At 44.4% G+C, this 96,330-nt stretch carries 74 protein-coding genes, 5 tRNA genes and 2 pseudogenes (1 of these 81 running past the window's edge); 57 read left to right on the top strand and 24 right to left on the bottom strand.

The genetic code is table 11. The annotated features are described in order from the left end of the window. The 14 genes from F0231_RS09130 to F0231_RS09195 form a co-directional block, all read left to right on the top strand. On the top strand, positions 1-1,891 hold the 3' portion of the coding sequence (locus tag F0231_RS09130) for a polysaccharide biosynthesis tyrosine autokinase (protein ID WP_171759413.1). The gene continues 332 nt to the left of window position 1, outside the view; the window shows 1,891 of its 2,223 coding nt (coding positions 333-2,223); the start codon falls outside the window, past its left edge; the stop codon is at positions 1,889-1,891. A 36-nt stretch (positions 1,892-1,927) separates the two neighbouring features. Then, on the top strand, positions 1,928-3,208 hold the full coding sequence (locus F0231_RS09135; RefSeq protein ID WP_171759414.1) for a hypothetical protein: 1,281 nt from the start codon (positions 1,928-1,930) through the stop codon (positions 3,206-3,208). A 12-nt stretch (positions 3,209-3,220) separates the two neighbouring features. Next, the gene (locus F0231_RS09140; protein WP_171759415.1) at positions 3,221-4,270 is read left to right on the top strand and encodes a polysaccharide pyruvyl transferase family protein; all 1,050 of its coding nucleotides are present in this window, start codon (positions 3,221-3,223) and stop codon (positions 4,268-4,270) included. After that, positions 4,263-5,231, top strand: a complete 969-nt coding sequence (locus tag F0231_RS09145; RefSeq protein ID WP_171759416.1) for a glycosyltransferase family 2 protein — start codon at positions 4,263-4,265, stop codon at positions 5,229-5,231. The genes F0231_RS09140 and F0231_RS09145 overlap by 8 nt, the downstream gene beginning before the upstream one ends. 1,088 nt (positions 5,232-6,319) lie before the next feature. Further along, on the top strand, positions 6,320-7,042 hold the full coding sequence (locus F0231_RS09150) for a WecB/TagA/CpsF family glycosyltransferase (RefSeq protein ID WP_171759417.1): 723 nt from the start codon (positions 6,320-6,322) through the stop codon (positions 7,040-7,042). 100 nt (positions 7,043-7,142) lie between these two features. Next, positions 7,143-8,012, top strand: a complete 870-nt coding sequence (galU, locus tag F0231_RS09155; RefSeq protein ID WP_171759418.1) for a UTP--glucose-1-phosphate uridylyltransferase GalU — start codon at positions 7,143-7,145, stop codon at positions 8,010-8,012. Positions 8,013-8,018: 6 nt separating this feature from the next. Next, the gene (locus F0231_RS09160) at positions 8,019-8,744 is read left to right on the top strand and encodes a hypothetical protein (protein WP_171759419.1); all 726 of its coding nucleotides are present in this window, start codon (positions 8,019-8,021) and stop codon (positions 8,742-8,744) included. Continuing rightward, positions 8,732-9,157: a VanZ family protein gene (locus F0231_RS09165; protein ID WP_171759420.1), complete on the top strand. Its 426-nt coding sequence runs from the start codon at positions 8,732-8,734 to the stop codon at positions 9,155-9,157. Before F0231_RS09160 ends, F0231_RS09165 begins: the two co-directional genes overlap by 13 nt. A 70-nt stretch (positions 9,158-9,227) precedes the next feature. Further along, positions 9,228-9,872 (top strand): hypothetical protein, encoded by a 645-nt coding sequence (locus F0231_RS09170; RefSeq protein WP_171759421.1) that lies wholly within the window; start codon positions 9,228-9,230, stop codon positions 9,870-9,872. A 147-nt stretch (positions 9,873-10,019) separates the two neighbouring features. Next, positions 10,020-11,396, top strand: coding sequence for an O-antigen ligase (locus tag F0231_RS09175; RefSeq protein ID WP_171759422.1), 1,377 nt, complete (start codon positions 10,020-10,022; stop codon positions 11,394-11,396). Between the two features lie 45 nt (positions 11,397-11,441). Then, a complete protein-coding gene (locus tag F0231_RS09180) occupies positions 11,442-11,885 on the top strand; it encodes a low molecular weight protein-tyrosine-phosphatase (protein ID WP_171759423.1) in 444 nt (147 codons plus the stop codon). 139 nt (positions 11,886-12,024) lie between these two features. After that, on the top strand, positions 12,025-12,486 hold the full coding sequence (locus F0231_RS09185) for a hypothetical protein (RefSeq protein ID WP_171759424.1): 462 nt from the start codon (positions 12,025-12,027) through the stop codon (positions 12,484-12,486). A gap of 96 nt (positions 12,487-12,582) precedes the next feature. Further along, on the top strand, positions 12,583-13,476 hold the full coding sequence (locus F0231_RS09190; protein ID WP_171759425.1) for a LysR family transcriptional regulator: 894 nt from the start codon (positions 12,583-12,585) through the stop codon (positions 13,474-13,476). Positions 13,477-13,633: 157 nt separating this feature from the next. Continuing rightward, positions 13,634-14,227, top strand: a complete 594-nt coding sequence (locus F0231_RS09195) for a response regulator transcription factor (protein WP_171759426.1) — start codon at positions 13,634-13,636, stop codon at positions 14,225-14,227. Positions 14,228-14,231: 4 nt separating this feature from the next. Here the strand turns inward: F0231_RS09195 and F0231_RS09200 are convergent, their stop codons facing one another. From F0231_RS09200 to F0231_RS09220, 5 genes are read right to left on the bottom strand one after another with little or no spacing between them, the layout of a single operon-like run. Beyond that, positions 14,232-15,152, bottom strand: a complete 921-nt coding sequence (locus F0231_RS09200; protein ID WP_171759427.1) for a hydroxymethylglutaryl-CoA lyase — start codon at positions 15,150-15,152, stop codon at positions 14,232-14,234. Between the two features lie 8 nt (positions 15,153-15,160). Next, positions 15,161-15,961 carry an enoyl-CoA hydratase-related protein gene (locus F0231_RS09205; RefSeq protein WP_171759428.1) on the bottom strand — a complete coding sequence of 267 codons (801 nt, stop codon included), beginning with the start codon at positions 15,959-15,961 and terminating at the stop codon, positions 15,161-15,163. Positions 15,962-15,970: 9 nt separating this feature from the next. Next, positions 15,971-17,572: a carboxyl transferase domain-containing protein gene (locus F0231_RS09210; protein WP_171759429.1), complete on the bottom strand. Its 1,602-nt coding sequence runs from the start codon at positions 17,570-17,572 to the stop codon at positions 15,971-15,973. Positions 17,573-17,582: 10 nt separating this feature from the next. Continuing rightward, positions 17,583-18,752 carry an isovaleryl-CoA dehydrogenase gene (locus F0231_RS09215; protein ID WP_171759430.1) on the bottom strand — a complete coding sequence of 390 codons (1,170 nt, stop codon included), beginning with the start codon at positions 18,750-18,752 and terminating at the stop codon, positions 17,583-17,585. 57 nt (positions 18,753-18,809) lie between these two features. Continuing rightward, on the bottom strand, positions 18,810-19,187 hold the full coding sequence (locus tag F0231_RS09220) for a MerR family transcriptional regulator (protein ID WP_171759431.1): 378 nt from the start codon (positions 19,185-19,187) through the stop codon (positions 18,810-18,812). 183 nt (positions 19,188-19,370) lie between these two features. On the opposite strand from F0231_RS09220, the gene F0231_RS09225 reads away from it, so the two are divergent. From F0231_RS09225 to F0231_RS09260, 8 genes are all read left to right on the top strand, one after another. Further along, positions 19,371-20,582 carry a thiolase family protein gene (locus F0231_RS09225; protein ID WP_171759432.1) on the top strand — a complete coding sequence of 404 codons (1,212 nt, stop codon included), beginning with the start codon at positions 19,371-19,373 and terminating at the stop codon, positions 20,580-20,582. Between the two features lie 38 nt (positions 20,583-20,620). Beyond that, complete coding sequence (locus F0231_RS09230; RefSeq protein ID WP_171759433.1) at positions 20,621-22,114, top strand: CoA-acylating methylmalonate-semialdehyde dehydrogenase; 1,494 nt, start codon at positions 20,621-20,623, stop codon at positions 22,112-22,114. An 8-nt stretch (positions 22,115-22,122) separates the two neighbouring features. Next, positions 22,123-23,277, top strand: coding sequence for an acyl-CoA dehydrogenase family protein (locus F0231_RS09235; RefSeq protein WP_171759434.1), 1,155 nt, complete (start codon positions 22,123-22,125; stop codon positions 23,275-23,277). A gap of 12 nt (positions 23,278-23,289) precedes the next feature. Continuing rightward, positions 23,290-24,078: an enoyl-CoA hydratase gene (locus tag F0231_RS09240; RefSeq protein ID WP_171759435.1), complete on the top strand. Its 789-nt coding sequence runs from the start codon at positions 23,290-23,292 to the stop codon at positions 24,076-24,078. 16 nt (positions 24,079-24,094) lie between these two features. After that, positions 24,095-25,225 (top strand): enoyl-CoA hydratase/isomerase family protein, encoded by a 1,131-nt coding sequence (locus tag F0231_RS09245; RefSeq protein ID WP_171759436.1) that lies wholly within the window; start codon positions 24,095-24,097, stop codon positions 25,223-25,225. Positions 25,226-25,237: 12 nt separating this feature from the next. Next, complete coding sequence (gene mmsB, locus F0231_RS09250; protein WP_171759437.1) at positions 25,238-26,128, top strand: 3-hydroxyisobutyrate dehydrogenase; 891 nt, start codon at positions 25,238-25,240, stop codon at positions 26,126-26,128. A 4-nt stretch (positions 26,129-26,132) separates the two neighbouring features. After that, positions 26,133-26,891, top strand: coding sequence for an SDR family oxidoreductase (locus F0231_RS09255; protein WP_171759438.1), 759 nt, complete (start codon positions 26,133-26,135; stop codon positions 26,889-26,891). A 335-nt stretch (positions 26,892-27,226) separates the two neighbouring features. After that, positions 27,227-29,539, top strand: coding sequence for a methyl-accepting chemotaxis protein (locus F0231_RS09260; RefSeq protein ID WP_171759439.1), 2,313 nt, complete (start codon positions 27,227-27,229; stop codon positions 29,537-29,539). A 33-nt stretch (positions 29,540-29,572) separates the two neighbouring features. On the opposite strand, the gene F0231_RS09265 is transcribed toward F0231_RS09260, so the two are convergent. Beyond that, complete coding sequence (locus tag F0231_RS09265; RefSeq protein ID WP_171759440.1) at positions 29,573-30,571, bottom strand: sensor domain-containing diguanylate cyclase; 999 nt, start codon at positions 30,569-30,571, stop codon at positions 29,573-29,575. A gap of 144 nt (positions 30,572-30,715) precedes the next feature. Here F0231_RS09265 and F0231_RS09270 point away from each other — a divergent pair, with 144 nt between their 5' ends. The 16 genes and pseudogenes from F0231_RS09270 (at position 30,716) to F0231_RS09345 (ending at position 46,210) form a co-directional block, all read left to right on the top strand. Next, on the top strand, positions 30,716-31,063 hold the full coding sequence (locus F0231_RS09270; protein WP_171759441.1) for a HopJ type III effector protein: 348 nt from the start codon (positions 30,716-30,718) through the stop codon (positions 31,061-31,063). A 257-nt stretch (positions 31,064-31,320) separates the two neighbouring features. Beyond that, positions 31,321-31,394 (top strand) — tRNA-Cys (locus tag F0231_RS09275). Between the two features lie 63 nt (positions 31,395-31,457). Then, positions 31,458-31,544 (top strand) — tRNA-Leu (locus F0231_RS09280). A gap of 33 nt (positions 31,545-31,577) precedes the next feature. Beyond that, positions 31,578-31,651, top strand: a tRNA-Cys gene (locus F0231_RS09285). A 143-nt stretch (positions 31,652-31,794) separates the two neighbouring features. Beyond that, on the top strand, positions 31,795-32,697 hold the full coding sequence (locus tag F0231_RS09290) for a LysR family transcriptional regulator (RefSeq protein WP_171759442.1): 903 nt from the start codon (positions 31,795-31,797) through the stop codon (positions 32,695-32,697). Positions 32,698-33,015: 318 nt separating this feature from the next. Beyond that, positions 33,016-34,722 carry a D-lactate dehydrogenase gene (dld, locus tag F0231_RS09295; RefSeq protein ID WP_171759443.1) on the top strand — a complete coding sequence of 569 codons (1,707 nt, stop codon included), beginning with the start codon at positions 33,016-33,018 and terminating at the stop codon, positions 34,720-34,722. A 387-nt stretch (positions 34,723-35,109) separates the two neighbouring features. After that, positions 35,110-37,767 (top strand): nitrate reductase, encoded by a 2,658-nt coding sequence (locus F0231_RS09300; RefSeq protein ID WP_171759444.1) that lies wholly within the window; start codon positions 35,110-35,112, stop codon positions 37,765-37,767. Between the two features lie 88 nt (positions 37,768-37,855). After that, positions 37,856-38,806, top strand: a pseudogene (locus F0231_RS09305) (glycosyl transferase family protein); the annotation flags it as partial. A 70-nt stretch (positions 38,807-38,876) separates the two neighbouring features. Beyond that, positions 38,877-39,458: an ANTAR domain-containing response regulator gene (locus tag F0231_RS09310; RefSeq protein WP_171759446.1), complete on the top strand. Its 582-nt coding sequence runs from the start codon at positions 38,877-38,879 to the stop codon at positions 39,456-39,458. Positions 39,459-39,743: 285 nt separating this feature from the next. Further along, positions 39,744-41,117, top strand: coding sequence for a CmpA/NrtA family ABC transporter substrate-binding protein (locus F0231_RS09315; protein WP_171759447.1), 1,374 nt, complete (start codon positions 39,744-39,746; stop codon positions 41,115-41,117). Positions 41,118-41,183: 66 nt separating this feature from the next. Further along, complete coding sequence (locus F0231_RS09320) at positions 41,184-42,152, top strand: ABC transporter permease (RefSeq protein WP_171759448.1); 969 nt, start codon at positions 41,184-41,186, stop codon at positions 42,150-42,152. A 12-nt stretch (positions 42,153-42,164) separates the two neighbouring features. Next, complete coding sequence (locus tag F0231_RS09325; protein ID WP_171759449.1) at positions 42,165-43,019, top strand: ABC transporter ATP-binding protein; 855 nt, start codon at positions 42,165-42,167, stop codon at positions 43,017-43,019. A 12-nt stretch (positions 43,020-43,031) separates the two neighbouring features. Beyond that, positions 43,032-45,515, top strand: a complete 2,484-nt coding sequence (gene nirB, locus F0231_RS09330; RefSeq protein WP_171759450.1) for a nitrite reductase large subunit NirB — start codon at positions 43,032-43,034, stop codon at positions 45,513-45,515. Beyond that, positions 45,515-45,847: a nitrite reductase small subunit NirD gene (nirD, locus tag F0231_RS09335; RefSeq protein WP_171759451.1), complete on the top strand. Its 333-nt coding sequence runs from the start codon at positions 45,515-45,517 to the stop codon at positions 45,845-45,847. Before nirB ends, nirD begins: the two co-directional genes overlap by 1 nt. Positions 45,848-46,019: 172 nt before the next feature. Beyond that, a tRNA-Leu gene (locus F0231_RS09340) sits at positions 46,020-46,106 on the top strand. Positions 46,107-46,136: 30 nt separating this feature from the next. Next, positions 46,137-46,210: transfer RNA gene (locus tag F0231_RS09345), tRNA-Cys, on the top strand. Positions 46,211-46,242: 32 nt separating this feature from the next. Here F0231_RS09345 and F0231_RS09350 read toward each other — a convergent pair. Further along, positions 46,243-47,616 carry an alpha-amylase family protein gene (locus F0231_RS09350; protein ID WP_171759452.1) on the bottom strand — a complete coding sequence of 458 codons (1,374 nt, stop codon included), beginning with the start codon at positions 47,614-47,616 and terminating at the stop codon, positions 46,243-46,245. A gap of 444 nt (positions 47,617-48,060) precedes the next feature. Continuing rightward, the gene (locus F0231_RS09355; protein ID WP_171759453.1) at positions 48,061-48,498 is read right to left on the bottom strand and encodes a DUF4174 domain-containing protein; all 438 of its coding nucleotides are present in this window, start codon (positions 48,496-48,498) and stop codon (positions 48,061-48,063) included. A 102-nt stretch (positions 48,499-48,600) separates the two neighbouring features. On the opposite strand from F0231_RS09355, the gene F0231_RS09360 reads away from it, so the two are divergent. Both F0231_RS09360 and F0231_RS09365 read left to right on the top strand, forming a co-directional pair. Then, positions 48,601-49,125 (top strand): GNAT family N-acetyltransferase, encoded by a 525-nt coding sequence (locus F0231_RS09360; RefSeq protein WP_171759454.1) that lies wholly within the window; start codon positions 48,601-48,603, stop codon positions 49,123-49,125. Then, a complete protein-coding gene (locus tag F0231_RS09365) occupies positions 49,112-49,510 on the top strand; it encodes a nitrous oxide-stimulated promoter family protein (RefSeq protein WP_171759455.1) in 399 nt (132 codons plus the stop codon). The genes F0231_RS09360 and F0231_RS09365 overlap by 14 nt, the downstream gene beginning before the upstream one ends. A 4-nt stretch (positions 49,511-49,514) precedes the next feature. On the opposite strand, the gene F0231_RS09370 is transcribed toward F0231_RS09365, so the two are convergent. The 3 genes from F0231_RS09370 to F0231_RS09380 all read right to left on the bottom strand — a co-directional run bounded on the left by F0231_RS09370 (position 49,515) and on the right by F0231_RS09380 (position 53,153). Further along, a complete protein-coding gene (locus F0231_RS09370; protein ID WP_171759456.1) occupies positions 49,515-50,204 on the bottom strand; it encodes a helix-turn-helix domain-containing protein in 690 nt (229 codons plus the stop codon). Between the two features lie 74 nt (positions 50,205-50,278). After that, positions 50,279-51,472: an EAL domain-containing protein gene (locus tag F0231_RS09375; RefSeq protein WP_171759457.1), complete on the bottom strand. Its 1,194-nt coding sequence runs from the start codon at positions 51,470-51,472 to the stop codon at positions 50,279-50,281. A gap of 4 nt (positions 51,473-51,476) precedes the next feature. Beyond that, the gene (locus tag F0231_RS09380; RefSeq protein WP_171759458.1) at positions 51,477-53,153 is read right to left on the bottom strand and encodes a tetratricopeptide repeat-containing response regulator; all 1,677 of its coding nucleotides are present in this window, start codon (positions 53,151-53,153) and stop codon (positions 51,477-51,479) included. Positions 53,154-53,347: 194 nt separating this feature from the next. Between F0231_RS09380 and F0231_RS09385 the strand changes: the two genes are divergently transcribed. Then, positions 53,348-56,830: a transporter substrate-binding domain-containing protein gene (locus tag F0231_RS09385; RefSeq protein ID WP_171759459.1), complete on the top strand. Its 3,483-nt coding sequence runs from the start codon at positions 53,348-53,350 to the stop codon at positions 56,828-56,830. Then, positions 56,827-58,233 (top strand): CHASE4 domain-containing protein, encoded by a 1,407-nt coding sequence (locus F0231_RS09390; protein WP_171759460.1) that lies wholly within the window; start codon positions 56,827-56,829, stop codon positions 58,231-58,233. Before F0231_RS09385 ends, F0231_RS09390 begins: the two co-directional genes overlap by 4 nt. Positions 58,234-58,259: 26 nt before the next feature. On the opposite strand, the gene F0231_RS09395 is transcribed toward F0231_RS09390, so the two are convergent. Both F0231_RS09395 and trxC read right to left on the bottom strand, forming a co-directional pair. After that, positions 58,260-59,420: an MFS transporter gene (locus F0231_RS09395; RefSeq protein ID WP_171759461.1), complete on the bottom strand. Its 1,161-nt coding sequence runs from the start codon at positions 59,418-59,420 to the stop codon at positions 58,260-58,262. Positions 59,421-59,617: 197 nt separating this feature from the next. Beyond that, entirely contained in the window at positions 59,618-60,052 is a 435-nt protein-coding gene (gene trxC / locus F0231_RS09400; RefSeq protein ID WP_171759462.1) for a thioredoxin TrxC, read from the bottom strand. Between the two features lie 104 nt (positions 60,053-60,156). Between trxC and F0231_RS09405 the strand changes: the two genes are divergently transcribed. The 4 genes from F0231_RS09405 to F0231_RS09420 all read left to right on the top strand — a co-directional run bounded on the left by F0231_RS09405 (position 60,157) and on the right by F0231_RS09420 (position 67,751). Beyond that, positions 60,157-61,239, top strand: coding sequence for a ketoacyl-ACP synthase III (locus F0231_RS09405; RefSeq protein ID WP_171759463.1), 1,083 nt, complete (start codon positions 60,157-60,159; stop codon positions 61,237-61,239). 125 nt (positions 61,240-61,364) lie between these two features. After that, a complete protein-coding gene (locus F0231_RS09410; protein WP_171759464.1) occupies positions 61,365-62,495 on the top strand; it encodes an exonuclease SbcCD subunit D in 1,131 nt (376 codons plus the stop codon). Between the two features lie 9 nt (positions 62,496-62,504). Next, a complete protein-coding gene (locus tag F0231_RS09415) occupies positions 62,505-65,552 on the top strand; it encodes an AAA family ATPase (protein ID WP_171759465.1) in 3,048 nt (1,015 codons plus the stop codon). Between the two features lie 153 nt (positions 65,553-65,705). Continuing rightward, positions 65,706-67,751 carry a hybrid sensor histidine kinase/response regulator gene (locus tag F0231_RS09420; RefSeq protein ID WP_171759466.1) on the top strand — a complete coding sequence of 682 codons (2,046 nt, stop codon included), beginning with the start codon at positions 65,706-65,708 and terminating at the stop codon, positions 67,749-67,751. 36 nt (positions 67,752-67,787) lie between these two features. Here F0231_RS09420 and cqsA read toward each other — a convergent pair whose 3' ends face one another. From cqsA to ylqF, 5 genes are all read right to left on the bottom strand, one after another. Then, positions 67,788-68,969, bottom strand: a complete 1,182-nt coding sequence (cqsA, locus tag F0231_RS09425) for an alpha-hydroxyketone-type quorum-sensing autoinducer synthase (protein WP_171759467.1) — start codon at positions 68,967-68,969, stop codon at positions 67,788-67,790. A 204-nt stretch (positions 68,970-69,173) separates the two neighbouring features. Next, positions 69,174-70,148: a TDT family transporter gene (locus tag F0231_RS09430; RefSeq protein WP_171759468.1), complete on the bottom strand. Its 975-nt coding sequence runs from the start codon at positions 70,146-70,148 to the stop codon at positions 69,174-69,176. A 110-nt stretch (positions 70,149-70,258) separates the two neighbouring features. Then, positions 70,259-71,659 (bottom strand): H(+)/Cl(-) exchange transporter ClcA, encoded by a 1,401-nt coding sequence (gene clcA, locus F0231_RS09435; RefSeq protein WP_171759469.1) that lies wholly within the window; start codon positions 71,657-71,659, stop codon positions 70,259-70,261. Positions 71,660-72,090: 431 nt separating this feature from the next. Next, complete coding sequence (locus F0231_RS09440) at positions 72,091-73,071, bottom strand: GTP-binding protein (protein WP_171759470.1); 981 nt, start codon at positions 73,069-73,071, stop codon at positions 72,091-72,093. Between the two features lie 106 nt (positions 73,072-73,177). Beyond that, positions 73,178-74,113, bottom strand: coding sequence for a ribosome biogenesis GTPase YlqF (ylqF, locus tag F0231_RS09445; protein WP_171759471.1), 936 nt, complete (start codon positions 74,111-74,113; stop codon positions 73,178-73,180). 243 nt (positions 74,114-74,356) lie between these two features. Here ylqF and F0231_RS09450 point away from each other — a divergent pair, with 243 nt between their 5' ends. Continuing rightward, a complete protein-coding gene (locus F0231_RS09450; protein WP_171759472.1) occupies positions 74,357-75,916 on the top strand; it encodes a PAS domain-containing methyl-accepting chemotaxis protein in 1,560 nt (519 codons plus the stop codon). Between the two features lie 83 nt (positions 75,917-75,999). Here the strand turns inward: F0231_RS09450 and tkt are convergent, their stop codons facing one another. Both tkt and tal read right to left on the bottom strand, forming a co-directional pair. Then, entirely contained in the window at positions 76,000-77,991 is a 1,992-nt protein-coding gene (tkt, locus tag F0231_RS09455; protein ID WP_171759473.1) for a transketolase, read from the bottom strand. 83 nt (positions 77,992-78,074) lie between these two features. Next, positions 78,075-79,025 carry a transaldolase gene (gene tal, locus F0231_RS09460; protein ID WP_171759474.1) on the bottom strand — a complete coding sequence of 317 codons (951 nt, stop codon included), beginning with the start codon at positions 79,023-79,025 and terminating at the stop codon, positions 78,075-78,077. Between the two features lie 449 nt (positions 79,026-79,474). Between tal and F0231_RS09465 the strand changes: the two genes are divergently transcribed. Then, positions 79,475-80,455: a sugar-binding transcriptional regulator gene (locus tag F0231_RS09465; protein WP_171759475.1), complete on the top strand. Its 981-nt coding sequence runs from the start codon at positions 79,475-79,477 to the stop codon at positions 80,453-80,455. Positions 80,456-80,467: 12 nt separating this feature from the next. Here the strand turns inward: F0231_RS09465 and F0231_RS09470 are convergent, their stop codons facing one another. The 3 genes from F0231_RS09470 to F0231_RS09480 all read right to left on the bottom strand — a co-directional run bounded on the left by F0231_RS09470 (position 80,468) and on the right by F0231_RS09480 (position 85,036). Then, positions 80,468-82,714 carry an EAL domain-containing protein gene (locus F0231_RS09470; RefSeq protein WP_171759476.1) on the bottom strand — a complete coding sequence of 749 codons (2,247 nt, stop codon included), beginning with the start codon at positions 82,712-82,714 and terminating at the stop codon, positions 80,468-80,470. Between the two features lie 187 nt (positions 82,715-82,901). Continuing rightward, positions 82,902-83,735: a rhodanese-like domain-containing protein gene (locus F0231_RS09475; protein ID WP_171759477.1), complete on the bottom strand. Its 834-nt coding sequence runs from the start codon at positions 83,733-83,735 to the stop codon at positions 82,902-82,904. Between the two features lie 362 nt (positions 83,736-84,097). Then, positions 84,098-85,036 (bottom strand): helix-turn-helix transcriptional regulator, encoded by a 939-nt coding sequence (locus F0231_RS09480; RefSeq protein ID WP_171759478.1) that lies wholly within the window; start codon positions 85,034-85,036, stop codon positions 84,098-84,100. A 245-nt stretch (positions 85,037-85,281) separates the two neighbouring features. On the opposite strand from F0231_RS09480, the gene F0231_RS09485 reads away from it, so the two are divergent. From F0231_RS09485 to tnpA, 9 genes and pseudogenes are all read left to right on the top strand, one after another. Further along, positions 85,282-85,797: a hypothetical protein gene (locus tag F0231_RS09485; RefSeq protein ID WP_171759479.1), complete on the top strand. Its 516-nt coding sequence runs from the start codon at positions 85,282-85,284 to the stop codon at positions 85,795-85,797. A 58-nt stretch (positions 85,798-85,855) separates the two neighbouring features. Beyond that, positions 85,856-86,371 (top strand): hypothetical protein, encoded by a 516-nt coding sequence (locus F0231_RS09490; RefSeq protein ID WP_171759480.1) that lies wholly within the window; start codon positions 85,856-85,858, stop codon positions 86,369-86,371. 509 nt (positions 86,372-86,880) lie between these two features. Further along, entirely contained in the window at positions 86,881-89,121 is a 2,241-nt protein-coding gene (locus F0231_RS09495; protein ID WP_367613469.1) for a TcfC E-set like domain-containing protein, read from the top strand. 10 nt (positions 89,122-89,131) lie between these two features. Continuing rightward, positions 89,132-89,860 (top strand): hypothetical protein, encoded by a 729-nt coding sequence (locus F0231_RS09500; protein WP_171759482.1) that lies wholly within the window; start codon positions 89,132-89,134, stop codon positions 89,858-89,860. After that, positions 89,853-90,881, top strand: a complete 1,029-nt coding sequence (locus F0231_RS09505; RefSeq protein WP_171759483.1) for a hypothetical protein — start codon at positions 89,853-89,855, stop codon at positions 90,879-90,881. The genes F0231_RS09500 and F0231_RS09505 overlap by 8 nt, the downstream gene beginning before the upstream one ends. Continuing rightward, positions 90,881-91,663: a porin family protein gene (locus F0231_RS09510; protein WP_171759484.1), complete on the top strand. Its 783-nt coding sequence runs from the start codon at positions 90,881-90,883 to the stop codon at positions 91,661-91,663. The genes F0231_RS09505 and F0231_RS09510 overlap by 1 nt, the downstream gene beginning before the upstream one ends. Positions 91,664-91,873: 210 nt before the next feature. Further along, entirely contained in the window at positions 91,874-92,629 is a 756-nt protein-coding gene (locus tag F0231_RS09515; protein WP_171759485.1) for a hypothetical protein, read from the top strand. A 228-nt stretch (positions 92,630-92,857) separates the two neighbouring features. Continuing rightward, positions 92,858-95,452 (top strand): Ig-like domain-containing protein, encoded by a 2,595-nt coding sequence (locus F0231_RS09520; protein WP_171759486.1) that lies wholly within the window; start codon positions 92,858-92,860, stop codon positions 95,450-95,452. A gap of 156 nt (positions 95,453-95,608) precedes the next feature. Next, a pseudogene (gene tnpA, locus F0231_RS09525) lies at positions 95,609-95,935 on the top strand (IS200/IS605 family transposase); the annotation flags it as partial. A gap of 166 nt (positions 95,936-96,101) precedes the next feature. Here the strand turns inward: tnpA and F0231_RS20840 are convergent. Then, positions 96,102-96,330: hypothetical protein (locus tag F0231_RS20840; protein ID WP_216612113.1), on the bottom strand; the 229-nt coding region annotated here is incomplete at its 5' end.

Genomic DNA, 96,330 nt, shown 5'->3' on the forward strand with positions numbered 1-96,330 from the left:
CCTTGAGTTCAACGCTACGTTAAGCCGTGATAAATCATTGAAACAGATGATCAAAGCACTGCCTCTATTCAAAGCATATGGTAAAGAAGAAGCGAAAACTGAAGCGCAAATTCAAGAGTCTATTCGCCAAGATGCATTGGTTATATTTGCAGACAACTTAACTATTTCGCCAATTCGTAAAACTCAGCTGGTAAAGATTAGCTTTATATCGGAAGACCCAGAACTTGCAGCAGAAGTGGCGAATGCTGTCGGTAATGCGTACATAGAACTCAATGTGGAGGCGCGTTTAGCGGCGACGAAAGATGCGTCACTGTGGATCAGCAACCGATTAGAGGAGCTGAAAGAACAGTTAGCGGGGTCAGAACGCAAGTTAACCGATTACCTAAACCGTGAACAATTGATCGACGATAGTGGCATCGATGCATTGGTAAGCTCTGAAATCAACAGCTTAAGTGAGCGTTTAGCAGAAGTAACTGATCGCCGCATCGAAGTGGAATCTGCTTACAATGCACTGCGCATAGGCAAAGGAAAAGACATAGTAGCGGTAGCGTCTATCCCGGTTATTTCTACTCACCCACAGGTTGTCGAAATTCGCTCAATTCAAGTTGAAGCAGAAAAGGCAGTAAAGGAGCTGTCGCTTCGCTATGGTCCAGAGCACGTAAAAATGGCCCAAGCAGTAGCAGAGCTAGAATCGGTGAAAGCACAGGGCAAAGAGCTTGTTCGCCAGCTATTAAAAGGCATGGGACAAGAGCTAATGGCGCTTCGTGGTCAAGAAAAGTTACTACACAAAGAGTTCGATGCCAAGAAGAGTGAATTCCAGCTTCTGACCGTGAAAAAGCGAGAATACGAAACCTTAAAGCGTGATGTAGAAACCAACCGACAAGTACTTAACCTATTCTTAACTCGCCAAAAAGAGACGACTGCGACTAGCGACTTTGAAGCGGCAAACGCGCGTTTTAGTGATTATGCTCGTGTACCACAAAAACCAGCGGCACCTAAAAAAGGCTTGATAATTGGGCTTGCGATGGTGGCATCAATGGGTTTTGCGATTGTGATGGTCTTCTTGGTAGACAGCCTGCGTAGCACCATTACGTCGGTGAAAGACTTTGAAGAGCGCTTTGGCCTAGTTCCCCTTGGCGGTATTCCGCAGGTTCTAGAAAAACGCTTCAAGAAGAGAGACCTGGATAATACGGTATTTGATGATAAGACCAACTTGCAGTTTGCAGAGTCTATCCGTTCAATCCGCACTGCTTTAACGCTTAGCCAGATGGGCAGTGACAGAAAACGCTTGGCAATTACTTCTTCGTTGCCAAATGAAGGCAAAACAACAACATCGATTAACTTAGCAATGGCCTATGCAAAAATGGAAAACGTGCTCCTGATTGACGGAGATTTACGTAAACCATCGGTTGCAGAGCGATTTGGCTTTAAGAAATATCAACAGGGTTTAACTAACCATTTATTGATGGGCACCGACCTAAACCAATGTTTGATTAAAGATGAAGCAACAGGTCTAACCATCCTGCCAGCAGGTATGTTAACACCAACGCCTCAAGAGCTTCTAAGTTCTGACAAGTTTGCTGAGTTGCTGGATGAACTAGAGCAACATTTCGACCGCATTATTATTGATACGCCACCAACGCTACCAATTAGCGACACGATGATCATCAGTAAACTAGTAGGTGGTGTAGCGATTGTAGTTAAAGCTAACGGTACTCGCATCGCAAGCATGAAGAACACACTTGCACGTTACATGGGCCAAGGCATCAACATTGACGGAATCATTGTTAATCAGGTGACACAAAAATCACTAAAAGCCGACTCAACTTATGGTGGCTACGGCAAGTATGGAACTTATGGCACTTACGGTGAAAACCCTGCACATAGCTGAAACTAACTTGAAGAATAGAAATGATGAGTAAAGCCTGTGGCATATAGTAAGCATACGAAGTTAGGCATATTGTCTTTGGTGAGTAAGTCTCAAAAAATAATAATGGGACCTGCATTGATGCTATTAATAGCATCAGCTTTGACTAACGAGCAACTAAGTTACTTTTATGCATTTTCTAGTTTGATAGCCATGCAACAATTAGCGGAGCTTGGAGTAGGTCACACTATTAAGCAGTTTATTAGCCATGATTATAAACTAGAAAATGGTAGTTGGAGTGAGGATTCAATAGCGAAAATAAAATCATACTTTCAATTTTCACTTGTATGGTTCCTATTGATCGGCTTGTTCATACTTTTGGTTGTTGGTCCTTTGGGCTATGTCTACTTTGATACTGACAGCAACGTTAACTGGTTTTACCCTTGGGTTCTTTTAATTTTTTCAGCTGTGTTTTCTGTTGTAAGAACACCAATAAAATTATTAATGGAAGGTGTGCAGAAACAAGAGTTCCTGTATCTGAGTGAATTGGTTTCCTCAATTTCATACGTAGTATCAATGTGCTTGTTATTATATTTTGATTATGAGCTTTACAGTTTGTCAATTGCACTGTTGGTAAGTGAACTGATCTTCTTATCGTGTGTATTTACTACAGTAAGAAACCTTGTATCTACATTTAGATTAGAGAAATGCAGATTTAAATTTAAGGAAGTTTGGATTGAAATATATCCTTTAATATCAAAAGTGTCACTTGTTTGGGGAGCAGGATATTTCTTCTGGAATGGATTTAACTTGATCATATTTAGAGTGTATCCATTAGAAATCTCAGGCAAGATTATGTTTACATTAGCTCTTGTAAAAGCTGGATACCAAGTGTCAGAGTCAATTATGTATGGGCAGATGACTTATCTATCTAACTTAATCTCTAGAGATGAAATTAAACTATCGTTATACAAGTTTAAACGAACATTTAAAGTATCATTGTTATTTTTAGCTACCGGCTATGGATTGTTTATTATGATGTTATTTTTATCACCAGATCTTTATCTGTTGGATAAGGTTGCAGATATTTCGACTACAGTTCAAATTATAGTCTTCTACTATTTGGTTTTTACCATGATGTTGAAAAATAATTACGTTAGATGCTTCAAAATAGAGCCTTTTGTCATAAACTCTATGCTTATGAGTATTGTTACTCCAGTTATTTTTTACATTTTTTCAATATCTGATTTTGAAGAGTATGCCTTTGCATTTTGCACAATTTACATCTTATACATCTACTATAGAAACAGCGTGATACATAGAAAATTCATGTGTCATTAGTTCGGCGGGATTATGAAAGACATCAGTATTGGAATTATTAACTTACAGCATAGTAAGAATTATGGTGCGCTTGTTCAAGCGTATGCTTTACAGGAAGTATTAAACGATAATGGACTTAAGAACAAGACTATTGATTTTAGACCAAGAAAGAGCAGAGTCATATTTAAAGTCAAAGAAACAGCAAAAAAAATTCTTAACAAAGAAGATGTATTCGATGACTTCAGGAACAGAAATATCAACTTGACGCCAATACTAACAAACTCAGAAGATCTAGATTTTAGCGACTTTAGTGTTTTTATTACAGGTAGTGATCAGGTTTGGAGACCAAGATACACAAACCCAAATGCTGAAGTATATTTTTTGAACTTCGGAAATAGTGATGTAAAAAAAATATCTTATGCAGCCAGTTTTGGTGTAGATCATTGGGAAGAAGAGTTCGTAGGTCATAAGGAAACTGACAGGATAAAGGAACTCGTTAACGATTTTGACCATATTTCAGTAAGAGAAGCATCTGGCGTGAGTATCTGTCAGGAGCAATTTGGTAGTGAAGCAGTCCATGTTCTTGATCCTACTTTATTAGCAGGAAGACAAGTGTTCGAGCGACTATTGGTAGAAAACAGGGACAAAAGTCGTTCCAGCGGTGGTTTAGTTTACTACAAGTTAGATCATGACCAATGCTTTATCGATGAGATCGAACGGATTTCTGATAAATATAAAATAGAAAAAAATAACATTTATCGACCTGGTAAATATATACCTGTATGCGCATGGCTTGAGAGCATAAAAAATGCAGATCTCGTTATAACTGATTCTTTTCATGGCGTTTGTTTTTGTCTTATTTTCAACAAGAATTTTATCTGTGTGGTCAATAAAGATAGAGGTCGATCTAGACTTGAGAGCTTACTGTCTTTAGTGGGTTTAAAAGAGCGGCTTGTAGATCGTCTCGACTCAAGCATAGATGAAACGATCAATAAAAGTATTGACTACAACAAAGTTAATAATCTCATTGAACAATTAAGACAGTATTCTTTAGATTGGCTCATAAAGTCAGTTAATGGGTAAATATATGATATCTATAATCGTGCCTGCATATAACGTTGAGGGATATATTTCAAGGTGTTTAGATTCAATTTCTAGTCAGAGTTATAGTGACTATGAGGTTATTGTTGTTAATGACGGATCAACGGACTCAACACGAGATATAATCGAAGAGAAAGCGAAGTTAAACGACAAGATAAAGTTATACAATACTGAAAATAATGGCGTAACAAGAGCGAGATATTTAGGGTGGGAACAGTGTAAAGGAGACTACGTTGCGTTTCTTGACGCGGATGACGAAATTGAATTTGAGTATCTGGACAGTTTTCTAAAAGTAAAAGGGTTTGAAAAGTACGATATTATAGTCTCTGGATATCGTAGGATTAGCGAAAATGGAAAAGTTCTCTCAAACAATCCCTATGACAATGGAGAGTTATCACAAAAAGAATATATTGATTTCCTTTTCGATACCGATTTTGGTGGTTCACCATGGGGAAAGTTATTCAATAGAAAAGTAATCTCAGATTATTGTTTTGATCTAAATAGAAATATATCATTTAAGGAGGATGTAATCATGAATATGGTTATTTCTTCGAATGTTAAAAGTGTAAAGGTAATATCTGAAACTTTATATAGATATCGAGTTCGTAAAGGGTCTGCGATAACTGAACTTAGGACTTCAAACTACGAAATTGAATATTTTGACACAATTAACGATAAGTTTATAAGGACTTTTGGTTCGGATTGTAAACTCCCAGAGTCCATGATTTATTATAATGTTAGATTCTGTTTATATTCACTGGCGAAGGAGTTGCTAAGATTCGAATTTAATTTTTCAAATATAAATAGAATAATGTCGATCTCATTAGAGAATATCGATGTTACTGACTTTAACACTAAGATGAAAATTATACATTATTCGTTTTTACTCATTGAAAAATCAAAGAGACTGCTAGATGTACTTACATTTTGGAAGTTTAAATAAATTTCACTTACTGCACGTAATTATTATAATAATTTGTGTTGTAGTGTATAAAATAAATCCAGGGCCAACAGTTTCTGCGTTAATATGGGACTTGTATATTTTGCTTGGAAGTGCAGTGATAGTAGCTCGTTCTAATAGAAAGGGACAATTAACACCAATAATCATTGTGTTCTCTATTATTTCATTATTCTTATTGTCTCAATACTATTTTATTCTAGATGTATACAGTAAGAGTACTTATGAATTTCTTAGGAGTTTTAAGCCATTTGTATACCTTTTTTGCCTTGCTTTAGTATGTACATTAAACTGTTCACGTGACCAAAAGATTATACTACCTTTAGGTATCACTAAGATTTTGATCGTGTTTACGGCTTTGGTCTACTTATTACTCTTTATTCTGGGAGTAGAGAGACCGTCGCTATACGCTGAAAATAACTATGAACTAGTATCTCTATTGACTCTATACTTCATCTGTTTCTATGGTCTTTCTATTAGATATAGAGTGCTTGGATTCCTTTCTGTTATTCTGTCATTGTCCAAATCTGGCATTTTAATGATCGTTTTTGTTCTGTATAGGAGTTTATCTAGATATTCATCAAATCATACTAAATCAATTGCTTTTTTGGTTTTTATCATTATGTCGTTGGTTGGTTTATACACTGCGATGGTACTCAGAGGCGTTTCTAGTATTTATGATGTGGACAGATTTAACTTTTTGGTCGAGTTTCTAGATGCCTTTGGTCGAGGAAGTTTAATTAACGTTCTATTTGGATATGGTATTGCATCAGAGTTGCCAAATGTCACATGTATATCACTTGCATACTACGCTCCGATTAACGTTAATCCTAGTTATTGTAATTCAGTTATACTCCATTCATTTCTACTTAGGTTTGCATATGATTTTGGTGTTATTGGATTAAGCTGTTTTCTTATATGTTGGATTTATTATTTGGCTAGATTATTTGGTCATTATATTGGTTTGTCAATATTCTCTATTTTAATTATATCCTCTCTGTCCGTTACGTCATTTGCTAGTTCTATAAGTATTTGGCCTATATTTATGATTGTCTTTTCGCGTGGTTTTAAAAATGAGTAAGGTAATATCAAAGATTTTTAGTAGTCGAGAAGTTGATTGCTTCGATCGAGGCTGTCATACATTTGTTAACCCTTATTCATATTTGGTTTTGAGGAAAAAAACGTTATCAATCGAGAATATAGATCATATTCACCTAGATGGTTGGCTCTCTTGTTTTGTGTTTTCTAAACTTTTTGGATTTAACTTTCAAAGAAAGAGTTTTGATTTAACATCCATTGGAAAGGATGTGCTTGTTAAATTGAATAGTGAACATTCCACGCTATCTATTGTTGGTAGTACTACACATGATGTTAATAAGTTCGTAAATTGGATTAAAAGAGAATATTCAAATATAACTTGTATTTACCATCGAGACGGTTATTTTGAATCGCCATCGGAAGTTTCAGATACAATAAATATGATTGTTTCATGTAAACCTGACCTCGTTATTGTAGGTATGGGGGCAGGAAAACAGGAGCAATTTCTCTCTAAATTGGCTAAAAGTGAATTCTCAGGAAGTGCGTTTACGTGTGGGGGGTTTATTCATCAGACGGCATCAAAATCTGGAGAGTATTATCCGCATTTATTCGATCGATTAAACCTGAGGTGGTTATTCAGAATGCTAGATGAACCAAAGCTAATCTATCGATATGTAAAGTATTACCCGTTGTTTATTGTTGTATTTATTCTTGACTTTTATAGATATAAAAAACAATCAACAAAAGAATTTATTTAGTCCCAATGAGTACTAAGTACCCATTGGGTTTTGGGCGCAAGGGGATATCAACCAATTTCGGGTTTATCCTATTTCTGTTATCGAGTTAAAGAGATTTTTGATGATTAAACACTGTTTGTTTCCCGCCGCTGGCTACGGCACTCGTTTCTTACCTGCAACTAAGTCTATGCCGAAGGAGATGATGCCAATCGTCAACAAGCCACTCATTGAGTACGGAGTGGATGAAGCGATTCAAGCTGGTTTAAACAGCATGGCAATTGTGACAGGTCGCGGTAAGAACTCTCTGATGGATCACTTTGACAAAAATTATGAGTTAGAGCATCAGATCCAAGGGACTAACAAAGAGGAGCTTTTGCTGGATATCCGTGATCTGATTGATGGCGCAAACTTCACTTACATTCGTCAAAGAGAAATGAAAGGGCTTGGCCATGCCATTTTAACGGGCAAAGAACTGGTTGGTGACAACCCATTTGCTGTGCTGTTAGCGGATGACCTATGCGTCAATCCTGATCAAGGTGTATTGGCGCAAATGGTTGGCTTATATAAACAGTTCCGATGCACGATTATTGCTGTACAAGAGGTACCAGCCAATGAAACGCATAAATACGGCGTGATCGCTGGTGAACATTTGAGTGATGACCTTATTCGAGTCACTGATATGGTTGAAAAGCCAGAACTAGGCTCAGCACCAAGCAACTTAGCGATCATTGGCCGCTATATTTTAACGCCAGATATCTTTGAACATATCGAGAACACGACACCTGGCAAAGGTGGTGAAATCCAAATTACCGATGCAATCCTGAAACAAGCGAGCAAAGGCTGCGTGATTGCCTATAGATTCAAAGGCCAGCGCTTTGATTGTGGTAGCGTTGAAGGGTATATCGATGCGACAAACTATTGCTACCAAAATGCCTATTTGAAAGACAAGCAAGTTGAAGTCAAGCAAGCACGTACAGAAAAGCAAGATTAACGAAAGATGATGTCAAATTTGGATACGTCAAGAAAGGGCGTGGCAGTAGGGCCATTGCTTGCTAAAAACGCCATGCTCGTGATGTTGGTAAGTCTCTCTATTTGTATTTTCGTATACGCAAGCCGAGCTGCAGTAGGTAACTTGTATGTTTTGTCTTTAAAAGATGAAATTGAGGCAGTAGCGACACTCAATAGCAAAGGCGAAATCCCCTCTATTGTCGATGCTCGTCAACTGACGGCCAGCGTGATGTCGTGGGATGGTCATACTCCAAGCACTTTGGCCTATGTAGCAAGCTTTACGCGTTGGTTTGAACACCTTCTTTCCCAGTCCCACGTTTATCAGCAAAACTCGTTAAGTATTGATGTTCCTATGATGTTGGATGAGGCCATCGAAGCTCGACCGACGATGTCGAATCAATACCTGCTAAGAGCGATGGAGCTTTGGCTAGAGGGTGAGAGTAAAGAGGTGATTGCGCACCAGTATCAATTGGCACAGCACTTTGGGCCGTTCGATAAAGACGTCGCGCTAGCCAGTTTAGAATTCTACCTTGCTTACTGGCCAAGTCTTACGAAGCAAGAAAAAGTATTAGCCAGTCGTTATCTATTATCACCAAGAGATTACCGTCTTAACTACTGGCAAATAGGGGCTGTAATTAAGCGATCCCAAAACCAGAAACGAGCATGTAATTTGCTGCGTTTCAATAATGTACATATCCGAGAATGCAAAGTTTAATTCTGAAAAATCTCATAAACCGACGAGCAGGGCTGTTGCTTGTGTTGGTCATTGTGGGTGGCTTGGCCTCAATGGCGAAGACCTTCGGAGTATTAGGCGATGTGGTTCGTGATATCGAGTTGCTGTTAGGAGGAGATTGGGCGCTGCATGCGTTGCTCGCGTCTTTTCTTGGCTTAACGGCTTCATGGGCGACGCCAAAACAGTGGTTACATCGCTCCTTCTTTTTAATGTCTCCTGTGACATTTGTGGTTTTGCTTTTGGTGGTCATTGACGAAAGTTTGCAGGCGTTTAATCCGCAACGCGAGTTTTCTGCTCTCGATATGCTGATCAACATTACGGGTGTTACGACAGGGGCATTAATTTATGTTTCGGCCAAACGGTTTTTAGGCGCCAATCAGGTTGCAAAAGATTGATGGATCGCGACGGAAGGGGCAGTGACTTTGGCGCTCGTTTTTTTAATATCAACAATAATAAGGTTGTTCTATGAAGTTAAAAGCATTGGCAGTGAGCCTTGCTTTTGGTGCAGCAGTGGTTGCAGCACCAACAATCGCGGCAGCACCAGCAGTGGATTCTGTAAAGATCCAAGAAATGGTAGCGGCTTCTGCTCTATCTGCAGAAGCATTGGCGGTTGAGCTTATTGCTCAGTACCCATCACTTGCAGCTACTATCGTTGAAGCGGTTGTTAAAGCGCACCCTGAAGCGGCAGTAGCAGTAACTTCTGCAGCGGTTAAGGCAGCGCCACAAGCGGCAGCAGCGGTTGCAGCAGCAGCAGTAACAGCAGCGCCAGAAGCGGCCGCAGCAGTTGCAGAGGCAGCAGTAACAGCAGCGCCAGAAGCAGCGGCTGAAGTTACGAAAGTAGCGATGGCAGCAGCGCCAGAAGCGGCAGCGGAAATCGCAGAAGTCGCTCGTGCAGCAGAAGTACCAAACAGTGACATCACTGAAGCGGCACTTGATGCAGGTATTGACCCAACGGAAGTTGCAGAAACTCCAGCTTCTGGTGGTGCACCTGAAGTGCCAGCACCTGCACCTGCACCGGCGCCAGCACCTGCTGCTCCAGAAGCACCTTCTGCGCCGTCGCCAGGCACACCTAACAATGACAATGACCGTTCGCCAGTTTCTGGCAACTAGTTTGTTTTTTTAGGTATTAACCTAAGCCAAAACCCCAGCGAAAGATCCTATTGTTTGCTTCGTTGGGGTTTTCTTTCGGGTCTTACTACTGATGATAAGCCTGTAAGTAGTTACTATTTTAAGTTGTTGTATTAATAGTTATTTATCATGATTCGTTTTGAAAAAGTCAGCTTTATATTGCTGCTGGTTTTAGTTGTCTGGTTACCAATCCCACTGGCATCGAATCGCGTGTGGGCTTGGTCACTGGCTGAAATCCTTGTGTCGGTTCAAACGCTATGTCTTGCATTGAGTTATTTTTCAAAAGAAAGAGACTTGCCATTTTCTCGTCTTAAAAGGTTCTCTTGGTTACTCATTCCTCTTGTTATGTTTCAGATCTGGAACGGTGTACAGATCGTTCCGTTTGAACTCGCAACGTTAGCGAAAATCTCACCATTCAGTGCTGAGGTGTACCAACTAGCAGGTGCTGTTCGTGGAGCAATCTCATTGGATGTTCATGCTTCCACCACGTCTTGGGTTAAAGGGATCACATATAGTCTGTTTGCGTTTAATGCCGTTGTATTAATACATACGCCCAATCGCTTAAAAGCGGTTGCACTTGCGATTGTACTCAGTGGTACATTGCAAGCGTTTTATGGAGCGATGACTGTGTTGCTTGGTTTGAAGACTTCGCTAATCTTTAACTTTAAAGAAAGCGGTATCGCGACAGGATCGTTTGTGTATAAAAACCATTTAGCCAACTATTTGATGATGTCGTTAGCGATTGGCTCTGGCTTGATCATCGCACAGCTTCATATTAGCCCTTCAGGTAGTTGGAACGAACGTTTACGCCGTTGGAGTGACGGCGTGGTATCTCGAAAAATGTTTGTACGTTTGGCACTTGTCATAATGGTGATCGCGTTGGTGATGACTCGTTCTAGGATGGGTAATGCGGCCTTTTTTGCTGCTACAACATTGGGTGGATTAGTCGCCCTAATGTTTTTCAAAGACAAACCGCGAGCATTCGTTCCTCTAATAGTCAGTCTGATTTTAGTTGATACCCTAGTTGTGGGGACGGTATTTGGCCTAGACAAAGTGAAAGATAGACTTGAACAAACCTCCGTTTTAAAAGAGACACGAGATGAAGTCGTTGAATGGTCACTGCCTATCATCGAACAGTATCCGTTGACTGGTACAGGAATAGGGAGTTTCTATTCAATTTTTCCTAGCTATACCCAGTTCAATATTGGTTATTACGATCATGCACATAATGACTATATACAGTTTGCTGTAGAGGCAGGGATTCCTGCAACGATTCTACTGGGCTTCATGTGGCTGTGGGCAGTGGTACTTACGATTCGTGCAATGAAACATCGAAATAGTAAAACCTTGAGAGGGCTCGCGTTGGGTTGTTTTATCGCGTTGATCGGGATGCTGATGCACATATCGGTCGACTTTAACCTTCAAGCGCCAGCTAATGCCATGACTTTTGTATTGATTTTAGTGATGGCTGGGTGCACTCAAAGTATCAAAATAACCCGTCGCTAATAGAGCGATGATGTAATTAAGCGTTAAGTTCAAAAGAGAAAAGAGATGTTCAACAAAATTCTTGTGGTATGCGTGGGTAATATTTGTCGTTCGCCATTGGGTGAGGCTTTACTCGCTGATTTACTGCCGAATAAGCAAGTTGCTTCAGCTGGAGTCATGGTTGATAGGAGTAACTTGTCAGGATGTGCTGCTGATATTAATTCACAAAAAATCGCCCAATCTGCTGGCTTTGATATCAGTGGACATAAAGCTCAGCAGCTTACGAAAGAGCTGTGTGATCAGTATGACCTAATTTTGGTCATGGAATCTGCGCATGTTGATATGGTAGCTGAACTTGTTCCAAATGCTCGTAGTCGCACACTCTTATTTGGGCAGTGGAGTGGTGACGCAACCATTGCTGACCCTTACCAAAAAGATATGTCAGCGTTTCAATTATCATACCAGCGTATTCACCGAGCAGCCCATGCTTGGGCCAAGAAACTTAGCTAGGTTAACAGAGCCTAATCATTATCTTAACTCACTCCTGACTGAGTCACTATTTAATCCAAATGAACTTGTGGTAGATTTATAAAGTGTACGTCGTGAACAATTATTGGTGTTTTTATCAGTTGGTGAGTGAGTTTAAATTATGGCAAAAATTACAGCCGAAGAGAGAGCGCGCAAGCAAGAGGCACTAAACCAAATCGTTCTTGATATCTTTTGGAATGAAGGATGGCCTGCGGTCTCTTATGCGGAAGTGGCAAAACGTTTTGGTACGACGAAAAGCGCTATTCAAAGGTATTACCCTACACATGAGCACTTTGGTCTTGCTCTTCAAGGTAAGGTGATGCCGATCATAGCAGAACACCTCGATTGGTCTTCAAGCGACAAGTTTATTGATTCTTGGATGGTTGCGCTGTCTAACGAAAACGATGTGCGTTTTCGTCGCGTTCTTGAATTGCTGTTCCACGAAACACTCCGTGAAAACCCTTCGAAAATGACCACCGCAGGAGTAGACCGCTTTACAGGTAAAATAATAGAAGCCTTCGGTGATGCAAATATCGTTGATATTCTGTTTGGTCGTACTTTTCTTTATCTGCTTAAACATTGAGCGATCTAAAGCGCGTTTCAGTTAAATCAAAGTGTTGCTATAAAAGGTCGAGGTGCATAACCTTGTCGCAGGGTGTCGAAAAGAGTAGGGAGACAAATGAAGTCAGATATCGATCTTAACTTGCTGGTGGTCTTGGTTCTGTTAAACGAGCATAGGCAGCTAAAGCTTGTCGCGAAAGCCTTGGGCAAGACAGAAAGCGCGGTGAGTAAGTATTTGTCTCGCCTCAGAGAGCAGCTTAATGATCCCCTATTTGTCAGGGGGGCGCATGAGTATGAGCCGACCGATTACATGAACAAACTCTTGCCATTAATCGCATCAGGCTTGGACTCAATACAGACCGCGATGAGCTACCAACAGTTTGATCCTCTTAACTACGACAACACCATTGTGCTCGCGATTCCTAGCGCGCTTCAGTATCGCGTCGGGAGTGATTTACTGGTCGACTTGCTAGAAACCTTCCCCAAAGCGCGAATCAAATTGGTGGATTGGGAGGCATACACCAAGACTGACATCATTGAAGGTCGTGTAGATATGGGGGTTTTCTACTTCAATGAAGAGCTGCCTAAAAGCATTTACCAGCATGATCTTGGCCGGCTAACCTCTGCGATTGTGACCCGTCAAGGTATCGATACGTCTAACATTGAAGACCTCTTAAACATGCCTTATCTATTGCTTAATACCAAAGGTCGTGGCGACATCAAAGGGGCAAGCTATACCATGCTGAAAGAGGCGGGGATAGAGCTTGATGTTCGAGGAATAGTCGATAACCTGACCTGCCTGCTTACTGCACTGAAAAAGTTCAACTACGCGACGATTCTTCATGATTTTGGTGATGAGCTTGAAGGCTTAAATATTACCCCGTTCCCAGAAAGCCTCAAGTTAGGACGATTGCCTAAAGTCGTGGCCAATTATCGAGTGATTCATCGCGGCAATCCTTTTCATGAACTGCTTGCGAGTAAGGTACAAACTCACCTCAATCTTGCTAATTAAATCTATCTAGTGATGCGCCTAGTTGATTGAAATCTATACCAACTTTCCAATTTGGAATGTGTCGTTTCCACACCTTCAACCAGAAAATCCCTACATTATAGGCAAAGGGAATGGTGAGAAGTGGAATCGTCGCATCAACAAATTAGAGAGAAAAGTCATGAGTTCAATCAGCGTTCTAATTCTAGATATTCAGCCAATTATTCGCGATGCAGTTCGTCAAATGCTCAGAGTGAGCCAGACTGCACTCAACATCGTTCAATCTGACTCTGTGCGTTACGCGAGCAAGCTAGTACGAGAGCAGCAGTTTGATATGATTATCTCAGACGTAGAGCTGGTGGACGGTAGCGGTATCGACTTTATCCGCCGTACAAGAAAAGCAGGGTATCGAGGCAAAGTGCTGTTCCTATCGTCCAACGACCTACCGTTTTATAGCAAAGTGGCGAAAGAGGTCGGCGCAAATGGCTACGTGTCAAAACGAGAAACTTCAGCGCATATCCAAGATTCAATCTGGACGACTTACCGTGGCTTCAGCGTTTTCAACGACAAACAAGCAGGAGCTAACAAGATGCCCGTTTTGTCGCAACGTGAATCTGTGGTGTATGGCTATCTGATGAAAGGTTATTCCAACAAGAAGATCTCAGAGCTTCTATCGCTGAGTGCAAAGACGGTCAGCACTTACAAGTCTCGAATTCTGGAAAAATACAATGCGTCTTCCATCATTGAAGTGATGGAGCTAAAACACGTAATCTAACTATCTAAAGGAGAGGGGTAGCGTGCTGCGCGATTGCCCCTCTTATGAATTTCCCTACCTCTCGGAGCTTCTCCAAATCGACATCTGTCTTTATACCGAGCCCATGACAAAGATAAAGCACTTCCTCAGTGGCAACATTGCCTGATGCTCCTTTTGCATAAGGACAGCCACCCAGCCCGGCAACGCTAGAATCAATGGTTGATACACCCATTTGCAACGCTTGATAGATATTGGCGATAGCTTGCCCATAAGTGTCATGAAAGTGGACAGCAACGTGCTCTTTTTCGCACACAGAAAGTACGGCTTCAAGCATAGCAGCTACTCTCAAGGGAGTACCTGTTCCTATCGTGTCACCTAGCGATATTTCATAGCAGCCCATATCCAACATTTGTTTCGCGAGGCTGGCGACCTGCTGTGGAGCGGTTGCACCATCGTAGGGGCAATCGACAACACATGACAAATAGCCCCTAACAGGCAGATTATGTGTCTTGGCGTGATCGATTACCTTTTCAAATCGCGACAGACTTTCGGCAATAGAGCAGTTGATGTTGCGCTGGCAAAAAGCTTCTGACGCGGACGTAAACACAGCAATTTGATCGGCCCTGTTAGCTATTGCTTGTTCTAACCCTTGTAAGTTTGGGGTTAGGGCAGAATAGACAACACCTGTGTGACGATTAATTTGGTTAAATACAGCGTCTGAGTTTGCCATTTGTGGGATGCGTTTAGGCGAGACAAAAGCGCCAGATTCAATGTGTTTCAAGCCCGTTTCGGATAGTCGATTAATGAGATCGACTTTTAATTCAAGCGGCAAGGTAGACTCATTTTGCAATCCATCTCGCGGGCCAACCTCAACTATCGATGCTGTCTCAGGTAAAGGTGAGTGATTGCCTATAACGGAATACTTGCTTTCAGAAGGCTGGGTCATAAATTACCTTAAGATGGCTCTTTCCAATTGGGCGAGCGTTTAGCAAGAAAGGCGCTGACCCCTTCTTGGCCCTCTTTAGATACTCTCACTTGAGCAATGAGTTCGCTGGTGTAGCGCTTGAGTTGGCCATCGACTGTTACTTGTTCACATCTCGCGCAGAGCTTTTTGGTGATGGCGAGCGCTTGTGGCGCAAGATTTGAAATGTTCGCGATCCAACTGTCAACAAAGTCAGACGCCGTATCTTCATCTTCTATTATGTGTACAAGATCCAATTCAACAGCACGATTAGCGTCAATGATTTCAGCGGTGAGCATATAACGCCTCGCTTGGCGCACCCCCATGGCACGAATCACATAAGGAGCAATGGTCGCAGGAACAAGTCCTAGTTTTACTTCACTTAAACAGAATTTTGAATGATGGTGTGCCACAACCAGATCGCAACAGCAAATGAGCCCTAATGCGCCCCCGAATGCGCTGCCGTTGACCAGTGCGAGTGTTGGGTGAGGAAAGGTATCGAGCTTTTCAAGCAAGGTCGCCATTTGGTAGGCATCTCGCTCATTGTTCTCTTTAGAGCGGTCAACCATTGAACGCATCCAATGGAGATCGGCACCGGCTGAAAAATGTCGTCCTTCCCCTGTAAGGATAAGCCCCTTAACATTGGCGTAGGTGGCTAGAGTATCGAGCGCGTCGATCAGTTCGACAATGGTGTGGTCATTAAACGCATTGGCGACGTCGGGCCGACTTAACATGAGGTGTGCAATACCATTGGCGTCGACGTGATAACGAATTGATTGTTCTGAAGTTGTCATAGTCTCTCCCTACATCCTAAATACGCCAAATTCGCTGTCAGGAATTGGGGCATTGAGTGCCACATTTAAGGCGTAAGCGAGCACACTTCGGGTCTCTTTCGGGTCGATAATGCCATCATCCCAAAGTCTTGCACTCGCATAATAAGGGTGGCCTTGTTGGTTATAAAGATCCAATATCTCTTGGCGAAAGGCCTGCTCTTGCTCTTCTTGCCATGGTTCACCTTTGCGTTTCATCACCTGATGTTTTACTTGCGTCAGTACGCCAGCGGCTTGCTCACCCCCCATGACGGATATTCGCGCATTCGGCCACATCCACATCATGGTAGGGTCATAGGCTCGGCCGCACATCCCGTAATTGCCTGCCCCATAGGAACCGCCGATGACGATGGTGAATTTAGGGACATCGGCACAAGCGACCGCCATAACCAACTTAGCGCCGTTTTTGGCTATTCCTCCTTCTTCAAATTTCTTTCCGACCATAAAGCCAGTGATGTTTTGCAAAAAGAGGAGAGGGACTTTGCGTTTGGCACACAGCTCAATAAAGTGCGCCCCTTTTTGTGCTGACTCTGAAAACAAAATCCCATTGTTGGCGACGATGCCAATCAATTGGCCTTCGATACGTGCAAACCCACACACTAAGCTCGCGCCAAAGAGTGCTTTGAACTCATCAAACTCAGAATCATCAACAAGTCGTGCGATCACTTCCCGTACATCAAAAGACAAACGTAGGTCTGAATTAACGATGCCGTACAGCTCGGTTGGATTATAACGGGGAGGTAAGCCGTTATTGTTTGGCTTAGGAATTAAGGCGTTGGTATTTGAAATAGCTTGCCGTGCTAGCTCTAACGCGTGCTGTTCGTTCTCAGCATAATAATCGGCTACTCCAGATTTTCTGCAATGGACATCGGCCCCGCCAAGCTCTTCATCGGTTACGACTTCCCCCGTCGCTGCTTTAACCAGTGGTGGGCCTGCTAGGAAGATCGTTCCTTGCTCTTTGACGATAATAGACACGTCCGCCATGGCTGGGATATACGCGCCGCCAGCGGTACACAGACCAAGCACAACAGCAACCTGAGGAATACCTTGAGCTGACATACGAGCTTGATTGAAGAAGATGCGTCCAAAATGCTCTTTGTCAGGGAACACCTCTGCTTGGTGCGGAAGGTTCGCACCGCCGGAATCAACCAGATAGATACACGGAAGCTGGCAACGTTTCGCGATCTCTTGAGCTCGAAGATGCTTTTTCACCGTCAAAGGGTAGTAAGTACCGCCTTTCACCGAGGGATCATTGGCGATGATCATGCAATGCACTTGGTTAACATAGCCGATACCCGCAACCACGCCTGCACATGGGATATCTTCATCGTACACCCCCCATGCAGCAAACTGACCTATCTCTAAAAATGGGCTGTTGTCATCGAGAATATGCTCGATTCGTTTGCGAACTGGGAGCTTGCCTTTTTGACGCTGTCGTTCAATCGCTTTCTCGCCCCCTGATTGCTGTATCTTGGCGATGTCAGATTCTAAGGTTTGGACGAGCGCCAACATCGCCGCGTAATTTTTAGCGTAAAGAGGGGAGTCTGGTTTGATCTTGGTTTTGATGACCGTCATCTTGCTCTCCTTAACGTGTCTCTTCAAACAGCTCACGGCCAATCAACATGCGTCTTATCTCAGACGTGCCTGCACCGATCTCATACAGTTTGGCATCTCGAAGCAGTCGACCGGCGGGAAACTCGTTGATGTATCCGTTACCACCTAACAGTTGAATGGTGTCGAGGGCAATTTGCGTCGCGAGCTCTGCGCTATACAGGATAACACCAGCGGCATCTTTACGGCTGGCTTGCCCGTTGTCGCACGCTTTTGCAACCGTGTAGAGGTAGGCTCTCGCTGCATTGGTACGGGTATACATATCAGCGACTTTGGCCTGCACGAGCTGAAACTCTCCAATAGATTGACCAAATTGTTTACGGTCGTGAATGTAAGGAATCACTAAATCTAGGCACGCTTGCATAATGCCTACAGGTCCTGCAGCAAGCACGACTCGTTCGTAATCTAAACCGCTCATCAACACCTTGACCCCTTGGTTGAGTTCACCAAGCACGTTTTCTTTGGGGACGGGGCAGTTTTCAAAGACCAATTCACAGGTGTTTGAGCCGCGCATACCTAATTTGTCGAGTTTCTGAGCATGACTGAATCCAGTAAAGCTCTTCTCGACAATAAATGCCGTAATGCCGTGTGCGCCTTTATCGGGTTCGGTCTTGGCGTACACCACCACTACATCGGCATCAGGGCCGTTGGTGATCCACATTTTATTGCCGTTTAGAATAAAGTGATCGCTGTTTAACGTTGCTTTAAGCTGCATGCTGACCACATCTGAACCTGCATTAGGTTCACTCATGGCTAATGCGCCGATGAAACGGCCATCGATGAGTTTTGGTAGATATTTTTCGCGCTGACTTGGTGACCCATTACGGTAGATTTGATTGACGCATAGATTGGAATGCGCCCCATAACTGAGCGCAACGGAGGCAGATGCGCGGCTGATCTCTTCCATGGCAATAGCGTGAGCGAGATAACCCATGTTTGCTCCGCCAAACGTTTCATCTACGGTAACACCGAGTAACCCCATCTCTCCGAATAGTGGCCAGAGTTGATTTGGGAACTCGTTGGTTTGATCGATTTCAGAAGATAGAGGAGCAATGTGCTGCTGAGCAAAGCCACAAACATGCTCACGAAGTAAGTTGAGGTCTTCACTCAAACCAAAATTGAGTGGGGTATATTGAGATAACATAACGCCTCCGATAAATCGGTATCGACTTTCCATTCGAAGACATTATGTATAGAGGAATTAACTCGCTTTGCGTCTGCCGAGTGCGTCTTCACAACGCTGTCTAGCGTTGCTCAGATCTTCTAACATACTCTGAATGTCTTCCATTTGGCGCTTTAGCACCGCCTCTTTCTCATCAATGATTTTCAGCATTTCTGTCAACTGAGTATCACCTTGATGGGTATCGTATAACTCGAACAGTTCTCTGATCTCTGCGAGTGAAAACCCAAGACGCTTCCCGCGCAAAATAAGCTTAAGGCGAGTTTTATCGCGACGGTTATAAATGCGCATACTGCCTTTTCTCTCAGGGTGTATTAACCCTTCATCCTCATAAAAGCGGATGCTTCGAGTCGTAATATCAAATTCCTTGGCGAGTTCGCTGATCTTGTATGTTTCCACTGAGCTTCAAGTCCTACTTCGTTAATGGGTCACGTAAAACGTCATTATGATTTATTTGTTCTAAGTTGACGTTTACGTAAATGTTAGTGCTATGCTTACGTAAACGTCAAGGAAAGATATTGGCCGATTACGATAAGTATGGTGTCACCCGAAAACGAACAATCTTCTCAAAGAGGGCGGTTTATGGACGAGCAGCAAGTATGGATAGTCGCAGCGAAACGAACGCCAATGGGGCGCTTTCAAGGCTTACTGTCTGAATACAGTGCACCTAAATTGGGTGGTGTTGCGATTCGCTCGGCCATGGAACAATCTCAGATTGATCCGTCTGTCATCGATGAAGTATTGATGGGATGCGTACTACCCGCAGGTTGTGGTCAAGCGCCTGCCAGACAAGCTGCTATTAACGCGGGAGTTCCTCAGTCAACGCCTTGTACGACCGTAAACAAAGTGTGCGGTTCTGGAATGAAAACTGCCATGCTCGCATTTGATCTGATTCGCTCAGGCTCGATTCGTTGTGCCATCGCTGGTGGTATGGAAAGCATGACCAATGCCCCTTATCTGATGAAAGAGTCGCGCGGCGGGATGCGTATGGGGCATAAAACCACTTATGACCACATGTTTTTAGACGGTCTTCAAGATGCCTATCAAGGCGAACTTATGGGTGTGTATGGCCAACAGATTGCCGACAAGCTTGAATTCAGCCGTGAATCGATGGACAAGTGGGCAATTCAATCAGCCAGCCGAGCATTAGCGGCGCAAAGACAAGGTTTGTTTGACACCGAAATGGCATCAATCGAAGTCGAAAAAGAGAGTGTGCTGGATTATGACGAGCAGCCTCAAGCGATCAATATCGGCAAGATCCCCGAACTAAAACCTGCCTTTGCTAAAAACGGAACCATAACCGCTGCTAACGCCAGTGCTATCTCTGATGGCGCAGCGGCCTTGATCATTATGGATAGCGTGAGCGCGGCGCAGAGTAACCACAAGCCCATTGCCATCATTAAAGCTCATACCTCCCATGCGCGTAGCCCTGATGAATTTACTATCGCACCTGTGTTCGCCATTCAAAAGTTATTAGCAGAATTGGATTGGGAAATTGACGATGTGGATCTTTGGGAGATAAACGAAGCGTTCGCCGTGGTCACACAGATTGCAATTAAAGAGCTGAACCTTGATGAAGGCAAAGTGAATATTAAAGGCGGAGCCTGCGCGTTAGGCCATCCGATTGGTGCAAGCGGCAGCCGTATTCTGACCACCTTGATTTACAGCTTAAGGCAGATCCAAGCGTTAGGCGTTAATGGCGATCCTAGCGAGCGCAAGGTGATGAAAGGTATCGCTGCTATTTGTATTGGTGGTGGTGAAGCGACCGCAATCGCTATCGAAATTCCGCTATAACCCATTTTAGAACGGACATGTAAGGTAAGGAAATCGCAATGACAAAACTAGTTCCCTTATTTGTAGGTGGTGAGTTCTGTCAATCTGAGAGCAGTGAATGGATTGAAGTCACCAACCCAGCGAACAACGCGGTAATTGCAGAGTTGCCCTGTGCGACAGATGACGAAATGGAGCGGGCGGTGACTCATGCTCAGCAGACGTTTCAAAGCTGGAAAGAGGTCGCGGTTTCTGAACGTGCTCGTTTGATGCTTCGTTATCAGCACTTATTAAAAGAGCATCATGATGAGCTTGCAGAGCTACTGTCCAAAGAGACGGGTAAAACAACGGTTGATGCGAAAGGTGATGTTTGGCGTGGTATCGAGGTTGTTGAGCAGGCGGCCAATATTGCCAGCAACATGATGGGCGAAACGGTCGAAAATGTGGCGACAGATATCGATAGTTATTCGCTCATTCAACCCCTTGGCGTTTGCTGTGGTATTACCCCATTTAACTTTCCTGCTATGATCCCTTTATGGATGTTTCCATTGGCGATTGCCGCCGGTAACACCTTTGTTTTAAAACCGTCCGAACAAGTGCCATTAACGGCGATGAAACTTGCACAGCTGTTCGAACAAGCTGGCGCGCCCAAAGGGGTGTTACAGGTCGTTCATGGCGGAAAGGATCAAGTGGATTTTCTACTCGCGCATCCTGTGATTAAAGCGGTGTCGTTTGTCGGATCCGTACCTGTAGCGAAATACATCTATCACACTGGCACGTCACACAACAAACGCGTACAAGCCTTTGCTGGGGCGAAGAACCATATGGTGGTGATGCCTGATGCCAACAAAGATCAAGTGATTAATAATTTGATTGGAGCCTCGGTGGGAGCGGCAGGGCAGCGCTGCATGGCGATTTCTGTTGCGGTGTTCGTTGGGCAATCTAACGAGTGGATAGGTGATCTTGCCTCTGAAATGGCAAAAGTGACCCCCGGGGCTTGGAATGATGAAAACGCTGGGTATGGACCACTAATTAGTAAACAAGCGAAAGCCAGAGTGGTTAGCCTGATTGAAGAGGGAAAGGCACAAGGGGCCAAGTGTGAACTGGATGGAACTCAGTGCGATGTTGAGGGACTCCCAGATGGAAACTGGCTCGCGCCAACGCTTTTTAGTGGCGTGACACCTGACATGTCGATTTACCAGACTGAGATTTTTGGTCCGGTGTTGGTGTGTTTAGAGGTTGAAACCTTGGATGACGCCATTGAGCTGATTAATAACAATCCTTACGGTAATGGCACCTCGATATTTACTGCGAGTGGAGCGGCAGCGCGCAAGTATCAACACGACATTCAAGTCGGGCAAGTCGGCATTAATGTACCTATTCCTGTGCCACTGCCTTTCTTCTCATTCACGGGTTGGAAAGGCAGTTTCTATGGCGACCTCCATGCTTACGGTAAGCAAGCGGTGCGCTTCTACACCGAAACAAAAACCGTCACTGCTCGATGGTTTGATGATGACATCCCAAGTGGACCAAACATGACGATTCAACTGCGTTAGGGGGATCTATGGACTTTGAACTCAATGAAGATCAGCGAGCTTTCTCTGAAATGGCGGCTCAATTCTCCAGAGAGCAACTAGAGCCGATGGCTGGCGAGTGGGATGAAACGCACCATTTTCCCAAAGAGATTTTACGTCAATCGGGTGAGTTAGGCTTTTTGGGCTTATACACGCCAGAGGAACAAGGCGGTCTTGGGTTAAGCCGACTCGATGCATCCATCATTTTTGAGCAGCTAGCGATGGGGTGTACATCGACCACCGCCTTTATGACCATTCACAATATGGTCACCTGGATGATTGCCAGTTTTGCTAGTGAGTCAGTTAAACAGAACTACTGTGAAAAATTGATTACTGGCGAGTGGTTAGGCTCATACTGCTTAACTGAACCCAATGCAGGCTCGGATGCAGCAGCACTCACGACAAATGCGACGCTCGATCGTGATCACTACGTGATTAACGGCTCCAAGGTGTTTATTTCGGGTGCGGGTGACACTGACGTATTGGTGGTGATGGCAAGAACCAGTGACGAGGGAGCGAAAGGGATCTCTGCATTTGTTGTGCCTGCAAGCAGTGACGGTATTAGCTATGGACGCAAAGAACCGAAGATGGGCTGGAATAGTCAACCAACGCGAAGTATTACCTTCGAAAATGTCAAAGTGCCAAAAGATCACCTGCTTGGTCTGGAGGGGCAAGGTTTTGTGTTTGCGATGAAAGGGCTTGATGGTGGACGTATTAATATCGCGACTTGCTCAGTGGGAACGGCTCAGCATGCACTTAATCTAGCAACCCAATACCTTAACGAGCGAAAGCAGTTCGGTCGTGAACTTGGACAGTTTCAATCGTTACAATTCAAATTGGCTGATATGGCGACGGAGCTAGTCGCGGCTCGGCAAATGGTTAGACTGGCTGCGAGCAAATTAGATAACGGCGACCCGCAAGCGACAACCTACTGCGCGATGGCAAAACGCTTCGCAACGGATGTCGGTTTTAAGGTCTGTGACCAGGCGCTACAGCTGTATGGTGGCTATGGTTATATTAAAGAGTACCCATTAGAGCGTCATTTCAGAGATGTACGTGTGCACCAAATATTGGAAGGCACCAACGAAATAATGAGAGTCATCATCGCAAGACGCTTGCTATCGGATGGGGCGGAAATTCTCTAAAGGAGAGTCTTTATGTCATCTCAATCTACATCAGCCATTGAACATGTAATCTCAAATCATGTGGCTGTGATCACCATGAATAATCCTCCCGCTAATACGTGGACGAAAGAGAGTCTGTACGCGCTAAAAAGCTTGGTTCAAGAGCTCAACAATAATCGTGATGTTTATGCATTGGTGATTACGGGACAGGGCGATAAGTTCTTTTCGGCTGGGGCGGATCTCAATCTGTTCGCTTCTGGCGATAAAGCGGTCGCTTCTGATATGGCTCAAGCATTTGGTCACGCCTTTGAAACCTTATCCGCCTTTCGCGGAGTCTCAATTGCAGCAATAAATGGTTATGCGATGGGGGGCGGTTTAGAAGTTGCCTTGGCCTGTGACATTCGAATCGTCGAAGAACAGGCTAAGCTGGCATTGCCTGAAGCGAAAGTAGGGCTTTTACCATGTGCTGGCGGCACGCAAAACCTCACAGCTTTGGTCGGAGAAGGATGGGCTAAGCGGATCATCTTATGCGGCGAACAGGTTGATGCGAAAAAAGCCCTAGAAATCAAACTCGCGGAAGAGATTGTGCCTAAAGGGGAGTCGCTTGAAAGCGCAATTAAGTTAGCTGAAATGGTCGCCAATCAATCTCCGTCATCAGTGGCCGCGTGTAAATTGCTTATTCAAAACCAGCGGACTGCACCGTTGGGTCATGGTTTGATGAAAGAGCGGGAATTGTTCATTCAACTGTTTGATACACAAGATCAAACAGAAGGGGTGAATGCCTTTTTGGAAAAACGCGCTCCAGAGTGGAGAAATCAGTAGTAGAGGAGTTCTTGCCATGAGTGAATCTGTCGAATTTTCCGAACTGCCATGCAGCGGTAGTAAACACAAAATAGCGGTGGCGACGTTAAATAATGAAGCCTCCTTGAATGCGCTGACGTTTGATATGTTAGTTAGCCTAAAATATCAGCTCGATAAATGGCATGACGATGATGACATTGTCTGCGTTGTTCTAGAGGGGGCGGGAGAAAAAGCGTTTTGTGCAGGCGGTGACGTGCGCACCATGTACACAGTGATGAAAGGCTCATCTGATGAAGAAATCGCTAAATTCTGCTCAGAATACTTCTCTGTTGAGTATCAGTGTGACTATCTGATGCATACCTATTGTAAACCCATTATCGCTTGGGGGCAGGGAATTGTGATGGGAGGAGGAATGGGCCTCTATATGGCGTCGAGCCACAAAGTTGTGACGCCAGATTCAAGGTTGGCCATGCCTGAAATCAGCATTGGCTTGTATCCTGATGTTGGCGGCACTTGGTTCTTAAATAGGCTCGATTCTGGGATTGGCCTGTTTTTAGGCTTAACAGGAATGATGGTCAACTCCGCCGATGCGATTGAACTTCATCTCGCTGATCATTTGGTGCTTGCAAGTCACAAATCAAGTTTGCTTGATCAATTGCAAGTAGCCGATTGGGATTGTGTTGATGACATCTATGAAGTGGTGACTGAAATACTAGAAGGCTTTGACTCTCTCGCTGAGGGTAACCGCCCAGAACTTCAAATCATGCCTTATTTCCCTCAGATTCAGCACGCGTGCTTGGCTGAGAATGTCGTCCAAGTTGTCGATAATATCCAAGCGCTTGAAGGGGATGAAAAGTGGCTCTCTATTGCTAAGTCAAACCTCACATCAGGTAGCCCAATCACGGCTCACATCTGCTTTAGACAAATGAGTGAATATCACACGCTGTCACTTGCGGAAACCTTCAGATTAGAGCTGACGGTATCTGTCAGAAGCGCCTTATTCGGCGAGTTTCAAGAAGGCGTAAGAGCACGTCTGATTGATAAGGACGGCCAACCTCAATGGAAATACGCCACGGTTGCATCAGTGGATAGCAGCACCATTGATGATCTTTTTACCTCACTTTGGGATGAAGAGTCACACCCACTTTCTCAGCTAGGACAATACTAAAAGGATTCGGTTATGGGGACGGTAGCATTTATTGGATTGGGTAACATGGGAACCCCAATGGCGCAGAACTTACTCTCGGCGGGCTACAAGGTAAAGGTCTTTGATTTAGTGCCAGAGCTAACGAACGCTCTAGAATCTTTGGGGGCTGAAGCTTGTGGTTCAATAGCGCAAGTCGTACAGGGGGCAGAGACCGTGCTCACTATGCTGCCAGCGGGTGAACATGTGCGTTCGGTTTATCTAGGCGAAGATGGCATTCTCAATCTTGTTAGCGATGACACGCTCCTCATTGACTCTTCTACCATCGACCCTGAATCGGCACGTTTGGTGGGTGAAAAAGCGCAGCAGATAGGAGTGAGCTTTACTGATGCGCCAGTCTCTGGCGGCGTGGCAGGTGCCAAGGCAGCGACATTAACCTTCATTGTCGGCGGAAGCGTTCAAGACTTTGAGCGAGCCAAACAGGTTTTGCAGCATATGGGTAAGAACATCTTTCATGCTGGGGATGTGGGCAGCGGACAAATGGGCAAAATATGCAATAACTTAATGCTGGGTATTTTAATGTCGGGAACCTGCGAAGCGCTTAACCTTGGTATCGATAACGGTTTAGATCCTAAGGTACTGTCCAATATTATGCTTCAAAGCTCTGGGCGCAACTGGGCACTCGAACTCTATAACCCTTGTCCAGGTGTGATGGAAAACGCACCCGCGTCGAATCAATACCAACCAGGCTTTATGAGTAAACTGATGTTAAAAGATCTTGGTTTAGGATTAGAAGCCGCTTCAAAAAGCCAATCTTCAGTACCAATGGGATCCTTGGCTAGAAACCTTTACGCATTTCACAATATGAATGGCAACGAAGAGTTAGACTTTTCGAGTTTGTTTGAGTTCTACCAATCTAAAGGCTAGGTATATGGAATTACGAGAAAGCGTTATAGCGATTACAGGCGCAGGGCAAGGTTTGGGGCAGATGATGGCGGTAACGCTTGCTCATGCCGGAGCAGAGCTTGCACTTATTGACGTCAACGAAGAGGCGCTGCACAGCACCAAACAACAATGTTTGATGTTGGGAGTAAAGGCACTCACTTATCGCGCTGATGTGACTAATGAAGCGGAAGTCGAACAAGTATTTAGTGACATTGTCACCGACTTTGGGCAGCTCGATGGTTTGGTCAATAATGCAGGGATCTTACGTGATGGTTTACTGGTGAAAGTCAAAGATGGTCAGGTAAGCAAAATGTCTCTTGAACAGTTTAATGCGGTTATCGATGTCAATCTGACAGGCACGTTTCTCTGCGGCCGTGAAGCCGCGGTTAAGATGATAGAAACCGAGCGCAAAGGCGTAATCATTAATATTTCGAGCGTCGCTCGCGCGGGGAATATAGGCCAAACAAATTACGCGGCATCGAAAGCTGCGGTCGCAACATTAGCGACAACTTGGGGCAAAGAGCTTGCTCGTTACGGGTTACGCGCTGCTGCGATAGCGCCCGGTGTGATTGAAACGGCGATGGCTGCGCAAATGAAACCAGAAGCGATCGCTCGGTTAGAGGGGATGATTCCTGTTGGCCGTATGGGGCAGACCAGTGAGATTGCCAATACCGTCAAATTCATCTTCGAGAATGACTATGTTAACGCCCGAGTCATCGAAGTCGATGGCGGGATAGGAATGTAATACCAATCGGGATAAATAGATGTTCAGATTTTGACTAGCAAGAATGACCAGATATTTGTTCTGGTTGGTATACCCTTAAAGTAGATAAATGCTGACATCCTGGTTTGGTTTGACCAGATTATTGGCCTGTTTCGTCGAAAAGTTTATTTTTTCTGCTTACACTTAGAACACCATGTGCATGCTTTTTCACGATAACCCGATACGTAACTATGATAATCAAATATGGCTTGCGGAATATGCACACTTTTAGGTAATAACGATGTTTAGATAGCGTTGGCTGGCGATTGTCCTCTTATTTCAAATTGTGGAAAGGGGTTCCACAAGAGGTTGTCGTTATGAAAATTGCTACAAAAATAGTGTTAGCGTCCACGTTACTTTGTTCTCTTGCCGTTGTTGCGACAGGAGTAATTGTAGGGTGGCGCTCGTCGGCCCTCTCAGAACAAGCACTTTATCAACGGGCGACAAGCCAACTTATCTCGGTTCGAGAAATCAAAAAAGATGAAATCGAAAGCTATTTTAAACAGATAAGCGGTCAGGTCGTAACCACGGCGAACTCTGTTGGTGTACAAAATGCGATTACCGCTTTTACCGAGGCGTTCGACCAGTATCCGGTTGAGCGTGTTTCGGCCAGTGATATGGGTCAACTTCGCAGTTACTATCAGTCGAGTTTTGGTTCAACCTACAGAAATTCCAATGGTGGGACATCGGCGGGCGAACTGCAAAAGCTGGACCGTTTATCAGACCGAGCAAAAGCGCTGCAAGCCCGTTATATCGGGACTAACCCGAATCCCCTTGGTGAAAAGCACCAATTGATGAGCGACTCACTCAACACTGAGTATGATCAAGTGCATGCAATGTATCATCCAAGCATTAAAGGCTTCTTAGAAGAGTTTGGTTATTACGATATCTTCATGGTGGACACCAGCGGCAATGTCGTCTATTCGGTTTTTAAAGAGTTAGACTATGCCACTAACTTAAATTCAGGGCCTTACGCGAACAGTGGTATCGCTAATGCCTATAAACGAGCACTCGCTCTCTCTGCCAATCAGTTTTATCTAGAAGACTTCGCGCCTTATTTTCCTTCTTATGAAGCGGCCGCCTCGTTTATTGCTACTCCGATTAAACAGAAAGGTCGCACTTTAGGTGTGTTGATTTTCCAGATGCCAGTCGATGAGATCAATCGCATCATGACCTTTAATGGTAACTGGAGCTACGCAGGGCTTGGTGATAGTGGTGAGACTTACCTACTTGGGCAAGATGGATTATTGCGTAGTGAATCTCGCTTTCTAATTGAAGACCCATCCAATTACTTTGCGGCGTTGCAACAAGCAGGTGTGGGCAACAATACGTTAGAACAAATTAAGGGTAAGTCGTCTGCAATCGGTAGGCAGCCCGTTTCTACGTCGACGTCTAAAGCGTCATTACGTGGTCAAAGCGGGTCGGATGTTGTAATGGATTATCGAGGCGTAGAAGTGCTTTCAGCGTATTCGCCTGTGAACGTGGCTGGGCTGACATGGGGCATCTTGACTGAAATTGATAAACAGGAAGCACTGCAAGATCTCGATACCTTGATCAGCTCATTGATTCTGACCGTGACGAGCAGCATTGCTGTTGTGGTACTTATTGCAGTGCTCATTTCATACCTGCTTGGGAACAGCATCGCAAGGCCAATTGCTAAGGCGAGTGAAAAGATCCAGCGTATCAGTAAAGACAATGACCTGACTCAACGTCTTGAAGTTTCGGGTAAAGATGAGATGACCGATCTTGCCGTCTCGCTCAATGGTTTGTTTACTCATTTGCAAGACATCATCGGTAAGTTTGCTCAAGCGACCAATACGCTTAACAGTAATACTCAGAGCATGGCAGGCAACATGAACAACACCCGTGATTCTGTAGCAGATCAAAACCACCGAACAGAGTCAGTTGCCACAGCAGTCAATGAAATGAGCGCTTCGATTGCGGAAGTGGCACAGTTTGCCACACGTGCTGCTGAATTTGTGAAAACAGCAAATGACACAGGCAGTGATGGGGTGAAAGTAGGACAAAGCCTAGGGAGTGAAATCTCGCGTTTAAACGACGAAATGCAAACTGCTGTATCGGCTATTGAACGCTTGAACAATGAAACAAATTCGATTGCTGAAGTACTCGATGTGATCCAAGGGATTGCTGAACAGACTAACTTGTTGGCGCTTAATGCTGCTATTGAGGCGGCCAGAGCGGGTGAACAGGGTAGAGGATTCGCGGTTGTTGCCGATGAAGTCCGTTCATTGGCAGGAAGAACACAGGCCTCTACGGAAGAGATTCGCGGCAAAATTGAATCGTTGCAACGTGAGACTCAAAGTGTGTCACAAAGCATTGAAAGCGCAAACTCTACGGTGTCCAAAGGTGTCGATACCTGTGACCAAAACACGCAGATGCTTGAGCAGATTGTTACCATGCTTGATCAACTCAATGAGATGAATGTTCAAATTGCAGCGGCAACCGAGGAGCAGAAAGCGGTAACGGATGAAATAAGTGGCAGTATTACTTCGATAGCGGACGCATCGTCTGAAGTATCGAATCAAGTTCAAGATGCGGATGATGTACTTCAAGGGTTATCAAATGAAGCCGAGCAGCTCAATGTCGAAGTGTCTCAGTTTAAGTACTGACTAGGCTCAGCAGCCCCAAGCTACGTCGACTCTTTAAGTGGAGAGTCGACTCTCTTTCAATGACTTCTTGCATTGTTGTTTGGTGCGATACATCGCTTCGTCGGCCGCTGTTGTTAACTCATTCAGGTCAGTGATTTGACTATGCGGAGCGAAATGGCTGCCAATACTAACGCTGGTTAAATGCAGTTGTTCGATAGGTTTAATTAATTCGCAGTAGCGTTGACTCAGGCGAGTGGCAAACTCTTCAAGTGCGGTCTGATCCGACACCAAAGTCAGTACGACAAACTCATCCCCACCCATTCTTGCGACTAAATCTGTAGGGTGACAGAGTTCTTTGAGTGTATCGGCCATCGTGGTGATACTCATATCTCCCCATTGATGGCCATATTTATCGTTGACCTGTTTTAAGTTGTTGATATCAAGGTAGAGTACGCCAACGTCTTTACCATAAAGCGATGTATCTTTTAGCTTTTGTTCGCCAAGTAAGGTATAGCCGCGTCGATTATGCAGCTGAGTCAGCTCATCAGTGAGTGCTAAGCTTTCTGCTTCTTGAAGGCGACAGGCTGTCTGCAAATCTGACGCAATTAGGCGAGCGAGTTGTACGAGTAGTTGGCTAAGTGCCAGCTTGTAATGAGTCTCTTTGGTATCTATGACACAGATCGTGCCAAATAATTCGCCATTAGGCCACGTGATAGGCGCACCACAATAAGAGCGAACAGGCCCTTTATCGACAGCCGGAGCATACTTCCAATCTGGGTTTTGAACCGCGCACTCTACATAGAGGTCTTGCCGAGTCTCCATAATATGGCGACAGAAGCTTTTCATCTCCCATGGCCAATTGGAATGTACGGGTAGAAAGTTATCTTCATTGGAGCTTGAAACAACAACATTGAACTCATTTTGTCGAAGTTGAACAATAGCACCTGTTGACGCGCCATAAAGCTCTGCGAGCATGTCGACAAGCTCTTGCCATTTTTCCATGTCGATGAGATTAGAGCAGGTTTCAAAAAGGCACTGTTGCTGGTTGATCATCGAAACTCCTGATGTATCAAACGTTAGTTGTAGGTTATTGCTATCAGTATAGAACGAATTTATGAGCGACAAATTTCGCTCGCTACTTTTTTTCTTTTTATCAATATCATAGACTCGAGGTTAAATCATTTGGAGTAGAGAAAAATGGAATTAAGCGCATTTCTAACCAACCTTTCAGAACAACCGACGAGTATCCAGTTCGAAGACACAATGGCAGTGATCGAAGCGAACTTCGATTTTGCCCCGACGGCATTCAAAAACGGCAATACGCTCAACGAAGCAAATCAGAATAATGGTTCATGTAAGATCTTTGCATTCGGCCAAGTTAAAGGCCTGAGTCCAGAAGCGACATTGGCGTGTTTTGGTAAGTTCTACCGTGAAGATGTACTGGGTAATCCAGATGGGGATGACCATGCGAACATTCGCAACTTCATTGAATTTGGCTGGAGCGGCATCGAATTCGAGGGTGAGGCGCTGAAAGTTAAGGCGTAATGGCGACTAACATAGTCAGAAAGAAGGGAGCGTAAGGCTCCTTTTTTAGTATTTATGCCTTTTAATGGTGGTGATAGCGAACAAAAAGAAGAGTTTGAGCAGAACAAAGTTGTGCCATTTAGATCAATTAAACCCCATATTGCTTTAAAACTCAGCAAACAAAATAAAAAGTTAGATTTTTGTTTGACTCTCCTCGCTCAATCCGTAAAGTATGCATCGAGCGCAACGGTGGGTAACCTAAAGCGTTGAAAGAAAAGGGCGCCTTGGCAGAGTGGCTATGCAGCGGATTGCAAATCCGTGGACCTCGGTTCGATTCCGGGAGGCGCCTCCATTTCTTTACTCAATTTAAAGATGGTGTTTATTGTTCTAAACGGCATCACAAAGAAATTTGTGTGCCCTGGTGGTGGAATTGGTAGACACAAGGGATTTAAAATCCCTCGGCGTTCGCGCTGTGCCGGTTCAAGTCCGGCCCGGGGCACCATCTCAAATTCACTCGAAAGAGTAACAAAATAATGGCGCCTTGGCAGAGTGGCTATGCAGCGGATTGCAAATCCGTGGACCTCGGTTCGACTCCGGGAGGCGCCTCCATTATTTTACAAATAACCAGCCTAGTGCTGGTTTTTTTGTATCTAAATTTTGTGCTCCGAGCTGAACAAGTGTGAGATTAGGGTCAGCTTTTTTAATCAAAAGCACTTAAAATTACCTTGTTATCAACAAGCTTGCGAGAGTCCATGAGAAGTACCGACGATTACATCATCTTTTATCACTTGATGGAGCAAGGCTCTTTTAGTGGCGCTGCAAAACAGATGCAGTTGACTAAGTCGGTGGTGAGCAAACGCATTGCTAAGCTAGAACAAGAGCTCGGTGTGCAACTTCTCTATCGAACGACACGCAGTATCAAGCTGAGTGAAGCGGGTCAGTCGTTTTACGAACACGCAAAACGCGTTTATCAAGCTGTTGCAACCGCAGAAGAATCGATCGTCGGTTTAGGCCAGAGCTTGTCCGGCAGCATCAAGATTACCGTACCTACCATCTCTGGTGAGCTCATTTTGCCGGGGGTGATTGCTGAATTTAACGAACGTTACCCAGACATCAACATAGACATGGATCTCGACAATCGTTTTGTCGATATCGTCAATGATCGCTTCGACCTTGCCATTCGAACCGGTGTTCTACCAGACTCGAGTCTTATTGCACGTAAGCTGGTGGATGCGCACTGGGTCGTGAGTGCGTCTCCAAAGTATCTTGCCGTACATGGTAAGCCAGATTCCCCCCATGAGTTAGTGAAACACAATTGCTTGGCGTACTCCTATCAAGAGACTGGGGCAAAAGAGTGGGCATTTAAAGCGGGCGATGAAGTCTACCAAGTCAAAGTTGACGGTAACCTGTGTACCAATAATTCATCGGCACTAAGAAATGTGGCTCTGTTAGGGCAAGGGATCATTTACGTACCTAGAGTCTTGATTCATGATGATTTAGAGCAAGGGCGTTTAATCCAACTGTTTCAAGGAGAAACGGCTAAGTGCTTAGGTATTTATGCGGTTTACCCTTATACACGTCAGCAACCAGAAAAGGTGAAACGTTTTATTGAACACCTATACCAAGGGTTCCAAAAGCGTAGCCATCAGTTTTAGGCTAAGTCTAAGTAAAGTTTCTAGCGCTTCTTCTGCTCTGTATCTCCATTCGCCTCTCGATAATTAGTCGTTGTAAGCCATGCATTTACAATAACTGGACGTGTGACGCATCTGTTAATGTTCGGTTTTGATATTGTTTCCATAAAGAAACAATCTGTTTCTTGCTCAAATTTTGAAGTTTGTTTTTGTTAACTTAATGAAAGTATTAGCTTTATTAAAAATAAGCTTAATTTTGGATAGTGTTGGCGAGATCAGCAGCGTAGACGCTGTATAACAGGCTGCTTATAGTGGCTGGGCATAATAATTAGAGATATGGATATGAAACAAAAGCAGCTGATTGATCAATTCAAGGTAATCGTGGGTGATGACAATGTGTTAACCGACGATATCAAAACCAAGTATTACCGTTCGGGCTTTCGCTCTGGTGGTGGCTCTGCATTGGCCGTTGTCTTCCCCAATACCTTGGTAGAACAGTGGAAAGTCATTAAGCAATGTGTCGAAAATAACTGCATCATCATTATGCAAGCTGCTAAAACAGGCTTAACAGAAGGCTCTGCGCCTAGCGGTAATGATTATGACCGTGACGTTGTCGTTATCAATATCACTAAAATGAAACAGATCCACCTTCTTGATGGCGGTAAGCAAGCAGTTTGTCTACCGGGTGCGAGCTTACACTCCCTAGAAAAAACACTAAAAACGGTTAACCGTGCACCTCACTCTGTTATCGGTTCTTCTTCTTTAGGTGCGACAGTGGTTGGCGGTATCGCGAACAACTCCGGTGGCGCGCTAGTGAAGCGTGGCCCTGCCTACACTGAGCTTGCGATATTCGCTCAAGTCGATAAGGACGGCAAACTTCATCTAGTTAATCATTTGGGAATTGATGGTCTTGGCGAGACGCCAGAAGAAATCTTGCAGAACATTCAAGATGGGAACTTTGACCCAAGTAAAGTGGTTAATGATGATCGCATGGCATCTGACAAAGAGTATGACGAGCGCGTAAGAGATGTGACCTCTGATATTCCATCACGATTCAATGCGGATGAGCGCCGACTGTTTGAAGCCAGCGGCTGTGCCGGCAAGCTTGGGGTGTTTGCGGTACGTGTTGATAGCTACCCAGTACCTGAGAAAGAGCAGGTCTTTTATCTTGGCACAAATGATCCGGCGAAACTCACTCAGCTACGCAAAGACTTTTTGACGCAATTTGAGAACCTGCCTGAAATGGGCGAGTACATGCACCGTGATATTTTTAATATGGCGGAAAAGTATGGCAAAGATGTATTTCTGTCCATAGACCACCTTGGTACAGACAACTTGCCAAAAATGTTTGCTCTAAAAGCCAAGGTTGAGAATACCTTAGAGCGAATCCCGTTTGTGAGTAAATATCTGCCAGATACGATCTTGTACTACGCTAGTAAGTTGTTCCCGCAACACTTACCACAAAGGTTGCTCGATTATCGTGACAAATACGAGCATCACTTAATCCTAAAAATGAGTGATGGCGGTATTGATGAGGCGAAGAGATACCTGAAAGAGGTGTGGGCAGCAGAACCAGACCAAGATTACTTTGAGTGTACCGCAGAAGAAGGTAAGAAAGCGTACCTGAATCGTTTTGCAGCAGCAGGAGCGGCGATTCGTTACGAAACCATCCACCGAAACGAAGTAGAAGACATTGTCGCTCTTGATATTGCGTTACGACGTAACGATGAGGAGTGGTTAGAGACTTTGCCACAAGAAGTGACAGATAATCTTGTGATGCCTCTCTATTATGGTCACTTTATGTGTTTTGTCTTCCACCAAGATTACATCTTTAAGAAAGGAACAGACACAAAACGCATGAAGCGATTGATGCTAGAACATTTGAATAGTCGTGGCGCAAAATATCCAGCGGAACACAACGTAGGACACTTGTATGAAGCGGAAAACTCACTACAAAAGTTCTACCATCAGCTCGACCCAACCAATACCTTTAACCCAGGTATCGGTAAAATGGACAAGTATCGTCGTAATTGTAACTGCTGTGCATAATCAGCTTTAATCAAAACGCAGAGCCACTTTAACGAGTGGCTTTGTAGCGATTGCAAAACCGTGAATCTCGGTTCAATTTCGGATTACACCATCGCTAATACAAATAACCAGCCTTGTGCTGGTTTTTTTGTACCTGAATACCCCTGACTCTGTTTATTATTTTCTACTTTGGCTCTGCACAATTACGAGCCGATTTGCACGCTGTCGGTGCATTGTTCATATACGTCTTTATCTAACCTGTTGTTTTAAAATAAATTGTATCTCTGGCACTCTCTTTGCTCTCATACAAATGACCTGAAAAGTCGTAAGAATTAATAATAACGTCACTGGCAACGAAGCCTCCCTTATTGAGTTAAGGGAGGCTTTCGTCGTTTATAGGAGTGAGTGATGACAAAGGAATGTATCAAAACCGCTTGCCCATACTGTGGGGTGGGCTGTGGTGTTGAAGTGAACAAGCAGCGTATTTCGGGGGATGAGAAGCATCCTGCAAATTCGGGCGCGCTTTGCGTGAAGGGCTCCGCGCTGGCAGAGAGCCTACAGATGCCGAGCAGACTGCTTTATCCAAAGCTAAACGGTCAAGAGCTCAGTTGGAGCCAAGCAACTGACATCATCGCGGAAAGTTACTTTAATGCCATTAATACCACTGGCGCGGATTCGACCGCTATGTATGTGTCCGGGCAGCTGCTGACAGAAGATTACTATGTTGCTAACAAATTCATGAAAGGCTTGATTGGCAGCGCCAATATCGACACCAACTCCAGACTTTGTATGTCTTCAGCGGTGGTGGCGCATAATCGAGCCTTTGGTGAGGATATCGTCCCTGTGAATTATTCTGACATCGACGATGCGGAGCTGATTGTTATCTGTGGTGCGAATACGGCGTGGACTCATCCAGTTTTGTTTAGGCGCATTCAGCAAGCGAGAGAACACAACCCGAGATTGAAGCTGGTGGTCATTGACCCAAGAGTCACCGTGACCGCCGAGCAAGCTGACTTACATCTGCAAATTCCAAACGACAGTGACATCGACCTATTCAATGGTCTGGTTCGTTACTGTGTCGACCGTGGCTTAGTGAACCAAGAGTATATTGATGAGCATACGCTGGGTTTTGAAGCGCTGTTATCTTTAGTAGCTAAATCTGACTACAGCTTAGCGAAACTGAGTCAAAAGTTGGATTTAAATGAAGATCAATTGGCCGTTTTCTACCGCTGGTTCAGTACATCGAAGCGAGCAATTACGCTGTTTTGTCAGGGAGTGAACCAATCTCAATCTGGATCGGACAAAGCGAATACCATTATCAATGCTCATTTGGCGACAGGAAAGATTGGCTATCAAGGTGCTGGCCCATTTTCAGTTACAGGCCAACCCAATGCGATGGGCGGGAGAGAGGTCGGCGGTCTTGCGAACCAGCTGGCTATACACAGAGGGTTCGATACCGATTCGATTGAACGAGTCAGTCAGTTTTGGAAAACCGATCGATTAGCCACCAAACCCGGGTTAAAAGCGGTAGAGTTATTTGAGGCCGTGGAGCGCGGTGATATCAAGGTGATTTGGATTATGGCAACCAATCCCGTTGTGTCCATGCCTGACAATCATTATGTGAAAGAAGCACTAAGGCGCTGCCCAATGGTTATTGTCTCGGATATTACTGGCGATTCAGACATTGCTCGCTATGCCAATCTGTTACTGCCTGCAGCAGGATGGGGTGAAAAACAGGGCATGGTAACAAACTCTGAACGGATGATGACTCGTCAAAGAGCCTTTGTTTCACCCAAAGGAGGCGCTAAATCTGACTGGAAAGCGGTGGCTGAAGTAGCTAAAAAGCTGAGTGAAAAGTTAAATGTGGAGAGTAGCTTCGAGTTCCAAAACGAATATGAGGTTTTCAAAGAGTACGTCGAAATGACGGGTTTGAATCAGGACTCTCCGTTGCTGCTCGACCTTTCCAACTTTTCAAATCTGACGCAACAAGAATATGCCGATTGGCAGCCAACACGTTGGGGTAGAGAGCGCCCGTATGAAGATGGAACATTCAGCCATAGCGATGGAAAAGCGAGATTTGTTGTACCGAGTGATGTGACGTTAACCGAAGCTGAATCAAGAGATAATGGTTGGTGGTTGAATACAGGACGCCAACGCGACCAATGGCACACGATGACGAGAACGGGACACATTGCGCACCTTGCTGCGAGCGAACCAGAGCCGAGCGTCTACATGAATCGTCGCTCTGCGGCTTATTTGGGTGTTGAAGCGGGTGAACTGGTCATGCTTACTCAAGGTCAAGTTAAAAGCCAAGGTGAAGAGAAGCTATTTGCAAAAGCATTGATTGACGATGGGCTAACCGACAAGCAATTGTTTATGTCTATGCACTGGGCAGGGAAGTATGGGAGTAAAAGCAGTGTTAACGGTGTGGTAAGCCGTACCAACGACCCATTTTCAGGGCAACCAGCTTTCAAGTCACAGGGCGTCGAGGTGATGCCAGCGCGTGCAAAAAGTTATGGCCTTTATATCTCGGATACAAGCGCAGGTGAAAGCTTCGACGAACAAGGATTGCTGTATGCTTCGTTGCAAAAAGATCATTCGCTAAGTGTTTGGCGCTTTGCGGATAGCTCGCTGACCGAGAAGTCGTTTTCTCTCGGTTTGGAGCATATATCGGGGGCGGGGAGCGTCGTGTTAGACCTCTCATCGGGCTGGTTGTCGGTGACTTATGACCAAGTAGGCACAGATAAGCGAATAGAGTCGTTAATACTGGTATCGAGTCAACCGATTCGCTGTGATACGGCGCAGCTAATAGGGTTAATTGGTGAGCCGCTTACTTTTTCAACGTTACTTTCGATTGTTGACCAAGAGTCATCATCCAAGTTGATTTGTAGTTGTTTTCGAGTCAGTGACACGCAAATTGAAAAGGCGCTTAAAAGTGGCGAGTGCAGCACGACTTCTCATCTACAAAACAAGCTGAAATGCGGTTCAAATTGTGGTTCTTGCCTTCACCAAGTTGATCAATTGGTATCGCAGTTTTCACTTAGTGCTCATATAGAGAGCAATTAAACAATTCTTGAGTTAGGGAAGATTGATTATCGCTACTGAAGCCGTCACACTGAGAAAAGAATAAAAAGACCCTAATGACTCTAGAGGTAATATGAGCACAATATTGGAATGTATTCGCACAGTAGGTCGGGGCGAACGTGGTCGCAAGCCATTGACGTTTGACCAAGCCTACAAAATCATGGATGAGTATCTTGATGGTCATTGCGGTGACGATCAAATGGCGATGCTCCTAATGCTGATTCGTGTTCAAAATGAGACGAAGCAAGAGATCGGCGGCTTTGTTAAAGCCTTTCAATCACGAGTACCGAATTTAGGCGCTGATATTGATTGGCCGTGTTATGCAGGCAAACGCCAAAATGCGGGTCAGCCTTGGCATTTACTGTCAGCAAAGATTTTGGCTGATGCGGGCTACAAAGTACTGCTGCATGGATACCACGACAAGCCAGCAGGTCGCCAACACGCTGAAGACTACCTTGAAGCCCTGAAGATTGATCTCGCAGAGTCACCTGAGCAAGCCGGTGACCTATTACAGGAAAAAGGCATTGCGTATTTACCGCTTCGCCATTTTGCTCCTCAAGCGGAAACCATGATTGGTTGGAAAAATCGCTATGGCTTACGTACTCCAATCAATACTGTGGTAAGAGCTTTAAACCCAGGTGGGGCAAAACTGGGTATACGTGGAAGCTTCCACCCAGGCTTTCAACAGTTACATGCTGAGGTAGAAAACGAAATTGGTTTAACCAGCCACACAGTTGTTTCCTACAAAGGCCAATCGGGTGAATCTGAATACAATCCGAAAGTGAGTCAAACTGTTTGGGTGAGTAAGCCTGATGGTGTGGAGTCCCATTACTGGACTGAGCGTATGCTTACCGACATTCCGCTACCGAAAGAGTGCGTATTTGAGACGGCAGAAGCCGACCTAAATATGATGGCTAATACTGTTGTTGCGACGATGGCTGCAACCCTGTTTGCAGAGTTTGACGACTACGAAGCTGCCTTTGAAAAGTCCTACCAACTTTGGGAAAGCTACTGCGCTTAATCCTACCGATTCAATTTGGCACATTCCTTGTTATGTATCTAATTAATAGATTGATGAACAAGGAATGTCCATGCCTCAAAAATGTATTCAAACTCCGGTACTTGTCTGTAGCGATAACCTAGACGAACAAGCCCGTTTAGCCACGCTTCTGGCTGCCGACTACGACAATATTCTTACCTGTTTCTCTGCGCAATTTGAAACAATGCTCGCGCGTGAACCGAATGCGTCAGTAGTGGCTAGTTGGCGTCAACCGAGCGCTGAGCTAAAACGAATTATCTCACTCTGCTCTGAAAAACGAGCGCCATTACTTGTTGTTGTCCAACAGCTAAATTCTAATGATATTAACCGCTTACCAGAAAGAATGGACTACGTTCTGCTTCCCTCTGATTCGACATTTTCTTTGATGCCGTGGATAGAGCACGCGTATTTAACTAGGCGTTCTTACATCGAGATGGCTCAAGAAATCCAAACTCTGTCGACTCGCTTAGAAGAGAGAAAGCTGATTGAAAGAGCCAAAGGGTTACTGATGAAAATGCACAATGTGGATGAGCAGGCTGCCTACTCCGCGATGAGAAAATCGGCCATGCAATCGAGTCTTCCTTTAGCGCAGGTCGCGAAAAATTTACTCTCTACGCTAGAAGCCTTTGAATAATTAGGCTACCACTTTGGGGTTATAAGAAAAATTCCGCATTGGTGCGCAGTGCACTATTAGCAAGCAATTGATAGAGGCAATCAATAGGGGAATGTAATAAACTATTGAAATAAATGGATTAAATAAGTTGGCACACTACTTGGAACAGTATAATCAGAACGACAAGCTAACAGGTGTACAACTTGTCTTATCGCAACTTTACATTACCAACGGCGGTAATGAATAGGGAAGCAATGGCGCTACGACTTTACGGAGTCGTGGCGCTTTTTTATTTGGAGAAAACGGATGAAATGGACCTCGATTGTTAAATCTTCACTGGTGGGTGTGACGTTGGGCATTACCCTTCAGGGCGCAAATGCGTTTGCACAAGTGGGAGAGCCGGAATTGGAAGATCTTAAATTTGGCTTTATCAAGCTAACTGATATGGCACCACTGGCTGTTGCTTACGAAAAAGGCTTCTTCGAGGATGAAGGGCTGTACGTCACCCTAGAAGCTCAAGCAAACTGGAAAGTGTTGTTGGACCGAGTCATCGATGGGGAGCTTGATGGAGCGCATATGCTGTCTGGTCAACCCTTGGGCGCAACGATAGGCATAGGCACTAAGGCTGAGGTAATTACTGCATTTAGTATGGATCTAAACGGTAATGCCATCACGGTTTCAAACAAAACGTGGCAGCAAATGAAGCCTCATATTCCAAAGCAGGCCGATGGAAAACCTGTTCACCCAATCAAAGCAGACGCGTTAAAACCAGTCGTTGAGAGTTACCTCGATGAAGGTAAGCCATTCAATATGGGGATGGTATTCCCAGTCTCTACCCATAACTATGAACTGCGTTATTGGTTAGCCGCAGGGGGTATTCACCCGGGTTTCTATGCACCTGAAACGGGAGATAACAGTGGTCAATTGAATGCGGATGTGATGTTGAGTGTGACGCCACCCCCTCAGATGCCTGCAACGATGGAAGCAGGAACAATAGAAGGGTATTGCGTAGGTGAACCTTGGAACCAACAAGCGGTATTCAAAGGGATCGGTGCTCCGGTTGTTACCGACTACGAAATTTGGAAAAACAACCCAGAGAAGGTGTTTGGTGTATCTAAGCAGTGGGCTGAAAAGTACCCGAACACACATATTCGAGTCGTGAAAGCGTTAATTCGAGCAGCGCACTGGTTGGACGAAAACAACAACGCCAACCGAGTTGAGGCGGTTAAACTGCTGGCCAAGAGTGAGTACGTCGGTGCTGATTTTGAAGTGATTGCCAACTCTATGACGGGCACTTTTGAATATGAAAAAGGCGATGTACGTGAAGTCCCAGACTTTAACGTCTTCTTCCGCCACAATGCGACTTACCCATACTACAGTGATGCAATTTGGTACCTCACTCAAATGCGTCGTTGGGGACAAATTCCACAAGAGCAATCCGATCAATGGTATATGGACATCGCTAAAGAAGTGTATCGCCCTGATATCTATCAACAAGCGGCCGAGTCGCTCATTGAAGATGGAACTTTAAGTTCGAGCGATTTCCCTGACTTCAACAAAGAAGATGGTTTCCGCGCGCCGCAAACTCACTTCATTGATGACATCGTTTACGACGGTCGAACGCCGAATGCTTATCTAGAGAAGTTTGCGATTGGCCTAAAAGGAAAAGAGAAGGTTTAGCTCTCTTAAATCGGGAGGGGAGTTTGCCCCTCCCCAATAATAAAAATAAATTCAAGGATGTAGACTATGCCGAGTAATGTTATCTCTCTCATTCCCAGTCGAACACGAGTGGCGAATAAAAGCAAAGCTGTGTTATTGCCTATCATCGGATTACTGATGTTTCTAATGATTTGGCATTTAAGTGCACGCCAAGTACAGACTTCGCTCGGTACACTGCCGGGCCCAACTCAAACCTATCAGCAGTTTAGCAACCTAGTGCTGGAGCATTGGGAAGAACGCGAAAAAGAAGTCGCCTTTATTGAGCGCCAAGAGAAGCGAAATGCCGCTAAGCTTGCGAAAGATCCAGAGGCGAAAGTAAAAATCCGACCATATACAGGCAAGCCGACCTTTTTTGACCAGATTGTGACAAGTTTAATCACGGTCGCGAGTGGCTTTGTTTTAGCAACAATTATCGCCATCCCACTCGGTATTGTGTTGGGTCTCAACCAAGGGCTGTACCAAGCGTTTAACCCGATCATCCAACTGCTAAAGCCTGTCTCTCCGTTAGCGTGGCTGCCGATTGTCACCATGGTGGTCAGCGCGACCTACGTCAGTGACGATCCTATGTTTGCGAAATCATTTATTAACTCTCTGCTTACCGTGGCTTTGTGTAGCTTATGGCCGACTCTGATCAACACGGCAGTTGGCGTGACGAGCGTTGACAAAGACCTCATCAATGTCAGTCGAGTGCTACAGCTTTCTTGGTGGCAGCATATTCGAGTGATTGTTCTTCCTTCAGCAATTCCAATGATTTTTACCGGGCTTAGATTGTCACTGGGTATCGCATGGATGGTGCTGATTGCCGCAGAGATGCTGGCGCAAAACCCGGGCCTTGGCAAATTCGTTTGGGATGAGTTCCAAAATGGCAGCTCAGCCTCGTTAGGAAGAATCATGGTGGCAGTGATTACGATTGGCTTTATCGGCTTGCTGCTCGACCGTGGCATGCTGCAGCTTCAAAAGTGGCTTTCGTGGAATAAACAACAGGCATTGCGATAAAAGGAGTTTCCTATGTCTAAAGCGTTACTAGATTTGACTCAACTTGGCATGCGATTCCCAACACCCAATGGTGAGTTTATTGCACTGAAAAATGTTGATTTACAAATACAAAAAGGCGAGTTCATTTCTCTGATTGGCCACTCTGGTTGTGGCAAATCAACGGTACTGAACCTCATTGCGGGCTTACACCTTCCAACCGATGGCGGCGTTATCGTCGACGGGAAAGAAGTGAGTGGCCCGGGCCCAGAACGTGCGGTGGTGTTTCAAAACCACTCATTATTGCCTTGGTTGACGGTGTACCAAAATGTGGAACTGGCGGTTAAACAGATCGCTGCGCAATACGCAGGCACTAAAAACCGTCAGCAATGGGTTAAAGAGCAGGTCGAGCACTACCTTGATCTGATTCAAATGTCCCATGCCGCAGACAAAAAGCCCGATGAAATTTCGGGAGGGATGAAGCAGCGAGTGGGAATAGCCCGAGCGCTGGCTTTAAAACCCAAGGTTTTATTGATGGATGAACCTTTTGGCGCGCTTGATGCGTTAACACGAGCACACCTTCAAGACTCGTTAATGCAGATACAGGCTGAGCTGAACAACACGGTCATTATGATCACTCATGACGTTGATGAAGCGGTTTTGCTGTCCGATAAGATCGTCATGATGACCAATGGACCTGCGGCCACCATTGGAGAGGTGTTAGACGTTAACCTTGCAAGGCCAAGGAACAGAGTCGAGTTAGCTGACGACCCACAGTACCAGAAGTGTCGTCAATCGGTGCTTAGATTCTTGTATGAAAAGCAGTCGAAGCCTTCGGTCAAACCAAGCAATACCGAATCCCCAGCGACTACGCCAGCGAAAACGGCTTAAAAGGAGACAGACATGGAACATATAGTCATTGTCGGAAATGGAATGGTCGGGCATCACCTTGTTGCTCAATTGGTGGAGCGTGGCGCCCACTTAGAGAAGAAAATTACGGTCATCGGTGAAGAGCGATTTATCGCTTACGATCGAGTTCAGCTATCAGCGCTATTTTCAGGCAAAAGCCACCAAGATCTGATGCTCAGTAGTGAAGATTGGTATGCAAAACATGGGATCGAGCTTTTACTTGGCGCTCATGTTACCTCGATTGAGAAAGAGAACAAACGCTTGGTCATTGATGGCGACAGCGTACTTGGTTATGACGAGCTGGTACTCGCGACAGGTTCATACCCATTTGTCCCGCCCATTGAAGGTAAAGAGCGAGATAATATATTTGTCTACCGAACCCTAGACGATCTTTCTGAAATCAAGACGGCCTGCCAAGGAGCCAAAACAGGCGCGGTAGTCGGTGGAGGACTGCTCGGTTTGGAGGCGGCAAATGCACTCAAATTGTTGGGAGTGAAAACGCACGTCGTAGAGTTCGCGCCGAGGCTGATGCCAGTTCAATTAGACGATGCAGCAGGCGGTTTACTCAAAGAGAAAATTCAAGACCTGGGGCTGAGCGTGCATACCTCGACAGTTACCGAGAAGATCATTGATGGAGAAAGTGCTCGCCATCGTATGGTGCTCAAAGATGCAGACCCGTTGGAGGTGGATGTCATCATCTTCTCGGCAGGCATTCGACCTCAAGATTCATTAGCAAGAGAGGCGGGGTTAGAACTGGGTGAACGTGGCGGCATTGTGATTGATGATGCTTGTAAAACCAGTGATGACCATATCTATGCGATTGGTGAATGTGCCTTATGGCAGAACATGATTTTTGGTTTGGTTGCGCCGGGTTATTCAATGGCTCGGGTTGTAGCTGATAAGCTAACGCAGCGCGAAAATCCTGGTTTCTCTGGCTCGGATATGAGTACCAAGCTCAAGTTATTGGGTGTTGATGTTGCGTCGATTGGCGATGCGCACAAAACCACTGAGGGCGCGCAAGAGATGTTCTTGCAAGATACCGTCGCGGGTGTTTACAAGAAATTAGTTGTGGATGAGAGCGGTACTCAACTTCTTGGTGCCATTCTGGTGGGGGACAACACCGACTATGATGCACTGCTGCAATGTTACCTTAACCAAACTCCGCTCCCTGACCATGCCGCTAACCTCCTGTTTGATACTGGAATGCTTCAAGGCGAAATGGCGGATACCGCGATGATCTGTTCTTGCCACAACGTGACGAAAGGTGACCTTGTCACTGCCATTCAAGCCGGCGCACATGACCTTGATACGTTAAAGTCACAAACCAAAGCGGGTACAGGTTGTGGTGGTTGTAGCAATATGGTCAAGAGCGTCCTTGATACCGAACTAATGGCGATGGGCGTTGAGGTTAACAATCATATTTGTGAGCATTTTGAACTCTCACGCCAAGAGATGTTCCATATTTGCCAAGTGGAAGGGATAAAAGATTTCGACACCTTGATAGAAAAACACGGAAAAGGGCATGGTTGTGACCTGTGTAAGCCAACGGCCGCCTCGGTATTTGCTTCACTCTGGAATGAACACATCATGGAACCTCAACACAGTTCACTTCAAGACTCAAACGACGCGTTTATGGCGAACTTGCAAAAGGATGGATCTTATTCGGTGGTTCCGCGTGTTGCTGGTGGAGAGATCACCCCTGATAAGTTGATTGCACTTGGCGAAGTGGCGAAGAAATACGATCTCTACACTAAGATCACCGGTGGACAGCGTGTTGATCTATTTGGTGCTCAAGTCGAGCAATTGCCTGACATTTGGCAAGCGCTTATCGACGCTGGTTTTGAAACCGGACACGCCTACGGAAAGTCTTTGCGAACTGTTAAATCGTGTGTGGGTTCAACTTGGTGTCGTTATGGTGTCGATGACTCAGTTGGCCTCGCGATCGAGCTAGAAAACCGATACAAGGGTCTAAGAGCACCCCATAAGATTAAGTTTGCGGTATCGGGTTGCACTCGCGAGTGTGCGGAAGCTCAAAGCAAAGACATTGGGGTGATTGCGACCGAAAATGGCTGGAACCTCTATGTTTGTGGTAATGGGGGTATGAGACCGAGACATGCCGACCTGATTGCCTCAGATTTGTCTAAAGACGAGTTGGTCTCTTTAATCGATAGAGTTCTGATGTTCTATGTTCGCACCGCTGATCGTTTGCAACGTACTTCAGTGTGGTTAGAGAACCTAGAAGGTGGGCTTGATTACCTGAAGCAAGTGGTGATTGAAGACTCGCTAGATATTGCCACAGCTCTAGAACAACAGATGCAACATGTGGTCGATACCTATCAGTGCGAATGGAAAAGCACGCTCGAAACGCCAGAGAAGCTCGCCAAATTTAAGCCATTTATTAATGCAGATAAGCAGAGTCAGGCACTGCCGTATCAACGCATTCGTGGTCAAAGAATTCCGGTTAAGGAGGAGCTCTAATGGCGCTAATTGAAAAAGTACAACTTTGTAAAGTGGATGAGCTAGAGCCGTACCAAGGGCGAGCGGCTTGGGTGGATGGTGAACAAGTCGCACTGTTTCTTGTCCCCAATCACGGCGTATTCGCTATTCAAAACTGGGATCCGATTGGAAAAGCCTATGTTTTGTGTCGTGGTATTGTCGGAGACGTCAATGGGGAACTATGCGTAGCGTCGCCGCTTTACAAGCAACATTTTAAACTCAGTTCAGGGGAGTGTATCGAGCAGCCAGAGACGAGACTACGCACTTGGCCGATTACTATAGAGAATAACTCTGTGGTTTTGAGCTCTGAGTGATGCTGATAAAACGATCGTTTCGTATAGAGCTTAAACGCTTGGGCATGGTTTTTAACCACTTGAGTTAAAAAAGAAAAATAACTCGTTGACCTGCCGATAATATCCGTTAAAGTACACCCCGTTCTCGCAGCACAGCCTGCAAGAATGGTGGTGTACCATCGCTTTATGCGTTGCCCTGGTGGTGGAATTGGTAGACACAAGGGATTTAAAATCCCTCGGCGTTCGCGCTGTGCCGGTTCAAGTCCGGCCCGGGGCACCATCTTTGACTTCCTATAGTCTTCAAAATTTAGGCGCCTTGGCAGAGTGGCTATGCAGCGGATTGCAAATCCGTGGACCTCGGTTCGATTCCGGGAGGCGCCTCCATTTAGTTAGAAACTCCCCCCGAAAATATTTCCCTATTCGTATGTCGTCAATTGTTTATCAATAAGCATCGCATAGCCCATAGCAGGCAGTTCGAACTCTATGTGTTCGTCTACAACATTAACTGACGTGTCATTAACGATATCGACCATCTCTTGATGCCAGCGTAAGCGAACTTGCTTAGGAAACTGAGATTTGTTGATGGCCGCGATACCCTTACGACCACGACGAAACACCATGTGTTCGTCGCTCACCTCTACTACGCCCATTTTCTCTCCGTGAACGAGGTTGTGGAAGGCGATCATCTTCGCGATGCGATTGTCTCTCCAAGTATTAAGCCAGCGAGGTTGCCCTTGGTGATCTTTAATACCACTCGTATCGAGATCGGTGTAAATAAGAGGAACGCCACCATCGCGGCATAAAATATAGCAGTTAAGCAACCATTCCCGTTCTTCACTGAGCACTAACGGCCGAAACACATCATTATTTGGTATGTCATGGGTGATCGCGAAGGTGATCGCGCGCTTACGAGATAAGGCTTTACCAAAGGTAAACGGGTCAACTAACGAGGACAATACGCCTTTTGGTTGCAGTGCATTATATGCGGTACTAAATAATGGAAAGTCATAAGCGGCGAGGGTAGTTCCCTCTAAATAAGGCTTTAAGAACAGCTCATACTCTTTACGGGTAGCACCACCGTCGGTAATGATTTCACCAAAGATGTGCACGCCTTCTGTCACTTCTGGTGTCCATACTCTCTGTATGTGCTCCAGTGTTAAGTGTTTGGCTGCATCAATCCGAAAACCTTTTACGCCTAGGTCTTTTAAGGCCATCAGGTACTGCTGCTGCATTTTTACTACGTGTTCACACACTTTTAGCGTCGGCAAGCCAGGGTCATGCTCGCCGCCAGTGATACGCCCGTTTTGAACTTCCCATGTGTTTTGCCAATCTTTAATACCAAAGGCTTCGACAAAATGCTCATCAGCAAACAGTGGTTCGTTTAGATCACCAAAGAGTTTGATCGATTCGTAATACTCTTTGTTTTTCGCGTAATGCTCAAGGTCGTCAGCGCTAGGGTAGTTTAGGTCATTTCGTTTACCGGCTTCGTTTGCCATATGGTTGAACACCACATCAACATAGACGCGCAGACCAAGTTCACGCAGGGCTGACACCATAGACTTAAAGTCGATGGTGTTGCCAAGTTGGTTATCGATAACACGATAATCTTGTGGTTGATATCGTTGCCACCATTGAGTGCCTTTCTCATTCATTAGGGACTTCATTGGCGGTGAAATAAGTACGGTTTTATAACCCAGTTGTTTAATTTGTTGAGCACGTTCGGTGACAAGGGAATACGGCCAATCAAAGGCATGAAGAACAACGTCACGTGACTCACTGATTAATGGCATGGGATGCTTCCTATCCGTTTAAAATCTCGCGCTAACCCATGATATTTGGCTCTTTGCTTTCATACTGTCTCTATCACCCAAAGTCAGAAAAGTCGGGTTCAATTTACGTTGATAGCAGTGATGTTGGGCTAGTCTAGTGCGAATCAAAAATTGCCTTTCTAATCAGGCAAGTATTGAGCCATGACGAAGAGTATAGAATGCCCAAGAGCTTTCAATCCCCCTTATCTTGATAATTTAAGGAGGAGTTTAGTGGCGTAGTACAGTATTATACCAACCTAAATAAATATCTGGTCATTTTTGCTTGCTAAAATCGCTAATAGCTTCGTTATAGCTATGTTTTTAAAGAATGGTGAAGGTAGGTCAACTAGCTAGCTGCAATCTATGCCTTGCTCTAAGCGATTTTTTCTGCGCAATTATCTGATCACCTATTTATCCAGGTTGGTATTAAGCGGAACAGGGGTTGTTTTGAGTGGCCATTTCATATTGTCTCACTGGCATTGAATCGATGGTTTGTTTGACTTGGTTCCAATCTGTTTGTTTTCCCCAGCGAAGTTTTTCGTGCCCATCTTTACCAATAAGAACCGTTGTGTGTTTGCCAGGTTTGACTTGATAGACCTCGAAAAGTGCTTTGAGGTTAAATTCAAACTTGACCCAAGTCGGGTTGGTAAAGCCATCTTCAGTCACCACCATGGTAATCAAATCTCTGTCTTGCAGTTCACACTCATTAATCAATGTTTCGAGTAAAAACTGCTTTACGTGATCATCATTGGTGGGAGCAAAGTAAATGACGCTACGGTGTTGATAATGGGTCGAGTACGCGGGGTAGCTCCATGCAAACGTACTGGCTAGTAGGGTAAGCCCTAACAAAAGTAATACCCTCATGGTTAGGCTCCTTGAGTTTCAAAAGTTCTAACATGTAGATGTTTACGATAAGTGTAGGTGTTAAGCTCAAGTGACGATAAAAATGATAGGGAAATTTACTCGATGCAGACACTTCACACTGAACGGCTGACACTGCGAATGGCAAACGAGAAAGATGCAGAATTTGTTTTGGCACTCTACAACACCTCAGACTTTATTCAGTTTGTTGGCGATAAACAGATTCGCAGTGAAGCGGATGCGTCGCGTTACATCGAAGATAAAATATTGGCGATGCACAAAGAATTTGGTGTTTGCCTGCTAGTCGTCGAAGAGGCCACAACCGGTGAAAAACTGGGTGTTTGTGGACTAATTAAACGACCAGAACTAGAGGCTTATGATATTGGCTACGGGTTTAAACCGAGTGCTTATGGCAAAGGGTATGGTTATGAAGCCGGCCAAGCGGTTATCACATACGCACAGCAACAACCTCATATTGATGAACTGGTGGCGATCACAACGTCAGACAATCAAGGAAGCCAAGCACTATTGAATAAGCTCGGCTTTACCTACATCAAAGTTCAAGATGCGATAAGTGATAAAGTAGATTTGTTGTTGTATCAAATGAGTCTAGCAAGTGAGCCGATCTAAACAGTCAGACATATTAAAAGGTGCGCTGTACACTGAGTTTAAAACGGTCAGTGCGATGGTTGCGATTTATTGCCGACATCATCATGACTCAGTTACAGGGCTTTGTAACGACTGCAAAGAACTGTTGGATTACGCTGAAACGCGCTTAGATCGCTGTCCCTATGGTCAAAATAAACCGACCTGTAATCAGTGTCCAATTCACTGCTACAAACCCGCTGAGAAAGAGCAAATGCGCCAAGTGATGCGATACGCTGGGCCAAGAATGCTGTTACCTCATCCCATCCTTGCTATTCGACATCTGCTCCATGAAAGAAAGGCGATACCAGCAAAGCCGAAGCCTAACGTGTCCAATCGTCATTTACGTAAGCAAAAAAATAAACAGTAAACCGCTAAGATTGATCAACCACTGAGGTTTGCAAATCGGTGAGTCTTTCCGCTAAACGAGCCTGATCAAGGATATGAATTGAACCACGGTTTACGCTGATCTCTCCCGTCGATTCTAGCATTTTAAGCACTTCATTGAGCCTTGGTCTAGAGATGCCAGTGATGGTACTCAACTGTTTTTGAGAGGTGTGTATTGCCGTCAGGCTTCCTTTGATTTGGTTGGAGTGTTTGCTAATTTCGAGCAAGGAGAAAACGACTCGCGCTTCTCGCTTGTAGAGAGAAACGGCTTGAGCTAGCAACCATCTATTCTGGGTCTTCAGTGACGCGTGGTAGAGGAACTGAAAGATATGAGGGTCTCTGGCTGCCAGTGTATCGAGCTTCTCTTTAGCAAAGAAAATAATCTCTAAGGGTTCAAGTTGCTCAATGTTGACGTGTACACGGATATTGTTGTTCATGATACTGCCGCCAAGCCAATCACCTGCGCCAAATATACTCGAATTCATCGTATTGGTTTGCTCTGAACCGAAACCAATGCCAGCGATGCCTTTTTTTATGTAAAGCAACCCTTTAAGGTTTCCACTGTGACCAGCAGAGTTCCCTAAACTTTGGATTTTAATCGCATTCAGGACAATGGCTTTTTTAGTTTCATTGGGTAGTTCACAAGGCCAATTAATACTATCCTGGAGAGTATCCACACTCATTCCTCACTGTTTTACTCGCGAGTAAGTGTATACCTTGTCTCTATATTAGAGCAATGTGGAACATCCGATTATTTGATCGTTTCTGGTTGCTTTTGGTTCAATGCGTTCTGTATAAAGTCTTTACTACTCAATGGCTTGTTAAAATAGTAGCCTTGAAGCACATCACACCCCAGTTTGGCCATCATCTTAGCTTGAATTGGGGTTTCGATACCTTCCGCAACTAGTTTCAAATCGAGGCTTTTACCTAAATTGATCATACACTGGAGCGCTGAAAAGTGTTTTTGGCTGTCTGACATACGCTCAATAAACAGGCGATCAATTTTAAGCTCACTAAATGGGCTGTTGATCAGTTGGCTAATGGATGAGTAGCCAGTACCGAAGTCATCAATCGAAATAGTGACGCCTCGCATTCTGAGACGAGTCATGTTGTCTAGCGCACGACCCAAATCATGGGTGATTTCAACTTCAGTTACTTCGAGAGTGAGTTTATTAGCAGGGAATCGCGCCTGTTCTATTGCTTGAAGCACTTTGTCTGCAAAGTCTTCATGTTCCATGTCTGACGGCGAAACGTTAATGGCAATTTGAATCTTTTGTCCAAGACGGTGCCACTGTGCGGCAGCCTCTAGGCTCACTCGAAGCATTTTGCAGCTGAGGGCGTAGCTTAAGCCTCCGGCGAAGACCACAGGTAAGAATTTGTCTGGTGTTAGCAGCCCTAGGTGACTGTGTTGCCAACGAACGAGAGCCTCGGCGCCAATCAAGCGATGGTTTTTTGCGCAGTAGTGACCTTGAAAATAGGGTTCAAACTCGTCGTGGAGTAGGGCGTGGCGGACTTCTTGTTCACTGATGCCAGTTGGCTGAACTTCGATGGTAGGTGAAAAAACGGTATCGCATAGATGAGCAAGTGTATCTGCAAGGCCAGCTTTACTAACTGGCTTAGGTAACTGGCTTATGTTTCGAATGCCATAAGAGATTGCCATGTCGATGACAGAATCTTGTACATCTTTGGAGACACTGCTCGTTAGCACAACATCGGGTGAGATGTTGATATCGGAAAAATGCCTCAGAAACTCTACACCATCCATATCTGGCATATAGAGGTCGCAGAAAATTAAGTCTGGCGTCGCAAGAGAGATAGCGTCCAAGCCCTCCTGACCATTACTAGCAACAGCGATGTTAGCGGAGGTCAGGCTTTTCAATAGGCGACTTAGGATCGTCGCATGAAAAGCATCATCTTCAATGATTAATATGTTGTTTAATGCCATAAAATTAACTGCTAATGGTATTGGCTTCTTTTAACTCTTTCATATCCAGCTGACTTGCAAGAGTGTCACAGGCGTTGAAGTACGCTTTAGTTTTTGCGTGAGGGCTTCCACGAAGGTGCTCTTTGCAGATTTTTGCAATTTTAGCCACTTGGACTTTCGACCATGCTGGTGGCCAAGAGCGTGTTAAGACCTCAAGCATCAACAGGTAAAGGTCATTGTCGATGGTGTTGGCTTTAAGCGCTTTGCTCAACAAAATCGCGGCTTTATCAAAATGCTGATTCGCCACATAGTGACGTGAACGCTCTTTGATCTTTAGCAACTGGCTGTAGCCTTGTTCAATTTTGGTGCGGTACTGCTGAAAGTAACTCATGTAGCCGTGTTGAGCGGCGATGTTCGGATGGTCAGAAATCGCTTGAACTGCCAGCGTAGAAGCATGTTTGTACGCATCATGCTCATATACGGCAAAGGAGGCCTTCGCCAGTTCCATTGTTTCATACACACTTGGCTGATGCAGAGGCTCTTCTTGACGGAACTCTTGATACTTCTCGTAATAGAAACGTGCTTTCTGAGCGTCATTCTTAAGCTTGAAAATACGACACAGGATAAGGAATTCGAATCCTTTATATTGCTCACGTGTGTAGTTTTGACGCCACTGCTCAATCCATTTAGCAACGGTAGCGACATGCGTTTCACGTAAGTTGACGGCATCAAATCGAGCAAGATCGAGCTGGATGGAAGCTGCGAATAAATAGTCATCTACTGATGATCGGAATGAGTTTCTTGATTCGGCTTGTAGTGCTTTTAAGCTGTTCAATGCATCCGCTAAATCAAATAGGGCTAAGCGCATAGCAACTCTGACTTCATGACGTTGAATGTGCTTAGGTGACACTGCAATTGCCGATTCAATCTCTTCCAAAGCAAGATCAAATTGGTGCTGCGCTGCATAGGTTTCTGCACTGATGTCGCTCGCTTGCGCGCTACGAAGCGGATCTTTTTTCACTTGTGAAGCGAGGAAAAGTGACTGCTTATATTGGCGTTGGTGGAATGCGATACGCGCAAGTTCTAAATGAACCGCCGAGTTTTCATTCGAGCCTTTTAGGTTAATCAGTACATTACGAGCTTCATCGTATTTTTCTAATGCCGCAAGCGACTTTGCTTTAATGAGCTGGCTTCGAACGATCACTTCTTCGTCAGCAAAGAAAGATTGGTCGATGTATTCGATAGCACCTTGGTAGTTCTTATTACCAAAGATGGTTAATACGTCTGAAAGCGCTCTTTTTTTCGCAGAGAATTGGGGAAGACGCTTTTGCAAGGTAGCATAGTTAAGGGGCTTTAGAAGGTAGCCATCAGGTTCTAGCTCCATAAAGCCGCGAACCACTTCAGGTGTGCCGTCACCTGTGACAATAATGTTGACACAGTCAGGGCTTAGAAGCTGTTTATGTTGGAGCTCATCGATCAACTGGTAGCCGTTGGCTTTTTTGCCCAAATTATAGTCGAACAAAACCAGCGCGTAGTTTTTTACACGGCATTTATCAATGGCTTCAGAAGCATCCTGAGCGAAGTCAATCCTTTGGATAGGGTAACCCAATCGCTGCAGCATTCCCTTTGCAGCGGTTCTGTACATTGGACTGTCATCAACGATTAAGACAGGCCTACTAGAGTCAACAGTTCCAGATAGCATTACTTACTAAGCACCTTCTCATATTTACCGACCATTATTTTCTATTTTTATATGGAAGTCTGTTCTCTAAAGAACAGAAACATGACTCTTAGCGCAATATACTGGATTGCGTGTTGTTATTGCTAGAGTGCGACTTTGTGAACCTCCAAACTTGTAGACGATTTATTCAATCAGTTATCCGCTGTGTTGCGACAGTGAGCCTTTTTCTCGCATTGAGTCAGCCTGCTTTTTCAGCATCTAAAACCGTTGCAATTGGTTTACCTGCTGCGCCTGTGGCTGATCAAAAAACGACCGGCGTGCAAGGGTTTACTAAGCTACGTACTTTTATGGAAAGGTATTGGCAGGTTTGGGGGAAAACTTACGGTTATAAAGTGGAGTTTGTATATGCTTCGCATGGCCAGTTGGGTAAATTTTTATCCTCCGGTGAGATAGACATAATTGCAATCTCTGCAATTACGGATACGGGTGTTGCTGGCCTATATAGTGTGCCTTACGCATATACTGGCGGGGCTTTATACGCGCGTATCAATGATAAGTTGAAAGGGCGTCCTACCGCTCTTAACCTGCCTTTCCCACTTTTTCCTGAAAATTACAACCGCTCTCAAGTTGCTCTCTACCATGGAGGTGATGTTGAGAAAACGGTCGAACAGATTGGTAAAGTAAACTTTATCTACTCTTGGGGGCCAAGTCGTTTAGAGCAAGCAATGTTAACCAGTGCGTCTAGTAAAGACTTCGTACTTGCCCAGAAAACCAGAGGTGTTCCTTTACGTTTCAAAGCCGCACAGGACCAACAGGATTTGATGGTTCAGGTCAATAGCGGGATCAGGAATATTTCCTCTTCGCTAATTGAAGAATTGTGGAACTCGATTGACTCGTCGGAAAAGGTCGAAGTTGAACTGGTGATTGGTGACTATTATCAAAAAGTTTCACCGGAACAAGAAGTAGAGCTCATCAAGAGTCCAACGTTGACTTATGCGTATGTTGAGCGTGGTGAAGAACCTTACTTTATTGGTGAAGATTTCGAGTTGCAGGGTTACACCATTGATGTTCTCAATGAAATTTCAACGCATATCGGTGTTACCTTTGTTGGTCAGCCTTACCGCTCTTTTCAGGAAGCGATTGATGCAGTAAGCAGTGGTGACGTTGATCTTTTTCCGGGTGTGTATCGAACTGAACAAAGGAAAGAGAGTTTAGAGTTCACTAAAGATATTGATAAAGCGTCAATGGCAATCATCAGTGAGATGGATTACAGCTCAATCAAAGAGCTTTCTGGACTGCGTATCGCTTTGGTTCGAGGATTGCACGAAAATGACATTGTCGCGAGCATTCTTCCTAATAACCCTGTGATTTATCTTGATACCGCTGAAGAGGCCATTGAATCTGTTGCTTTAGGTCGAGCGGATGCCTTTGTCGGCAAACTACTGAATAGCATCTACCTCGTTGATAAACATAAATTCTACAGTCTTAAGATACATCAAGCACTCGACGTTGAAGAGGAGCTTTGGCCAAGAATTGCAGTAGCAAAAGGCCGTGATTCGCTGGTGGAACTCTTGAATATCGGAATCTACTCATTGGGGGATAGCTTTCAACAAGAGCTAGGCCACAAATGGAGAAGGGCTCTGGAAAGCAATTACCAAGAGCAACAGAGAAACCACCTTTATCGCCGAATTTTATATTTTTCAGTCGGATTGGGAATCCTGTTTGTCTTTGGTGCCATCTTGTACCGTCGCCAACTCAAACGCCGTAATCAGATTCAAAACTCATTAGAAGCAGCCTTGTTTGAAGCTGAAGAAGCTAAGCGACAGGCAGAAAACATGGCATTAGCGAAATCTGACTTTTTAGCACGTATGAGTCATGAAATTCGTACGCCAATGAATGGTGTGTTAGGCATGGCGGAAGCACTCTCTTTCACTCGTTTAGACAAAGAGCAATCTGACTTGCTGCAAACTCTAAATGGGTCGGCACGAAACCTGATGGCACTATTGAATGATGTTCTTGATTTCTCAAAGATGGACGCAGGTAAGCTCACCTTAGAAAGCATTGAGTGTGACATTGACTCGTTGGTTACTGGTGTGATTGGAAACTTCAGACATAAAGCGAATGCGAAAGGACTAAAACTGAGCTGTAGAGTTGATCCGCAACTTAATAAGATCTATTCCTGTGACTCGACCCGCTTAATGCAAGTGTTGAATAATTTGGTTTCCAATTCCGTAAAATTCACAGAGAAGGGCTACGTTGAAGTAACGGCTCAATTGATCGCCAAAGATTACCACCAGTCGAGTGACGTTGAATCTCAAGATCTAATCAGCTTACAGATCCGCGACAGTGGTATTGGTATCCCTAAAGAGAAGCTACGTTCGCTGTTTGACCCATTTGTTCAAGCTGACGGCGACATTACTCGACGTTTTGGTGGTACTGGCTTAGGTTTGAGTATCAGTAAAGAGATCATCGACAGCATGGGCGGTGAGATCAAGGTGAGTTCCGTAACGGGTCACGGTAGTTTGTTTAACATCATGTTACCTCTAACACGAATTGAAGAAACTACGGTCGAAGCTGAACAAGAAAGTAACTCTCTTGAGCCACAAGGTGATTTGAGTTCATTAAAAGTTCTGTTCGCGGAAGATAATGAAGTTAACCGAAAAGTTATCGGTGGTCAGCTGAAACGTCTGGGAGTTCAGTTTGATACTGCGGAAAACGGCCTAATTGCGTGGAATAAGTATCAAGCTGATCCATCGTATGACTTGGTTCTCTCTGACTGCCACATGCCTGAGATGGACGGCTTTACCTTAGCCGGTAAGATCTCAAGCACATATGGAAGTAAAAAGCCGCATTTGATTGCGATTACGGCAGATGCGTTAAGTGGTGCGGCCAAGCGATGCCTTGAAGCTGGATTCGATGACTATATTTCAAAGCCGTGCCCTATCGACATACTAGAAACCAAGCTAAGTTTGGTTTCGACCTCAAGGGCAGGCGAGACACAGTCTGTAATCCCTGTTTCAAATGTAACCGAGGCAGAGAACATCATTGATGCTCCTGAGCCAACTGAACAGCTAGACGATGACCTGAGTTGGCTAGAAGAGTTTGAGTCAGTGACACCTCAGCCTCAATCTGCAACAGAAAATGAATCAGACCTTGAGGCTGATCTCGCTTGGCTCGACGAACATGACTCTGATGTAGCACCTGATATTGGAAGTGACCCTCTCGAAAGTTTACTAGCAGAGCTAGAAGATATGGGCACCACTGAAGGTATTGATACCGTTGAAGATTTATATGTCGAGGAAGGTGACTCACTACAAGAGGTTCAAACTTCGGTCGAGCCTTTAGTTTTGCCAACGTATGACTCATTTGATCACGAAGCGGTACTTGCCATGAGTGGTGGCGATCTTGAGATCACCAAAGAAATTCTCGATACATTTCTTATTAACTATGAGAAAGACTTAACTGAGCTGGTTGAAAGTAGTCTATCACCTGATAGTGCATGGCTTAAGGATGTTGCTCATCGAATCAAAGGCAGTGCTTTGTATTTAGGCAATAATGCCATTGCGACGGTGGCAAAAGATCTCGAACAAGCCAGTGCTGAAGATGATCGAACTCATGCCAATGAACGTGTCGTCTACATTGAACAGCACTTGCAAATGCTTGCTAACGAAATTGAAGTCTACTGTGAGTCACTATGAGTTCGCGTTATTCAATTGACTCGGCAATCAAGTGGGTATTAGCACTGGCGGCGATTGTGATTGCAATCGTCACGGGCATGGCGGCTCATATGGCCTTGAAGGAAGAGCGACAGTATTGGCAAAGCCAGCTCATTAGCAATTATCGATATTCCATTACAGCGATGGTAAATCAGGAGTTTGAACACCTGCAACAACTATCCAACACTGTGGTGGAGTCATCCGCAACGTATGGTTTCGTTAAGTTTGGGCGTTCTAAATATTTGGAACGATTTTACGCCAATAGAACGCTGCATGAAAAGTCACTATCTGCCATTTTAATATTGAATACGGAAGGACGTGATACCTTTTCCAATACCACGATTTCTAAGCGTGTCTTTAATCTCATGAAAGAACGATTTGTCGCGGTGAGTGGAACTCCTTATGCGTCGGCGAGAGATCATGGGATGGTATTTGTTGAGGGACGGATCTTTCTTTATGTCCAAAATAAGTTAGATAGGGCATCTCAAAAAGCGATTGGCTCGGTGGTGATCTTTCGAGAAGTGACCTCTGAAATGCTCGAAAAACAGAGCAGAGAAATTGGGTTGGAATTTGATATCCAATACACGTCGGCGAACCATCGAGTTATGAAGGTGAGTTATGCCAACGGTATTGTCGTGAACGCGCTTTCAAGCAGCGATACAGACGAAAGCATCAGAATAGAATATCAAGTGCGCTACAGTGGCAACTTACTACAGCCAGCCAGTTTTGTGATACATGTTCCGTTGGATAAGGCAATGTTAAACCAATGGGTGCTCCCCTTGACTATCCTGTTGTTTATCTTTGGTGCCGTGGTCTCAATGTGGATGGTCATTAGACAGTTTCTGATTCAACCATCTTTAGAGTTTGCGCGTTTAGTAACCCGAGGTTATGACCCATCTCAGACCAAACAAGTCGAGAAGAGACTGCCTTTGGAGCTAGACCGTGTCTATTCTGAGTTTCGTCATCTATACCAAGATATAGAAAGGCAGAGTCGATTTAGTGATCTTCTGTTAGAAGCGATTGGAGACGTCATTATTACCGTTAATATTGACGGTGAAATCGAGTACACCAACCCAGCTGCTGCTCATTGGTTGGGCTTTTCGGAAACGAACCTTGAAGGGAAGCCTCTCGAACTTTATCTCAGAAGTCGCGACAACCTAAGTTCTGGGGTATCAAATTGGCTATATCAGGCCAATATCGACAAAAAAAGGGTCGAAACAGAAGCGAAAGTGACCGTGATTGGCAATCTAGAACAGTGCTTTGGCGTTCATGTGATTTGCCAACCAATTGATTTGAAATACTCGGTAAACGGCAGCTCGACATCGGTTATTGTGATACGAATTAATGAAACCCACCAATGTGACCATAGAAACCAGCTTTGTTAAGGGACAGTGACCTGTCCCTCTGAGTTTTATTCGCCAGCAACGGCTTGATGTTTCGCCTTAACACTCGCAATAAGCATGTAGATACACGTTGCTAACAGGGTAGCAAATAAGTAACCAAGTAGACCTTGTGCGCCTGTCATAAACCCATCAGCAATCACTGGGCCCGCGACTGAGCCAATGCTGTAACTAAACAGCATGACTTGCGTCGCTGAGACAATGTAGTGTGCGTCAAGCTTGTCACACCCTAAGTTGATCGCGACAGGGTACAATGCGAATGTTGCTACACCCAACAAGAACAGACCCGCGCCTAATGCTTGAATACCAGACACCATTGACGTGAAGGTAATCGCTGCCACGCCTAGCAGACAGAATAGTGCCATCAGCAAAGTGCGACCAAGGTATTTAGAAAGCCAAGGTACGACTGGCTGAACCGCCATTCCGCCAAGAATCACCACCGCCATTAGACCGCCGATATTGCTGTGTTCAATACCGCGAGAATTCAGCTCTACTGGCATCAAACCATAGATTGCACCAAGGGTTAGCCCCGACACGATGCAACCAATAATCGCAGCGTGGTTTAGTTTGCTAATTTGTTTGAACGATAGAGATACACCATGTTCGCTTTCAGGTTGATCACTCTCACCAAACAGTAGAACAACAACCGCAAGGATAAGCAGAGTGACAATGGCGATAAAAGGCACGCCACCTTCAATACCAATGACGCCGATCCCTAACTGACCCAATGCGCTACCGCCATACAGTGCACCCATGTACAGTCCAAGGCGTTTTGCACGCGCAGACTCATCACCATGCAAAAGCCAAGACTCGACAATAACGAACACGCCAGCGACAGCCATACCTGCAAGAGTACGAGCAATAACCCATACAACAGAGTGAGGCAGCATCGGTAGAACCATAATGGTTGCGATAAATGCGATTAAGCACCAAACGAACGCAATACGATGGCCGACTCTCTTAACGAAAGGTTCAACGGCTAGAGCGCCGATCAGCAAGCCTGCGTAAAATGCACTTGCAAGCCAGCTAGCGAGTGATGCATCTAAGCCGTAATCTGGCAACATAAGAGGAATTAAACTCATTAGATACCCTGACGCGACTGCATAAAGAGCAAGCGCAATAACAGGTACAGAAATGCGAGCTTGTTGAGCAGATACAGGGGTGTTTTCCAATGTCGTAGCCTCTTAGTTTGGTATAAATATGAACAGATTTCGGCGCGACTATGGGGGTAAAATGGGTTTGGGTAAAACGAAAAGGTTTCACCTTGACGACAAAAGTTATTTATCGTCGTTGAGGGAGGGAAAATAATAGAAAAAACCGCCAAAAACAGAGGTTCTAGAGCGGTTTTTCTTAGAGCTATAGCTTGGGTTTATTTTGAAATTGCTTGATTAAGCCATTGATCAAATTGGCCTTTAGGAAGTGCGCCGTTAATGACATCGACTCTTTGGCCATTTTTGAACACCATAACGGTTGGAATGCTTCGAATCTGAAACTTAGCGGCAAGATTTTGCTGGCTTTCCGTATCTACTTTTACAAATCGGATGTTTTTTGCGCGCTCAGTGGCAACGTCTGAAAAAACAGGTGCGAAGCCAACACAAGGGTTACACCAAGGGGCCCAGAAATCGACCACGACAGGAACAGAACTGTTCAGAATAGCCTCAAAGTTTAACTCTGTTCCTTCGATAGGCGCACCGTCAAGAAGTGGAGACTGACATTTGCCACAATTGGGGCTTTCAGTGATACGTTCTAATGGAACACGATTGACACCTGAGCAAGATGGGCATCGAGTATTAAAGGTCGACATGATATTTCTCTCGTTGTTTTTTTCATTTAGATGACAGTTACTGTCATGCCTAGTTATACTCTGAAATGAACGAGTGATACAAATAACAAATCAAAAGGCTCCGAATGAACAATTTCTATGCAGAAATCACTGGTTGGGGGAAATGCCTACCGCCCGCAACACTTTCCAATGAAGACCTAAGTACCTTTTTAGATACCTCTGACGAGTGGATTCGTACCCGCACTGGCATCGAAAACCGACGTATTAGTCATGTTAATACGTCAGACCTTGCAACAGTAGCAGCCCAGCATGCTTTGGCTTGTGCAGGTAAAACCGCGCAAGAAATTGACCTTATTATTATCGCAACCTGTTCGCCAGACTCGTTGATCCCAAATACCGCTTCGAAAGTTGCACAAAACCTTGGCATTAAAGCGGCGACGGCTTTTGACTTAAATGCGGCATGTACCGGCTTTGTTTATGGCCTTGAAACGGCGACTCGATTAATGCAAGCAGGCAACTACCAGAATGCCATTGTCGTCGGGGCTGAACGCCTTTCATTTTTCATTGATTGGACCAAGCGTGATACCGCCGTTTTATTTGGTGATGGCGCGGGCGCTGTTGTATTGAGTCGCACAGAGCAACAAGTTGGCTTACAGCAAACACAATTAGGTTGTGACTCTGCTGGCCGTGACATTCTCGCTGTGCCAAAGTTTGGTACATCGATGGATCGCTTTGCTGCTGATAACGGTCATTGGGACTTCAACTTTGTAGGCAAAGAGATCTTTAAACGTGCGGTTAAGGGGATGGGGGCTGCGGCTCAAAGTGTCTTAGCTCGCAGTGAACTTTCTACCGCTGATATTGACGTGGTTATCCCGCACCAAGCAAACATTCGCATTATTCAAACACTTTGTGACCTTTCTGGTATTAGCCAAGACAAAGCCTTCGTTAACATTCAGAAGTACGGCAATACATCGGCAGCGACCGTGCCTATCGCATTATGTGAGTCTTTAGAGCAAGGGTTCGTGAAGCCAGGTGATAACCTTCTGCTCGCTGCTTTCGGTGCAGGTTTAACATGGGGCGCAGGTCATATTAAATGGGGTGAACGTGTAACGCCATTAGGTGAAAGTGACGCCGCTTTACCTGACTGTGATAAGAGTGCTTTAGAACTTCTAGAGAATGCGATTGAGCACTGCAAAAATCGCCCATAACACATTGATGCTTTAAGAGTATTCAATCAAACGAAAGTCGCGCATTCTGTGCGACTTTCTGTATCAATTCCCTTAGCTTTGATATTAAACTAGAGCCCAAATGAGATGAACATTTCAGGGCATAGATGAAATTCCTCCACACTTCCGATTGGCACCTTGGCCGTCAGTTTCACAACGTTTCACTCCTCGACGACCAAAAAGCGGTTCTAGAGCAAATCATTGACTACATCACAGCGAATCCTGTCGATGCACTGGTGATTGCTGGTGATATTTATGATCGTTCTGTACCGCCAACCGCAGCAATAGAGTTGATGAACCAGTTTGTTAGCCGAGTGTGTGGTGAATTGAATATGCCAATCATTATGATTCCAGGAAACCACGACGGGGCTGAACGTCTTGGCTTTGGTTCGAATCAAATGAAAGGGGCGGGTCTGCACATTTTGGCGAATTTCGAAGATATGCTACGCCCTGTCGTTATCCAATCCGAAAGTGGGCCTATTGCTTTCTATGGGATGCCATACAACGATCCTGAATTGGTTCGCCATCACTTTAAGCAACCCGTTTCAACCCATGATGAAGCCCATCGCCTGCTTTGTGATGAAATTAAGCAAGCCTTTATCCCTGATGGTATTAACGTACTGTTAAGCCACTGCTTTGTTGATGGTGCAATCGAGTCAGACTCTGAGAGACCACTCTCTATTGGTGGTTCAGACCGCGTAAGCCACGAACATTTTACCGATTTCGATTATGTCGCTTTAGGTCATTTGCACCAGCCACAAAAGAAAGGGGAAGAGTACATTCGTTACTCAGGCTCTTTGATGAAATACAGCTTCTCAGAGCAGCATCAAAAGAAAGGCATGACGTTAGTCGAACTGGACAAAGACGGATTTAAATCAGCGACGCACATAGACCTTTTGGCTCCTCATGAGATGAGAATCGTCGAAGGTGACCTAGACGAGATCATTGAGCAAGGTAAGCAAGATCCGAAAAGCCATGATTACCTATTGGTTCGTTTGACCGATAAACACGCCATTTTAAACCCAATGGATAAGCTAAGAGCGGTTTACCCAAATGTGTTGCACCTAGAAAAGCCAGGCATGTTGATGGGAGTAGAGCAAGAGATGGCGGCTGCCAAGCTTGCCCGCAGTGAAGTGGATATGTTTAGAGACTTTTTCCTAGAAGCGCAAAACAACGCATTGAGCGAAGAACAAGACCAAGCGATCACTGACATCATTAAGCAGCTAAGCAAGCAATAAGGACCCGCGATGAAACCTTTACTATTAACGCTTCAAGCATTTGGCCCTTTTGCTACGACAGAAAATGTCGACTTTACCAAGCTTGGTCGTAACCCACTGTTTTTGATTAATGGTCCGACAGGCTCTGGCAAAACGTCGATCCTCGACGCGATTTGTTTTGCCCTATATGGGGAAACGACAGGCAACGAACGCCAAGGCGGTCAGATGCGTTGTGATCAAGCGCCACTAACGCTGCCGACAGAAGTGACGCTTGAATTTGCGCTGAACGAACGACGTTATCGTGTAACTCGCTCACCAGAGCAAGAGGCACCGAAAGCGCGTGGGGAAGGCACTACGGTTCGTAAACATACCGCATCCTTGTACGAAATTACTGATGACGAGCGTTTGATTACAAGCAAAACGGCGCAAGTCAAAACTGAAGTCACCGAATTACTTGGTTTAAATGAGACCCAATTTCGTCAAGTTATGGTACTGCCTCAAGGTAAATTCCGAGAGCTTTTACTTGCCAGTTCTAAAGATCGTGAGGCGATCTTTGGGCAGCTGTTTCAAACCGATATGTATAAAAAAATTGAGTATGCATTAAAGGACCGAGCAGCTTCAATCAGCAAAGCAAAAGATGAGTTCGACAATCAAATTCGAGGTGCACTTCAGGTCGCAGAGGCCTCATCGGAGCAAGAATTGATTGAGCGTCAATCTGAACTGTCTGCGGTGTTTTCTCAGGCTCAATCGGTGGAAAAAGTGCAGTTGGAGGCGTTAAACGAGAGCAAAGCACAACGCCAGAAAGCGATATCTTTAAATGAGCAGTTCACCAAGCTTAGCAATACCAAAGGCTTACTTGCAAAACACCTTGAGTCACAAAATGACGTTGAAGTATGGAAGAAAAGCCTAGAGCAAGCAATTAAGGCGAATAAGCTTGATGTTCCGTACGCAAATAGGCAAGCAGCACATAAGCAAGTTCAAGAATCACAGAACAAGTTGGTTTCGCTGACGTCTGAACAAGAGCAGTCGAAACATACTTTAGCTAACGCAGCTAAGCAGCTAGTCGAGGCTCAAAAAGCGGCGGAGTTGACCACTGAGCTGACAGATCAAGAGTACCAGCTTGAGCAAACAAAGGTTAAGTTTGCTGAAAAGATTGAATTAGAAGCGTCGATTAAATCTCTATCTGACCAGCAGATTGATCAGCAGGCAAAACTAACACAATACGACGCGTTAAAAGAAAAACTTCAGCGTGAGGCAGAGCAAGGCGTTAAGCAATTGGAGCAAGCTCGCCTCGATGTGACTGAAAAACTGACGTTGAGCGCCGCTATTGAGCGCGGACAGCGATTGCACGCTGACCTGACTAAACTCAGTGCGCTTGAATTGGCATTGGTAAATTTAAATAAACAAACGAGTGCCAAACAATCTCAGGTATCCATTGCTGAGCAGGCGCTCAAAACCAAGCGCCAAGAAGCGGATCAGCTAGAGTTGACATGGCACAGTGCTCAAGCAGCCATTCTTGCTCAGAAACTTGAGCAAGATGCACCTTGTCCAGTATGTGGCAGTTGTGAACACCCAGCGCCAGCGAGCTTTTCGGGTGATGAAGTTAGCAAAGAACAAGTGCAGCATGCGCGTGAAAACGAACGAGCGGCGCTTGAGCAATTCAATCTGGTTAACGGCCAACTCACGCAGCATCAACACCAGGTTGAGCAACAGCAAGCTCTCGTCAATGCAGCGATGACTGCACTTGGCGACGATGCCCAGCGTAATCTGCAGCAGTTAGAAAGCGATCTATCAACTCAACAAGAGCGACTAAAACAGTTATCAGCCATCGATATCAATGCGATGGAGCAGCAAGTGACCGAACTGAACCAACGTTGTAGTAACGGTGAAGAGAAAATCAATGCGCTAAAAGGAGAGATTTCAGCAACTCAATCTGCGCTTTCCCTCAAACAAGAGCAACACATCAAGTTAGCGGAGAATATTGACCCAAGCTTCACAACGCTAGCCGTCATCGATCAGAAAATTTCTCAGATAAAACAACAAATCACACAGCTTAAGCAAGCGTTAGACACAGCGCAGAGTATCAACCAGAAAGCTGAGCTAGCTAAGGCTAATCTTGAGACGCAACTTACGACCTACACTGAACAGCTCAATACGGGGCGTATCCAACTCGAAGAGGCTGAAAAACAATGGATCACAGCACTCAAACAAGCGGAATTGGACTCCGAGCAAGCGTATTTGAACGTTCGTGCGACTGAGCAGCAAATAAACCAATGGCAGAGTGACATTGGCCAGTTCGAACAGAGTAAAGTGCAATTTGAGCAAACCATTAAGGATCTTTCAGAATCGACAGAGAACATCGAACAGCCTGATATTGATGGTATCAGTGAACGTTTACTGAAGATTGAAGCGGAGTATCAAACCTCTCGTGAAGCTCTTGATAATGCGCGTTCGCTTTATCAACGAGTGGAGAAAGTCCAGCAGGATATCAACGAACTGCATGAGAAAAATAGCCAATTGGAAGCGGAATATAAGGTCTATGGCACCCTCTATGACGTTGCCAGTGGTAAGACGGGCAGCCGTATCAGTCTGCATCGCTTTGTATTAGGTGTACTGCTTGATGATGTCTTAATTCAGGCCTCTCAACGACTCAGTATTATGAGCCGAGGTCGTTATCAACTGGTTCGTAAAACAGAAGGTTTCAAAGGATCTGCTGGCCGAGGGTTGGATCTGTCTGTTGAGGATGGTTATACAGGCAAAACTCGTGATGTCGCGACTTTGTCAGGTGGTGAATCATTCATGGCTGCCCTTGCTCTGGCGTTGGGTTTGTCTGATGTCGTTCAGTCCTATAGTGGTGGCATTCGACTGGATACTCTGTTTATTGATGAAGGTTTCGGAAGCCTCGATCCAGAGTCTCTTGATCTCGCTATGCAGATACTCATCGACTTGCAACAAAGCGGTCGTACGATAGGGGTTATCTCCCACATTTCTGAGTTAAAAGAGCAGATGCAACTAAGATTAGATGTGACGCCATCTAGGGTCGGGAGTTCATTAAAGTTAGTTGGTACACATGTTTAGCATGATAAAAATGTAAATACGCAGTATGTGGCGTATAATCAATTAATAATAAAATGGAATAAACGCCGCAATTACAGAGTGTTAAGACGCTTTGATATTCATTAAGGCGTTTGAAAGCAGATAACAAGAACATGCGAATAGTGGCTAGAGTACATGGATGTAGTTAGGAAGATCTATCAATATGCGGAGCCTAACCTCTCGTTAGTCGGGTGGATGGGCGCGATAGGCTTTCCTGCCTACTATTTTGTATGGGGCTATTTGTACCCACAACCCTATGAAAATGCACTGTTAAGGCTTTTTTGTGCCTTGCTACTCTTAACCTTAGCGCTCAGGCATTGGTTGCCGAATACGCTCAAGCGTTTCTTGCCACACTACTACTTGCTAACGATCGCGATATGCTTGCCCTTTTTCTTCTCGTTTATGATGTTTATGAATGATTGGTCAACGGTGTGGGCCATGTCGTTTATGAGTTCAATCTTCCTTCATATCTTATTGGTTCATGAAACTCGCGTAATGCTATTACAAGCGACACTCTCGGTTGTTGCTGCGTTTTTCTGTGCTTATGGTCTGAATAGTTCCATGTTTCATGATGGCATCACTATTATTTGGCCCTATATTCCAATCTTCTTGTTCACCTACATCTTCGGTAATTTGTTTTACTTTAGAAACCAGGTTGAGCATGAAGCCAAAGTGTCGATTGCAAAATCGTTTGGTGCTGGGATTGCGCATGAAATGAGAAATCCTCTGAGTGCTCTTCAAACTTCGTTGGATGTATTGAGCGCTTCACTGCCGACGGCTAAAACAACCAATAGTGATAATGTTGAGTTGTCTCGGCAGGATCTTGGCCGAATGAACGAAGTGTTAGCCAGTGCTGATGAAGTTATTCGTTCAGGAAACGAAACAATCGACTTGCTACTGACTTCAATTGATGAAAATCGGGTATCTCGATCCACTTTTGTGTTGCACTCCATGGAGTCTGTAGTGAGAGAGGCCATAAACAGCTACTCATTTGCTAGCGAGCACGCAAAAGAGTCAGTCACATTGAATATCGGAGAAGATTTTGAGTTCTTTGGGAGCGATACTCTGCTCAAATACGCCATATATAACCTTTTGAAGAATGCTCTTTACTATCAAAGTAGTGATGACTTTAAAGTGACCATCACGGTGAATGCAGACAGTGAAGGTAACTACCTCTACTTTGAAGACAATGGGGTAGGCATAGACCCTGAAAAATTGGAGTACATATTCCAAGATTTCTATACCTCGGGTAAGGCGTCAAGTTATGGCTTGGGTTTACCGTTTTGTCAGCGTGTTATGAGTTCGTTCGGTGGTCATATTGAATGTGACTCGTTGATTCGAGAGTGGACGATGTTTACTTTAACGTTTCCAAGGCGTCGATCACCTGAAGTACTGGCCATCAAGCAAGAAATATTGCGCACAAAATCGATTTTATATATCGGCGATGATAGCGATATCCAAAGGCGCTTAAACGAGTTTGTCTTCTACTGTGGGGCAGAGCTGATTGAGCTTGATTTCTCTGCTGCCCAAGAGAAAGAAGAGTATGAATTTGAATACGATTTGATCTTGTTAGATTTAGACAGTTGTAGCGAAGCCGAGTACCTATCGCTGGAAGAGAAGCTTCATTTCACCGAAGCTAAGATCGTTCTTCTTTTCGAGCCAAAACATCATTACCACAGTCGCTTCAGCCGTTTCTTATCTATTTATGCCATTGAAAAAGTGTGCTTAAAAGAAGATGCCACCTTGGTGATTAACAACCTCATGTTTGGCCGAAACGAACCCGACAGATCGGTAATACCTAAAAAACAAGTCGTGATGGGGAAGCGGATTCTGATCGCTGATGACAATGAATCGATGAGGCAGCTCACCACTATCTTGCTCAATAAACAAGGTTATCAAGTTTCGCATGCAAATGATGGCGTTGAGGTGCTTAAGATCCTAAATAATGAATCAATTGATTTGATTTTGATGGATATTGAAATGCCTAAACTTAATGGTTTTGATACGGCTGACTCAATTCGCAATTCATCCCAATCTTATCAGGACGTCCCAATTGTTGGCCATACTGGAGACAATAGCCAAGAGACCCTTGAAAAGATTAAACTCGTTGGAATGAACGACTATCTAATTAAGCCAGTCGACAAAGAACACTTGCTAGACAAACTATCACATTACATCTAAATCTATGCCCCTCTCAAATTCGAGAGGGGCATGCTTTTAAATGAAGTGAAAATCCGAACGATGGAAGGCTGCGTCAGCAACGGTTAAGATTTTATCAATGTTCGCCTGTGTCAACGCACTATTGAGTGATAGGCGAAGAACGTTTTTATGGTCAGGCGTTGCGGGTGTGCAAAACACTGAGCCGAACACACCATTATCTTCAAAAAAATCCCTGACCTGGCGAGTGTTGGTTTTCTCTCCGGTTTCCAGCCCTATGATTTGCGATTCGCTTCGAATATCAAAGCCGATATCTTTCAGTCCTGAGCGAACCATTTCAGCGTTACGCATTAACTGTGCTCGGGCTTCATCGCTCTCTTCAATCACGCTCAGTGTCTTGTCGATACGATCTAACTCAGGGGCCATCATTGCCGAGCTAAATATGGAAGGGAATGACACATAAGGGAGCACTTCACTGGTTTTATTGTTGCACCACACGGCACCTGCACGATAAGCAAATGTTTTAGCCAAGCTCGCAGTAAGAAAATCAACATGGTGGGTCAATCCAAGATGCTCAACCAAGCCTGCACCATGTGTCCCATGAGTCCCTAAGGAGTGAGACTCATCAACAACGATGGCGCAATTATACTCTTTTGCAACAGCGATAATGTCGGCGAGTGGGGCAATAGTACCAATGGTGCTGTAGATCGAATCGACCAAGATTATGCCGGGGCCATTGCGCTTAATTGTACGTTCTAGGTGGCGAACGTTATTGTGCATAAAAGGGTGAATATTGGCACCAGCAACGCGCGCGCCTTCCCAAAGGGACATATGGGCAAAAAAATCGATGTAGACATTAGTATCAGAATCACAAATGGTTTGAAGCAATCCAGTGTTTGCGATCCAGCCCGATGGCGCAATGGTGCAAGATTGAAAGCCCGTATAGTCTGCAAGGCGTTGTTCGACCGTTTTATCTAGGCTATCGCTTTGTAAGAACACGTTAGACATGAACGAAGTATCTTTACACGCGAGTAGTGAATTAACGTGCGCATTGATGATCTCTGGGTGGTGAGCAAGAGCAAGGTAATCGTTGCTCTGTAGGGAAATATCATCGTGGCCCGGTTTTTGTCCTACTACTAAATTTCGACCATTATCTTTTTTATTAATGAGGTCAGAGACGTAATAATCGATGCGGTTAGCGATGGATTTCGGTAAGCGCGGATGTGCCGTTAACATATTCATAATAGTTAGCCTTTGGTTTGTAAGATTATTATTGCCAGCTGACTTAGCTATATATGAATTTTGTTTGGTAATAAGTCTAATAAGAAAGGCTATTTTCTTGCGCTAATATGCAAACAAAAATATACTCACTTTTAGATATTTGAGAGTTATTTACGCTTTTGGGAGTCTAATTTTAACGAATTTCCTGCATTTTATAGAGTTTTTCTATTTGCATGCACTCGTGCTTTTCTCCTTTCCTACCACTTCTGGCCAGTACATTTTTACATATCCAACGCCAACCCAAACGACCAGTCCAGTCGCGACTGACAATTCGAATAAGCCAAAGTTATGCAGCCAATGCCAATGAGGGTGATACTGCTCGAAGAAAGAGGTCAGTCTGTGCATTGCAATTGCGCTAATGACGGATGGGAACGTAACGGCAGCGATAGAGGGCTGAAACTTCAATCGCATCAGACGGATATAACACAAATAGATAAGTAGTGTCATTGTGATCGCAATCCCCGCAAGCGCGCCTGTCAAAATAGGGTCAGGGTCGGGGAAATTAACCAAATACGTCGCGAGGGTAAGGTTGATGGGAGCAGCCATTATAGCCAACGTCGGTTTCGCTCGCTTTCTTAACGTGCCTTCAAATAGCAACCGATAGAGCACTAATGGCAGCATAAAGAAGTAGATCGTGATGCAGACGCTAACCAAGGTTTCGGAAAAGACGGTGTGGCCAAACTGGGTGCCCGCAAGCGAGCTACTGATCATCCCGACGGGGTATAAGAACCAACTCGGTACAATGTTCGATATTTTGAAGTTCATCAGCTGGAAGGTGAAAAACAGCGTCATCATCGTGAAGTGGAGTAGTAGCGCAGCAAACCAAAGCGGGTAGGCGATGAGTGGCGATATTACTGCAAGGTAGTCACAAAGAATCAGCAAAGCCATACTCATTGGCGCCATTAAGCTGCCACTGAGCGGATGGCGAATATCCGTGATGAAAGTGTTGTAGTTGGTCAGGTATTTAACGAGAACCGGAAAAAGCAGTACTGCGCCTAACGCCGCGAGATAAGGACGAATGACTTCACCCACTTCAGGGATGTACAAAGCCCATGCTTGACCCAGGCCAATAACCCCGAGCGCGAGAGCAGCTTGTGATGGAGGAACACTCTGGAATTGAGTAAAGCGTTTCCAGTTCAACGAAATTATCCTTATTTGGTCGAGCGATAGAATTAATACTAACCAGAACAAATATCTGAGCGATATTTTTCCCGGCGATCATAGCAAGTCGCACCTTAAGCGTGCAAACATCAAACAGGGTCAGAAGGGAGATCTTTCTGTCTTAACTTCTCATTTTTAAGAGTTCGATGAAGCAACTGACTGTAAATGGGTTGTCCACCGAGTAGCTGAGCAAAGATGACCGCACCAAGGCTAGTAATGATTAATGGCAAAATTAAGTAGTAGTTATTGGTCATCTCTATAACTAACAAAATACCAGTGATCGGTGCGCGGACAGTTGCAGCAAACAGTGCCCCCATTCCTGCAATCGCAAACATTCCAGGGGTGATGTTTAACTCTGGAAGTAAGCTCTGAGCAATTAAGCCAAAAGCATAACCAAACAGAGTGCCCAGCGCTAACATAGGGGCAAAGATACCGCCTGGTGCACCCGAGCCAAAACAGATCATTGTCGTCACTATACGAGCAACAAAAAGCAGAAGTAGTAACGTAGCGCTGTAACCACCGTTGGTGATGGTTGGAATTAAACCGATACCACCGCCAGTCACTTCAGGTAAATAGAGCAGCATTAAACCAAAGCACCCGCCGATCAAAGTCCCAGTAAGTAGAAAGCGCTTGGTATCATTTTTATGTAATCGAGCAAATAGGTCTTGTGACATCGTAACCAACTGGTTGAAGACGACACCAAAGACGCCAAATAGCGCTCCAAGAAGGAGAAAGAGCCACAGTGTTTCGAGTTCTGGCGCTTGATATTGAGGCATGGTGATGACGGCGTCTTGTCCATTGATGTAACGGAAGACTATGTTGGCTGATACCGCAGAGATGATAACGGCGCGAATAGAGATCAACGAGTAGCGAAACTGAGGGCGCATCTCCTCAACGACAAACATAATCCCAGCGAGTGGGGCATTAAACGCCGCCGCAAGACCGCCAGCCGCGCCAGAGGCCAGTAACGAGTGGCGTGTGTCATCATCCTTTACTCGGAAAATATCAGTGACCATTCTACCAATCGCGCCGCCCATTTGAACGGTGGGTCCTTCTCGACCCAATACCATACCAGAGCCCAGTGCGCCCATACCGCCAAAGAATTTTACCGGGATGACACGCCACCATCGGACAGGACGAATCCCATCCATCGCCCCTTCGATTTCAGGAATACCTGAACCTGCCGCTTCTGGGGCAAACTTATGGACAAGAAAGTAACCAATAAAAGCGAGAGCAGCACTGATACCAAAGGCCATCAGCCATAGAGGGATAACACCTCCAACTTCGTCTTTAAGCCACTCTGTACGTGTCTCAGATACGAAATGGACGGCAATTTCAAAGTAGGTGCCGACAAGGCCTGCCAAAACACCAACGATCAGCGATAAAATTAGAACAGAGAGGGGCGTTTTATCCTTAGAGAGAAATTGGTTAATTGCATCCTTAGGTACTTTCGCGAGTAAGGAGTATTTTAATTTTTCTCTCTTGGTCATAGATTGGCAAACTCCTGCATGAAAAGAGTAAGAAATTAGTATGATTGATGGGTTTATCTGAAATTATACGCCTGTCTAGACGTAACTATAGCGATAAGAATGGAATATTGATTTCCAAAATTGAGAGATACGATGGGAGTGGTGGTGTAGGGATGATTTCGTGGAGCCTTGTCACACTATTGGGACAAATATGGCGCTTCGCACCTTGCATAATCGCCGTTTTGAACCATAGTTAAGGTGTAAGGCAATCTGAACCGACCCGCATGGAGGAAATATCGCCTTACCTACAATTTGGATGGATTCAAACACATTATATGAAAGCCTCGTGTAACATCAGGTCGCAACATAATGACTTCCTGATTCGCATACTCACGATTGAGTTACGAGGGATAGGGCGCACTACGAGTGCGCCTCTTGTCGTGTGTAACAAATTAATCCAGATTAGAGATGCGCTTCAATACATCTTCAAGTTGATCCCACGGCAGTGGTTGGCTATCAATCACTTCGATTCGACTTTCGAATCCTTCTAAAGACATCTCATTTACCGACACAACACCATTACTAACGTTAAAAGCGAAACATCCGTTGCTTGTGTTCATCACGCCTTTCACACGTTCTGCCGTTAAATCAGACAATACCGAGAATAGATCATCAAAGTTAAACTCGACTTCCGCTCCAAAAATCCAACCACAACTAAAGTAGCCCTGACCACGGTTCTCTTTACGGATATACGTTTGATTTGGTGGCAGCTGAAATTGTGGCTCTTCTTCGGCATGCTCATGGTGATGCTGTTCAACTTCACTGGTTGAAGGAGCACGCTCACGACGCGGCATATCAAGAAGATCAATAGGAAAATCGCCTTGCTTAACCAGTTGGCTGAAAATCTTAGGTGGGTTTTGGTCGGTCACCCAGTCGTTGAAGGCATCGATATCGCTGACGTGGCACTGATCCACCTTGTTACCAATGATGATGTCTGATATCGCGAGTTGGTCAGTAAAGTTTTGGTTTTCGAGATATTTCGGAATGGAGAGATTGCGCGGGTCTACTAAACCGATTGTCGCTTGTAAGTCGATATAGCTAGCGAACTGAGCAGAGGTCAATGTTGCCAAGACTTTATGTGCATGGCCAAGCCCCGTCGGTTCGACAATAAGGCGATCAGGTTTGGTACGAAGTAGTGCAGTCAAAGCCACAGACATAGGAACACCAGCGGCACAGCACATACAACCACCAGGGACTTCTTTGATCATCGCCCCTTGGTCAGTCATCATGGCGCCATCAATACCAATTTCGCCAAACTCATTGACTAGAACAGCCCATTTTTCATTGTCTGGTTTGTTTTTAAGCAGGTTTAGAATAGCGGTTGTTTTACCTGTGCCAAGGAAGCCGGTAATGATATTGGCTGGGATACCCATAAAAATCTCTCGTTCATTTCAATTGTTACACTATAATAAAAGTTGTAGTGTGAGGGCATTAAAAAAGGCAGCCTCAATGACTGCCTTAATAGAGTAGCTCGTAATATTAGCGTTTGTTTTTGAGGTAGCGTTTACGACGTTCCTCTTTCTTCTTCGCTTTTTCTTCTGCTTTACGTGCTGCTTCGATCTCGACTTCGATCAGTTCTTGCGTGATCATCTCGGGTAGCTCAAGTGTCACTTGACCAAGAGTACCACTGCGTAGCTCGTGAAGAAGGATCTCAGAACATTTATGTAGGTCAACACGTCCGCCAGAACGAAGAGCGCCACGCTTTCTGCCGATCTCTTCCATCAATTCGATATCGCTCTCTGGTAGCTCTTCGATTTGATAACGCTCTTTTAAACGCTCAGGGTACGCTTTTGCAAGGTACTCTACAGTGTAGAACGCCACTTCGTCGTACTCCATTGCGGTATCTTTTACTGCGCCAGTTGCAGCTAAGCGGAAACCACTGTGCGGGTTTTCAACTTTCGGCCACAAAATCCCCGGCGTGTCAGAAAGTACAATGCCGTTTTGTAGGTTAATACGTTGCTGACGACGGGTGACGGCAGGTTGGTTACCTGTTACCGCGATAGTACGGCCAGCAAGAGCGTTGATAATGGTTGATTTGCCCACATTCGGGATACCCATAATCATAGTGCGAATGTTTTTACCAATCTCTTCACGGTGCGGCGCAAGTTTGCGTACCAGCTCCATAATTCGATTGACTTCATGCTGCTGAGAAGTCGTAATCGCAATGGCTTTTACATTGTGCTCTTTTTCGAAGTGCTCAATCCAAAGCTGAGTCAGTTCAGGATCGGCTAAATCACGTTTATTCAGCACTTTAACAACGGGCTTATCGCCTTTTAATTCAGCGATCATTGGGTTTTCGCTACTAAAAGGAATACGAGCGTCAAGCACCTCAATAATGACATCTATTTGAGGGATCGCTTCAGCAATCTCTTTTTGAGCCTTGTGCATATGGCCCGGAAACCATTGGATAGACATAGGATTAACCTTGAAATTCAAACTTGGCACAATTGTAAGGGGAAATGGGCAAGAGTAAAGGGCTAAAGGAGTTCAGCAAGGTACTACTAGCTTCAATTGCCTCATTTTCGTTGAACTGAACTACACTTATTGAGAGTAAACTAGATAATATAAAAGTATTAATAAAAATATCTGTTAATCTTTTGTCATAACTTGCGTTTTTGTTTATATTCTCCGCCACAAAGAATTATAAAAGTTTATAAAATGACTGTCAGCCAATCATCCAATCGTGAAACCGTTCTCAACGAACGCGAACAGCTTGTTTCAACCACAGACTTGAAAGGTGTTATTACCTACAGCAACGAAGCCTTTTGCCGTATCGCTGAATACACTGAACAAGAGTTAGTTGGTCAAAACCACAATATAGTTCGCCACTCTGACATGCCAAAAGCGGCCTTTGCCGATCTATGGGCAAACATTAAAGAGGGCAAGGCTTGGCGCGGTATCGTAAAGAATCGTACTAAGTCAGGTGGTTATTATTGGGTTGATGCATATGTCACGCCAATTTTTGAACACAATAAGGTTGTGGGTTATCAGTCGGTTCGTGTTAAGCCTAAACGTGAGTGGGTTGATATTGCCGATAAAGCATACCAAGGCTTAATCAAAGCGGAAAAGTCAGGCTCTGGTTTCTCTTTAAGTATTCCATCTTCTGTTCGCTATGCGCTGTTGGCTGCCTCAGTCGTTGCACCCTTGGCTTCTAGCTTACTTGATGTCAGTGGCACACTAGGTTTGGCATTAAGTGCAATGCCACTTGCTACTTTGGCTCTGTTCTTTCGTCAAGAGCTGGTGGACACGCCACTACAGCTTAAAAAGCTTCAATCTGAGTATGACAGCGTCAGCCGCTTAATCTTCTCTGGTAACACGCAGTTCTCTGTTGCGGATTTCCACCTCAAACTGCTGTCTGCGCGTATTCGCACTGTGCTTGGTCGAATGACCGATTCGGCTCAGCCACTTCAGATGCTTGCCGACGACCTTAATTCAACGTCTAGCCAAGTGTCAGAGGCATTAGATCAACAAACCAAAGACATTCTCCAAGTGAGAGGGGCGACGGAAGAAGTTGAAGTTACGGCTAATGAAGTCTCGACAAGCTCGCAAGAGGCGCATCAAATTGTCGATGTCACCTTAAAGACCTGTGCAAGTGCGAAAGAGAGTTTAGAGTCGACGCAGAAAAACTTAGAAAGCTTGAGCGAACAAGCTGAGCAGGCAACTAAAACAACTTATCACTTGAGCGATCAAGCACAAAACGTCAACAAAATGATGGAAGAGATCGGTGGTATCGCGGAACAGACCAACTTACTAGCACTGAACGCTGCGATAGAGGCGGCGAGGGCTGGTGAGCAAGGCAGAGGCTTTGCGGTTGTGGCCGATGAAGTCCGTGCCTTGTCAGCAAGAACATCGAAAGCGACGGTACAAATTAAAGAAAGCCTAGATGCAATGCTGCAGACTATTGAAGGGTGGCAGCAAGATATTCTCGCTAACCGTGAGCAGACTGAAAAGTGTGGTGAATCTTCTACGGTGAGTACTGAAAAGCTCTCAGAAGTTGAAGCCTTGATGGAGTCAATGAGCGTGCTAATGCAATCGGTGGAAAGCTCTGCAGATAAGCAACGTCAGTTGACCAGTGATGTAAATCTTCATATTCAATCAATCGCTTCAACCGCTGAGCAAAACCTTGCCGCGACACACTCAGTGAAAGAGCATTCTCGTGATTTGAAAGATCAAGTCCAAGAGTTCTATCAACTTGCTCGTAGGTTTGAAGAGAAATAGCGTTTTTCGCCTGCCGTTTTAATGACATAGATAAAAAACGCCCCGCTAATCTAGCGGGGCGTTTTCATATCAAGGCTCAGTGATTAAGCTAGAAGCTCTTTCGCTGTGTTTACTACGTTTTCTGTAGTGAAACCGAACATCTTGAATAGCTCACCTGCTGGTGCAGATTCGCCGAATGTTGTCATACCAATGATACGGCCGTCGAAACCAACGTACTTGTACCAGAAGTCAGCAATACCCGCTTCGATAGCAACACGTGCAGTTACGTCTGAAGGTAGTACTTCTTCGCGGTAAGCTGCGTCTTGCTTGTCGAATGCGTCAGTTGCAGGCATAGATACAACACGTACTTTCTTACCTTCAGCTGTTAGCTGTGCCGCTGCTTCTACTGCTAGCTCAACTTCAGAACCTGTTGCGATAAGGATAAGCTCTGGTTTGCCTTCACAATCTTTCAGGATGTAACCACCCTTCGCGATGTTTGCTACTTGCTCTTCGCTACGCTCTTGCTGTGCAAGGTTTTGACGAGAGAAGATTAGAGACGTTGGACCGTCCTTACGCTCGATAGCCAGTTTCCAAGCCACTGCAGACTCAACTTGGTCACATGGACGCCATGTGCTCATGTTTGGAGTCAGACGTAGAGAAGCGATTTGCTCAACTGGTTGGTGAGTTGGGCCATCTTCGCCAAGACCGATAGAGTCGTGCGTGTAAACTTGGATATTCTGAACTTTCATCAGAGCAGCCATACGCATTGCGTTACGAGCGTATTCCATGAACATTAGGAAAGTAGCGCCGTATGGTACGAAACCACCGTGTAGAGCGATACCGTTCATGATTGCAGTCATACCGAATTCACGTACACCGTAGTGGATGTAGTTACCCGCTGGATCTTCAGCAGAAACAGACTTCGAACCAGACCACATAGTTAGGTTAGAAGGTGCAAGGTCAGCAGAGCCGCCTAGGAATTCAGGTAGCATAGCACCGAACGCTTCTAGTGCGTTTTGAGACGCTTTACGTGATGCGATGTTTGCAGGATTTGCTTGCAGATCTGCAATGATTTGGTTTGCTTTCTCTTCCCACTGTGCTGGAAGTTCACCGTTTACTCGTCTCTTAAACTCAGCCGCCAACTCGGGGTGTGCTGCTTCATAAGCAGAAAGTTTCTCGTTCCACGCTGCTTCCTTAGCTGCGCCTGCTTCTTTCGCATCCCACTCTGCGTAGACTTCCGACGGAATTTCAAAAGGACCGTGCTCCCAACCAAGTTGTTTACGTGTCGCTGCAATTTCTTCAGCGCCTAGTGGTGCACCGTGACAGTCGTGTGAACCAGATTTGTTTGGTGAACCAAAACCGATGATAGTCTTAGTACAGATTAGAGTAGGGCGTGGGTCTGCTTTAGCAGCGATAATTGCTGCGTTGATCGCTTCAGCGTTGTGACCGTCTACTGCTGGGATTACGTGCCAGCCGTATGCTTCAAAACGTTTTGGCGTATCGTCAGAGAACCAACCTTCCACTTCACCGTCGATAGAGATACCGTTGTCATCCCAGAAAGCGATCAGCTTACCAAGACCTAGCGTACCTGCTAGAGAACATGCTTCGTGAGAGATACCTTCCATCAGACAGCCGTCACCCATGAACGCATAAGTGAAGTGGTCGACGATGTCGTGGCCTTCTTTGTTGAATTGTGCTGCTAGAGTTTTCTCAGCAAGCGCCATACCAACAGCGTTAGTGATACCTTGGCCTAGTGGACCAGTTGTTGTTTCGATACCCGGTGCGTAACCGTACTCTGGGTGACCTGGAGTCTTAGAGTGAAGTTGACGGAAGTTCTTAAGGTCGTCGATAGAAAGCTCGTAGCCTGCTAGGTGAAGCAGAGAGTAAATCAGCATTGAGCCGTGGCCGTTTGAAAGAACGAAACGGTCGCGGTCTGCCCACTCTGGGTTTGATGGGTTGTGGTTTAGGTGATCACGCCAAAGAACTTCAGCGATGTCAGCCATGCCCATAGGTGCGCCTGGGTGACCAGAGTTTGCTTGTTGTACGCCGTCCATGCTTAGAGCACGAATTGCATTAGCTAGATTTTTACGATCCATAATGAATACCGATTTCAAATTTAAATATTGGATTGGAAATTGAAAGGGGAACGCAAACGTTCCCCTTTTTTAATTCTTTGCGATTACAGCTTAGCTGCGATCATGTCTTCTAGTTTGCCTTGGTCAACGGCGAAGTTACGGATACCTTCTGCAACTTTCTCAACTGCCATTGCGTCTAGGTTGTGCTCCCATAGGAACTCAGCGTGAGTCATTGGAGCAGGGCGCTCTTTAGAGCCTTTAGAGTCAACTAGCTTCTCTACCACTTCACCTTCAGCTGCTTCTAGTTCAGCTAGAAGAGCAGGAGCGATAGTTAGACGGTCACAACCAGCAAGTTCTAGAATCTCGCCAATGTTACGGAAGCTTGCGCCCATAACAACCGTGTTGTAGCCGTAGTCTTTGTAGTAGTTGTAGATGTCAGTTACCGAGATTACACCTGGATCTTCTGAAGCTTCAAAGTCACGACCTTCTTTCGCTTTGTACCAGTCCATGATACGACCAACGAATGGCGAGATTAGGAATACACCGGCTTCAGCACAAGCACGAGCCTGAGCGAATGAGAACAGAAGCGTTAGGTTACAGTTGATGCCTTCTTTCTCTAGGATTTCAGCAGCGCGGATACCTTCCCAAGTAGAAGCCAGTTTGATTAGGATGCGATCGTTAGTGATACCAGCATCGTTGTACATTTTTACTAGCTGACGTGCTTTAGCAACGCTGCCTTCAGTGTCGTAAGAAAGACGAGCATCAACTTCAGTAGAGATACGGCCTGGGATTGTTTTCAGGATTTCTTTACCGATGTTTACTGCAAGCATGTCACAAGTGTCTTGAACCTGTTGTGCTTTATCAGAGCTTTGCGCTTTAGCGTATTCAATTGAAGCATCGATAAGCGGAGCGTATTCTGCGATTTGAGCCGCTTTAAGAATCAGAGAAGGGTTAGTTGTTGCGTCTTCTGGCTGGTACTTTTTGATTGCATCAATTTCACCAGTGTCTGCTACTACAGTCGTTAGTTTACGAAGTTGCTCTAACTTGTTGCTCATTTCGATCATCCTATTTAATAAGCCATCATATCTAAAGTAGATATGAGTTGTGCATTTGCAAGCGTGGTAACTAATTTGCTCAAGGAGACATCAACCCTTGAAAATCAGTTAGCCCGAAAATTTTCACCGTCTAAGCAATTGTAATGAACATATGCTCTGACGTTGAGTAAATGATGGCTCCATATTTAACTCATTCAGGCTTAATGTCAATTGCTCAGATGAGGTTATAGTGACATTCATCAACTATTTTTTCGTCCCTCTATCGCTGGTGAGCTATTTAAACGTTTGGCTAGGTGCAGTAAGGGTTGGTGGTGTTCTAGTCTGTATGCATTTTACTCTGAGAAAATGTAATCATAGTGAGCAAATGATAGAGTTTTTTTGCGTTATGACATATGCTACACCCTTGAACATTTGTTCTATCCAGCTCTTTATGTAGGAATGCAGCAGTTATGAGTAAGGTGCAAAACGAAATTTCAGACGACAATACCGATCTACTGACGGAGATTTCTGTTTCATATTACCAAGATGGCGCGACGCAAGAAGAGATCTCTAAAAAGTTCTCTGTTTCTCGTGCCAAAGTAGGGCGGATGCTAAAACAAGCCCGTGATGAGGGTATTGTTGAGATCACAGTTAAATATCACCCAGTCTTCAGCGCCAAGATAGAGCAGAGGCTAATTGAACGATTTGGTGTCAAACGAGCATTGGTTGCACTCGATCAACCGAGTGAAGAGCAACAGCGCTTGCAGGTTGCAGGTCTCGTATCTAAATATATGGCAGGTACATTGCAAAACGGAACAGTGGTCACCGTTGGTCAAGGACGAAATGTTTCAGCTGTCGCGCATCATATGGGGGTGATTCCTCAACGTGACGTTAAGTTTGTATGTGGAATCGGTGGTATTCACCCTCGTGGGGGGATGTTTAATGCTGACCATATATGTCGCCAGTTTGCTAAGACTTATGGCGGAACTTCTGAAACTCTTTACGCCCCAGCTTATGCCGAGAACCGAGAACAAAAGCTCGCTTTCATGCAGAACGCGACTGTAAAACAAACCCTCGATTTAGCACGTAAAGCGGATGTAGCTTTGGTGGGCATCGGCGATATGAGTGAAAACAGTTATATGGTCGACCTTGGCTGGTTCACCGCAGGAGAAGTGGTTCAATCACGCATGCTTCAAGGCGTAGTAGGGGATTTTGCTGGTTACGATTTTTTTGATATTCACGGTGGTACCGCAAAAACAGTCATGAGTGACCGTGTCATAGGGCTCAGCATTGAAGAGTTCAGACCGATTTCAGAGGTTATTGCTATTGCTGCTGAAAACAGTAAACCCTTGGCTTTGCTTGGCGCATTGAGAACAGGGGTTATTGATGTGATTGCAACCAGTGTCAGTAACGCGCTTACGGTTCTTAACTTAGACGAGCAAATGAAATAAAAGAGGGCAGCATTACGCTGCCTTCTTTTTTAATTGTGCAATGAGAGTCTCGACGCTTAAAGGCTTATTGTAGTAATAGCCTTGCATGATGTGTGCGCCTAATAGACTGATTGCATGGACCTGATCTTTCTCTTCCACCCCTTCTGCGACAACTCGTACACCTAGGCTGCGTCCAATACTAAGAATGCTTTTTACCAGAGCGTAACACTTATCATCTTCAAGCAGATTACGAATGAAAGCTCGATCTACTTTGAGCTCATCAACGGGTAGTCGGTGCAGCATGTGTAAAGAGGAGTAACCAGTACCAAAGTCATCAAGAGATAGTTCGAATCCTATTTTTTTCAATGCCTTACACTTGGACATAACAGCAGATATATTCGTAATAAGAACACTTTCGGTAAGTTCAAGCGTTACTGAACTAGGCTCAAGGCCAAACTCTTTTGTTGTCTTAGTCAGTTGGCTAATGAAATCGACATCCATAAATTGAATTACAGAGATATTGATCGATGTTTGTAACTTTCTGTGCGTCTGAATTTGAATCTTCTTAGACTCTTGAAGCGAGCGTCTTAGAAGTACTTTACCAAGTTGAGGCATTAATCCAGAGCTTTCGGCTACACTGATGAACCGCTCAGGATTTACGATACCGAGCTCTTCGTCATGCCAACGTGCTAAAGCTTCCATCCCCCAGATTACACCGTCTTGATATTGTGGTTGGAAATCAATATGTAATCCGTCGTTGTTTAAGGCGACGCGAAGTCTTTGCTCGATTTTCGCTTCCATTTGGTATTCATTTGCCATTTCTGGTGTGAATACACAGTACGTATCTCGATTCCCTTTTGCTTTCAGGGCTGCGATGTCCGCTAGGCTTTTAATTGTATCGATATTGTCAGAGTGTTGGGGATACAAAGAAACCCCGATACTTGCCGTCAGTACATACTGAGTGGTTTCGAGCTGATATGGTTGAGATATCTTACTTAGCAACTCTTGGCAATACTGTTCGATGTTTGACACGCTATCTTGTTCGCATATAAGTAAGAACTCATCACCAGCTTCTCTAGCGAAAAGACTTCCTTTGGGTTTCATTTTGTTAATGCGTTTCGCCAGTTCGACAAGCAACTTGTCGCCGTTAGAGTGACCATAAGTATCGTTGAGTACTTTAAACTTATCGAGATCGATGTAGAGCAGGGCAAACGCTTTATTCTTCCATTGATGCTTTTTACGTTGGAGGAAATATCGGTTGGGTAACCCTGTTAAAAAGTCATGATTTGCTTGATAGTGTAGCTCTTTTCGGCGAGATCTATCTGACTCATGAATGCGTTTGATCAAGACAAAGATAAACCACTGTAAGCCACAAAATACCAGCATGATCGTCACAAACGATGGAAGGAATTGAGTGAAAATATGGTTTTGATTGACTTTAGATACGACCCATAAACCATGGCCTGGTATGTATTGGGTTACACCAACGAAGACGTCACTTAAATGGTTGATATAGAAAGACTGAGTCTTTCCGGTCAACATTAGAGAATCAATATTGGCAACTTGATTGAGTGATTTAGCAAGCTCTGAATGGTTAGTAAAGTCAACTTTTTGCTCGTAACTCCCTGCGGTTGGCGGAAGTATAATTTGCGGGTAACCATCATCGCGGACGACTTCAAACGTATTGTGTTCGCCAAGAAGAAGAGAATCATTGATTAGACCCGTGTTATTAAGAGATACCGCCCCTGTAATTACCGCAACAGGCTCATTGTTCTTATCTCTTATTGCTTTACGAAAAGGAATAAAGTCTGATTTTAGGTTTTGACTATAGTAGGTACGCCCGATAACCAGTTGTTCAGAGCTGAGTGTTTCTACGAAGTTTGCCCAAAGCCTAGGTGTTCTCAACTGGTCCAGGTAGGCCAGAGACTTTAAGTTGCTACTCGATGCTAGGGAAAAGCCATTCTTATCCATTAAACGAATCGCTGAAATGTCGCCATAGTCACTGATTAAAGCGTCGAACATCTTGATTGTTGTTTGAATAGGTTCGTTATTTTCAATGTTGCGTAACGCTTGTTTACCTGCAACATCAAGAATTTTAGCTTCGTTAGTTAGTAATGAGACTAATGAGTTAGAAAACAGCTCAACTTGTGTTGTTTGTGTCCTGATGGTCCCTTCGACAGTCGAAAGCCATATATTGCGAATAATAAACACCAGCAGTAAGACACTGATTGCGACAACGGCTTTGTGTAATGTCCATATTGTTTTAGGTCGATTATTCATATTACTCCCAGTCTACCTAATCGGTATGAAATCAAGTATATGGTCATAATTCAATATTTACAATATAGCGTCCCAAATATTAAGTGTGGTGGTTTAAAAGCGTCGTGTAAACGTGCGAGATTGGTAAATGAAATGACAGAAAGTAAGACCTAGGCAACAGGGGGATATACACCTAGGTCGTAGTTAATCACTCTATAGGTAATTGATCATTTGCACCCCATTCAGTCCAAGAACCGTCGTAAACACTTAGGTTATCGAATCCTGCAATATCAGCAGCTAATAATACGATACAGGCGGTTACCCCAGAGCCACAGCTAAATATGGTTTGATGCATTTCACTCGATAACACTGCAGATAATATTCGTTTTAGTTCATCAGCAGGCTTAAGTTTGTGGGTGTCCATTAGTTCTGCGAAAGGTTGGCATACTGAATTAGGAATGTGACCACTACGAATGCCGGCACGAGGTTCAGGTACTTCCGCATTGAAACGAGCGCGAGAGCGAGCATCAACGGTTAGGCTGTGCTCATTTTCAATCTGGTTTAATACATAGTCAGCAGACACGAAAAACTCTTCATCCAAGCGCCCGCTAAAGTTTCCTTTCTGTTTCGTTTGTTCATACGTCTGAACGAGATCTAAATCAGAGAGCTTCCATTCCGTTAATCCGCCATCAAGAATGTATACCTTTTTGTGTCCCATCGCTCTGAACATCCACCAAGCACGCGGTGAGGCAAACGTCCCGCTATTGTCATAAACCACGACAGTAGAGTCATTGTTGATACCCAGTGATTGAGCGAGGTCATTGAATCGCTGCTCAGATGGCATCATGTGTGGCAAGGAGTTGTTAGGGTCGCAAAAGTCTTTGTCGTAATCGAATCGGAGGGTATTTGGGATCAGATTAATTTTATCTTTTTCTACTTCACCAGGGATTTGAAAGTCGATGCTGGCGTCGAGGATGACTAAGTTTGAATTAGAATGGATTTGTTCGTTTAGCCATTGTGGCGTGACGAGAGGGAACATCACTACTCCTTGTGTCTATTTGATATGTTATATGTTCAGTATTAACAGTTAGGACTAGTCGCAAGAAATGAATTGAAAGCTAGTCGTTGTTTCCAGGCTACGTGTATTACCTAATAGTTGAACGTTTTTCCCAACTTCACAATGGATTGAGATCGGAATAGACACTCTAAACACATCGGATTTTGAAGTTTGGACAGAAAGATATTTACGATGTCCGTCAAGTGATTGCGTTAATGTAGATGCGAGAACCACGCCTGTTGTTTCGATATTGTCTTTTGGTTGAGGTAATACTGAATTAACAGCGATTAGTATAAGGATAGCAATCCCTAAATATAGTAGGTACGTACTTGGGTTGTTCATATGCATTATCGAGAGCAATCACTCCCTGTGCCATCTAGCAAGCTCGAAAGGTATTCATCAGTGAATGGCACTATATTCGCAATGACCTTCGAAGCCAGTATTTCGTCGGCGTTGGCTTTGATTTGTACATAACGATAGTGTTTACCATACACCTTAACACCCCCATAGGGTTCTTGGTTACCTTTGGTGAGAACGGTGCATTCGACGTTTGAGTTGTATAAATTATAACCTTCTTGGTCGTGCAAGTTTGCATACAAATGTTTGATATTCTGGTTTTGTTTAAGCAGCTCAATTAGCGACAAAATTGCAACCATTCTAGGAGGTATTAAAGAACAATACATTGAGACTAAATAGAGGGCGAGATCAAGGTCAGGTCGCCTTTCTTCATTTACAAATGGGCACTCTTCTAGTTTGTTAGGGTTAAGGAGCACAGAGGGAGTATCAATTTCGACGTAGCCGTAGATCATGTGCCCGACCAGTTTATTGTCGCCATCGACGAAGACATTAACATGGAGGTTATCATTAAGCAGGGCAGATGGCTCTAAGTTCTGTTGTAAGTAATCGGTGTGGAAGGTAACAATTTGTTGATGTAGATCTTCTTTGTCTTTAAGAGAGATATCTTGGTACGCAGTAAAGTCCGCTGAGCTTTTTGAATACGGATCTTTTGTTCGGCTATGAACGTAGTCGAGAACTTGGCGTTTCTTTTCTGGGGCATTAGCTTCGGGGTCAATCAGCGACGTAGAGTCTGCCCCTAATATTCTTGCAACCAGTAACTGTTTACTCAATTTAGGCTTAGTCACCCCCCTTTCCCATCGGCTATAAGTCGTTAAGTCTAACTTCGAGAGCGATTCGTCTGAACTAATAAGTGTGTCGAGCGCTTCTTGCTGAGTGATTTGCTTGTCATTTCTTACAGCTTGAAGGCACTTGGCGAAACTGATCGTCATGCTAAATTTCCCTATATCCCATGTGCATAGTACCAATATACACCCAATATCGGTCAGATGTTAATTTCGATTATCAATTTAATTTCGTACTCATCGAGCATTTTGAAAAATCGCTTTTTAAAAATGCCCAATATTTGACTTCGCGATTTATCCATAATTCACCGCATCCGCTACCGAGGGGAAAAAAGAAAGCTCTCGGGCTCGGGTGATAATTAAATTCTTAAGTCAAGATATAGGAAAGTAAAATGACAAACTTCAAGAAAAGCGCTCTAGCTTCACTATTCGTTTTCGGCCTAGCAGCGAGTGCTGTAGCAAATGCATCATCAAATGCGACAGTCATTTGGAGCGGTACAGTACCAGTGACTAACGCTTCAGCCTCTATGGTTATTACTGGTCTTGCAGGCGACCTGACAGCGCTCAACGGTACTATTACTCCAGGCACAGACGGTGTGTTCGAGTCTGACGCAATCGTTCTTGAGTCACACATCAACGACAACAACGATCCAGCAAACCCAACTGTAGGTTTACTAGCACCAGCTAACTGGACTCTTGTTGATGCGACAGTAACGTTCGATGGTTCAGCGAACCCAGCCCAGGCTGTTGAAGTGGACGTAAACGGTGCTCCTCTTGCAATTGGCGACCAAGTACAGAATGTAGAAACTATCTCCGCTAAAATTAGCCAGACTGTGGCACTTCCAGAAGCTGAAGTAGGTGGTGCAACTGTAGAGGCAACATTAACTGTAATGGCTGACCTAGTTTAATTATATAGTTCAATTAGGGCCTTCATTTTAGCAGGGCCCTTATTTTTGGTGGCCAAAAATGAATAAAATCTATTTGCTATTGGCACTGATTAGTTTAAGTGCTCATGCAGAGCATAAAGTGATTAATATATCGACATCAATCGACGTAAATAACTTATATGCCAACTCTATAAACTCATTGGTATTTGAGCCGTCAAGGTTGGAACTAGAGGTGAGTGCCGATAAAACGAGATTTAAAACAACCAGTTCCACATTGAAAGTGGAAACAAGTATCCCGAAAGAAGTGAATAATATAGCGTACGTTGCTGGTTTAATTAGAAATGATACAACATGTAAAGATTATTCTGGATTTGAAAGTTCTCAACCTGATTTTGTGTCTGTCAGCATCGATAGTCAGCCTCTTGAGGTCGGTGAAAGTTTGACATTTGCAGACTTTCAGTTTGATGACGGTTTTAATAAATACAGTGAACATGAAGTAAAGCTGGAGTTCGCATCTTTTAGTTCAATCACCACAACAAGCCAACCGGAGGGATGTAATGGTGAGATAGAGTTTAATATTGAGGTAGAAATATAATGTCCAACCGCAGTACCACTTTGCTTTTTTTATTTGCATGTTTGCCATTACTTTCTGACTTTGCATATGGCCAACAGATACCTGAAGGTTTTGAGGAACTTTTTGAACAATCGAACGAACCAATTCGTCTAAGAAATCTTGATGGTACCTTCAGCTCTCCTATCAATATGGTTGTGTCTTTTGAAACAATTAAGCTCGATGGAACGAACCAAGATTCAATTAATTCCTTCAAACAGTACTTAGAAAAAAATGCGATTTCTAGAGAATTTCAACAAAAAATTCTGGATGATTTATTGATTGGCCTGGATGACAGAAATTTGTGCCTTGGAAATATTTCGGAATGTCAGATTTATCCAGAAACGTACGAGTTGGTACACAACTATAATGACAAAGAACTGTATTTATTCGTAGCTCCAGAAGTTCTATCTTATCAAAGTCGCAGTAGCGCCAATAAATACCATAATGCAGAAAGCAAAAATAATGGTCTCATAAACTCATTCGATCTATTTGTGAGCGCATATGAAGAGCAAGACTCTCTTGTTTCACTCAACGATGATACGATTTTAGGCCTTCCTTATGGTTACTTGAAAAGTGACGTGAACGTTACCAATAGTGATTCTGGGTCGGAAGTCTATGAAGCCGCTTATCATCTAGACGTAGACGCGTACTCAATAAAAGCGGGTCACTTTGAATTTGAACCAGAAGTGAACTCGACTGATTTTCTTAATAATACGGCTAGATTAAGTCAAAACTCGATCCTATTCGGATCATCAGAGAAGTTACTTGTTGGTGGTGTTAATAGCGACAAAATGTTGAATTTCTATGTACCTACAAGTGGCAGTGTTCAAGTTTTTCGTGATGACCGATTAATCTACCAGAATAACGTGTCTGAAGGCCAAAATAGTATTTCTTACAACGAGTTACCTAGGGGGCGTTACGAAGCGAGATTGGAAGTGTCAAGTGGGGGGGAAGTTATAAACTCTCAAGTATACCAGGTGTATAACTCCAACAGCGATTCACTGGCCGAAGGGGAGTTAGACTACGTGTTTTCTGCCGGAATGTTCGCTGATAGCAATTTCCAGAATGAATCCGATATTGTGTCGGTAGAAAATGATCCATATGCCAAGTTTCTAGCAAATTATCAGGTAAACCGTTCTTTTCAAATCGGTATTGGCGGCTTAGTGTCAGACCTTGGTAGCATGAAAACCGTTGGCGGCGCGTATAACCTAATAGACTTAAACCTGACGGCAGAAGCGGTTTACAGTCAGTTTGATAATGCGAGTATTGTTACAGCGAACCTGGGTGTACCGTATGTAAACGTTTCTTATGAAGAATTGAACAATAAAAATGGAGATCCAGTCGCCTCATTTATGTATGGACACGCTGACTATGCTCGCTTGTCAATCAACTCCTCTTATAGTTTTGATCGAGGGCAATCAATTTACGCTGTGTACTCCTTGAACAATGATACCTCTCTAACGGGTATTAATGCAGGAGAAGAACAAGAGTCGCAATTTGTTTCTGTTGGGTACAGTACGCCTACAATATTAGACTCTCGACTCAACTTAAATGTCGACTATACCGACGCGACGAATGAAACGTCACTGAGCCTATTGTGGACGGTTCCTCTCTCTGAGGCTGTCGATGCGATCACAGGTGTGACGTCATCCGATACTGCGATCAGTCAATTTAAGACAACAGTAAGGCGAAGCGACCTGATTGATTCGGATTCATTCAATACATCATTGGAAGTCAGTAATACGTATGATCGTGGACAAAACGATATGTACCAAGACGCTCTATTGTCCGCAGACGGAAGTAACGAATACGCCAATATGAATGGTTCTATTAGTCTTTCGACCAATAGTGGTTCAGGCATCAACGCAAGCTTGTCGAGCTCTCAAGTTGCGACTAAATCAGGCATATATGTGACTAATCGTAAAGCGCCTGCTTATACCTTGATCGACATTGACGAAAAAGAATCAGAAGATCGTATGGGGGAAGAGAAAGGATATTTTGCATTAAAGAAGCAGGGCAAAGACAACAGTCAATTCATCGTCTATGAAGATCAAACAATAGTGCCTTTGCAAGACTACAGTGCATACAGTGCGACTTTTGACTCAGAAAGTGTAGACCTGTTTAACTCTGGAGATTCTGAAGTGGATCTATTCAGTCATCCTGGTTCTGTTGCGACTTTGGCGCCCAAAATCAGTCGTGTTGTCTCATTTATAACGTCATTTAATGACATCGCTGAAAAACCAATCAGTTCGATTGAATGTACCGGTGAAGGGTGTTTAGAAGTGAATGAAATGACGGATGGTGTATACCGAGTCACTGTACTTGAAGGACTTAATTTCGAACTAACGTCTAAGAATAGCCAATGCTTATTGCCATATAAGTTCACATCAACAAATCAGCTTAACTTTGGCCAGAACTACTGCTTGCCAATAGCGGATAGTCAACAGATGCACACGGTTAAGATTGAAGATGAGACCTTACATGCTTACTACTTGGGTGCTTATCAAACGTCTGATGAGCTAACAAAAGCGGTAATAAAACTTGAGTCTCTTGGCTACAAGTTGATTCAAAAATCGGTCGGTGAATTTAAAGCAATCTATATTGCTCGAACAGATGAAAAACTGCCTGAGGTTATCGCTCTACATCAAAAAGAAATCGCAAACTTTAAATTATTAGCAAAACGTCTTAACCAAGCAAATAGTGTTAGCTACCCGCTGGCGAGAGTTTATTGAGGTATCCAGTATGAAAAATAGACAACGATTCGCGATGATACTCTTGTCGCTATCCTACGCCGCTAGCCCATCGGTAAGTGCTTTTACGGTAGACAAAATGATCGTTATTGCCGATAAAAAGGGTAATGGGACAATCACACTCGCTAATGATGAAGACAAACACATCTTCATCAGTTCAACGGTAGAAGAGCTCTCAATCACCAACGGTGACCAGATACATAAAAAAGAGTACACCAGAGACAACTTAGAATCGTGGAAAATGTCGTTGACTCACCAAAAGCTTGCCCTAAAGCCGAGTGAAGAAAAAACGATAGGCTTGAGAAACTTGTGCCATACCACCAACTGTAATACTGATAAGGATACGATGTTTTTAGTGTCCTTTTATCCAAGTCGCTATGGTGAGACGGAACAAGTATCTGCTGTTGAAATTAATTACGGTTTTGCGCCAGTTTTTGTTATTCCCACACCATTACCTGAGTACAAATATCAGATCAAGAACCTTGGTGACAAGCTAAGAGTGAGGAATGACAGCAATACGTTGTTAAATGTTCATGCTGACGCATGCAGCTCTGAAAATAAAACCCTCTGTACGCAGAAGTTTGTAGTGTTGGCGGGTCGAGAAAAAACTTTTCGACTGACAGAAACAATGCGAGCAAATGAACTCGATGTTGCCGTCTATTCATATGATCGAAGCTACTTCAAAACGCAAGTAGTACAGGTAGGAAATAAAGATGAATAAAGCGTTTTTAACTCTGCTTCTTTGGAGTGTTTTCCAATCCAGTAATGTCTTTGCAGGAATTGAAATAAAAGGCACGGTTAAAAGTGGCGATATTCAGTGGGATAATGTCACTTACTCAGAGAGCCGATTGGCTCCGAGTACTTGGTCGACCCCACCGTTATTACAAGCTTCTGATGCATGGGTACCGGGCACATTTGCAAGTAGCCCTGCTAAATCAGTGACGTTCTTTGGTGGTACTGGAGAGGTTACCGCGCCCGTTTCTATCGACATCGCCGGTATGCAATACAATACCGCTGGCATGTCATTTGCGATCTCGTCTAGTTCAATAGCGAGCGGGTGTACAGTTGACAAAATTAACCTGCCAGTCGCAACTGTTGAAGGGGCTAGCTGTATTTCATCATACAAACTCGTGAATGCGAAGAAAACACAGCCGTTCGTTTTCTATAGACCACTTTTTAACGTCGATACGGCATCGTTAACTTCTGCATTGTCAGGGCGCTCTGAAGGAGTGTATTCCGCAAGTGTGCCAGTGGTGATTCGATATTACTACGAAAACAACGGCATCATGACTTATCGAAATATAAATGAGACCGTGATTTTTGTTATTGATTACCAACCTGTACAACTTGATAACGTGACAGTGATCGGTGACGGAACTATGGTGCCGAATTATGACACCACAAATACTCGAGTCACTTCTGATACTCGCTTCGATATCACGGCCACAGGCTATTTTAACAATGGATTAGCGCTAACGTTATCCAATCCTGATTATGAGTTAGTCAATTCTACGGATCCAAGCATCACTATTCCATATACGATCAATTGTCCGCAGTGCAGTGAGCTCGAGCTTGTAAGAGATGGTGTGCTCATGAACGAGAAGACTGATATTGCGCGAGGGATTGGTGTTCAAACTAGTATCAATTTCAATTTAGATTTTAGCTATGACGTAGATGGTAGAAACATTGTTAGTGGAGACTATTCAGACAGCGTAACTATCATTTTGGAACCGGGAATATAATGAAGAAAACAGTTTATTTAATTACGGCTTTCTTAGTCGCTCCTTGTACATTGGCCCAAACAATAGCAACCCCGATTGACTTGCGCGGAGGACTTGCCTTCTCAGTGGTTGATACCAATAAAGTGGAGAAGGAAGGCTTAGGTTATAGCATTGGCGCAGGCTATCACGTTAATAAAAATGTGAGATTTCAACTGAGCTATGCTGACTACGGCTCTTTAGGGGGAGAAAACCTAGGCGTTAAGTTTACTCATCTGGATATAAATGGTGTACTGCCGTTGAGTGATTATGCTTCTATCTATATAGGGGGAGGCGGTTCATACTCAGCCAATGACACTGATCTAACGGCCAATATTGGACTGGATTATACCATTGACAAGAATTGGAGCGTCGACGTTTCTTACCGAGGTATTTTTGACGCAGGAGTATCTCAACAAGATCTGTATGCGTTCAACACAATGATCGTTTACCGCTTCACTGAAGAGGTCGCAGATACAGAGCCAAGAGTTGAATTGCGCCCAATCGAGCAAAAATCGCCCGTGGTCACGCCGCCTATAGTGGAAAAATCGTCACTGGAAAAGGTTGTTGAACCGAACCGTCCGCTCGTTTCTCACGAAACGCAGTGTGAGTCTGGTATTACTCAGTATCGACTCAAAGATGGCGAATATCTTAACTTGATTGCAAGAAGGCACGATATTTCATTAAACGAGCTTATCAATATCAACGTTTGTCCGGCAGGAATCTTGACTTCGTGTATCCAGGAGAAAAAATTTTCGTTCCACTGATTCGCTGTAAATAATACCTCCCTTCATACTCGCAGCAACACTACTAGCTATCTAGTAGTTTTTTTTGTGCATATTGAAAGTTTGAAAATTAAGTATGCCCAATCAACTTACGACTTCAGTGAATATAATAGTCTCTTAAGGAACACCTCACAGTATTTATAGGGAGAATAAGCACTGTTATTACGAGTAATTTAATACAAGAGATGAAAAATGAGACTAAATAAAATAGCAACGCTAACCACTATTCTAGGCACTTTATGTCTTTCCTCAGCAGCCAATGCGTTTAACGTTGACAAAATGATTGTTGTAGCTGACGAAAAAGGCAATGGGATTGTTAATTTAATTAACGATGAAGCGCACCCTTTATTTGTCAAATCACATATTCAAGAAATCCGTATCGATAATGGCTCTGAGATAGTCAGAACTGACTATAGCCGAGAAAACTTAACCGATTGGAAGGTCTCGCTAACTAACTCAAAACTGGTGTTGAAACCAGGTGAAGAAAAGAGTGTGGGTATTCGCAGTCTGTGTCATCAGGTTTCTTGCGACAATAGTAAAGATCTGATGTTTATGCTGCCATTTACGCCAAGCCGGTACAATCCAACTGGTGAAAAACTGACCGGCGTTGAAATTAATTATGGTTTCTCTCCGCTCTATATTATCCCGACTACTGAACCTCGCTTAGATTATAAGCTCTTTAACCAAGGTGAAGAATTACGAGTCGTAAATAATAGCAATACAATGATTAATGTGTATGTCGACTCTTGTAACGACGACAATAAATCAAATTGCAAACAAAAATACTCTGTCGTTAAATCAAATTGCAAACAAAAATACTCTGTCGTATCTGGCAGGGACAAAACGTTTCCTCTCGCAAAAAATATGCAAAGTGAGCGACTTGATGTTACCGTCACCTCCTACGATAAAAAGTATTCTAACGAGATGGAACTAGATATCCAGGAATAGGTACACCAAAAATATAATTTTATCCCTTTAAATTATAAATTCTGATTAAGGTTGCTAACATTAGTAACCCTTGCCTTCAACCGACATGGCATAACTTATTTTAGCAAACTTTGAATGCCCAATACACGATTAAAGATATCCCATAAAGTCAAAATTGAACTTAGTGAAAATTTATAGGTAGGTACTATGAACCTTCTAAACAATAAGCTGCGGAGGGAAGTTCCCGTATTGTTTGCCGTCGCTGCTACGCTTACGCTTTTCGGGTGCGGTGGCGAGGGCAGTGAAAAAAGTGTCGAAAGCTCAGCTAGTGGTTCACCTAGCAGTCAAAGCGCGACGCTTTCCGCTGAAGACGCCACCTACTCAACCGGCTACGCCGAGTCATTTGAGGTTGATCTGTCGTCAAAGGTATTATCATCAACTGGTGGTGGCTTCACGCTTAGTGAAGTTGAGGTCTTGTCTAATAATGATAGCTGTCAATTGGAGAGTATGACGGCAACAGGGTTTGTAATTTTAGCATCAGATACCAAAGTGTGTGACTATCGATATCATGTGACCCCTACAACATTAGCCCCAATGAGCCGTACGGCTGAAGCGTCAGCGCCAATGGACAACAATGGTGACTCAGGAGCTTCAAGTGAAGCGATTGCGCGAGTTGCTGTTAGTAGTGCCCCAAATGAAACTGAACTCACCCCGGTGAGTGCGACTACCTTTGTTGACGAAAGTGCGTCGGTTTCGTTGAAAGCGGAGTTAGATAATGTCGGCTTCACACTGGGTGATGAGTTCGTGTTAACAGACGTTACTTTACCATTCGGTCGAGCTAGTGTGGCCGACGTTAATCCTACTGATGATCAAGTTATTGATTATACGCCACCGGCTGGTTTTACCGGTATCGACCGTATTTTATATACATTAGAAGATTCTGCAAATGGGCTGGTATTAATGGGTGTTTTGGACATGGCAGTGGGCCACGAAGCAAATTATGGGTTCTCGATACAAGCTAATCCAGAGTACGCTGATTGGGTTGAAGTGAATGATCAAGTTGATATTGACATTAGTGACTATGTGGTCTCCGAAGACGGCGATGACTATCAGGTTGTGTATGCAGATGTGTTTGATGCATCTGCTAGCGTTAAAGATCCAACAGATGTTTCAAATAAAACGATTGTGTTCTCCGCTGCAGAGTCAGGTACATATGACATAAGCTATGCAGTGAGTGATCACAATGGCACGTATGATATGGGATCTGTTCGAGTACGTGTTTTCGACCAAATAGAAGTGTGGGACGAAATTTACTATAATTTATCTACATTTAGCTCTCCGCTGACGGTCGTTGAAGCTGATGCGTTAGGTACACCCTACGATGACAGTAGTTTGTTAGAAACTCCTTATACTATGGCGCTAATGACGTTGGCGCAAGGTACTAATGCGTGTAGTGCAATGGGGGGAATATTACCGTCCGAGACCACACTACTAGATAGTAGATTCTCAAGTCGAGTGGTAGATGAAGACTGGCCTACTGGCCACGGTTATATGACTTCAGAAGGTAGCAGTGTGGACGTGCTGTCAGGAGGTTTCACTGGGTATAATACAGGTTATGTTACATGTGAATTTCTGCCGGCGTCAAAAGATTTTCAAGTTGTTTCCTCAACGAATAGTGCAACTGCAAACGATTCTGATCCAATTGAGGTAGAGGTTCTAGTGTCTGATTCTGATGGTTTCGCTGTCAGTGACGAACCTGTCGACGTGACTTCTAGTAGTAAGAATATCAACTTCGTTGATCAAGTTGTCTATACAGATGACCAAGGTAGAGCTTCATTTTCGGGAACGAGCAGCGTAGCGGAAGAAATGACGCTGACACTGAATTACAGAGACTCAACTGAGACTGTGGACGTAGAGTTTATCCCTGATGCAACGACCGCTAAAGTGACTATTGTCGACGATGATTCTGTATATGCTGTAGTCGACAACGCACCTATTCTTACAGCTGTTGTGGACGACTTTGGCAACGCAGTGACGTTTGAAAACGTTGCGTTTAGCACTAGTGACAGCATCTCTTTTACTGAAAACAACGTTTCCGTGAATGCTGACGGGGAAGCAGATAATGCTGTTCAATTCACAGGCAGCGGTATTACCGAGCTGACAGAGACTGAATATTCTGTAATGCTTGACAATGGTGACAGCCAGACAGGGACAATCACTTGGGCACCATCTGAAGATCTTCCAGTGACTGATCATCAATTCTGGGTTAATAAGGAATCTAACGGAGGTGCAGAAGGTTCTGCGGATTATAGATTTACATCTGAAGGGATTCTTATAACCAAATCGTTTTCTCCCATGTATGCACTTTATGATAAAGCTTATACTGAAGGTACCTTTTTGCTCAAGGCAGAAATAACTTCGGTTGCAGCAAATGACAATGGAAGCTTTGCCATTTATTTGCAGCAATCCCATGATGGTAGTGGCATTGATAGCGTCCCATTGACCGGTGCAAGCGACTCAGCGATTATATCGGATAAAGGCACCGGTATTGTAGTGAGTTATTATAACGCCGACAGCCTCAAAGTATATCAAGATGGGGCGCAAGTAGGAACAGTATTCAATAATCCTCCTTTATCGAGTACCAAAACCTATTTATGGTTTGAGAAAATCAATAACCAGGTTGAAATTTCGATAAATACTGTTGACGTTAAACCCTCGGTACCTTTTGCTAGTGTAAGCGCACAGTTTGGAAATGGTGTACCATATTGGTTAGCCATTTCTTCTGTTACCAACACAACTACTCACGATCGTTACTTCGAAAATATACGCATTTCGGCTTATTAATGCTGATATATAAAATTGAACAGATTTAAATTTTGTTTTCAACTCTAAACCACCTGCTCTCGTAGGTGGTTATCGTTTGGTTAGGCTTGGTTTGGCTTGTAGTTCTACCCATGTTAAATGCTCCGTTGATTTTTAGCGAAGTCGAAGAGGGGCAACATGAGTAGATACCATCAAGCATACACTTATTTTGGAGTTGTAAATATCACATAGTGTGGACGAAAAAATACCGATTTAGTATCTTGAATAATAAAGTACTTAAAGAAGTTTATTAGCGTATAAATGTTTACTGTAATCAACTTGGATGTAAAGTTGTTGATCTGAACGTCTCGGTTGACCAACTTCACTTGGTAATAAAAGTTCCACCTATGCTTTCCATATACAAATTGATGAAGGTATTAAAAGGCAATATAGCCTTAAACTCTTGAGTAAGTTTCCATATTTTCGAAAAATAAACTTTGGGGTCACCACTACTGGCAAAGGGGCTCACACAAAGCTACTTTTTAGAAGGTAGTAATTTACTTAAATAACTCGAGCTATTTTAATTCCCTTGCTCCAATCTCTTCCTCAAATGGAGCACGGACAATGAGTCAAACCGGGCTACCCATTAGAAATGTAGTCCTATTTCTTCCCTCGCATCACACTACCTGGCTTACACGTCAAACGACACCATCTTGTTTTCTTTTTTCGTAGTGTGGATTTTTGATTCGTGCTGCGTTAGCTCGATTTTACATCGCTCATTTTGTTCATTAAACGCAACCTGGTTGCTAATAGTCTGAGTAGCGCAATCTACGGTGGGTACTTGACCTGTCCAGCGAACCTTAACGCTTGCGGCGGTTGCACTGAAAGACGCAATAGAGGTAATCACGATTAAAGCTAGT

The sequence above is a fragment of the Vibrio sp. RE86 genome, assembly GCF_013114545.1.
In the GTDB taxonomy this organism is placed as follows: domain Bacteria; phylum Pseudomonadota; class Gammaproteobacteria; order Enterobacterales; family Vibrionaceae; genus Vibrio.

What these genes read in the sequence shown, in the direction of transcription:
- F0231_RS09140 (WP_171759415.1), top strand. Translation starts at nt 3,221, where the DNA reads ATGAAAGACATCAGTATTGGAATTATTAACTTACAGCATAGTAAGAAT.
- F0231_RS09145 (WP_171759416.1), top strand. Translation starts at nt 4,263, where the DNA reads ATGGGTAAATATATGATATCTATAATCGTGCCTGCATATAACGTTGAG.
- F0231_RS09150 (WP_171759417.1), top strand. Translation starts at nt 6,320, where the DNA reads ATGAGTAAGGTAATATCAAAGATTTTTAGTAGTCGAGAAGTTGATTGC.
- galU (WP_171759418.1), top strand. Translation starts at nt 7,143, where the DNA reads ATGATTAAACACTGTTTGTTTCCCGCCGCTGGCTACGGCACTCGTTTC.
- F0231_RS09160 (WP_171759419.1), top strand. Translation starts at nt 8,019, where the DNA reads ATGATGTCAAATTTGGATACGTCAAGAAAGGGCGTGGCAGTAGGGCCA.
- F0231_RS09165 (WP_171759420.1), top strand. Translation starts at nt 8,732, where the DNA reads ATGCAAAGTTTAATTCTGAAAAATCTCATAAACCGACGAGCAGGGCTG.
- F0231_RS09170 (WP_171759421.1), top strand. Translation starts at nt 9,228, where the DNA reads ATGAAGTTAAAAGCATTGGCAGTGAGCCTTGCTTTTGGTGCAGCAGTG.
- F0231_RS09175 (WP_171759422.1), top strand. Translation starts at nt 10,020, where the DNA reads ATGATTCGTTTTGAAAAAGTCAGCTTTATATTGCTGCTGGTTTTAGTT.
- F0231_RS09180 (WP_171759423.1), top strand. Translation starts at nt 11,442, where the DNA reads ATGTTCAACAAAATTCTTGTGGTATGCGTGGGTAATATTTGTCGTTCG.
- F0231_RS09185 (WP_171759424.1), top strand. Translation starts at nt 12,025, where the DNA reads ATGGCAAAAATTACAGCCGAAGAGAGAGCGCGCAAGCAAGAGGCACTA.
- F0231_RS09190 (WP_171759425.1), top strand. Translation starts at nt 12,583, where the DNA reads ATGAAGTCAGATATCGATCTTAACTTGCTGGTGGTCTTGGTTCTGTTA.
- F0231_RS09195 (WP_171759426.1), top strand. Translation starts at nt 13,634, where the DNA reads ATGAGTTCAATCAGCGTTCTAATTCTAGATATTCAGCCAATTATTCGC.
- F0231_RS09200 (WP_171759427.1), bottom strand. Translation starts at nt 15,152, where the DNA reads ATGACCCAGCCTTCTGAAAGCAAGTATTCCGTTATAGGCAATCACTCA.
- F0231_RS09205 (WP_171759428.1), bottom strand. Translation starts at nt 15,961, where the DNA reads ATGACAACTTCAGAACAATCAATTCGTTATCACGTCGACGCCAATGGT.
- F0231_RS09210 (WP_171759429.1), bottom strand. Translation starts at nt 17,572, where the DNA reads ATGACGGTCATCAAAACCAAGATCAAACCAGACTCCCCTCTTTACGCT.
- F0231_RS09215 (WP_171759430.1), bottom strand. Translation starts at nt 18,752, where the DNA reads ATGTTATCTCAATATACCCCACTCAATTTTGGTTTGAGTGAAGACCTC.
- F0231_RS09225 (WP_171759432.1), top strand. Translation starts at nt 19,371, where the DNA reads ATGGACGAGCAGCAAGTATGGATAGTCGCAGCGAAACGAACGCCAATG.
- F0231_RS09230 (WP_171759433.1), top strand. Translation starts at nt 20,621, where the DNA reads ATGACAAAACTAGTTCCCTTATTTGTAGGTGGTGAGTTCTGTCAATCT.
- F0231_RS09235 (WP_171759434.1), top strand. Translation starts at nt 22,123, where the DNA reads ATGGACTTTGAACTCAATGAAGATCAGCGAGCTTTCTCTGAAATGGCG.
- F0231_RS09240 (WP_171759435.1), top strand. Translation starts at nt 23,290, where the DNA reads ATGTCATCTCAATCTACATCAGCCATTGAACATGTAATCTCAAATCAT.
- F0231_RS09245 (WP_171759436.1), top strand. Translation starts at nt 24,095, where the DNA reads ATGAGTGAATCTGTCGAATTTTCCGAACTGCCATGCAGCGGTAGTAAA.
- mmsB (WP_171759437.1), top strand. Translation starts at nt 25,238, where the DNA reads ATGGGGACGGTAGCATTTATTGGATTGGGTAACATGGGAACCCCAATG.
- F0231_RS09255 (WP_171759438.1), top strand. Translation starts at nt 26,133, where the DNA reads ATGGAATTACGAGAAAGCGTTATAGCGATTACAGGCGCAGGGCAAGGT.
- F0231_RS09260 (WP_171759439.1), top strand. Translation starts at nt 27,227, where the DNA reads ATGAAAATTGCTACAAAAATAGTGTTAGCGTCCACGTTACTTTGTTCT.
- F0231_RS09265 (WP_171759440.1), bottom strand. Translation starts at nt 30,571, where the DNA reads ATGATCAACCAGCAACAGTGCCTTTTTGAAACCTGCTCTAATCTCATC.
- F0231_RS09270 (WP_171759441.1), top strand. Translation starts at nt 30,716, where the DNA reads ATGGAATTAAGCGCATTTCTAACCAACCTTTCAGAACAACCGACGAGT.
- F0231_RS09290 (WP_171759442.1), top strand. Translation starts at nt 31,795, where the DNA reads ATGAGAAGTACCGACGATTACATCATCTTTTATCACTTGATGGAGCAA.
- dld (WP_171759443.1), top strand. Translation starts at nt 33,016, where the DNA reads ATGAAACAAAAGCAGCTGATTGATCAATTCAAGGTAATCGTGGGTGAT.
- F0231_RS09300 (WP_171759444.1), top strand. Translation starts at nt 35,110, where the DNA reads ATGACAAAGGAATGTATCAAAACCGCTTGCCCATACTGTGGGGTGGGC.
- F0231_RS09310 (WP_171759446.1), top strand. Translation starts at nt 38,877, where the DNA reads ATGCCTCAAAAATGTATTCAAACTCCGGTACTTGTCTGTAGCGATAAC.
- F0231_RS09315 (WP_171759447.1), top strand. Translation starts at nt 39,744, where the DNA reads ATGAAATGGACCTCGATTGTTAAATCTTCACTGGTGGGTGTGACGTTG.
- F0231_RS09320 (WP_171759448.1), top strand. Translation starts at nt 41,184, where the DNA reads ATGCCGAGTAATGTTATCTCTCTCATTCCCAGTCGAACACGAGTGGCG.
- F0231_RS09325 (WP_171759449.1), top strand. Translation starts at nt 42,165, where the DNA reads ATGTCTAAAGCGTTACTAGATTTGACTCAACTTGGCATGCGATTCCCA.
- nirB (WP_171759450.1), top strand. Translation starts at nt 43,032, where the DNA reads ATGGAACATATAGTCATTGTCGGAAATGGAATGGTCGGGCATCACCTT.
- nirD (WP_171759451.1), top strand. Translation starts at nt 45,515, where the DNA reads ATGGCGCTAATTGAAAAAGTACAACTTTGTAAAGTGGATGAGCTAGAG.
- F0231_RS09350 (WP_171759452.1), bottom strand. Translation starts at nt 47,616, where the DNA reads ATGCCATTAATCAGTGAGTCACGTGACGTTGTTCTTCATGCCTTTGAT.
- F0231_RS09355 (WP_171759453.1), bottom strand. Translation starts at nt 48,498, where the DNA reads ATGAGGGTATTACTTTTGTTAGGGCTTACCCTACTAGCCAGTACGTTT.
- F0231_RS09360 (WP_171759454.1), top strand. Translation starts at nt 48,601, where the DNA reads ATGCAGACACTTCACACTGAACGGCTGACACTGCGAATGGCAAACGAG.
- F0231_RS09375 (WP_171759457.1), bottom strand. Translation starts at nt 51,472, where the DNA reads ATGGCATTAAACAACATATTAATCATTGAAGATGATGCTTTTCATGCG.
- F0231_RS09380 (WP_171759458.1), bottom strand. Translation starts at nt 53,153, where the DNA reads ATGCTATCTGGAACTGTTGACTCTAGTAGGCCTGTCTTAATCGTTGAT.
- F0231_RS09390 (WP_171759460.1), top strand. Translation starts at nt 56,827, where the DNA reads ATGAGTTCGCGTTATTCAATTGACTCGGCAATCAAGTGGGTATTAGCA.
- trxC (WP_171759462.1), bottom strand. Translation starts at nt 60,052, where the DNA reads ATGTCGACCTTTAATACTCGATGCCCATCTTGCTCAGGTGTCAATCGT.
- F0231_RS09405 (WP_171759463.1), top strand. Translation starts at nt 60,157, where the DNA reads ATGAACAATTTCTATGCAGAAATCACTGGTTGGGGGAAATGCCTACCG.
- F0231_RS09410 (WP_171759464.1), top strand. Translation starts at nt 61,365, where the DNA reads ATGAAATTCCTCCACACTTCCGATTGGCACCTTGGCCGTCAGTTTCAC.
- F0231_RS09415 (WP_171759465.1), top strand. Translation starts at nt 62,505, where the DNA reads ATGAAACCTTTACTATTAACGCTTCAAGCATTTGGCCCTTTTGCTACG.
- F0231_RS09420 (WP_171759466.1), top strand. Translation starts at nt 65,706, where the DNA reads ATGGATGTAGTTAGGAAGATCTATCAATATGCGGAGCCTAACCTCTCG.
- cqsA (WP_171759467.1), bottom strand. Translation starts at nt 68,969, where the DNA reads ATGAATATGTTAACGGCACATCCGCGCTTACCGAAATCCATCGCTAAC.
- clcA (WP_171759469.1), bottom strand. Translation starts at nt 71,659, where the DNA reads ATGACCAAGAGAGAAAAATTAAAATACTCCTTACTCGCGAAAGTACCT.
- F0231_RS09440 (WP_171759470.1), bottom strand. Translation starts at nt 73,071, where the DNA reads ATGGGTATCCCAGCCAATATCATTACCGGCTTCCTTGGCACAGGTAAA.
- ylqF (WP_171759471.1), bottom strand. Translation starts at nt 74,113, where the DNA reads ATGTCTATCCAATGGTTTCCGGGCCATATGCACAAGGCTCAAAAAGAG.
- F0231_RS09450 (WP_171759472.1), top strand. Translation starts at nt 74,357, where the DNA reads ATGACTGTCAGCCAATCATCCAATCGTGAAACCGTTCTCAACGAACGC.
- tkt (WP_171759473.1), bottom strand. Translation starts at nt 77,991, where the DNA reads ATGGATCGTAAAAATCTAGCTAATGCAATTCGTGCTCTAAGCATGGAC.
- tal (WP_171759474.1), bottom strand. Translation starts at nt 79,025, where the DNA reads ATGAGCAACAAGTTAGAGCAACTTCGTAAACTAACGACTGTAGTAGCA.
- F0231_RS09465 (WP_171759475.1), top strand. Translation starts at nt 79,475, where the DNA reads ATGAGTAAGGTGCAAAACGAAATTTCAGACGACAATACCGATCTACTG.
- F0231_RS09470 (WP_171759476.1), bottom strand. Translation starts at nt 82,714, where the DNA reads ATGAATAATCGACCTAAAACAATATGGACATTACACAAAGCCGTTGTC.
- F0231_RS09480 (WP_171759478.1), bottom strand. Translation starts at nt 85,036, where the DNA reads ATGACGATCAGTTTCGCCAAGTGCCTTCAAGCTGTAAGAAATGACAAG.
- F0231_RS09485 (WP_171759479.1), top strand. Translation starts at nt 85,282, where the DNA reads ATGACAAACTTCAAGAAAAGCGCTCTAGCTTCACTATTCGTTTTCGGC.
- F0231_RS09490 (WP_171759480.1), top strand. Translation starts at nt 85,856, where the DNA reads ATGAATAAAATCTATTTGCTATTGGCACTGATTAGTTTAAGTGCTCAT.
- F0231_RS09500 (WP_171759482.1), top strand. Translation starts at nt 89,132, where the DNA reads ATGAAAAATAGACAACGATTCGCGATGATACTCTTGTCGCTATCCTAC.
- F0231_RS09505 (WP_171759483.1), top strand. Translation starts at nt 89,853, where the DNA reads ATGAATAAAGCGTTTTTAACTCTGCTTCTTTGGAGTGTTTTCCAATCC.
- F0231_RS09510 (WP_171759484.1), top strand. Translation starts at nt 90,881, where the DNA reads ATGAAGAAAACAGTTTATTTAATTACGGCTTTCTTAGTCGCTCCTTGT.
- F0231_RS09515 (WP_171759485.1), top strand. Translation starts at nt 91,874, where the DNA reads ATGAGACTAAATAAAATAGCAACGCTAACCACTATTCTAGGCACTTTA.